This window comes from Dickeya dadantii NCPPB 898 (assembly GCF_000406145.1).
GTDB lineage: Bacteria > Pseudomonadota > Gammaproteobacteria > Enterobacterales > Enterobacteriaceae > Dickeya > Dickeya dadantii.
Genome location: NZ_CM001976.1, coordinates 3057363 through 3172705, shown reverse-complemented (window position 1 = coordinate 3172705; position 115343 = coordinate 3057363). Strand labels below are relative to the sequence as shown.

At 52.4% G+C, this 115343-nt stretch carries 76 protein-coding genes, 5 tRNA genes and 3 pseudogenes (2 of these 84 cut by a window edge); 53 read left to right on the top strand and 31 right to left on the bottom strand.

Going from position 1 to position 115343, the window contains the following annotated elements; all coding sequences use genetic code 11:
- The 6 genes in view from DDA898_RS14285 to cobA are tightly spaced (at most 27 nt apart) and all read left to right on the top strand, a layout consistent with a single transcriptional unit that may run on beyond the window.
- Window positions 1-1203, top strand: partial view of an ABC transporter substrate-binding protein gene (locus DDA898_RS14285; RefSeq protein ID WP_038902721.1) — the 3' portion only. It extends 75 nt beyond the left edge of the window; 1203 of the gene's 1278 nt are visible here — the last part of the coding sequence; its start codon lies beyond the left edge, outside the window; the stop codon is at window positions 1201-1203.
- 12 nt (window positions 1204-1215) lie between these two features.
- Window positions 1216-2193 carry a nitrate ABC transporter permease gene (gene ntrB, locus DDA898_RS14280; RefSeq protein WP_038911524.1) on the top strand — a complete coding sequence of 326 codons (978 nt, stop codon included), beginning with the start codon at window positions 1216-1218 and terminating at the stop codon, window positions 2191-2193.
- A 10-nt stretch (window positions 2194-2203) separates the two neighbouring features.
- Complete coding sequence (locus DDA898_RS14275; protein WP_038901589.1) at window positions 2204-2998, top strand: ABC transporter ATP-binding protein; 795 nt, start codon at window positions 2204-2206, stop codon at window positions 2996-2998.
- Window positions 2999-3010: 12 nt separating this feature from the next.
- A complete protein-coding gene (gene nirB, locus DDA898_RS14270) occupies window positions 3011-7186 on the top strand; it encodes a nitrite reductase large subunit NirB (protein WP_081639250.1) in 4176 nt (1391 codons plus the stop codon).
- Window positions 7183-9831 (top strand): nitrate reductase, encoded by a 2649-nt coding sequence (locus DDA898_RS14265; protein ID WP_038911523.1) that lies wholly within the window; start codon window positions 7183-7185, stop codon window positions 9829-9831. The genes nirB and DDA898_RS14265 overlap by 4 nt, the downstream gene beginning before the upstream one ends.
- A gap of 27 nt (window positions 9832-9858) precedes the next feature.
- On the top strand, window positions 9859-10689 hold the full coding sequence (cobA, locus tag DDA898_RS14260) for a uroporphyrinogen-III C-methyltransferase (RefSeq protein ID WP_038911522.1): 831 nt from the start codon (window positions 9859-9861) through the stop codon (window positions 10687-10689).
- Window positions 10690-10734: 45 nt separating this feature from the next.
- Here the strand turns inward: cobA and DDA898_RS14255 are convergent, their stop codons facing one another.
- A complete protein-coding gene (locus tag DDA898_RS14255) occupies window positions 10735-11280 on the bottom strand; it encodes an NADPH-dependent FMN reductase (protein WP_038911521.1) in 546 nt (181 codons plus the stop codon).
- A gap of 243 nt (window positions 11281-11523) precedes the next feature.
- Here DDA898_RS14255 and DDA898_RS23720 point away from each other — a divergent pair, with 243 nt between their 5' ends.
- From DDA898_RS23720 to DDA898_RS14225, 7 genes are all read left to right on the top strand, one after another.
- A complete protein-coding gene (locus tag DDA898_RS23720; RefSeq protein WP_236616672.1) occupies window positions 11524-12342 on the top strand; it encodes a hypothetical protein in 819 nt (272 codons plus the stop codon).
- On the top strand, window positions 12318-12710 hold the full coding sequence (locus DDA898_RS23715) for a hypothetical protein (protein WP_050570269.1): 393 nt from the start codon (window positions 12318-12320) through the stop codon (window positions 12708-12710). The genes DDA898_RS23720 and DDA898_RS23715 overlap by 25 nt, the downstream gene beginning before the upstream one ends.
- Before the next feature lie 315 nt (window positions 12711-13025).
- On the top strand, window positions 13026-14072 hold the full coding sequence (locus DDA898_RS14245) for a hypothetical protein (protein ID WP_161624727.1): 1047 nt from the start codon (window positions 13026-13028) through the stop codon (window positions 14070-14072).
- 175 nt (window positions 14073-14247) lie between these two features.
- Window positions 14248-15066, top strand: coding sequence for a hypothetical protein (locus DDA898_RS14240; protein WP_152490689.1), 819 nt, complete (start codon window positions 14248-14250; stop codon window positions 15064-15066).
- A gap of 36 nt (window positions 15067-15102) precedes the next feature.
- The gene (locus DDA898_RS14235; protein ID WP_038911519.1) at window positions 15103-16302 is read left to right on the top strand and encodes a hypothetical protein; all 1200 of its coding nucleotides are present in this window, start codon (window positions 15103-15105) and stop codon (window positions 16300-16302) included.
- Window positions 16303-16360: 58 nt separating this feature from the next.
- Window positions 16361-17509 (top strand): hypothetical protein, encoded by a 1149-nt coding sequence (locus DDA898_RS14230; protein ID WP_038911518.1) that lies wholly within the window; start codon window positions 16361-16363, stop codon window positions 17507-17509.
- A gap of 59 nt (window positions 17510-17568) precedes the next feature.
- Entirely contained in the window at window positions 17569-18720 is a 1152-nt protein-coding gene (locus tag DDA898_RS14225) for a hypothetical protein (protein ID WP_071604547.1), read from the top strand.
- Window positions 18721-18833: 113 nt separating this feature from the next.
- Here the strand turns inward: DDA898_RS14225 and DDA898_RS14220 are convergent, their stop codons facing one another.
- Together DDA898_RS14220 and DDA898_RS14215 are read right to left on the bottom strand one after the other, a co-directional pair.
- Window positions 18834-19610, bottom strand: coding sequence for a transporter substrate-binding domain-containing protein (locus DDA898_RS14220; protein WP_013318647.1), 777 nt, complete (start codon window positions 19608-19610; stop codon window positions 18834-18836).
- A 118-nt stretch (window positions 19611-19728) separates the two neighbouring features.
- Complete coding sequence (locus DDA898_RS14215) at window positions 19729-20904, bottom strand: pyridoxal phosphate-dependent aminotransferase (RefSeq protein WP_038911516.1); 1176 nt, start codon at window positions 20902-20904, stop codon at window positions 19729-19731.
- Between the two features lie 359 nt (window positions 20905-21263).
- Here DDA898_RS14215 and DDA898_RS14210 point away from each other — a divergent pair, with 359 nt between their 5' ends.
- Window positions 21264-22160 carry a LysR substrate-binding domain-containing protein gene (locus tag DDA898_RS14210; protein WP_038902717.1) on the top strand — a complete coding sequence of 299 codons (897 nt, stop codon included), beginning with the start codon at window positions 21264-21266 and terminating at the stop codon, window positions 22158-22160.
- On the opposite strand, the gene DDA898_RS14205 is transcribed toward DDA898_RS14210, so the two are convergent.
- Complete coding sequence (locus tag DDA898_RS14205; RefSeq protein WP_038911515.1) at window positions 22151-23167, bottom strand: S66 family peptidase; 1017 nt, start codon at window positions 23165-23167, stop codon at window positions 22151-22153. The genes DDA898_RS14210 and DDA898_RS14205 overlap by 10 nt on opposite strands.
- Window positions 23168-23543: 376 nt before the next feature.
- Here DDA898_RS14205 and DDA898_RS14200 point away from each other — a divergent pair, with 376 nt between their 5' ends.
- Window positions 23544-25145: a methyl-accepting chemotaxis protein gene (locus DDA898_RS14200; protein WP_038911514.1), complete on the top strand. Its 1602-nt coding sequence runs from the start codon at window positions 23544-23546 to the stop codon at window positions 25143-25145.
- Between the two features lie 201 nt (window positions 25146-25346).
- On the opposite strand, the gene ggt is transcribed toward DDA898_RS14200, so the two are convergent.
- Complete coding sequence (ggt, locus tag DDA898_RS14195; protein ID WP_038911513.1) at window positions 25347-27110, bottom strand: gamma-glutamyltransferase; 1764 nt, start codon at window positions 27108-27110, stop codon at window positions 25347-25349.
- 304 nt (window positions 27111-27414) lie between these two features.
- Entirely contained in the window at window positions 27415-28662 is a 1248-nt protein-coding gene (locus DDA898_RS14190) for a glycosyltransferase (protein ID WP_038911512.1), read from the bottom strand.
- 895 nt (window positions 28663-29557) lie between these two features.
- Between DDA898_RS14190 and DDA898_RS14185 the strand changes: the two genes are divergently transcribed.
- The 3 genes from DDA898_RS14185 (at window position 29558) to DDA898_RS14175 (ending at window position 31571) form a co-directional block, all read left to right on the top strand.
- Window positions 29558-30412 (top strand): DUF6387 family protein, encoded by an 855-nt coding sequence (locus DDA898_RS14185; protein WP_038912587.1) that lies wholly within the window; start codon window positions 29558-29560, stop codon window positions 30410-30412.
- A gap of 85 nt (window positions 30413-30497) precedes the next feature.
- Window positions 30498-30695 carry a helix-turn-helix transcriptional regulator gene (locus DDA898_RS14180; protein WP_038911511.1) on the top strand — a complete coding sequence of 66 codons (198 nt, stop codon included), beginning with the start codon at window positions 30498-30500 and terminating at the stop codon, window positions 30693-30695.
- A gap of 465 nt (window positions 30696-31160) precedes the next feature.
- Entirely contained in the window at window positions 31161-31571 is a 411-nt protein-coding gene (locus DDA898_RS14175; protein ID WP_038911510.1) for a hypothetical protein, read from the top strand.
- Between the two features lie 188 nt (window positions 31572-31759).
- Here the strand turns inward: DDA898_RS14175 and DDA898_RS22830 are convergent, their stop codons facing one another.
- Window positions 31760-32278, bottom strand: coding sequence for a hypothetical protein (locus tag DDA898_RS22830; RefSeq protein WP_169432022.1), 519 nt, complete (start codon window positions 32276-32278; stop codon window positions 31760-31762).
- Window positions 32253-32414, bottom strand: a complete 162-nt coding sequence (locus tag DDA898_RS23455; RefSeq protein WP_169432026.1) for a hypothetical protein — start codon at window positions 32412-32414, stop codon at window positions 32253-32255. Before DDA898_RS23455 ends, DDA898_RS22830 begins: the two co-directional genes overlap by 26 nt.
- 221 nt (window positions 32415-32635) lie before the next feature.
- On the opposite strand from DDA898_RS23455, the gene DDA898_RS14165 reads away from it, so the two are divergent.
- Entirely contained in the window at window positions 32636-33694 is a 1059-nt protein-coding gene (locus DDA898_RS14165; RefSeq protein WP_050570335.1) for an HNH endonuclease, read from the top strand.
- Between the two features lie 167 nt (window positions 33695-33861).
- Here the strand turns inward: DDA898_RS14165 and DDA898_RS14160 are convergent, their stop codons facing one another.
- From DDA898_RS14160 to DDA898_RS14130, 6 genes and pseudogenes are all read right to left on the bottom strand, one after another.
- Window positions 33862-34188 (bottom strand): hypothetical protein, encoded by a 327-nt coding sequence (locus DDA898_RS14160; protein ID WP_236616671.1) that lies wholly within the window; start codon window positions 34186-34188, stop codon window positions 33862-33864.
- Window positions 34189-34234: 46 nt separating this feature from the next.
- Window positions 34235-34609 carry an SEN1984 family lipoprotein gene (locus DDA898_RS14155; RefSeq protein ID WP_038911509.1) on the bottom strand — a complete coding sequence of 125 codons (375 nt, stop codon included), beginning with the start codon at window positions 34607-34609 and terminating at the stop codon, window positions 34235-34237.
- 36 nt (window positions 34610-34645) lie between these two features.
- Window positions 34646-35449, bottom strand: coding sequence for a hypothetical protein (locus DDA898_RS14150; protein ID WP_038911508.1), 804 nt, complete (start codon window positions 35447-35449; stop codon window positions 34646-34648).
- A gap of 318 nt (window positions 35450-35767) precedes the next feature.
- A pseudogene (locus tag DDA898_RS14145) lies at window positions 35768-37169 on the bottom strand (relaxase/mobilization nuclease domain-containing protein).
- Window positions 37138-37515, bottom strand: a complete 378-nt coding sequence (locus DDA898_RS14140) for a hypothetical protein (protein WP_038911507.1) — start codon at window positions 37513-37515, stop codon at window positions 37138-37140. Before DDA898_RS14140 ends, DDA898_RS14145 begins: the two are co-directional and overlap by 32 nt.
- A gap of 465 nt (window positions 37516-37980) precedes the next feature.
- Complete coding sequence (locus tag DDA898_RS14130) at window positions 37981-38625, bottom strand: hypothetical protein (RefSeq protein WP_038911505.1); 645 nt, start codon at window positions 38623-38625, stop codon at window positions 37981-37983.
- Between the two features lie 377 nt (window positions 38626-39002).
- Here DDA898_RS14130 and DDA898_RS22440 point away from each other — a divergent pair, with 377 nt between their 5' ends.
- A complete protein-coding gene (locus tag DDA898_RS22440; protein WP_071604601.1) occupies window positions 39003-39665 on the top strand; it encodes a RipA family octameric membrane protein in 663 nt (220 codons plus the stop codon).
- A gap of 81 nt (window positions 39666-39746) precedes the next feature.
- Here the strand turns inward: DDA898_RS22440 and DDA898_RS14125 are convergent, their stop codons facing one another.
- On the bottom strand, window positions 39747-39935 hold the full coding sequence (locus tag DDA898_RS14125) for a hypothetical protein (protein WP_025919737.1): 189 nt from the start codon (window positions 39933-39935) through the stop codon (window positions 39747-39749).
- A gap of 240 nt (window positions 39936-40175) precedes the next feature.
- Here DDA898_RS14125 and DDA898_RS14120 point away from each other — a divergent pair, with 240 nt between their 5' ends.
- The 4 genes from DDA898_RS14120 to DDA898_RS14105 all read left to right on the top strand — a co-directional run bounded on the left by DDA898_RS14120 (window position 40176) and on the right by DDA898_RS14105 (window position 44401).
- The gene (locus DDA898_RS14120; protein ID WP_038911504.1) at window positions 40176-40367 is read left to right on the top strand and encodes a type II toxin-antitoxin system HicB family antitoxin; all 192 of its coding nucleotides are present in this window, start codon (window positions 40176-40178) and stop codon (window positions 40365-40367) included.
- A 201-nt stretch (window positions 40368-40568) separates the two neighbouring features.
- Complete coding sequence (locus DDA898_RS14115) at window positions 40569-41678, top strand: hypothetical protein (RefSeq protein WP_038911503.1); 1110 nt, start codon at window positions 40569-40571, stop codon at window positions 41676-41678.
- 8 nt (window positions 41679-41686) lie between these two features.
- The gene (locus DDA898_RS14110) at window positions 41687-43450 is read left to right on the top strand and encodes a hypothetical protein (RefSeq protein ID WP_038911502.1); all 1764 of its coding nucleotides are present in this window, start codon (window positions 41687-41689) and stop codon (window positions 43448-43450) included.
- 465 nt (window positions 43451-43915) lie between these two features.
- Window positions 43916-44401, top strand: coding sequence for an Hcp family type VI secretion system effector (locus DDA898_RS14105; protein ID WP_038911501.1), 486 nt, complete (start codon window positions 43916-43918; stop codon window positions 44399-44401).
- 225 nt (window positions 44402-44626) lie between these two features.
- Here DDA898_RS14105 and DDA898_RS14100 read toward each other — a convergent pair whose 3' ends face one another.
- From DDA898_RS14100 to DDA898_RS14090, 3 genes are all read right to left on the bottom strand, one after another.
- Window positions 44627-45265 (bottom strand): Ssp6 family T6SS pore-forming effector, encoded by a 639-nt coding sequence (locus DDA898_RS14100; protein ID WP_236616670.1) that lies wholly within the window; start codon window positions 45263-45265, stop codon window positions 44627-44629.
- A 242-nt stretch (window positions 45266-45507) separates the two neighbouring features.
- Complete coding sequence (locus DDA898_RS14095) at window positions 45508-46782, bottom strand: tyrosine-type recombinase/integrase (protein ID WP_038911499.1); 1275 nt, start codon at window positions 46780-46782, stop codon at window positions 45508-45510.
- Between the two features lie 179 nt (window positions 46783-46961).
- Window positions 46962-47037 (bottom strand) — tRNA-Asn (locus tag DDA898_RS14090).
- A 384-nt stretch (window positions 47038-47421) separates the two neighbouring features.
- Here DDA898_RS14090 and DDA898_RS14085 point away from each other — a divergent pair.
- Window positions 47422-47688 (top strand): annotated as a pseudogene (locus tag DDA898_RS14085) (LysR family transcriptional regulator); the annotation flags it as partial.
- 75 nt (window positions 47689-47763) lie between these two features.
- Here DDA898_RS14085 and cycA read toward each other — a convergent pair.
- A complete protein-coding gene (cycA, locus tag DDA898_RS14080) occupies window positions 47764-49167 on the bottom strand; it encodes a D-serine/D-alanine/glycine transporter (RefSeq protein ID WP_038911498.1) in 1404 nt (467 codons plus the stop codon).
- A 326-nt stretch (window positions 49168-49493) separates the two neighbouring features.
- On the opposite strand from cycA, the gene DDA898_RS14075 reads away from it, so the two are divergent.
- Window positions 49494-49569: transfer RNA gene (locus tag DDA898_RS14075), tRNA-Lys, on the top strand.
- Between the two features lie 332 nt (window positions 49570-49901).
- Here the strand turns inward: DDA898_RS14075 and DDA898_RS14070 are convergent.
- Window positions 49902-50126, bottom strand: a complete 225-nt coding sequence (locus DDA898_RS14070; RefSeq protein WP_038901579.1) for a DUF2594 family protein — start codon at window positions 50124-50126, stop codon at window positions 49902-49904.
- Between the two features lie 650 nt (window positions 50127-50776).
- Between DDA898_RS14070 and uvrY the strand changes: the two genes are divergently transcribed.
- From uvrY to DDA898_RS14050, 4 genes are all read left to right on the top strand, one after another.
- Window positions 50777-51433 (top strand): UvrY/SirA/GacA family response regulator transcription factor, encoded by a 657-nt coding sequence (uvrY, locus tag DDA898_RS14065; protein WP_013318560.1) that lies wholly within the window; start codon window positions 50777-50779, stop codon window positions 51431-51433.
- Entirely contained in the window at window positions 51426-53258 is a 1833-nt protein-coding gene (gene uvrC, locus DDA898_RS14060) for an excinuclease ABC subunit UvrC (protein WP_038911497.1), read from the top strand. Before uvrY ends, uvrC begins: the two co-directional genes overlap by 8 nt.
- Before the next feature lie 57 nt (window positions 53259-53315).
- Window positions 53316-53864 (top strand): CDP-diacylglycerol--glycerol-3-phosphate 3-phosphatidyltransferase, encoded by a 549-nt coding sequence (gene pgsA, locus DDA898_RS14055; RefSeq protein ID WP_013318558.1) that lies wholly within the window; start codon window positions 53316-53318, stop codon window positions 53862-53864.
- Window positions 53865-54005: 141 nt separating this feature from the next.
- Window positions 54006-54081 (top strand) — tRNA-Gly (locus tag DDA898_RS14050).
- Window positions 54082-54282: 201 nt separating this feature from the next.
- On the opposite strand, the gene DDA898_RS22430 is transcribed toward DDA898_RS14050, so the two are convergent.
- Together DDA898_RS22430 and DDA898_RS14045 are read right to left on the bottom strand one after the other, a co-directional pair.
- On the bottom strand, window positions 54283-54723 hold the full coding sequence (locus DDA898_RS22430) for a Wadjet anti-phage system protein JetD domain-containing protein (protein ID WP_236616669.1): 441 nt from the start codon (window positions 54721-54723) through the stop codon (window positions 54283-54285).
- Between the two features lie 227 nt (window positions 54724-54950).
- Window positions 54951-55454, bottom strand: a complete 504-nt coding sequence (locus DDA898_RS14045; protein ID WP_038901577.1) for a hypothetical protein — start codon at window positions 55452-55454, stop codon at window positions 54951-54953.
- 987 nt (window positions 55455-56441) lie between these two features.
- Here DDA898_RS14045 and DDA898_RS14040 point away from each other — a divergent pair.
- From DDA898_RS14040 to DDA898_RS13970, 15 genes are all read left to right on the top strand, one after another.
- Window positions 56442-72521: an SDR family NAD(P)-dependent oxidoreductase gene (locus tag DDA898_RS14040; protein ID WP_038911496.1), complete on the top strand. Its 16080-nt coding sequence runs from the start codon at window positions 56442-56444 to the stop codon at window positions 72519-72521.
- The gene (locus tag DDA898_RS14035) at window positions 72518-73507 is read left to right on the top strand and encodes an NAD-dependent epimerase/dehydratase family protein (RefSeq protein ID WP_038911495.1); all 990 of its coding nucleotides are present in this window, start codon (window positions 72518-72520) and stop codon (window positions 73505-73507) included. Before DDA898_RS14040 ends, DDA898_RS14035 begins: the two co-directional genes overlap by 4 nt.
- Window positions 73508-73558: 51 nt before the next feature.
- The gene (locus DDA898_RS14030) at window positions 73559-74803 is read left to right on the top strand and encodes an aminotransferase class I/II-fold pyridoxal phosphate-dependent enzyme (RefSeq protein ID WP_038911494.1); all 1245 of its coding nucleotides are present in this window, start codon (window positions 73559-73561) and stop codon (window positions 74801-74803) included.
- Window positions 74804-74827: 24 nt separating this feature from the next.
- A complete protein-coding gene (locus tag DDA898_RS14025; protein ID WP_038911493.1) occupies window positions 74828-75097 on the top strand; it encodes an acyl carrier protein in 270 nt (89 codons plus the stop codon).
- A gap of 71 nt (window positions 75098-75168) precedes the next feature.
- Complete coding sequence (gene fabD, locus DDA898_RS14020) at window positions 75169-77055, top strand: ACP S-malonyltransferase (protein ID WP_071604544.1); 1887 nt, start codon at window positions 75169-75171, stop codon at window positions 77053-77055.
- Window positions 77056-77058: 3 nt separating this feature from the next.
- On the top strand, window positions 77059-83979 hold the full coding sequence (locus tag DDA898_RS14015) for a non-ribosomal peptide synthetase (protein ID WP_038911491.1): 6921 nt from the start codon (window positions 77059-77061) through the stop codon (window positions 83977-83979).
- 119 nt (window positions 83980-84098) lie between these two features.
- Complete coding sequence (gene solG, locus DDA898_RS14010) at window positions 84099-87590, top strand: solanimycin non-ribosomal peptide synthetase SolG (RefSeq protein ID WP_038911490.1); 3492 nt, start codon at window positions 84099-84101, stop codon at window positions 87588-87590.
- A complete protein-coding gene (locus tag DDA898_RS14005) occupies window positions 87587-93310 on the top strand; it encodes a non-ribosomal peptide synthetase (protein ID WP_038911489.1) in 5724 nt (1907 codons plus the stop codon). The genes solG and DDA898_RS14005 overlap by 4 nt, the downstream gene beginning before the upstream one ends.
- Window positions 93311-93444: 134 nt before the next feature.
- Window positions 93445-94725, top strand: a complete 1281-nt coding sequence (gene solI, locus DDA898_RS14000; RefSeq protein WP_033112350.1) for a solanimycin biosynthesis cytochrome P450 SolI — start codon at window positions 93445-93447, stop codon at window positions 94723-94725.
- Window positions 94726-94981: 256 nt separating this feature from the next.
- Window positions 94982-95707, top strand: coding sequence for a solanimycin biosynthesis MBL-fold hydrolase SolJ (gene solJ / locus DDA898_RS13995; RefSeq protein WP_038911488.1), 726 nt, complete (start codon window positions 94982-94984; stop codon window positions 95705-95707).
- A 110-nt stretch (window positions 95708-95817) separates the two neighbouring features.
- Window positions 95818-96360 carry a MaoC family dehydratase gene (locus tag DDA898_RS13990; protein WP_050570267.1) on the top strand — a complete coding sequence of 181 codons (543 nt, stop codon included), beginning with the start codon at window positions 95818-95820 and terminating at the stop codon, window positions 96358-96360.
- A 218-nt stretch (window positions 96361-96578) separates the two neighbouring features.
- A complete protein-coding gene (solL, locus tag DDA898_RS13985; protein WP_038911487.1) occupies window positions 96579-97994 on the top strand; it encodes a solanimycin export family MATE transporter SolL in 1416 nt (471 codons plus the stop codon).
- A 316-nt stretch (window positions 97995-98310) separates the two neighbouring features.
- Window positions 98311-98384 (top strand) — tRNA-Cys (locus DDA898_RS13980).
- A gap of 8 nt (window positions 98385-98392) precedes the next feature.
- Window positions 98393-98479: transfer RNA gene (locus tag DDA898_RS13975), tRNA-Leu, on the top strand.
- Window positions 98480-99022: 543 nt separating this feature from the next.
- Window positions 99023-99220, top strand: coding sequence for a hypothetical protein (locus tag DDA898_RS13970; RefSeq protein ID WP_033111940.1), 198 nt, complete (start codon window positions 99023-99025; stop codon window positions 99218-99220).
- 432 nt (window positions 99221-99652) lie between these two features.
- Here the strand turns inward: DDA898_RS13970 and lysC are convergent, their stop codons facing one another.
- From lysC to DDA898_RS13955, 4 genes are read right to left on the bottom strand one after another with little or no spacing between them, the layout of a single operon-like run.
- Entirely contained in the window at window positions 99653-99943 is a 291-nt protein-coding gene (lysC, locus tag DDA898_RS23710; protein WP_236616739.1) for an Rz1-like lysis system protein LysC, read from the bottom strand.
- Complete coding sequence (gene lysB / locus DDA898_RS13965) at window positions 99828-100268, bottom strand: Rz-like lysis system protein LysB (RefSeq protein WP_038911486.1); 441 nt, start codon at window positions 100266-100268, stop codon at window positions 99828-99830. Before lysB ends, lysC begins: the two co-directional genes overlap by 116 nt.
- A complete protein-coding gene (locus tag DDA898_RS13960; protein WP_038911485.1) occupies window positions 100265-100753 on the bottom strand; it encodes a glycoside hydrolase family 24 protein in 489 nt (162 codons plus the stop codon). Before DDA898_RS13960 ends, lysB begins: the two co-directional genes overlap by 4 nt.
- Window positions 100743-101054, bottom strand: coding sequence for a phage holin family protein (locus DDA898_RS13955; protein ID WP_013318541.1), 312 nt, complete (start codon window positions 101052-101054; stop codon window positions 100743-100745). Before DDA898_RS13955 ends, DDA898_RS13960 begins: the two co-directional genes overlap by 11 nt.
- Before the next feature lie 689 nt (window positions 101055-101743).
- Between DDA898_RS13955 and pelL the strand changes: the two genes are divergently transcribed.
- On the top strand, window positions 101744-103021 hold the full coding sequence (pelL, locus tag DDA898_RS13950) for a pectate lyase PelL (protein WP_038911484.1): 1278 nt from the start codon (window positions 101744-101746) through the stop codon (window positions 103019-103021).
- A 69-nt stretch (window positions 103022-103090) separates the two neighbouring features.
- On the opposite strand, the gene DDA898_RS13945 is transcribed toward pelL, so the two are convergent.
- The 3 genes from DDA898_RS13945 to DDA898_RS13935 all read right to left on the bottom strand — a co-directional run bounded on the left by DDA898_RS13945 (window position 103091) and on the right by DDA898_RS13935 (window position 106832).
- Window positions 103091-104371, bottom strand: a complete 1281-nt coding sequence (locus DDA898_RS13945) for a cellulase family glycosylhydrolase (RefSeq protein WP_038911483.1) — start codon at window positions 104369-104371, stop codon at window positions 103091-103093.
- 407 nt (window positions 104372-104778) lie between these two features.
- Window positions 104779-105156, bottom strand: coding sequence for a cytochrome b562 (locus DDA898_RS13940; protein ID WP_013318536.1), 378 nt, complete (start codon window positions 105154-105156; stop codon window positions 104779-104781).
- A gap of 239 nt (window positions 105157-105395) precedes the next feature.
- On the bottom strand, window positions 105396-106832 hold the full coding sequence (locus DDA898_RS13935; protein WP_038911481.1) for an EmmdR/YeeO family multidrug/toxin efflux MATE transporter: 1437 nt from the start codon (window positions 106830-106832) through the stop codon (window positions 105396-105398).
- Between the two features lie 423 nt (window positions 106833-107255).
- Between DDA898_RS13935 and DDA898_RS13930 the strand changes: the two genes are divergently transcribed.
- Genes DDA898_RS13930 through dsrB form a run of 3 tightly spaced genes read left to right on the top strand, consistent with a single transcriptional unit; the run spans window position 107256 to window position 108452 of the window.
- A complete protein-coding gene (locus DDA898_RS13930) occupies window positions 107256-107735 on the top strand; it encodes an anti-virulence regulator CigR family protein (protein ID WP_038912581.1) in 480 nt (159 codons plus the stop codon).
- A gap of 41 nt (window positions 107736-107776) precedes the next feature.
- Window positions 107777-108196 (top strand): VOC family protein, encoded by a 420-nt coding sequence (locus DDA898_RS13925; protein ID WP_038911480.1) that lies wholly within the window; start codon window positions 107777-107779, stop codon window positions 108194-108196.
- 55 nt (window positions 108197-108251) lie between these two features.
- Window positions 108252-108452 (top strand): protein DsrB, encoded by a 201-nt coding sequence (gene dsrB / locus DDA898_RS13920; protein ID WP_013318532.1) that lies wholly within the window; start codon window positions 108252-108254, stop codon window positions 108450-108452.
- 59 nt (window positions 108453-108511) lie between these two features.
- Here the strand turns inward: dsrB and DDA898_RS13915 are convergent.
- Window positions 108512-110237: pseudogene (locus tag DDA898_RS13915) on the bottom strand (methyl-accepting chemotaxis protein).
- Window positions 110238-110572: 335 nt separating this feature from the next.
- Complete coding sequence (locus tag DDA898_RS13910; RefSeq protein WP_038911479.1) at window positions 110573-111727, bottom strand: iron-containing alcohol dehydrogenase; 1155 nt, start codon at window positions 111725-111727, stop codon at window positions 110573-110575.
- Window positions 111728-112349: 622 nt separating this feature from the next.
- Between DDA898_RS13910 and flhD the strand changes: the two genes are divergently transcribed.
- The 4 genes from flhD to motB all read left to right on the top strand — a co-directional run.
- Window positions 112350-112700: a flagellar transcriptional regulator FlhD gene (flhD, locus tag DDA898_RS13905; protein ID WP_013318528.1), complete on the top strand. Its 351-nt coding sequence runs from the start codon at window positions 112350-112352 to the stop codon at window positions 112698-112700.
- Window positions 112701-112702: 2 nt separating this feature from the next.
- Window positions 112703-113281, top strand: a complete 579-nt coding sequence (flhC, locus tag DDA898_RS13900) for a flagellar transcriptional regulator FlhC (protein WP_013318527.1) — start codon at window positions 112703-112705, stop codon at window positions 113279-113281.
- 133 nt (window positions 113282-113414) lie between these two features.
- Window positions 113415-114302 carry a flagellar motor stator protein MotA gene (motA, locus tag DDA898_RS13895; protein WP_013318526.1) on the top strand — a complete coding sequence of 296 codons (888 nt, stop codon included), beginning with the start codon at window positions 113415-113417 and terminating at the stop codon, window positions 114300-114302.
- Window positions 114299-115343, top strand: the 5' portion of a protein-coding gene (gene motB, locus DDA898_RS13890) for a flagellar motor protein MotB (protein ID WP_038911478.1). Its footprint extends 86 nt past the window's final position; 1045 of the gene's 1131 nt are visible here — the first part of the coding sequence; it begins with the start codon at window positions 114299-114301; the stop codon falls past the right edge of the window. The genes motA and motB overlap by 4 nt, the downstream gene beginning before the upstream one ends.

The window sequence follows — 115343 nt, the reverse complement described above, 5'->3', positions numbered from 1 at the left end:
AGCGCCGCATTGGGCGGCGCCATGCTGCTGCCGGGAATAATGAATTGCGCCTGGGCGGCCGGTTCCGATGCCCCTGAGAAGAAAGAAGTGCGCATCGGCTTTATTCCACTGACCGACTGCGCCTCGGTGGTGATGGCGTCGGTAAAAGGCTTTGACAAGAAATACGGCATCACCATTGTGCCGAGTAAGGAAGCAAGCTGGGCCGCGGTGCGCGACAAGCTGGTGTCCGGCGAACTGGACGCGGCGCATGTGCTCTACGGGCTGCTGTACGGGTTGCAGGCAGGCGCAGCGGGGCCGCAGCACAATATGGCGGCGCTGATGACCCTCAACAACAACGGTCAGGCGATCACCCTATCCAATAAGCTGCGCGAAGCGGGCGTGACCGATGGCGCCAGCCTGAAACGGTTTATTGCCGCCAGCCCGGCGGGGACTTACACCTTCGCCCAGACGTTTCCCACCGGCACCCACGCCATGTGGCTCTATTACTGGCTGGGCGCGGCCGGCATCAATCCGTTTGACGACGTGCGCACCGTGGTGGTGCCGCCGCCGCAGATGGTGGTGAACATGAAGATCGGCAACATGAGCGGGTTCTGCGTCGGCGAGCCCTGGAACCAGCGCGCCATTACCGACGGCCTCGGTTTTACCGCCGCCACGTCGCAGGATATCTGGCCGGATCATCCGGAGAAGGTCCTCGGCACCACCGCCGAATGGGTTAACGCCAACCCCAATACCGCCCGCGCGTTGACGGCGGCAGTACTGGACGCTTCGCGCTGGATCGACAGTTCGGACGACAACCGGCGCGAAACCGCGCGCGTTATCGCCGGGCGTGCATACGTCAACACCCAGGAGGAGACGATTGCCGGCCGTATGCTGGGGCAATACGACGACGGCGCGGGCAAACGCTGGCAGGACGCGCACGCCATGCGTTTCTACCACGACGGTGAAGTGAATTTCCCGTACCTGTCGGATGGGATGTGGTTCCTCACTCAGCACAAACGTTGGGGTCTGCTGGCGCAGGAGCCGGACTATCAGGCGGTGGCCCGTCAGGTCAACCGCATCGATATCTACAAACAGGCGGCCAGCGCGGTCGGCAATGTACCGCTGCCGTCCGGCGAGATGCGCAGCAGCGTATTGATTGACGGTAAGCGTTGGGACGGCAGCGATCCGGCCGGTTATGCCAACAGCTTCAGCGTGAAAAAGTAACGGAGAGCGACCATGAAAACGCAAGCCCAGATTCTTTCGATCGTGCCGGAACCGACTGATACGCCGGACTACCACATTGATACGCCGGACTACCGTACTGATACGCCCGACCATCGCGCTGTTGCGACCGACGCCACCGTTATCGCCTTGCCTGAAACCGCCGGCGTGGCTGCGCCGACACCGGCAGCAGTTTTACCGCGCGCCGTCTGGCGGCCGCGCCTGAGCCAGTGGCTGTCCCGGCTGTTACCGGGCGGCGTCGGCATGATTTTGCTGCTGGCGGTCTGGCAGGTGGCGGCGCTGAGCAGCAAGGGTTTCCCGACGCCGTGGCAGACCTGGCTGGCGGCGCAGAGCATTTTTGCCGACCCCTTTTACGTGGCCGGCCCTAACGATCAGGGCATCGGCTGGAACGTGCTGGCGTCGCTGGAACGTGTCGGCATCGGTTTCGGGCTGGCGGCGCTGGTGGGCATTCCCGCCGGTTTCCTGATTGGCCGCTTCCGGTTTATGGCGGCGATGTTCAACCCGATTATTTCGCTGTTGCGTCCGGTCAGCCCGCTGGCGTGGCTGCCTATCGGCCTGCTGCTGTTCCAGCGCGCCGAGCCGGCTTCCAGCTGGACCATTTTTATCTGCTCCATCTGGCCGATGATCCTCAACACCGCCGAGGGCGTGCGCCAGATTCCGCAGGATTACCTCAATGTGGCGCGGGTGCTGAAGCTGTCCGAATTCACCATCATGCGCAAAATCCTGCTGCCGGCGGTGCTACCGAGCGTGCTGACCGGGGTGCGGTTGTCGATCGGCATCGCCTGGCTGGTGATCGTGGCGGCGGAAATGCTGACCGGCGGCATCGGCATCGGTTTCTGGATCTGGAACGAGTGGAACAACCTCAACGTGCCCAACATCATCATCGCCATTCTGGTGATTGGCGTGGTCGGGCTGTTACTTGAGCAAGGGCTGATGTTGCTGGCCAAACGCTTCAGCTATGAAACCCGTTAAGGAGAAACGTATGCGCGATCAACCGATTATTCGTATTCAGCAGGTCAGTCAGCGTTTTTCCACCGCCAGCGGCTCGTTCGTGGCGCTCGATAACGTGAGTTTCGATATCCATACCGGGGAAACCCTGAGTTTGATCGGGCATTCCGGCTGCGGCAAATCGACGCTGCTCAACCTGATTGCCGGGCTGACGCTGCCGACCAGCGGCGGCCTGCTGTGCGACAACCGCGAAATCGACGGCCCGGGGCCGGAGCGGGCGGTGGTATTCCAGAACCATTCGCTGCTGCCGTGGCTCACCACCTACGACAACGTGGCGCTGGCGGTGAAACAGGTATTCCGCGGCCAGATGGGCAAAGCGGAAATGCACGAGTGGATTGTCCATAACCTGGATTTGGTGCACATGGGGCACGCGCTGAACAAGCGCCCGCACGAGATTTCCGGCGGCATGAAGCAGCGGGTGGGCATCGCCCGCGCGCTGGCGATGAAACCCAAAGTGCTGCTGATGGACGAACCGTTCGGCGCGCTGGACGCGCTGACCCGCGCCCATTTGCAGGACGCGGTGATGGAAATTCAGCAGCGGCTGAACACCACCATCGTGCTGATCACCCATGACGTGGATGAAGCGGTGTTGCTCTCCGACCGGGTGCTGATGATGACCAACGGCCCGGCGGCCACGGTGGGCGAGATCATGACGGTGGCGCTGGAACGTCCGCGCTCCCGCGTGGCGCTGGCGGATGACCCGCGTTATCACCAGTACCGCCAGCAGGTGCTGCATTTCCTGTATGAGAAGCAGCCGCACGCGGCCTGACGGGAGGAAGCGATGAGCGCGCATCTGGTGATTATCGGCAACGGTCTGTCCAGCGTCCGGCTGGTAAAGAGACTGGGGCAACTGGCACCGCAACGCTACCGCGTCACCGTCATCGATCGCGAGCCGCGCGACAGCTATAACCGCGTGCTGCTTTCGTCGGTGCTGGGGGGAGAGAAAAGCTTTAAGGACACGCAGCTAGAACCGGCGCCGGAAACCATGGACGTGACCACCCTGACCGGCGAGTCGGTATTGCGTATCGACAGATCCGCGCGGGAAGTGATCACCGATCGCCGTCGTCTGGCGTATGACCAACTGGTGTTCGCCACCGGTTCCCGCCCGTTTATGCCGCCGCTGCCGGGCATCGACCTGCCGGGCGTGATGGGCTTTCGTACGCTGGATGACGTTGAGCGGATGTGGGCGGCGGTGCGGCAGGGAAAGCCGGTGGTGGTGATCGGCGGCGGATTACTGGGCATTGAAGCCGCCGCCGCGCTGCGCCTGCAAGGCGCCACGGTGACGCTACTGCACCGCCACGCCCGGCTGATGGAGCGTCAGCTTGACGCCACCGCCAGCGGCCTGCTGTGCACCCGGCTGCATGAGCGCGGTATCCGTTGCCTGACCGGCGTGCAGATTCAGGCATTATCCGGTAACGAATTGTCCGGTAATGAATTGTCCGGCGGCAAGCAGGTGGAGGCGGTCGAACTGGCTGACGGCACGCGCCTGCCCGCCGGTCTGGTGGTGGTGGCGACCGGCGTACAACCGGTGTGTGAGCTGGCTCGCGACAGCGGCCTGGCGTGCGGGCGCGGCATTCTGGCGGACGGCCAGTTGCGCACCGCCGATGAATACGTCAGCGCAGTCGGCGAGTGCGCTGAAGTGAAGGGTGAAACGGTCGGGCTGGTGGCCCCCTGTCTGGCGCAGGCCGACGTGCTGGCCGCCCGGCTGGCGGAGCAGCCGGTGGCGGATTACGCGCCGGCGGCGCTGGCCACCCGACTAAAAGTTACCGGGATTGACGTGGTGAGCGCGGGGGAGTTGCACCCGCAGGAGGGCGATCGGCTCCACTCGCTGTCAGACCCGCTCGGCGGCCATTATCGCCGCCTGATATTCCGCGACGACCGGTTATGCGGCGCGCTGTTGTTCGGTCATGTCAGCGACAGTCCGCAACTGCTGGCGGCCATGGAGACCAGGCTGTCATCGGCACCGTCGTCGCTTTTGTTTGGTCTTTCTTTTCCTGAAGTAGACATACGGCCTTCGGCCGTAAGGATTTCTGTCATGAGTAAACCCGTATTGGTGGTAGTGGGGCACGGCATGGTCGGGCACCACTTTCTGGAGCAACTGGTGGAACGCAACCTGCACCAACAGTATCACGTGGTGGTGTTTGGTGAGGAGCGCCATCCGGCCTATGACCGGGTACATTTGTCCGAGTATTTTGCCGGTCGCAGCGCCGAATCGCTGTCGATGGTTAGTGAAGGTTTTTTCGAGCAGACCGGTATTGAGCTGCGTACCGGTTGTCAGGTGATGACAATCGATCGCCAGCGCCGCTGTGTGCGCGACGCGAATGGTCAGGAAACACCTTACGATCGCCTGGTGCTTGCAACCGGCTCCTATGCGTTTGTACCACCGATCAAAGGCAATGATCGCCCCGGCTGTCTGGTATATCGCACGTTGGATAATCTGGATGCGATTGCCGACCAAGCGCGCGAATCGCGCAGCGGCGTGGTGGTGGGCGGCGGTCTGCTGGGGCTGGAGGCGGCCAATGCGCTGCGCCAACTGGGGCTGGAGACTCATGTGGTAGAGTTCGCACCCCGGTTGATGGCGGTGCAACTGGATGATGGCGGCGCACAGTTGCTCCGGCGCAAAATCGAAGCGTTGAACCTGCATGTGCACACCAGCAAAGAAACGATCGCCATTACGGCAGGCGAGCAGGCGCGTCACCGCATGAACTTCGCCGATGGCACGTCGCTGGAAACCGATCTGATACTGTTTTCCGCCGGTATTCGCCCACGCGTTCGGTTGGCGAGTGAGGCCGGGCTGGAGATAGGCGTGCGCGGCGGTATCGTGATTGACGATCATTGCCAGACCTCGGATGACGCTATCTTCGCCATCGGCGAGTGTGCGGTATGGCAAGGGCAGATATTTGGGCTGGTGGCACCGGGCTACCAGATGGCGCGCACCGTCGCCGCCCGGCTGGCGCAGCAGGAGCAAACGTTCATCGGGGCCGACATGAGCACCAAGCTCAAGCTGCTGGGTGTGGACGTGGCCTCGATCGGCGATGCCCACGGTAAAACCGAGGGCAGCCTGAGCTATCAGTGGAACGACGAACCGAATCAGGTCTATAAAAAAATCATTGTGTCGGCGGACGGCAAACGGCTGCTGGGGGCGGTGCTGGTGGGCGACAGCAGCGATTACAGCACGCTGTTGCAGATGAAGCTCAACGACATGACCTTGCCTGCGCACCCGGAAAGCCTGATTCTGCCCGCGCTGGACGGCGCGGCGCCGAAAGGGCTGGGGGTGGCGGCGTTGCCGGACAGCGCGCAGATCTGCTCCTGCCACAACGTCAGCAAAGCGGATATCTGTGCGGCGGTGGACAACGGCTGCACTGATTTGGCGTCGCTCAAAGCTTGTACTAAAGCGGGCACCGGCTGCGGCGGCTGCGTACCGCTGCTCAAGCAGGTGATGGAGTACCAGTTGCAGCAGTCGGGCATCGAGGTAAAAAAAGACATCTGCGAGCATTTCGCCTATTCGCGCCAGGAGCTGTACCACCTGATCCGCGTCAACCGCATCCGCAGTTTTGACGAACTGATCGCCCGCCACGGTCATGGGCTGGGTTGTGAAATCTGTAAACCGCTGGCCGGGTCGATGCTGGCGTCCTGCTGGAACGACTATGTACTGAAGCCCGAACACGTACCGTTGCAGGATACCAACGACCGTTTCCTGGCCAATATCCAGAAAGATGGCACTTACTCGGTGGTGCCGCGTATTCCCGGCGGCGAGATCACCCCGCAGGGGCTGATCGCCATCGGCCAGGTGGCTGAACGCTACCACCTGTACACCAAAATTACCGGCGGTCAGCGCGTCGACCTGTTCGGTGCGCGGCTGGAACAACTGCCGGCTATCTGGCAGGAACTGATCGACGCCGGTTTTGAAACCGGTCATGCCTACGGCAAGTCGCTGCGTACGGTGAAATCCTGCGTAGGGTCAACCTGGTGCCGCTATGGCGTGCAGGATTCCACTGGGCTGGCGATTGCGCTGGAGCACCGTTACAAAGGGTTGCGCTCACCGCATAAGCTCAAGATGGCGGTTTCCGGTTGTACCCGCGAATGCGCCGAAGCGCAGGGTAAAGACATCGGTGTGATTGCCACCGACAAAGGCTGGAACCTGTACGTGTGCGGTAATGGTGGTATGAAACCGCGTCATGCTGACCTGTTCGCCAGCGATCTGGATACCGAGATGCTATTCCGGTTTATCGACCGCCTGCTGATGTTTTACATCCGTACCGCAGACCGGCTCCAGCGTACCAGTGTGTGGCTGGATAATCTGGAAGGCGGCGTTGATTACCTGCGTCAGGTGGTGATCGACGACAGCCTGGGGATTGCCGATGAGCTGGAAAGCGAGATGCGCCATGTTGTCGACAGCTACCAGTGCGAGTGGCAAACCACACTGGCGCATGACGAAAATCGGGCATTGTTCCGCGCCTTCCTCAACAGCGATACCCCGGATGAGGCGGTGGTGATGGTCCCCGAACGTGGTCAGATTCGCCCGGCGCGTCAGGAAGAGAAAAAACCGATCACCGTATCCGAGACCCTCGGGGCCGATGGCTGGCAGTGCGTCGGTTTCCTCAGCGATATCCCGGCGAATGCGGGGATGGCAGCCCGAGTCGGACATCGCCAGGTGGCGTTGTTCCATCTCCCGGCGTCGCAACCGGGCCAGGCGGCACGCGTGTTCGCGCTCGATAACCTGGAGCCGGGAAGCGGTGCTAACGTGCTGTCGCGTGGCATTGTCGGCGACGTGGCCGGTGAGCCGGTGGTGATTTCGCCGTTGTACAAAAAACGTTTGCGCTTGTGTGATGGTGTCAGCCCGGATGACAGTCAGTTGCGGGTACGCGTCTGGCCGGTACGTGTTGTTCAGGATCGTATCTGGGTGGCTGATGAACCGAGTAAGGTGATATCGACCGACATGGCGGAGGCGTTATGACCGACTGTCGCACCACTTGTCCTTATTGCGGCGTGGGTTGCGGCGTGATTGCCACGGCGCAACCGGACGGGAGGGTGACCATAAAAGGCGACAGCCAGCACCCGGCGAATCAGGGACGGTTGTGCGTCAAAGGTTCAGCGCTCGGCGACACGCTGAGTCTACAAGGGCGGTTGTTATGGCCGCTGGTAGACGGGCAGCGCGTCAGTTGGGATCAGGCGCTGGACCGGGTCGCGCAATCGCTCGGCGATATTATTGCGCAGCACGGCCCGCAGGCGGTGGCGTTTTACGGCTCGGGGCAATTACTGACCGAAGACTATTACGTCGCCAACAAGCTGATGAAAGGATTCATTGGCAGCGCCAACATGGATACCAATTCCCGGCTGTGCATGGCCTCAGCGGTCATCGGCTACAAACGGGCGTTGGGTGCTGATGCGGTGCCGGGTAACTATGAAGACATCGAACAGGCGGATCTGGTGGTGCTGGTCGGCTCCAATACCGCCTGGGCGCACCCGGTGGTGTATCAGCGGTTGATGCAGGCCAAACAACAGCGTCCGCACATGAAGGTCGTGGTGGTGGACCCGCGTCATACCGCTACTTGCGATGCGGCAGATTTACATCTGCCGTTGGCACCCGGCAGCGATGCCGGGTTGTTTAACGGATTGCTGCACTGGCTGGCGCAGCAATCCGCGCCGCCACCTGACGCGCTTAGCGGTGTGGAAGCGGCGCTGGCGGCGGCCGATGAGTGGACGGTAGAACAGGTGGCGGAATTCTGCCGGTTACGACACGAGGACATCACTCGTTTTTACCAGTGGTTCAGTGAGACCGGCAAGGTAGTCACGCTCTACTCGCAGGGGATTAACCAGTCTGCTTCCGGTAGCGACAAATGCAACGCGATTATCAACGTGCATCTGTTCAGCGGCCGTATCGGTCGTGCAGGGTGCGGCCCGTTTTCGATTACCGGTCAGCCGAATGCTATGGGGGGCCGGGAAGTGGGCGGGTTGGCGAACCAACTGGCGGCGCACATGGGGTTCAGCCCGCCAGAGGTGGCGCGGGTTGGCCGCTTCTGGGGCAGCGACCGGGTGGCTTCGGCACCGGGGCTGATGGCGGTGGACTTGTTCCGCGCCATCGAAGCCGGGCAGGTGAAGGCGGTGTGGATCATGGGGACCAACCCGGTGGTGTCAATGCCGGAGGCCGATCGGGTGCGGCAGGCGTTGTTGCGCTGCCCGCTGGTGATTGTCTCTGATGTGATGCGCCATACCGATACCACCGAATGCGCCCATATCCTGTTACCGGCATTGGCGTGGGGAGAAAAAGACGGCACGGTCACCAATTCCGAACGGCGTATTTCCCGCCAACGCGCGTTCTTGCCTGCGCCGGGCGAGGCGAAAGCAGACTGGTGGATTGTGTCGCAGGTCGCCACGCGTATGGGGTTTGGCGAGGCGTTTGATTATCGCCACCCGGCGCAAATCTTCCGCGAACACGCCGCCTTGTCCGGTTTCGAGAATCAGGAACAGCGTGCGTTCAACATCAGCGCGCTGGCGACGCTTAGCGATGAACAATGGCAGCAACTCACACCGGTGCAGTGGCCGGTGACCGCCAACGCTGGCGACGGCACCAGGCGGTTGTATACCGACGGTCGCTGCTGGCATCCGGATGGTAAGGCGCGGCTGCTGGCGATCACGCCGCAACTGCCTGTCAATCCGCCGTCGCCCGCGTATCCGCTGGTGCTCAACACCGGCCGGGTGCGCGATCAGTGGCATACCATGACCCGTACCGGCAAGGCGCCTCGCCTGATGCGCCATCTGCCGGAGCCCTATTGCGACCTCCATCCGCAGGATGCGCTCAATGCCGGCGTTCACGACGGCGAACTGGTGCGCATCAGCGCCGAGTCGGGCTGGATGCTGGCGCGGGCGCAGGTCCAGCGCGGGCAGCAGCGCGGCAGTATCTTTGTCCCAATGCACTGGAACCGGCAGTTCAGCGCGCAGGCGCGGGCAGACAGCCTGGTGGCGGCGGTGACCGACCCCTATTCCGGTCAGCCGGAAAGCAAGCAGGCGCGGGTGCGTATCCAACGCTGGCCCGCCGCCTGGTTCGGCGAACTGTTTGTGCGCGGCGATGTGACGGCGCCGGATTGCGGCTACTGGAGCCGCATTGCCGCCGACGGTGTGTCTCATTACACCATCGCCGGCGAACAGACGCCGGATCGCTGGCTCGACTGGTTGGCCCGGCAGTACGGACTGGACGGCGTCGACTATCAACAGGCGCAGGGCGACGGCGGCCTGTTTCACGCGGTTGGCTGGCTGTCGGGGCAGGTGGCGGTGGCGCTGTATGTCGACGTTCGCCGGCCTGTGCTGGAGCGTGAAACGATCCTGGCGGCGTTTGCCTCGCCGCCGCAGCAGACGTCGGATCGGCTGGCGCTGCTGGCCGGATGCGCGCCGCAGGGCGAAGCGCCGCAGGGGGCGACCATTTGCAGCTGCTTCGCGGTGGGAGAACAGCGCATTATCGATGCGATCCGTCAGGGGTGCCACAGCGTGGCGAAACTGGGCGAACAACTACAATGCGGGACCAATTGCGGGTCCTGCGTGCCGGAACTGAAGGCGTTGCTGCAACAGTATGCCACGCCGGATACATTACGCCGGGCGGGCTGAGCCGCGCCCGGATAAGGAGTCATCAACATGAACCCTATTCTGAACACACTGATGGCGCAGGGCCATCAACGCCAGCCTGTGCTGGTCGGCGATGTCTGGCTGGTGGGCGCCGGCCCGGGCGACGCCGAACTGCTGACTATCAAGGCGCTGCGGGCGATTCAGCAGGCGGACGTGGTGGTCCATGACCGGCTGGTTTCCGCCGATATCATGGCGTTGGTTCAGCCGGAGACGTTGTGTATTGATGTCGGCAAGCAGCAGGGGCACCACGCGCTGCCGCAGCCGCAAATCAACCAGTTGCTGATGGAACTGGCGCAAGCCGGGCAACGGGTGGTGCGGCTTAAAGGCGGCGATCCGTTCATTTTTGGCCGTGGCGGCGAAGAGATGGATTATCTGCAGCAGCAGGGCGTGACCTGCCATGTGGTGCCTGGCATCACTGCCGCCACCGGCTGCGCCGCGGCGGTGGGGCTACCGCTGACGCACCGGGATTGCGCCCAGTCGGTGCGCTTTATCACCGGACATGCCCGCGACGGCGAACCGCAGCTGGACTGGGAAACGCTCGGCGTCGGCCAACAGACGCTGGTGTTTTACATGGGGCTGAGTCATGCCAGCCGTCTGTGCCAGAAACTGATCGCCAATGGTTTGCCCGCCGGTACGCCGCTGGCGATTATCGAGCGCGGTACCCAGCCGGAACAGCGTTTGCTGACCGCCACGCTGGCGACCTTGCCGGCGCTGATGGCGCGTTATCAGCCGCAGTCACCCAGTCTGTTGGTCGTGGGGGAAGTGGTGCGTTTCTGTCGTCATTCGGCGCTGACGGTCGCCGGCGAGGCGATGATGAAGGTGGGAACGGTGGCGGCGTGAACGACTGCCGCCCGATGGCGGGCGGCAGCCTGATGCAGGTGTAATTTATTTTTTATTCGTAATCGCATCGGCGAGCGCGTTCATTTGATCGGCGATCAGCGCGGTGATTTTTTCATCCTTTAGATTGCCCTGATCGTCAAAGCCGCCGGCGAAAGCATTGGAAAAGACTTCCGGTCGGTTGAGCGGATGAATATTCAGGTAGACGCAGGTTTGCCGCAAATGATACTGCGAGCGGGAAGTGCCCATACCGCCGCCGGCGCCCATCAGCGCGGCCGGCTTGTCATTCAGAATGCTGGTGTCCGGCAGGCGGGAGATCCAATCAAGAATATTTTTCAGCGCCGGCGCCATCGAATAATTGTATTCCGTGCAGGCGAACACGAAGCCATCCGCTTCGCTGGCCTGACGGGCGATACGTTGTACTGAAGCGGGAACCTCGGTCAGGTCGGCGTTATAGAACGGTACGTCCAGCAGGTCGGCGATCTCAAGCGTGACGCCCGCCGGCAGCACGGACTGCGCAGCGCGCAGCAATCCCCGGTTGGCAGAGGCTTTACGCAGGCTGCCGGCAATACCTAATAGTTTGATATGACTCATGGTGTTGTCCTTTTTGGTATGAAAAGAAAATCACCAGGATAACGTCGGCGCACACCGCGTCTCCGTTTGTCCCTGACTCGTCATAGCATAGAGCGTGGAGGAGAAAATGCCATTGAGTGATGGGTGAGCATCATCGGAGTATTCAATGTGCGCTTATTTACTGAGGCGGTTATTCGTTATGATTAGTGGAAATGCAGTAGTTCAATTATAGTCTCCACTCCCTTTCTTATTCATATAGTTAACATGAACTTATTCACATTAGCCTCAAGGATAGTCGCGCTGGGCGTCGTTTTTCTGGCAGGGGTTGCTAAGGCTGACGATGATTTTCCCGTTTATCGCGGCACGATAGGTAATACAGCCATCGGGGTGGAACTGAATAACGACCCCAATCAGCCGGGAAGCCGGAGTATTAGCGGACGTTATTTCTATACTAAATACCGCAAGGATATTCCATTATCCGGCTCGCGGGATGCGCAGGGCAATCTGGTGCTATCGGAAGGCGATGATGCTATGGATGACCAACAAGCGCTGGCTGGCAAAGATTCGATACCGGTGATAGTGCTGCGCAGCCGCGATCAAAAAACCTGGCAGGGCGAGTGGCGCAACGACAAAGGCAAAGCCTACCCGGTGGTGCTGTCGCTGGTCACCGAACTGCCTGCGACAGCATCGCCGTTTATGCAGCAGGCGTATCAACATTCACGCTATGAATACCTGCGGCATGAAGGGGCCGAACCGGTGATGACGAAGCAGGAAAACGTGAATGGATACAGCGTGGAATGGTGGCGAGATCCGCTGTCCGGCATGACGACGTTTCAGTTACGCAGCGGTTATTCGGCAGAACAGCTGGCGGGATTGAATACGGCGCTGCGTAAGGAGCTGTGGCAGGAGGTGTTGAATCATTACCGCTGTATAGTGGGAACGAATCCAGAACAAGGGAAATACACCGAAGAGATGCAGATTAGCCAGTTGTTTCCCCGGGCGGTCAGTTACACCATCTCCGGAAGTATGTTCTGTGGCGGGATGGGGCATCCTCCGGTATGCGCAGCGCCAATCTGCGGGTGAGTGATGCGAAGAGTATGGCGTTATCCGATCTACTTTGGGTTCATGAATCACCCGTACCGGATGAGGTGGCGGAATCTAAAGATGACAGGGGCGATATTTTTCCAGCCTGGCTGGTTGAACAGCTTTCGTCGATGTATCCGGCTGAGATGGCGAAGACCATAAAAGGTGCCTGGGGTGATACGCAGTGTGATTATCGTGAACCAGACCGCTGGCAGTATTCGACCTGGACGCTGACCGCCAAAGGCATCCTTTTCCACCCGACCTTTCCTGAATCCGACAGTGTTTGTGATGATGCAGCCTGGGCGGTAGTGCCGTGGAGCGTGGTGAAACAACACCCCGGACGGCTGAAGGATTTGCCGTTGCCCTGAGTGTTACGCTGTATACCCCGGCTTGCGATATATCCGGCCGGGGAGTCAAGGTTCGTTCCCCTCGCGTATAAAACGAGACGCCGTTTTGTTTTTGATTACGGCGCTTAGTTCATTTCCGCTATAGTATCCGCTTTCTTTCTTATCTATTTACTTAATATGAACTTATTAACATTGACCTCAAGGATGTTGGTGCTGGCGCTGGGCTTGGTTTGTATGAAGGGTATGGCCAGCATCCCAACAGACCATGGTACCTATAAAGGAACGCTGGGTAATCAACGCCAGTAGTGATAGAAACTGTAGACGATAAGTTATCGGATGAGAGCGAGAACCAGCCGCTATTTTGTCCCTTCTGAACATGTCACTCGTCCACTCTCTGGCTTGGTTAATGAATTAGGCATTGTGCTGAAATTAGGCAATCGTGCGGATGATCCTCCACCTTGGGTGGAAAAAACATTAATTCTTCATGGTTCATTGGGGAATCGACTATACGGTGAGTGGCGTGAAAACAATGCGGCACCCGTGTCGGTAGTGTTGTCGCCTGTTAAGTTTTTTCCTGAAGAAAGTGATGTTGCCAGCGCCCCACCATTTATGCAGACGGTCTATCACACATTAACGTACGATGCCCTTTTCCAGCAGGGATATGAACCAAAGATGGTTAAACAAGGAATGATGGGAAAGTACGCGGTGGAGTGGTGGCAAGACCCGCTTACCCATTTCTCCATGTTTCAGGTGGCATCGGGTTATTCGGCCGAGCAGCGTAATCAATTAAATGCAATGTTGCGCGACATGTTCTGGCGTACCTTGTCTGGCATGAGTACCTGCGTCAATGCGGGAGGGCTAAAGGTCAAAATTGGTTTGTTGTCGCCAAACGCCGTCAGCTATACCTTGACGGGAAAATTCCAGTGTCCGGATGATGAACAACCCCAAATCAGAGTATTCACTCACACGTCAACGCTCAGGTACGACGCATCGACTCTTAGGGACTATCCAGAACTGTTGCTCTCTGATCTGTTCTGGCTCGATGATCTTCCGGTGCCAGTGATGAGCGATGAGTACGATAATGGCGATGACTATGGTGAAATGCGTTTACAGGAACGTCTTCCTGAATGGTTAAAAAGCCAGTTTACCCAATTGTATCCGACCAAAATGACCCACGCATCTGGCGCTACCGGTGAAGGCTGTGATTACACCGCGACGCAGACATGGGCCAACACCCGTTGGTCCTTCACCCCGGAAGGGATTTATTTTCAACCGCTACGGCCGGATGGCACGGATGTATGCGATGACGAGGGGTGGGAAGTCGTGCCTTGGCGCATTGTGAATAAACACCCTGGCCGTCTTCAATATGTCACGGTTCCCTAATTATATCAGTAAGATAGCGAAGGCGATACGGATGTAATACCGATATAATGGTACGGTCTTTTGGGTTCACCTGTGGCGGTTTGTACAAACAGGTGAATGGTGCTTTTCTCCTTTCTTAATTTATTTACGTAATATGATGCTATCAATAAAAACCGCAAGGATTGTGGCTACCTGTTTGGGGATGGTGTTCACCTCTGCTTTTGCCGATGTCCCCGCTCCTTCCTCCCATGCTTCGCCGTTTAAACAATGGCTCTATTGGTCAGAGCCTGATACCTACCAGCGTTATACGAATACCGATCTGACAGTGGCAAAACAGGAAAATATCAATGGTTACGACGTCATCTGGTGGAGTGATCCGCTAACAGGATTTACCTACCCACAAATCGCTTCCGGCTATACGACCAATCAGCGTATCCGGCTCAATAACAAACTGAACGCTGAAATGTTCTTGATGCTGGAGCGTAAAAAAGCGTGTCAGGAATCTTATCAGCAGCTGTCTAAGGCACAAAAGGGACAATCTCCATTGGCGTATCACGCTGAGTGGTCTTTTTCGTTGATTACGCCATCGGTGGTCAGTTATCTGAAAACAGAGGTGAGCGCCTGTAATGGCGACACACCGTACACCTTTCACGATGCCAGTACATTGTTAACTCAAGATGCCAGACCTTTGTCGATCGATGATGTCCTGATGCTGCGTAAGCCCCCCTTAGATATCACGCGCAACCAGTCATTTGATACTTACCACGGGGTCACCCTTATCGACTGGATCACAACGCAATTAAGGGCACTTTATCCCCGCCAGATGAATGACGAGTCTTGTGCATACCAATTTGAAGAATGGGATGAGGGTTTATGGTCACTGACACCAGAGGGCATCCGTTTTTATCCAGGGGCGTATTATCCTAAAACGTGCGGCGACGGTGGGTGGGCGGTGTTGCCGTGGCGTCTGGTGCGGGCCAACCCCGGTCGGCTGACGCAGCAGGTAATGCCATAAATATAAGTTATAAATATAAACCGCAAGGATTGGATAATGAGACATATCACGGTTATGGCGCTGGGGCTACTGGCGTTAATTCAATGTGCGTGGGCGGATGTTTATCGCGGGACGATAGGGAATGCTAATGTCGTGCTGGAGCTAAAGCTCGGTGATGGGCCGACAACAGGGCGCTTCTTCGATGTACAGGATCATAAAGACCGCTCTCTGACGGCCTGGATTGAGGGAATAGACGATGAATCGCTGATGATTGTACCGGATAGCCAGCTGGGCAGCTCGATTAGCGATGGAGAACTGAATAAACGACACCATATGGTGTTGCGTCCCAATAAAGAAAAACAGCGCTGGCAAGGCGAGTGGCGTCAACCTAACGGGCAACGCCTCCCGGTAAACCTGACGCTGATATCCGGCACTGATATTCCCAACGATAACGCACAAGCGATGAAACAGGGGCTGCGGGATGTGTCGCTCTATGACTACCTGTTATGGCAAACCCGCCCGGTGGAGTTCCTGGGCGAAAGAGATATGGGGGAATATCGACTGGCCTGGTGGCAGAATCCACAGACACGGGTGAAAATTTTTCAGTTTGTCAGCGGCTATCCACCGGAAACGATGGCGGCGCTGAACCGTACCTTACAGCAAGAGTGGTGGAGTACCATGCTGAAGCAGCAGGCGTGTGTTGATAATGGCGGCTATCTGTCACAACAGATTCAGATAACTCTGCTCTCCGCGTCGTTGGTCAGTTATATCAATCAGATATATCACAGGGACTGTAAGGTGATGGTTCGGTACGAGGATGATGCTCCTGGACAAGGCTCCGGTGACAGCAACGAGCAAAAATTTTGGCTGAAACCGCAAACGCTCTCCACCCGCACCGCAAAACCGGTGGCATTGTCGCAATTGTTATCGATAGGGGAGAATAAGGAAGCCGATGAATACCCGTCACCGTCTTTTGATAGTGCGCTACCCAAATGGTTGTATGAGCAACTGATGATCTTGCACCGGGATGAGCTGGCAGCCCGATCTGACACTTATCCAGCCCCTGAACCTGATGGCTGGGTTCAGGTTGGTAAAAACTGGTTTGCAACGGCTAAAGGGTTGCGTTTTTATTCCAATATCTCAACCGATGACCATATTGGTAAAATTACCTATGACTCATGGGCGTTATTGCCCTGGTCATTCATAAAAAGTCATTCGGCCGAGAATGTACGCAACGGTGAGCTGGTGCTGCCTTAACCTTATGCAGCACCGCGGTGCTGCTTTTATCGGATCATAAAGAGACATCGTACATTACATGAAAAGCATCCATTTTATGGCAGGGATTCTGGGGATGGGGTTGCTGGCGGGAAACGCGCAGGCAACGCCGGTGGTATATGGCGGCACGCTGGGAACAACGCCAGTGGTGATAGAGCTGGATGTTAAGTTGGATGGGCGCGTGAAGAGCCGCTATTTTGTGACGCCTGAGCGGGTGACTCACTATATTAACGGTCAGCGCAGCAAGCAGGGCGTCGTCACCCTGGATGGGGAATCGTACACATCGTATAGCGACAGTGAATACGGTACTGAGGATGAGGAAAAAACGGCGAGCAGCCCGGTCATCACGCTACGCGCTACCGAGAATGGCTGGCAGGGTAAGTGGCGTCAGGGGCAAGATAAGCCACTCGCCATTGAGCTGTCGCCAGTGGCACCGATAGCGACAACCGGATTATCGCCCTTTATGCAGTCGCTCTACCAGCTCTCGCCTTATGACTATCTGCTGCGTGCAACGGCTGAACCGGTGATGGTCAAGCAAGGCGTCGTCAACGGTTATAACGTGGAATGGTGGCAGGAACCGAACGCTAAACTGTCGATGTTTCAGTTAACCTCTGGCTATCCGGCGGAACAGCTCGCTGCCTTGAACGCTGCGCTACGTAAGAGTTTTTGGCGCTCGTTGCTGGATGTTGTCCAGTGCGAACACTCGGACGATACGGTAAAGATTAGCCTGCTATCAGAGAAGATGATTAGCTACGTGATATCCAGTGTTCTAGAGTGTGGCGGCGCACACAGTTATATGAAAGTATCGCCCCACATTTTGCGTGTCTCTGACGCGAGCGAGCTGACGCTGTCTGATTTGATGTGGGTAGACGAATCGCCGGTGCCGGATGCCTCCGCTATCCCTGATGACTATTTGCAGGAAACCTTGCCGACATGGCTGGCCGCGCAGTTTGCCCGGCTCTATCCGGAACAGACCGCGGCGACGGATGACGAGAGCGAGGATGCCTGTGACTACAGTTCGTCAGAGGTGTGGGCGAATGCCCCCTGGAGCCTGACATCCAAAGGTATCTATTTCCAGACCATGACCCCTAATCTGACTTCGCAGTGCAAAGGCTCCGGTTGGGAAATCCTGCCCTGGGACATCGTCAAACAACACCCCGGACGGCTGAAGGATTTGCCGTTGCCGTAACCGCAAGCAGCTATCACGGCGATAGCAGCGCTTTTTCTATAGCTGAATGGATACGGAATATGAACGAGTTGATAAAGAATATCAGGCGCTTGGGGTGTGTGCTGGGATTGATGTTGCTGACAACCTGTGCGATGGCGGATGAGGTGGCGGTGTATCAGGGCAAACTTGGCAATGCCGGTATCGTCATGACCTTGACGTTCTCTGATAACGGCGTGGAGGGACGCTATTTTTATAGCCAGTATCGCAAAGATTTGCCGTTGAGCGGCAAATGGGACAAAACGGGCGTGCTGGTGCTACGGGAAGGTAAACCGCAGTGGGATGAGCAGGCGCAAACGGGCAAACCGGTGATGACGCTGCGTACCGATAACCAGAAAAACTGGCAGGGCGAGTGGCGCAGCGGTAAGGGAAAAACCTACCCGGTTACGTTGTCGCCCGCGGCCTTGCCTGCGGCGTTGTCGCCTTTTATGCAGACGTTGTATCAATTATCGCCATATGAATATTTGCGTCAGGCACAGACCGTACTGGCGATGACGAAAAAAGAGACGGTCAACGGGCATGAAATTGAATGGTGGCAGGAGCCGGTGTCCGGTATGACAACGTTCCAGATTGCATCCGGCTACAGCGATGCGCAGCGCGGCCGGCTCAACGCGGCGCTGCAAACGTTATTATGGCAAAACGTCATTGGTTATCATGATTGCATGATGGTGAGCCAGTATCAGGGTGAGGCGATGTCGGTAGTTGACATTCAGTTGCTGTCACCATCCGTGCTGAGCGTCTCGGATCTGCGAAGCAGCATATGCGACGGAGGCCACAGTTCAGGCAACTGGCCCATCAGGTTACGCGTTAGCGACGGACACCCATTGGTGCTGAGCGATGTGCTGTGGGTGGGGGATGGCCCGGTGCCGGACAACTCGACGATTGAGAAAGGTGAGTATAACAATACAATTCTTCCGGCCTGGCTGGTGACGCAACTGACACAGTATTATCCGGAACAGATGCGTACTCCGGTGAATAGCGACGACTGCGATTACAGCAATCAGGATATCTGGAATGGTTACGATAATAACTGGATTTTGACGCCGAAAGGCATTCTGTTTTCCCCTTCGTTTTCAGATGCACAGCAACCCTGTGCCGGCGAGTCCTGGCCCGTCATACCCTGGGACATCGTCAAACAACACCCCGGTCGGTTGAAGGATTTACCGTTGCCGTAACAGACGTTTTCCCGGCTAACCGCATGTGCCAAAAACAAGGCCCACATCGTCTGATGCGGGCCTTATGATTTCATAACCGTCGTTCAGGATGTGAAACGGCGGCAAGCGGCGGTTTATTGCACCCGCACGTCGAAGCCGGGGAAGTATTGCTTCGCCAGTTTCTCGACGGTGCCGTCGTCTTTCACCTGTTTGATGGCTTTGTCCAGTTCGGCTTTCAGCGCGGCGTCGCTTTTACGCAGACCAAAGCCGATGCCGCTGCCCAGAATCGCGGTGTCTTCCACCGGCCCGCCGATAAAAGCGAAACCTTTGCCTTCCGGTTTGTCGAGGAAGCCGGACTGACCGGCCGCCGCCATCACCAGAGTACCGTCCAGACGGCCTGCCGCCAGGTCGTCATACGCCAGGTTCTGGTCTTTGTAAGAGGTCACGGTAACGCCTTTCGGCTCCCAATGCGCTTTGGCGTACACTTCCTGAATCGACCCCTGCAATACGCCGATGTTCTTGCCTTTCAGCGCTTCCGGCGTCGGCGCCAGACCGCTGTCCGGTTTGCCGACCAGTTGGGTCGGAATGCGGTAGATAGGCGTGGTAAAGTCGATCGCTTCCTTACGTTTTTCGGTGATGTTCATCGCGGAGTTGATGGCGTCGAACTTTTTGGCCTGCAGCGCCGGAATCAGCGCGTCAAACGAGGTTTCGGTCCAGGTGCATTTGAAATTACCTGCCTTACAGATGGCATTGCCCAGATCGATATCGAACCCTTCCAACTGGCCCTTGGCGTTTTTGCTTTCAAACGGCGGGTATTCCGCTTCCAGCCCAAAACGCAGCTCGGTCTGCGCCAGCGCGACGGAGGAGGACAGTAAACCCAGCGACAACATCAACATGCTTAATTTTTTCATATCGGGAACGATCTCCGGTAAATCAATGAGTAGTCTTTAAACTGCAATCAACATCACACAGAAACAGCCATCAAACACAAATCGAGCGCCACCGCATTGATCGGCATACGGCAGCCGGTTAGCGTCGGCGCTCCGCGGCCTGACACAGGGCTTTCGCACCGGCCAGCAGCGTTGCGTCATCTTTGGAAAACGACAGCCGAATCAGTTTATTGTCGGTGCCGTCGGTGTAAAACGCCGAGAGCGGAATGGTCGCCACGCCGTGGTCGATAATCAGTCGTTTGACCATGTCGCTGTCACTTTCATCACTGAAGTGCGCAAAGCTCGCCAGCATGAAGAACGAACCGGCGGAGGGCAACATTTCAAACGGTCCGTCCTGTAGGGCGCTCGCCAGCAGGTCGCGTTTGTGCTGATAGAACTGGCCGAGCGACAGGTAGGTCGCCGGGTCCGCCATGTACTCGGCAAAGGCATACTGCATCGGCGTGTCGGCGGAGAACATCATAAACTGGTGGATTTTGAGGATCTCATCCATCAGCGCCGCCGGGGCCAGACAGTAACCGACGCGCCAGCCGGTGACATGGAAGGTTTTACCGAACGACGAAACGATGACGCTGCGCGCCGCCAGTTCGCTGTGGGTTGCCATGCTGTGATGACGCTGACCGTCGAACACCACGTGTTCGTAGACCTCGTCAGACAGGATCACGATGTCGGTGTTGCGCGTCAGGCGCGCCAACTGCGCCAGATCGTCGGCGCTCAGCACCTGGCCGCTCGGGTTGTGCGGCGAATTGATGATAATCATGCGGGTGCGCGGGGTGATGGCCGCCTGCACCTCGTCCCAGTTGATGGCAAAACTCGGCACCGCGAGTTTCAGCGCCACCGGCGTTGCGCCCTGCAGCCGGACGATGGGCGCATAGCTGTCGAACGACGGCTCGAAATAGATAACCTCGTCGCCCGGATGCACCAGCGCGGAAATAGCGGAATACAGCCCTTCACTGGCGCTGGCGGTGATGGTGACTTCCCGCCCGGCGTCGTAGTGCTGGCCGTACAGGCGTTTGACTTTCTCCGCCACCACCTCTTTGAGCGACACCAGCCCGGACATCGACGCGTACTGGTTATGACCCTCGGTCATGGCGCGCGTCACTCCGGCGATCAGCTCGGGCGAGCAGGGAAAGCTGGGCGCACCCTGAGACAGGTTGATGGCGTTGTGCTGGCTGGATAGCTGGCCGATAACGGTAAAAATAGTCGTGCCCACATCCGGTAATTTAGAACTGAACTGCACCGGGGTTTGAATCGGCATGAGGGGTCTCCGTTGAGTGCCGCAGCAGGCTCGCTTCACTGGCGAACGGTAACAGGGTGATGCCCTGTCTGCTGAAATTTATTGGCTATAGATGAATAACTATTCATGCATTAGACGTTGCCATCGGTGGTACTACAATCGAATTGTTGTCATAATAGCCATGAGAAAAACGCATGGCTCAGTGCGGTTTTTATTGTCTGCGAGCAATAAGATATGGCGATGGTCAGCGTCGCCTACCGCGAAATCGGGGCGGACGATGCCGCTTGCATCGGGAAACAGTGCTAAGCTCTACGCCGCGTTTTTTGCATAGTTATGTAATCAATTTTCTTATGGCCGCCTGACGGAGAGCGCGCATGACCATCAATAACCGTATCCCGCCGCTGAATGCGCTGCACGCTTTTGTGGTGACCGCCCGTCATCTCAATTTCACCCGGGCGGCGGAGGAACTGTTCGTCACGCAGGGGGCGGTAAGCCGGCAAATCGCGTCGCTGGAAGCCTGGCTGGGCTTCGCGTTGTTTCAGCGCCATGCCCGTGGTTTACGGTTGACGCCGCAGGGTAGTCAGCTGTTGCCGGAGATTCGCGAGGTGTTTGATCAACTATTTCGGGTGACGAACCGGGTGCGCGAAGGGCGTTCCATTCGGATGAAGGCGCCGACCTGCGCCATGCGCTGGCTGGTGGCGCAACTGATGACGCTGGAGCAGCGGCGGCCGGATATTCATGTCGCGCTGACCACCACCACCGAACACGGCGTCGATTTTCGTCACGAAGATTTTGATGTGGCGGTAGTGTTCGCGCCGGATGCTGCGCCGCGCCACCATGACGGCAAATTGTTCGACGAGGTACTGTCGCCGGTGCTGGCGCCGCATCTGCTGCCTGCCGGGCAAGCGGCGCTGTCGCCGGAACAACTGGCGCGTCTGACGCTGTTGCATCCAACGCATGACCAGCGTGACTGGAAGTTGTGGCTGAAAACCCACGGCATCGGCGAGCAGGTGATGCGCCGTAATCAACAGTTCGACACCATGGATCTGGCTATCAGTGCCGCCATTCAGGGATTTGGCGTCGCGATGGCGGATGTGACGCTGGTGGCGGAGGATATCCGGCGGCAGCGGCTGGTGATGCCGTTTACCGAAACGGTAAAAACCGGCGCGGCCTATTATCTGGCGCACCGGCCTGGGTTGGATGGACGTGCGCAGGCGGAATGGCTGACGGATTTTCTCGCCAGCTTCACTGATTGCCTGCCGCCCGGTCAGGGCTGACGCAGCCAGGGATCGTTTAATGCGACGCGGCCGGCGTCAAAATCGACCGTAATACGCACGCCGAGCGGCAGGGTCAGCATCGGGTGAGTATGGCAGCAATCAAAATCCGCCAGCACCGGCAGCGGCTGCCCGTTAAGCACTTCGCGCAGCACGGTCAGTGAATCACGGCCGGTGCCTTTATCATCGAACTGTTCGTGCTTGCCCAGAATCACCGCCGCGACCCGGTCAAACACGCCGCAGAGCTTCAGGTGGGCGAATGCGCGCTCCACGGTGGCGATGTCCTTCAGCGAGTCTTCCAGCAGCAGAATATCGCCGTCTTCAATCACCGGCATAAACGGACTGCCCCAGATCCCCGCCATGGTATTGAGGTTGCCGCCGATAAGCCGTCCCTGATAAACGCCGCCGCCGTCGAAGCGCCACCGGTTCGGATGGGTGATTTTGGCGCGCGACTGCTGATTCCAGTCCAGCCGTTCGTCGGTCCAGCCCAGCGGCATATGATAGACATGGCCGTGCCGCGCCGCATTGGTCATTTCGGCAAAAGCGGCGAAGGTGTCGTCCACCAGAGGCGGGAATTCGCCGAACGACGCCACCAGCGCCGGGCCGTAAAAGGTCACCAGTCCGATGCGGCGGTAAATACCCAGCAGCAGCGCGGTGACGTCGGAATAGCCGATGATGATTTTCGGATCGCGGCGCAGGGCGTCGTAATCGAGATACGGCAACAGCGAGTTGCTGTTGCTGCCGCCAATGGTCGACATAATGCAGCGTACCGCAGGGTCGCGGATCAGCGTGTTCAGTTCGTCAACGCGCGCGGCGATGCTGCCGGACCGGTAGTGGTCGGTTTTACCGGTCAGCGCGCCGGCGTGCAACCGGTAACCGCGCTGTTCAAGAAAGGCTTTTGCCCGTTCAAAACGCGCCGGGGCAACGTGCGTTGCGGGCGAGGACGGCGAGAAAAAACCGATGGTATCGCCTGGGCGCAACGGCGGGGGCAGCAACAGCTCATGGGACATCACACGCTTTCTCCTGACAGGAATATACTTCAATCATAAGAATTTCTTTTCAATCGACTGACAATATAAAAAATAGTTTTCGGCACATTTTTATAAACGGCTGCGAATGGAGACGTCAGTAACGTTTCGCAGGTTGAATATGACCTTAAACCACCTGTTTCTTCTTATGAAACTCTATTTCATTCTATTTTGTCTGCTTGACGGAAAAATCGGTAACCTTCTGTCTTACCTCGCGTTTCTATATAGTTTTCCTCCGGTTGGGAGTCTATGCCGCAGCAGATTATCACGCCCGGTACGGCCATGATTCAGGCACGACATAACATTTTCAGACATGACATAACAACAGACGACACCACACAGAACAGGATTTGCAGCAATGAAGATTTCGACACGATTATGGAGTTTCACCGGGATGCTGTCGTTGGGCATTCTGATTATGGGGGCTATCGGCATGTTTACCGCCGAGAAGGCCAATCAGTCGCTCAAGACGGTGTATGAAGACCGTACCGTGGTGCTGGCGCAACTGGAGCAGTTGGAATGGCTGGTGCAGCGCAACCGGGTATTGATTATGGACATGCTGCTGCTACCGGAGGCGGCGAATAAGCAGCAGCGGGTTGAAGAATTGAACCAGAACCTGAACCGGATTGTCCGGGTTTGGGGCGAGTATCGCGCCACTTATCTGACGCCGGAAGAGGCGCGATTGGCGGACCAGTTTGCCGACAATCTGCAGCGCTATGATCGCGAAGGCGTGCAGCCGACCGATGCGGCGATCCGGGCCGGACGGATGGAACAGGCGATACGTCTTTATGATGATAAAGTCAGCTCGCTGGAAAAACAGGGCCACGCGCTGCTCAGCCAACTGGTGACGTTGCAGGTTAACGTGGCTAAAGATGAATACACCGGTTCGGTGCAACGTTACCAGTGGCTGAAAGCGCTGGCGATTGTGGCGGTGTTGGCGGGGATTGCCGGTGCAGCGCTATTTGGCTGGCTGATGGTGCGTAGCATTGTCCGCAGTCTGGCGCAGGCGCAGGCTGCGGCCGAAGCGGTGGCGGACGGCGATCTGACCTATCCTATCAACGCCAGCGGGCGTGATGAGATCGCCACCGTGCTCAACGCGCTGTCGCACATGCAGTCGAGCCTGATTCGTATCGTCACGCAGGTGCGGCATGGCGCCGAGTCGGTGGGGGTAGCCAGCGGCGAAATCGCGCACGGCAACCATGACCTGTCCGCGCGTACTGAATCCCAGGCCAGCGCGCTGGAACAGACCGCCGCCTCGATGGAGCAACTTTCCGCCACGGTGAAACAGAACGCCGACAACGCCCTGCAGGCCAACCAACTGGCCCAGACCGCCAGCCAGGTAGCGGAGCAGGGCGGCGAGGTGGTGACGCAGGTGGTGGACACCATGCGGGAAATCAACGACAGCGCCCAGCGCATTGCCGATATCATCGGCGTGATTGACGGTATCGCCTTCCAGACCAATATTCTGGCGCTGAATGCCGCTGTGGAAGCCGCGCGCGCCGGTGAGCAGGGGCGCGGTTTTTCCGTGGTGGCGGGCGAGGTGCGTGCACTGGCGCAGCGCAGCGCGGAGTCGGCCCGTGAGATCAAAACGCTGATCTCCGCCAGCGTGGAGCGGATCGAGAGCGGCAGCGCGCTGGCGGATAATGCGGGCCACACCATGCAGGACGTGGTCGATAGTATTCGCCGCGTGACCGACATCATGGGCGAAATCAGTTCTGCCAGCAGCGAACAAAGCAGCGGGGTGTCGCAGGTGGGGGAAGCGGTGGTGAGCATGGAGCGCACTACTCAGCAAAATGCGGCGCTGGTGGAGGAAATGGCCGCCGCCGCGGGCAGCCTGAATGGTCAGGCGGAGGAACTGGTGCAGGCGGTCGGCGTGTTCCGGCTCTCGGGTAAAGCGCCAGGCGTACGGCCGGACAGCGGGGTTGCCGGGCACGAACTGTTACTGAGCTATAGCCGGTAAATTTATCGGCGGTAAGTTTATCGGCGGTAAGTTTATCGGCGATAAATTGCATGCTGACGGCAAAAACGCGCCCCGGCCATTGCGTTAACGCGATGACCGGGGTTGCGTTGTCGGATAGCGATGTGAACCGCGTTTGCAACGGCCCCTTAGGGCCGGACTGCCGAATTCACTCGGCATCCCCCGCGTTCTGCGGGGGAGAGATCAGTAGCCGATGGCGGCGCCAGCCGGACGACGAGAGTCGTTGGCGCCGTACAGATACCCTTCGCGCACCTTACCGGATACTGCCGAGTCATTGCCGGAGTTGGCCGGGATCACGCCTTCCACGCCGGCCAATCCGACCATGATCAGCTCGGTCGCGCCCCACGGCGTTTGTTCCACCATTTTATAGCCGCGCTCTTTTAACAACGCGAGCGTATCGGCGGACAGGCCGCGCTGTTCATAGTAAACCTCGTCCGGTAGCCATTGATGGTGGATATGCGGCGCGTCAACCGCTTCCTGCGGCAGCATGCCGAAGTCGAGAATATTCAGCGCGCTCTGCAGCGTGATGCTGATGATGCGCGAGCCGCCCGGCGAGCCAAGCACCAGGAGGATCTTGCCGTCTTTTGTCACCAGCGACGGGCTCATCGACGACAGCGGGCGTTTGCCCGGTGCGATGGCGTTGCGCTCGCCTTGCACCAGTCCGTAGAGGTTTTTCTCGCCCACTTTGACGGTGAAGTCATCCATCTCGTCGTTCAGGAAGAAGCCGGTGCCGGGGGCTATCACCACCGCGCCGAAGCGGCCGTTCACCGTGTAAGTGGTGGAGACGGCGTTGCCCTGATTATCGACGATCGAGTAGTGGGTGGTTTCCGGTTTTTCATGCGGTTCCATGCCGGGTTTCACCTGTTCGGACGGCGTGGCTCTGGTGTCGTCGATTTTCTTGCGGATTTCGGCGGCATACGCTTTGCTCAGCAGCCGGTCGACCGGGTTTTTGACAAAATCCGGGTCGCCCAGATAGGTGTTGCGGTCCATGTAGGCGTGACGCATCGCTTCCGTCATGACATGGATTGCCTGCGCGGAGTTAAAGCCCATGCTTTTCAGGTCGTAACCTTCGAGAATGTTCAGTGTTTCACACATCGTGATCCCGCCGGAGCTGGGCGGCGGTGACGAGATGAACTGATAGCCGCGATAGCTGCAGGTGATCGGCTGGGTTTCGGTTACGCGATAGTTGGCGAAGTCCGCCGCCGTCAGAATGCCGCCGCCTTTTTTGGCGGCGTCTTCGATGATTTGCGGGAGTTTGCCGTGGTAGAACGCGTCCGGCCCTTTATCCGCGATCGCCTGTAACGTAGTGGCCAAGTCAGTCTGCACCAGACGGTCGCCCGGTTGCAGCGCCGAGCCGTCCGGGCGCAGGAAGATACGTGCTGATTCCGGGTCCTGCTTAAAGCGTTTGACGGTGGTGTCAAGAATGTCGGTGTCGCCGCGGGTCAGGATAAAGCCTTCCCGCGCCAGCTTGATAGCCGGCGTCATCACCTGAGCACGGGTCAGCTTACCGTATTTCTCGCGGGCGGTTTCCAGCCCCAGCACCGTACCGGGAACGCCCGCCGCCAGGTAGCCATACAGGCTGGCGTCTTTTTTAACCTTACCTTCCGCATCCAGATACATATTGGCGGACGCGGCGGCCGGCGCGGTTTCACGGAAGTTGATGAAGGTATCTTTGCCATCCGCCAGATGGATGGTCATAAATCCGCCGCCCCCAATGTTACCGCAGCAGGGGTTGACCACCGCTTGTGCGTAACCGACCGCTACCGCGGCATCAATGGCGTTGCCCCCCATCTTCAGAATATCGACGCCGACCTGCGACGCCAGATGCTGCGAGGTGGCCACCATACCGTTTTTCGCTTCCACCGCCGGTATGGAAACCGCGTGGACCGCACCGCTGACCAGCAATGCGGTCAGACTTAACGGCAGCAGCCATTTTCCCGATGCCATAGAACCCCCTTGTTGTTTTATTGGCGTTGTTATTGATGTTTTGTCTGTTGTGTTTTTTGACATGCATAGCATGTGCCATTATTCATGTTGGATAACATGGCGTTATCAGTGTAAACGCAGTGGCCTGTCATGCCCGGAAAATCATCAGGAGTGTGATCGAACAGGGGCTTATGTCGTTTTTGCATAGCCTGCGTCTTCTATACAGAATGCTGGTGCCAGGACCGGGGTAATGTGGGAGAGAGCGTGTCTGGTTTTGCTCCAGACACGCCATCCCGATAGCCGGGGGATTACCGTATGTTCGCTATCAGCCTTGGGCCATGTGTCTGGCGTAGGCTTCACGCACGGTGTCGACGATTCGCTGGCAGACCGTCTGCTCGGAAGGAAACTGCTGGCGGATACGCTGGCAGTGTTCCGCAATGTCAGCGTTGCCCAACAGGCTGTGCAGTTTATCGCCCAACTGGTCGATGTCGCTTTCCGGTAGCCATTCGCCGCACTTCATGGCGGTTACCCGGCGGGCGTTATCGAACTGATCAAAGGCGCTGGGAATAACCAATTGGGGAATCCCGGCGGCGAAAGCTTGCGCCATCGTGCCAATGCCGCCGTGATGGATAATGGCGGCGCACCGATGCAGGTATTGGCCCAGATTAATATGGCTCTCGGCGCGAACGCCCGTATCGTCTGCCAGCTCATGGTATGGTTTGCCGACGATCAGGCACTGGTAGCCGCGTTGCCGGATTTTTTTCACCAGCGAGATGGCCAGCGGGCGTTTGGTGCTGAGTGCCCAACTGGGCATGAAAATTACCGTGCGTTCGCGCGCGATAAACTGGGCCAGATCATCGTCCTGCTGCTTGTCCAGCAGGTTGAACAACGGAAAACCAACCTGTCGAACATGAGCCGGCCAGTCTGGCAACGGCGAGGCGAACCATTCCGGAAACAGGCATAGCAACGCCGCATCGGTGCGGTGCGTCCATGATGTCAGAACGCGTTCGATACGCGGCAACCCCTGCCGGGTTCTGAACGTATTAATAAAAGGCGCCAGTTGGCGGTCGGCCAGATATTTCTCGGCGAGATACAAAAACAGACGGCGCATATACATCGGCAATCGGCGAACCCACAGTAACTGACGATGGTAGGGCGGGTCGTAGCTGGAGATAAACGTCGATGGCGTGACGCGGACCGGAATGACGCAGCATCCCCGGGTTTCGCTGAACATTTTGGCGGTGAAGGACCACAGCGAGGTGAGGATGACGGAAGCGTGGTCTACCCATGGAGCCAGCGCGTCATAAGCCGCTTGCTGCTGCGCATTCATGAAATTGACCATTTCATTGAAGGCGGATTGATGATGCCACAAGCGTTGCGAATTGACGGCGCGTAAATAATCTTCGCTGTTGCCAACTGAAATAAAATTTAGCCCTCTTTCCTTTGCCGTCTGTTCAAAATAAGGATTGGTACAAAGATAAACATCCAATCCAGCATTCTTCAATGCTTCACCTATTTTGATAAAGGGATAAACATCCCCGGCAGAGCCAAGCGTGGACAGAAATACCCTCATGATTCCCTCCCTGAATCCAGAAATAACGGGTGTGCTCTTATCCCTGAGCTGTGGTTTATTACGGTAATTAATAGTGGTGCGAATAGGTATTTTTAACTTGTCCCCATCGTTATTTTTTCTTTCCGGATGGAGAGGCGGGCTGCGCTGAGAACAGCCGCCACGGCCAGAGTGACGCCACGTCGCACCGCGCTTTCGTCATCTGGCTGCAACAATAAACATCGGTTGAATAGTATGTTATCGCGAGTATAGGGGAGGCTGTGTACGACTGTACAGGGATTCTTTTCCCGTATGATTTTAATATCAACGTCTTATTAATTCGTTATTTGTATATAGAAATAAAATGGCAAAATGAAAAATAACATCAATAAATGATTTCGTTTGTTTTTATTATTAAGTAGAGGGACTAAAACGAATCGGATAGTTCTTTTCTGATTTTCATGATGCGCTATCGTAAAAAGAAGTCATGACTCAGCAGTATCATGGCTCACTCGTCAGACGTTACGATACCGATATCGCGGTGCCGTTGATGATGGGTGTGCAGTCAGCACCGACCGGCGGGATTCGTGTTTCATAAACAAAAACGCCTCGCGATTCTTTCGAATTGCAAGGCGTTGAATTTTGGCTCCTCTGACTGGGATCGCCTTTGCCAGTAAATGGCTAATAAGTAACCTAAGCCGGAAGTCTCTTCATGTCAAGACCACCAAAATGACCACCAAAACTTCTACCAACAAATCTACCAATAACACTATCTGTTTTTAGAAACCAATGTCAATAAGAACCTAAGCTAACTTTCGTTGTTGTGGCAGGGATGAGGGTAACTGGCACTGAGAAGTCGCTGGTCAGCCTGAATCAACTACCCTTTTTAAGGAAAGGACAATTGATAGAGGATGATCATATGAAAAACTTGTCGGACAAAGACATTAAAGAAATCAAAGAATGGCTAAATATCGATACCTATCGGCAGTTTGAAAACATATCTCTTGGGCGGCTTTATCACGAGCTAGTGATGCGGTCATTGTTTTTTAGATCTGACCCTGGGGATGTTGAAATCAGGCTGGCAGAAATTTATACCAAAAGTCTTTTTAGTGGAGAACCCTTCCTCATTACGGATAGCTATATGGAGCTCCTTGCAATAGACAATATGCTTTTCCCATCCCCACACTTCTCTATAACAACGACCGGAAGACTGGCTGATCTTTGTATACACGGTATGAATGATTCGTTGTTTTCCTGGGATGCAAAAAGTGATGAGTATCGTGTGACAAAAGAATTCGTAAATACGCCCATCGCTAAGACATTACCTGTATTTTTTAAAAACAGCATAATGATTGAGATAGATTTCGCCAGTGGCACTGACGAAGAAATCATCGGATCTCTGAGAGAGATGCTCCCACAGTGGCGTAAAATATGGGGCATTGAAGAAGATTTATCAAATACTGTTCGCTTTGGCTACGGAACGATCAAGAAAATTATCAATTACAGGCTGATCCCGATGATCGACATACTAATATGGGCAAAGCATCATGATATCCGTGTGTCAGATGATCATCTTTCATCACTGCTCTATGACCATGCGGATAAAGAAGGGCGGATCAGAGCGAATAACCAAATAAAAGATACCGATAGACCACTGGCGTTAAAAGCGGTCTGCAAGCCATTCATCATTCAGTTTCATCATTTTATTAACAAGAACAACCATTTGAAAGAAATGCGGGTTTCGGATGTTATAACGCTCGCAGACAAGGACTAAAAACACGCGAATTCTGGATGTGCTGAAATTCGCTTGTTTCCCTGAACTTTTCATATAGTCTCTTCTAAAAAAACGAGGAGAGACTATGAATACCCAGAATCGCCTTATTCGTTTCCCCGAAGTAATGAGAAAAACCGGCTTTGGAAAAGCCTGGATCTATCGCCTTATTAGTGAAGAACGTTTCCCCCGACCTGTGAAAATTGGTATCCGTGCTGTCGCATTTGTTGAAAATGAAATTGATGAATGGATATTAACCGCGATTGAAAAAAGAAATGTATTTTAAAAGTGTAAAGAATTTCAATCAATAAAGGCTATATATTTTACAGAATATTTTACGGTTTTTAATGAGGGCTTTTGTTTAAAGGTTTCGCGGGGCGTTATTAAGTCTCAGGTGTACTTAATTATAATTATGCACACCTGATACCTAAATGTAAATTATTTAGGCTGGTTCAGCCCGAATCAGAGTAATTGAATTAATTTTTAACGATTGTTATTTTGTAAAATATATTATCAGTTTTTTAATATATGTGATATCTATACTTTTTTGTAAAGTATTTCATGAATTTTTTAATAAAAACAAAATTACGAGCCATTTAATTAATCGCCATTCAATGAATATATTGTTTGTAAATTTAATATTCCGCTGTAAATATATTTTTACATATTGCTTGATTTTTAATTTAATGATGATATTGATATGTTGTCAGGATGACAATTAATAATAATTTAAATGCAAGGATGCATAGTTATGAAAAAAATAAATATGAGTTTAATGGAAAGGTATTTGCTGTTGCTGGACAGGTTCGTTGATAAGCTCGATGAATCGGGCTTTTCAGAAGCAGAAATCACCGAGCAGTCTTATCTTTTTTGTGCCGGATTTTATATTAAATACCAGCAGGACATAGAGAATCTGACATTTTCAAACCGAGAAGTGGTGCTGAGCTTTTTACTTCTCTCTTACTACAGCCATATTGAGAAAATCAGTGATGATTTGATTGATAAAGCCCGTCTGAATAAAGTCTTTCTCTCTATCATCAGCTTCATCATCAACAACGGTGGAAGAACAGAACGGATCTACGTGCATGAGAAAAAGAAGTATGACGCGAACAAGTTGATAAGAGCCTCAGCAAGCGTCAGGAAGAGTGGTTGCCGGTTGTGATGAAATGTATTAGCTAAGACCCGATCTGGCACAGTTGCTGCGCAGAGCTAAGCGTAATCTTACAGGCGGCTCTGTGCCATGAACGGACATCATTAGCATGATCGCATGTTAATCAAGGGAGAACAGTCCTGTATCATCGGTAACTATTTTCAAAAATAGACCATTAACAAACTGAGATGCAATCGTATTCACTTCGATGATTGCTTCAGAAGTGTATATAACCATTGAAAGAGTTTTCTAATTTTGATGATAGTATCATTTAAATAATCCAAGGAGATTATTATATTACTTTCATTATTTAGTGAAAGAGTCGGTGTTTTATCAATAATGGTTTTTAAAGTTTCAGTTGAATTCATTTTTTTAATGTCTCCGTTAGCATGAACTACGCAATTCCTTACCTTGTTAAGGTCTGTCATGAATTGCCATTCTTGTGATAGACCAAAGTCTATATCCATTAATTTTGTTAAATATCTTTTTGCTTTGTGAATGCCATCACCATTAAAATCGCTTACTGATATATTGGTTTTTGCAATTTTTTGGCAGATGTTACAATAGTCGTTTAGATTGTGCTCTAAGCATGAGTATAAAGATACTAAAGCTGATTTATTAAAAATATTTGGTTGTATGTTAACTAAGAAATCATATTGCTCTGAATAATAGTCTTCTAAGTAATTAATGTAATCATCTGGAGCATTCTTTTTTTTCATCTTCATATGCTTTTTTTAATTCCGATAAGTCAACTCTATTTTGGCCGCCTGCTCCGATGATATATTTTTCGAAATCATCAATCTGAGCATCAAGTGAATATTTTGATAGCTGTGCGAAAAGCTTGTTTTTATTCATCGGTATGTCACTCCTTTTCAAGTGTAAATATTTAAACCAAAGGCATTACGCATTGTAACTTATAATTTTTATTTGTAAAAATGTTTATTATTTTTACTAGGTAAAGATAAAACAATGGGAATGTCAGCTTTTCGCTCATAACCGCCTGATGCTATGCGGGGGATTTAGTGTCAGAATTGGATATTGCTATTCTCATGATATGTTCGTTGACGGAGAACACTTTGAACCAGAGCAAAGATGGATACCCACAGGGCCCGTTAGTACGAGCAGTGTGGGACTGCTGTGATGAGCTTTATCAGAAACTCGGTCGAGCACCCTCCCGACAGGAATTCAATGATGAAATTGGCAAACGCGAACCCCATCGCATAGGTATTAGCACCCATTCCCGCCAGTGGGGAGAATGGATGCGTCATCATAATTTCTCAACATATGTTGTTGATGTACCTGGTATAATTCCTGAAGAAATGCACTATCCGCAATATCTCCGCGTATGGTATGCCGTGACACAACTAAATTCCGCTTCTGCTACAAATATTGTTAAGTGGATCCGTAACAGCAACGCCCCCCTGAAAGAGACCGAGATTCGTATTCAACTGGATGCATTAACCGTCAATAGCAACTCCCGGTATCGATATCTTGGTAGCCGAAAAAGCGCCCAGACTGACCAGGGTAGCCCATACGACTTGTTATTTCGTAGCGGAAACCTACAAAATACACGGTATGAACAGTATGTGCAGGAGCTGCACGGCATATGGGATATTGCCGATGATGGTAGGACGCCAATTCAGATTGCCGCCCCAAGGCCAGGAGATCGGATGGTAGTTGAAGCGAGAGATGAATTATTCAATGAATTGCCTGAAGATGAAGGTGACTTTCGCCTCAAAGCACTACGTGAGGTCATTATTCGAGAAGGGCAACCAGTATTTAGACGAAAGCTCATTGAAGCTTATGAGGGTAAATGCGCAGTAACGGGCTGTTCAATCCAAGTGTTGCTTGAAGCTGCACATATCACCCCCTACGCAGGAGCTTGGCATACCCGTGCTCAGCATGGGCTGTTACTGAAAACGGACATCCATACTCTATTTGACCGTGGTTTGCTCTGGATTGATATCGAGTTGAAAATAAGGATATCAGAACAGTTGGCTGGGACAGAATATGCAGAGTTAGATGGCCGATATCTCAGGTTACCTAAAGATAAGCAAAACTGGCCGTTAACAACTCATTTGATAAATCATCGGCAATATTGGATTGAAAATCATAATGACGTTGAAAGTGCTTAACGCTACTACTGTCTGCATCTCGCTCAATGCTGCCTGTCAGATTTGATTGTGTTCTGTCCTGCCCGCGAAAACTTTAAGTTCAAGTCTAAGGTAATGCAGATGAAAAAAGCCCGTAGCGATGAAACTACGGGCTGATGTTTTCCCTGATGCTGTTTATGGCATATCAATTATTTCGACGGTGAAACCTTCCATTTTCCTTCAAATTTAAAGAACTTAAGCTCCATGGTTGATGTTCTTTCACCCAAAAACGGGATCTTTGCATTGTAGTCGACGGTGCATTTGTAACCGCCGTCGCTGTCTTTCTCTTTGCATGCGATTTTCTTGGCTGAATTGAAAACGACTCTTGCTGATTCAGACGGTGCGCCTTTGTTCATCTCTTCAGTAAAAGATTGCATTGCTTTAGATACATCAGCATCTGATGGTTCGCTGTCACAGCCGGTGAGAAAATAGGACAGCACCAGTAATAAACCTAAGGATAGTTTTTTATTCATCATGGCTCTCGTTTTGAGGATTGCTGAATTTAAAAGTATTTAAAAGTATTTAAAAGGGACCGCGTTTCATTTCACTGGCACTGGCAGTGAATTCATAAGAGCTGACTTTTTCACCTTTAAACGTGATGAGAATTGATTTTTCTTCAATATCCGTTCCGCCAGTCAGTATTCCTACAATCGGAATATATGATGTTGGTTTACTGCGGTAGTTATGCATAGAATAAGACCATTTCTCCTCATCATCTGAGGTGATACGTTTATCCGGCTCACCAAAGGCGGTTAATACTTCTGACTTGGTGGTTTTTCCTTTTACAATTTTAGCTTTTACGTCTTCCTGCGTTACATTTTTCAGAGTCTGATTACCGAAGGAATAACATCCAGAGAGAGTGAGTGATACCAATGTTACGATGATAAATTTTTTCATTAATTTAAACCTTTAAGGATTTACTATTATTAGGTCTTAACGTGTAAATGAAATAACCAGACGATTGAACTTGATATTAAACTTGCTAGACCTGATGTTTAACCATCTGATGAGGACATGACAGACCAGTGTTGATAACAAATAGATATCCCATAGATCATCATTTTTAAAATCAAAAAGGAAAATAATAAATGAAACAGCAGAGATAATATTAGTTACGATAAAGGTAACAGGGAAAAAACTTGGGACGGGCATAGCAGAACTATAGACACTAGCAGTAAATCTTACTATAGGTCGAATAAACAAAAGCAGAGTCAATGTCGTTAATCCAAAGACAATAAAACATTTTTCCGGCATGTTTACATGTCGTTCTTTAGTGGTTTCATTAACGATCAGTGCATCATGAAATGATGCATAGGAATGATGGTCATGATAGCCATTGAATTCGTATTTTTTAATACGATGCGATTCACGGAACGGTAGGCCATGCGCGGAAATTTGTGTCTCATCCCCATCATCTGTTTTTACCCAGATAGTGTCATTGTTCGGGTTGTAGCTGATGACAGTGCCTGAGAGCGTTTCCTGAAACGTATATGCGCGACCGCAAAATTCAAATTTTTCAGTAGTGATTTTCTCTTCCCACTGTTGGCGGATCCAGATTCTGGAATCTGCGTCTTCTTTCCTATTTTTGTTGTAGGCAAAAAAAGCCCAGATGAGCAGTGGGGCACTGATAGGTAACCAGAGCCACCAAAGCTGAATTGCACCTGCCATAAAAAGCCAGTCGATAAACACAGGAAGCAATACGCCGATCCAGAAACGTCTCATGAATAAAAGGCTCATACAAATTCCTTAATAGCTGAGTGAAAGTCATATTCGATGTATGAAGAGGTCAGGAACTATGTATGAGACGAAATTTGTCATTGCTGAACCTATATCGTTAGTTGAATAAGTAAATAGACCAGTTAAATCAGTCTATTATGGGAAAAGGAACAGCTACATTTTGAACAGTTGTGATCAAACAAAGCAAATCGCTTATAACGATCGATGGTTTACTTGTGATAGATAAAAACTATCATAAATTAAATATAAATCGGTATTAACGATCGTTAATCTTGTGTTTTTTGTATGAAGAAAGGCTTGCTGGACGGCTTCTCAGCCCTACATTTGGAATGATGATGAGTGTGATTTTTGCGGAGTCTGGATAGTGGTTTTTGGTGTTGCCGTAATTTCTATCATCTTCACGCCAGTGATGGTGTTGTGTTTTCCTGGGCGTTTGAGTGTCGGGATTTTGAGTTTTTTTAGCATGCCAAGGATGATGTTGAGGTAGGGGATGGTTTCTAACCATCTGAAGCCGGTCTGAATCATAGAGAGGCGTTTTCTGTGGTGAGCTTCTTTTGCCGCTTCGGTTACATGTGCTTCTTTGTTACTTGCACCAGCTTTCTTTTACTGCTTCGGTTGCATACGCTTCTTCAGCATCAGCATCAGCATCAGCATCAGCATCAGCATCAGAGAGAAGCGCTATGGGATAAGTGATAGCGTATTTATCCTGACCGGCATCTTTATTGAGGGTAAGCATTTCGGTGGGAGTGTTAACGTCTGCTTTGAAGATTTCAGGGGTATCTATAGCAATGGTCATATCAAGAGCTTCGCTAACCGATGCCTTACTGACTGAGGGCATTTTCAATGCAAGCAGGAAAGCATTGTCGCGTTCCGGCTGGTAGTCGAGCCTGTTTTGTAAGGCGGACCAGGAATAACATTTACCTAACTGCGAAGCTTTGAAAGCAATCCCCTGGTATTCGAATGAAAACCCATTCATCTTTCCGGTAGAAGCGATATTCGGGACTGCCATGATCTTTCGTGCCACAAGCTGTGTCACAAATTCAGTGGTGGATGGTTTATCGACAAGTAATTCTTCCAAGGCTTCCTGGATGACCGATTTTGGTGATGGTTCTCCTTTATACTTCTCCATCATCGCTTCGTTACGTGACAGTGTTTTAGGCTTTGGTTTTGCGCCCATCTGTTTCTGGAGCGGGGATTTTCTGGATAGCGAAGGAGGGAAGGGCGAAGCTGGGGATGGTGATGCTACCAATTCTGGTCCTTTGGTTCTTAGTGAATAGTCGCGTTCAAGCTGCTGGATTATACGGGTGCTAATGAGGTTTTCATTTTTGCCCAAGTAAAGGCTTCCATTAGTGAGATCGATACGGCTGGCAATAATGTGGATGTGCTGGCCTGCTGCGTCGTCATGAAGGATATAACATCTCAGATGCGTTTCAGAGAAGCCCATTCGTGACATGTAATTATCAGCAATTTTTGACCACTGAGCATCTGTCAGCGCTTCGCTTTTCGGTAATCGAAGTGAATTATGCCAGACGGGTTTAGTAACATCCGGGCGAAGCGTTTTGGTGGTATTGAATTCGGCGATCAGATCTCCGGCTATATCCCCCAGCATGTTCCCACCAATGACATAAGGTGTGCATTTGTGGTGAGAATCTGGTTTTAATGCATAGAGAACGACACCAGTGAAGTTTTTACCCCGTCTGATCTTCTGCATTCCCTTCATGGGAAGCACTCCACATATTATCGGTGATCAGATTTGTGCGAAGCTCTGAGATCTGACGCTTCACGGCAAAGAGTTCAGTTTGTGAGAGAGAACTATCATTGCTCTTGCTATCCAGATGAGCGACAAGCCTGTTCAGCTTCTGCGAAATATCACCAAGGGTTTTCCATGCTTCGAGATTAATAGAGGGAATTACGGAGGGAAGGTTATGCAGAAATGCCATACGCAGCCATTCGCCTTTGCGATGACTACCACGCCTTTCATTCAGAAGCGATAATTCTTCACTATTTAATCTGACACTGACGCAATGGCTGCGAAGGATATTATTAAAAGTATTACCAGTGCTCATATGAACTCCTTTTCATATAATTAAATCAAAGCATATTCCTTATGCTTAATACTTACTTATATGGCAGAAGCTAACAATGTCAATGCATGATGTTGATTTTGCTTTTAATTTTTTTCAACCGAAGGGCGAAAAAAACAAGGGAGAACTCGGAGAAGCCAGCGTAGCGCTTCGGAGAGTTAGCCCTTGCTTAACTATATTATATTTGTATCTTTCAAAAAATATTTGATTTTAATCTATTATGTGGTACGTACATGTTGTGAATTAAATTAATTGAACTGGAGTTGTCATGAAAATATACCTTCTTGTTTTTGCTGTTTTGAATGTTATAGGTTATGTGTGGATTTTTAATTTTTATGATAGTGAAGATAAAATTCATCAAACTATCACTATCTGTTTTCTTGCTATTAACATGCAGATATTAATACTTCCATTTATGCTTTTGGGACTATTAAGGAGTAAAGGTGGCTAATCGAGTATTCTTATTAAGAATTTTGCAATTTTATATTTTGTGTTTGTGTTTGTGTTTGTGTTTGTAAGAGATTTTAAATAGTCTAATAGGCTAATGAAAAATTTCACACTAATGAATATACATAAGAAGTATAAAGTAAAATATAAACAGAAAATTTTTATATAATCAGGTATTTCTTTTAATATAATAGATTTGACGGGGACTTCAGACAGCTTAAATATCAAACCACAAGATGTTAGCATTCCTAGAAAAAATGATACAGCATCTGCTTGTTTTTTCAGCAACTCACCTAAAAAAGGATAAAATACTCTAAAATACAAAAAACCGAAAAAAATAGGTGTGAAATAACCTAGTTCATAAAACTTATATTCGTTATAAGCCCCTAAAAGAAATAAAGAACCAAGAATTATACATATTACTAAATATATTATCATCGAACGTTCGAATTTTTTGTCATTTTCATTCTTGTCTTCTACTATTGTTGTACTTTTACTTATAAATACCTTTATTTCATATTTACTATTCATAAATATTCTATTTTTTTTCTTGACCTCTACATTGATCTTTGCATGATCACCTTTGTAACCGAATTCATCTATGAAGTTTGTTATCGCAGTATTTTTTTCTGTTTCAATGTCCATGCTATATCCTATTTATTTGTATGACATTTTTTAGCTTTGTGGCGGAAAGTTTTATTGTGATTTTTATCATGAAAAAAAATTCAAATTAGCTTGTGAATAATTGTACCACCACTGGTTTGTTTTCTTTAACGAACTGTGTAACAGAAACATGCTACAGGAAAATTGGGAAAACAAGAGGCAGTGATCATGTTTACTAATGTAAATTATTACCACGATCACTATTGGTAATGTATGGAAGCATTGAGGGAAATAATTCAGTATGAAAATGTATTTGAAATGTGATAGTTAAATGCTAATGCAATACATCGTAGGGTTAGCAATGATGTAATGTGTTATACTTAATTGTTAATGATTATTTTAAATGGAAAGAGATAATTATGCCTAAAAGAAATTTTTCTGATGAAGAATATAAAGAAGTTTTTTTATCCGATAAGGAAATAAATAATAAGTCACTTAGTCATGCATTGGATATTAGAAAGTATGAAATAGATCTTTATTGGAAGAGAGCTACATATTTTTGGACGTTTATAGCTGCGACCTTTGCTGGATTTATAGCTATACAATCATCATCTTCTTCATCGAAAACAGATCTATCTGTTTTATTATTTTCTCTTGGTATCGTTTTTTCATTTGGTTGGCTTTGTGTAAATCGTGGTAGCAAATATTGGCAGGAGAATTGGGAGAATCATGTTGATATGCTAGAAGATAAGGTCAATGGCCCTTTATATAAAGTAATCTTATCTCGCTCTAAGCCTATAGGAATAAAAGAAAATTTTATCCACATTCTCACCGGTCCATCACCTATTTCTGTATCTAAAATAAATCAATTAATCAGTCTTTTTATAACCATAATATGGTGTGGGTTGCTATTTTATTCACTCCCCAAATTTTCCGTTGATTCTGATGTTAATTGGTATTACACCATTCTTGTTTCGCTGACTATTCTTGTGTGCTGCGGATTTTTAACTATAGCTAGAACATATAGTGGTGGATATTGGCACTTAGGGACAATAAGAACTTCAAGTATAAATAATCAATGATGAAATCATAACGTATCATATTATAAAGAGCTATAAGATTATAGCTCTATTATTACTTAAAATTTCAATTATAAATGGAATTTATTTCATATCACTGAGTTTGTGTTCGTCTTCCGCATGAAAATCCTGATACAACCAATCCAACCGTTCCCAAAGAATGAACGTCAGAATTTCTTTGACTTGTGGCTGTTTGGTTTCGATAACGGCGTAGATCAATGCTCTGCACTGATCGATGATTTCTTCCTGCTCTAAAGGTGTGTTATCGAACATAACGCACCTCCGTAGCTTGTTGCCGGAACAGATTAAAATAACGTTTAACTTGTTTAAGGTGCTTATCCAAAAGGGAATTGCTAGACTTGCTGATAGCCATATCGTTACTTCCTTAACGGTGTGGTTAGCCCCTGTCTGGTATTGCACTACCTTTCAGGGGCGAAACAGGTGATGAGTATAAGATGCGTTTGTGATATTGTACGTACCTATAAAACTCAGCATAGTTAAAAAGGTACGTACATGTCAACGATTAAACGCGACACTAAAAAATCTTCATCAGTGGGGAAATCACCCACTTTTCAGATCCGGATCTCACCTGAGTTACGTGAACAGCTCGATGAAGTCGTAGCAAAAGAAGGTGTCAGCCTCGGCAACTGGTTCAAAGAACTTGCCCGTAAAGAGCTTCGTAAGCAGGGGATTGAGCCTAAGTGATCTCTTTTCTTTTTATAAGATCTCTACGTCCTCTGTCTGTATAAAAAAACAGTATTCTAAACAGAGTTTTAGATCACTAAACATGTCTGTGTAATTTTATTTTTTCCCGTTTTCATGATATATGTCGTTTAAATGGTTTCATTTGCGTCCGCAGGATAGCTGGATAACAATTGAAATTTTTAGCTATTGCAGGAGAGTCAGGTGGCTAAAAATAAAGCGATAAATGCTGGGGTTGATGCGTTAACTGGTTTCGAATTTCAAAGAAACTGTGCGCTATATCTTCTATTAGAAAATTTCAATTCTTTCGTAAATAAGAGTTTTTTTATTTGTATTGAACATCATGATGACTTTCTCTTTTGTTTTAAAACCGACTGCTTGAATTATATTAACGAAGTTCATGCCTACCAAGCCAAGAAACTCAGTGGGAAAATATGGACTATAGACGCTAGATTCTCAGAGATGGTATCGAAAATACTATTGGTTGGGGATAATCTGAGAAATGATTCTTTCGAAAAAAGTGAAGATTACAAGCACCAGTTAACATTTATATCAAACACCGAAATGGAATTAAAATACTCACCATCAAAGAAGCTTAAAAACGAAGGTGTTGTTGAGCAGGTATCAAAGATAAACGAGCAGAATTCTCTCTGTTTATATGATAAGTTACACGAGAATATTAAAAATAAAATCGAAAAGAAAGTTGCTGAGATCTGTAGTGATGAGTCTTCTGTTTTCCATCGACAGGAATTAGATAATTTAATTATTCAGTGGGTAGATTTTCCTAGAACAGCGGCGAAACAGAAAGAATCGCTTATAGGACTAATGTCTAGAAAGTTTCCACATATAATTGATCCGAAAGCGGCTATTGACGTAATACTTAATCTATTTAGGAATGTGGAGACAGTATATAATCAAGGGCAGGAGATATGCTTGCTTGATCCAGCAAAAAGGGTTGAAGGTGAGGAAGTTAAGATGGTTATGAATATAATTGACTCACAGCAAAAAGCATTCGATCACTGGCGAACAGCCGCTCAACAATTCTCAGTACAATTTAAAATACCAATGAACATACAGAAAAGACATGGAGATTACATAATTAATTCTTTTGAATTACTTAAGGATATGAGTAATTACGATTATCAAATTATTAAGAATTTTATTAGAAATAACGATTACACAGCCCAGTATTTTACTATTCAAGATATATTAAATGCATATGTTAACGATATTAAAAAGAATCACCATTTAAACCTAAGTAATATTGATACTTTTTTTGCGGTTCTTTGTTCTTATGTGGAGTGTTATGATTAAGGAATGCCATGAAGACAATTATCAGATTTGATAGACTTTTTGTTGCTTCTGAAACACATGGTTTATATTTTGACCAAAGGTTTTCACATGCAATAAATATAATTAGTGGCTGTAATACTTCTGGTAAAAGCACTTTAATACAGAGTATATTGTTTACTTTTGGTATAAATGATGTCAAAGACGGATTAAGTGAAATTATTAATTATAATCCTATCTTTAGATTGGATTTTGTTATTAACAAAGGTCAGGGGGAAGAGAAATATACTATAGTAAGAAACTCAGGTAGCATATATTTAAGGGAAGTTGGAGGGAGCGTTGTTAGCTTTCATGGAATTGATGCTGATACGCGAGTTGAACATATAAAGCTTAAAGAAAAACTATCTCATCTTTTTGGTTTTAATATGCTTTTAGAGCAAAAAGGAGAATTAAAAAAAGCATCAATAGAATGCATGTTTCTTCCTTACTATATTTCTCAGTCTGTAGGGTGGGTCTATTTAAGAGAGTCATTTTCTAATCTTGGTTTTTATAAAGATTTTAAAGATACATACCTTGATTACTATTTGGGTATTGAAAACACATTTGATAAAGAGCATTTTTATCAATTAAAAAAAGAAACTGCGCAGCTTCAATCTAAAATTTCCTCGTTAAATAAATATAGTAATGAACCTCGCTTGGTTGTATCTAAATTATTAGATGAAGAGTTTGGTGATGAGGCTCAGAAATATATCGATGGTTATATTCAATCAATAGAACTGTTAGATGGTGAACGCGATACATATACAAGTTTATGTAATAAGTTATCATTGACTAGAAATCACCTTAAAATACTTAGAAGGACGAAAAGGAATATTAAAAGTCAAAGCTATAATGATATTGACCGTTGCCCTGCTTGCACACAAATACTTCCATACTCTTTAGAAGGGTTATATAGTTTTTATCAAAATATAAACGATACTGATAAACTTTTAGAGAAAATAAATTCTAAAATCCAAGAGGTTCAATCTGATATTAATAGTTCGTTGACGAAGATTAAAAACCTGGAAATAGATATATCGATTAAGTATTCATATTTCATAGAAAAAAAATCACAAAACATTTCTTTTGATACATGGATAGACAACAAAGCAAATGTACGGCTTTTAGCTAATATGCATAAAGAGATGGATGAGCATACTACAAGGGTTAACGATCTTAAATTACTAATTGATGGGATGGAAGAGGAGCAGACTCTTTTTTTGGCTCGGTTTAATAAGGAAAAAGATTTTAAAGATATATTTCAACGGTATCTTAATGAGATGCAATTATTCAATGTAAAAGAACCTAGATACACAGAACTATATAAAATAAATTCTTTCCCTTTCCAGGGCGTTGAGTTGCACAAAACTGTAATGTCATATCACTTTGCATTAAATCATCTCATTGATAAGACTGCTGAAATACATAGGCTTCCATTTATGCTTGATGCGATCCTTAAAGAAGATATTGATGATAGAAATTTTGATCTCATATTATCTTTTGTAGGGAAAAATCTTTCATCAGATACTCAGTCATTTATATCTATTTCAGAATATACAGATGATAAATCGACAGGCGGTGGTGAAAAAGTCAGCATTACTAGAAGGGCTAAAGTTCAAGATATTAAAGAAAAATATTTTCCTGAAAGCACGAGTTTATTTTTCATTGGTGATGGAAAAAATGAGAGAAGTTTTTTTTCTAAACCTTTGGATCTAAATTTAGATATTTATTTTGATACGTGTCGACTGATCGAATAATTTGCTAAAATTAATAGCTGACGAGTGGAGGATCCTTGTTAGCTATTAATGTTATAATTTTAATTTTTATTATCGATCTAAGCATCCCTGAAAGGGCGATTTATATATTTTCAATATACTAATAAGCCTAGTATTGAAGTGTTTTTTGTATCCGGATTTGGTACTTTATCACTCACTAAATCTGATTAATATCCAGAGTCTAATGTCTGTAGTGCTTTAAATATATTTCAACAAAAACATCACGAGGCTCAACTTCACTACCAAGAAGCTGCTTCTTAAACTCGTATATTAGGGTTATTTCGTTCTCAGTCAACGGGGAACGCCCATCGTAGTTTACGAATGAACAAATCGATTCGCTGAGCTCTTTGATATCCATATCATCCTAATCATTATAATTGCATCAATGGTCTTGAGTGTTCATTAACGATAATATGCAAAGCGCAAACCATTGAAAAGGAAATTTATATGGCTAATTATGCATACATGACTATCGAAGGTAAATCACAGGGATTGATTTCTGAGGGCTGCTCCACATTAGAATCTATCGGTAACCGATATCAGGCAGGGCATACCGATGAAATCATGATCTTGGCTTTTAACCATATGATGAGCAATGACGGCCATGCCGTTCATAACCCGATCACCCTGGTAAAACCTATCGATAAGTCAACGCCGTTAATGGCAATGGCATTGAACGAGCAAGAGAAAGTCAAAGTGCTGCTCGACTTTTACCGCACGACGCAACATGCCAAGCAAGAGAAGTTTTTCTCCATTCAGATCAATGATGGACTCATATCTGATATCAATCTTGTCATGCCTAATATCATTGATGATGGTGCTGGACTGATATTGGAGCATATCTCTATCAGATATAAAGATGTGACATGGACGCACCACAAAGCCGGAACGTCTGGTTATGCATTGTGGGAAATGACGAAGTTCATGAACTGAACAAGTGCAGGGGATACCCTGCATTTATTTTTCATCAAGCCATGTGAAGAATTTCCCTAATCCGAAGCAGACTGCAATGGCGATGATGAGATGAATGGTTTTTTCATTCCACGGAGCATATCCAACCAATAAAATATAGATAATACAAAGAAAGGATATGCTGAAAAGAGCAAAGATGATGTTTTTAAATAAAAATACGCCGATTTTTTTAAGAGTGTAAGCATATCATTTCATCCGGTATTCAACTTTATCAATCAGATTGTTAAACATACCTGCGCCATAAGTTCTTCTCATCTTTATCGCTTCAACCAATGGCTCGACTTGATCTTCGAAAAGAAAGAAAAGAAGATCTAAATCATCTCTTCTTAGTTCTGAATAAACTTCAGGATTCTGCTCTCTCAACGACCGGGATCTATATATTGCTCTATCCATCATCCCACCTAATAGCAATACATAATACACCATTGCGGTAGACACTTTTGGCATATTACCAATGCGCTTGGATGTGATCATCACTGCCTGAGAAACAATGAATCCACCGACCAATCCTCCGGCTACCTTATTATAAATTGCCTCTTTTTTAGCTTCGGAAACATTACGGTTGAAGATGTTGAATATGCGGGTTATTGCTTCAATGATCTTATCTCTTGATACAATCCCTTTATGAATCGCTCTGATCAGCCTTTCTACCTCTCTTTCTCTTGATGAGCGAGAGTCGGTATCTATAAAGCCATATGCGAGATAACCGTAGTTCTTGCCTATCTCTGATATTCCAGATCCCATCCCTTCATAAAAATCCGTAGTGGTTAGCATCTTCACTATACGGTCAGCCAGTTCATCCAGATCTGCTTCAGTCACTGTCATTCCATCCATGAATTACATGATTGCGTTACGATTGATTGTAATGCAATCAACTAATGAGCGGAATACATTCTTATCACATTAATAGATTGGTAAGTATTTCATTGGAAAGAGATTTGTTTAAGGTAGTGGTAAGCGGACACGTTAGCCTGGACAGCGACTTAAAAAGCTTGTCGTTTAGAAACTGAGAATGTAAAGCAATGAACCGAGGTGATAATACAATCTAGCCATCCTTGGCCTTAAATCTATCCTTTCTGTGCAAACTCAAACGGGCTAACTACTCCATTGCGATTCGCATCCAGAAAGTCTGCCCACCATTGCAGCATCAGTTTACGCTGGTCAAGATGACTGACTTTATGGGTATAAGCAGATCTAACGGTGTTTCTCTCTTTATGGCTCATTTGAAGCTCGACTGTATCTTCCGACCACAATCCAGATTCCGTCAATGCACTACAGGCTAACGTGCGAAAGCCATGCCCACACAGATCGGTTTTGGTGTCATATCCCATACGCTGAAGGGCTTTATTGATAGTGCCTGAACTCATCGCAGAATCATTGTCGTAAAACCCGGTGAAAATAAACCCGTCACCCGCTTTTTCACCATAAGTGATCTGTTTAACCTCTTTCAAGATCTCAACCGCCTGCCTGCACAGTGGGACAAAATGCTTTCTCTTCATTTTGGCACCACGACCAGAGTGTTTTACCCCTTTAACTTCCTTGCGTTGTTCAGGGATAACCCAGAGAGATTTTTTGAAGTCGATTTCACTCCATCGGGCAAAACGTAACTCACTTGACCTGACAAAAACTAATAATGTGAGCTTGATCGCTAATTCTGTTAAAAGACCCCGACCACGGTAGTTGTCGAGTTTTTGTAAGAGATCGGGAATTTCATAGATTTCGATAGAAGGGCGGTGCGCTGTCTCACCTTTTTCGATAGTGCCTTGCAAATCATAAGCAGGGTTATAACTGATGATCTTCTGTTGGACGGCGTATCGCATGATAGAGGTTGTATACTGCTTCAGGCGCATGGTGATGTCGAGATAGCCTAATTTCTCAACTTTTCTGAGGGGGATGAGTAAATCGCTGGTATCAAGCTCTGATACATCACGATTTCCCAGATCTGGCAGGAGGTAGTTTTCAATGCGTCTCCAGACCTTAACTTTGTAGTCTTCTGACCACTTGGTTTTGGTCTCAGCCCATGCACGAGCCATTACAGCAAAGGAGCGAGATTCATCATGTGTTCCTTGTCGCTCACGGCCTGATTTTTTTCTGGCTCCGGGATCAATCCCATTAGCAATCAGCTTACGCGCTTCATCACGACGCTCCCTTGCGTCAGTCAAAGAAATAGCAGGGTAAACCCCCAACGCTAACAGTTTTTGCTTCTGCGCAAAGCGGTAGGAAAGTCGCCAGTATTTAGAGCCGTTCGGGTGGACAAGCAGGTGCATACCAAAACCGTCAGTAAGCTTGTATTCTTTCTCAAGAGGTTTAGCTTTTTTTACTTTGGTGTCAGTAAGTGACATAGATTCTCTTTCCTTTTTGTTGGTATAAGGAAAATCTAACCAGAACTACCAAGAAATCTACCAACAAAATTGCTGGATATAGGTGTATTTCAGTGGATGTTAGTAGACAAGAGAAGAGGGGCAAGCAATTGATTAAATGCAAAAATGTAGACGCCCGTAGGCATCTACATTCTTTAAATTGGCTCCTCTGACTGGACTCGAACCAGTGACATACGGATTAACAGTCCGCCGTTCTACCGACTGAACTACAGAGGAATCGCTAAGTGGTGTGGATGATAGCGATAGCCTGACGGCTTGTCAAAGCATGTTAACGTCGCGGGCGACTGTTTGCTGAAGTTATAATCAAATGATTGAAATTACTGTGGTAGTCGGCGCTTTTCACACCAGGCGAACCGTTGAACTCGTTAGCGAGTGCACTTTCAAATAGCAGCGATCGCACTGTTTTGGTGCAAAAAACTCCTGGCATCAGGATACGACGGACAGCGACAGGGGGATTAGTATTGTTACTGCCACCGCTATCGCCATTGCTTTTACTTATTTTTAAGCGGGTTAAGCCATCGCCATGCTTTTTTTGATGATAGTGAAATGATCTGGCGCGCTTCTTGCTACTACTTAGTCGTAACTATTCAGGAGGTACACATGAATCTGAGACGGCTCAAATACTTTGTGAAAATCGTTGATATCGGCAGCCTGACCCAGGCCGCTGAAATGTTGCATATCGCGCAACCAGCGCTGAGCCAGCAAGTTGCCACGCTTGAAAGCGAAATGGAGAAGCAACTGCTGGTCCGTAGTCGTCGTGGCGTGACGCCGACTGAAGCGGGCAAAATTCTGTATTCGCATGCACAAACCATTTTGAATCAGTGCGAACAGGCTAAACATGCAGTGAATGGTGTACGGCAAACGGTAAGCGTTTAATCGGGTACGGTCAGCTACATCATCAGGCGTAGCTGACCGTATTGGTCTCAGGGCTGTTTTAAGGCGTCACGCCAGGGCGTTGGCTCTACGGCGGCGAATAAACTGATAGGCGATAGCCAGCACGACAAACCACACCGGCGTAACCATCAACGCCTGCAAGGTATCCGGCTGCAATGTCAGCAATACCATCACGAAAACAAAGAAAGCCAGGCATACCCAGCTCATTACTATTCCCCATGGCATTTTGTATGAAGAGGCTTGGTGCAACTGCGGCCGGTTCCGGCGGTACACCAAATAAGAGCACAGAATGATACTCCACACGAACATGAACAGAATGGCGGACACGGTGGTGACCAGCGTGAAGACCGTCATGACGTTAGGGATTAAATAGATCAGCACGACGCCGGAAAGCAGGCACAGGCACGAAAAAAACAGTCCTGCCGAGGGCACCGCCCGTTTTGATAACTGACCGAAACGCGCCGGCGCATCGCCTTGTCTCGCCAGCCCAAACAGCATGCGGCTGGTCGAAAATACCCCACTGTTGGCGGACGATGCGGCGGAGGTCAGCACGACGAAATTGATGACGCTGGCGGCGGCCGGCAAACCGACTAACACAAACATCTCGACAAACGGGCTGCGGTCTGCCGCAATGTGACGCCACGGCGTAACCGACATAATCATCATCAGTGCAAACACATAAAACATAATGATGCGTATCGGTATGGCGTTGATTGCACGTGGCAAAACCACTTTCGGGTTTTTGGTTTCCGCTGCCGTGGTGCCGACCAGTTCAATACCGACAAAGGCAAACACGGCTATTTGAAAGCCGGCGAAAAAGCCGCTGAGCCCTTTCGGAAACAGTCCGCCGTCCTGCCAGAGATTAGTCACGGATGCTACCGCGCCGGAAGGCGATGTAAATTGCATGATAACCAGAGCCGCGCCAATCACGATCAGCGCAACGATGGCGACAATCTTGATCATGGCGAACCAGAACTCCATTTCGCCAAACAGTTTGACGGTGGCCAGATTTAACGTCAGCAGCATCAGGACGCACAGCAGGGAACTGATCCACTGCGACAGGTCCGGAAACCAGAATTGTGCGTAGGCGCTGATGGCGACGACATCGGCAATGCCGGTCACGACCCAGCAGAACCAGTAAGTCCAGCCGGTAAAAAAACCGGCCCACGGCCCCAGCAGGTCGGCGGCAAAGTCGCTAAACGATTTGTAATTAAGGTTGGAAAGCAGCAGTTCGCCCATCGCGCGCATAACAAAGAACAGCATGAACCCGATGATCATATAAACGAATATAATTGATGGGCCGGCAAGGCTGATGGTTTTTCCTGACCCCATAAACAGGCCGGTACCAATGGCGCCGCCGATGGCAATTAACTGAATATGGCGGTTGGTTAGATTGCGCCGCAGATCGCTATGCCCGGTAGTGTCCGGGACGTGGTGCGTTTGTTCTGTCATGTAATGTGATTTCCGGATTGTGTCTGCCAGGGTGAGGGCGTTTGTCAGGTTTCGCTCCCGTTCCCTAGTGATATAAGAAGTTAGAATGGTTAATAGTAACACGGTATTCTTCTCATGATGAGTTGCGGCGTATTTCGTGTCACTTCGGTAGGTGCTTCAATCGATGGCGAATTTATATCCTGGAATCAGTCTGAAGCCGACTGGCAGCCGTGAGGGGTAACAAAATAGTGATAGGTTACAATGTGTTCGCCGATTCACCGTCCGCAGAAAAAATAAGATGAACTATTTGACAGATGACGTTAAGAAGAGAATAATCCGTCCCCGTTGGGTCGTTAGCTCAGTTGGTAGAGCAGTTGACTCTTAATCAATTGGTCATAGGTTCGAGCCCTATACGACCCACCAACACTTCCTTTCATTTGTGTTATTCTTTTTTTGATGCTAATGCATTTTCGCGCAGAAATATTTTCTCATTATTTAATTCCCCGGAATGATTACTCAATAACTCTATTTTGGGTTAAGGCGTGCTGTTTCGGAATAGATCACAAGTATTAAACTTTTATATTGCCATTTATCTGGCTATTTATCTGACAATAGCCTGCTTTGTTGACGAAATATAAATCATTATGTCAACATTCGCGCATTGTTGTTTTTATTTCTGCTTATTTATTGTGCGGGGAAGGCGGCTCATCCCCATCGGGCAATAGCGGGTTGCGCTGATGTCCGATGGGTTTTGATTAGCGGCGATAGACTGTTTTGATTTGCTTAATGGTTGTGCCGAATATTTCCGCCTCAGCAGGGTCTTCCAGTTGGGCAATGTATTTTTCCATGCTGACGATGACCTTGCCTGCATCAGCCTGACCAATGGATTTCAGCATCAACGTCATCAGCACTTTCAGGCAGCTGACTTCATGCGCCAATGTTTCGGGTGTAGAGGCTGTCGGAAAGTCGTTGTTGTTCATAGTGTCTCCTGTAACAAACGGAAGCCGGCGCGGTGGAGCAGGGATTGGTTCTGCGCTGCCATTCTCGCCGGCGACATAACAAAATTTGGCTTTATTATACCATAGCTGACAATACATCTGGTCAGGAAAATAACCATTCTTACCCATGAAGTTGTATTCTTTTTATCTGTTTACGCCACATTTTGCCTATATTTTGTTAACGTGTGTTTTTTGGCTTTTAAATGCGTTTGATTAGATACATTGCAACTTTTATATGGATATTTTGAAGCAGGTGTATTATTTGTAGTAAACAGTCGGTGCGGCAAAGTGACAAGACAGTTACAATGATGGAAAAGAAAGCAATTGCGCACCCGATTGCCTGTACTTACAAAACTTGATAATCTATTGATTAAATTTAGATTTTGACATTTTTCAGACAGTGAATCTGTCTGTTTCTCTAAAAAACCAGGTTGGAAATATGAATACTGTGATGGAAGTGAGTTCCACGTCTGATGCGCAGTCGCTATCATTCGGGAACTTAAAGAATAATACCACATGGTAGAGTAAAAAATACATTTTTAATTAAAAAGTGTATTCATTTTTTCTAAACCACGTAGTACCACCTGCAACAAACTCGTCTGTAAGTGTTACTCTTTTTGGAGAATTGTTCTTTGATTAGCGTTTTTCTTGTTGATGACCATGAACTGGTGCGAGCAGGGATACGGCGCATTCTTGACGATATTAAAGGCCTCAAGGTTGTTGGTGAGGCGCAGTGCGGTGAAGATGCGGTCAGATGGTGCCGTAATAACAGTGCGGACGTTGTGCTGATGGATATGAACATGCCAGGAATCGGCGGTCTTGAGGCAACACGCAAAATTGTACGATTTTCCCCTGAAATTAAAGTTATAATGCTAACGATTCACACAGAGAATCCGTTACCTGCTAAAGTGATGCAGGCCGGGGCGGCGGGTTACCTTAGCAAGGGCGCCACGCCGGAAGAGGTGATTTGCGCCATTCGCTCTGTGCATGCCGGCAAACGCTATATTGCGTCGGATATCGCTCAGCAAATGGCGTTGAGTCAACTGGAGCCGCAGGCAGAAACACCGCTGGAGTGTCTGTCTGAACGCGAATTACAGATTATGATGATGATCACTAAAGGGCAAAAAGTGACGGAGATCTCCGATCAACTCAACCTTAGCCCGAAAACGGTCAACAGTTATCGTTATCGAATGTTCAGTAAGCTGAACATAAATGGCGATGTTGAACTGACGCATCTGGCGATTCGCCACGGCTTATTTAGCGCGGAGACATTGATTAGTAGTGACTGAACGTTTTGACGCCCAGGCTTTTCTTAAGACCGTAACCAGTCAGCCTGGGGTTTATCGTATGTACGATGCCGGCGACACGGTTATCTACGTCGGTAAAGCCAAAGATCTAAAAAAACGCCTTTCCAGTTATTTTCGTGCTCAGGTCGCCAGCCGTAAAACAGAGGCTTTGGTGAAAAGTATCCGGCAGATCGATGTGACGATCACCCATACTGAAACCGAAGCCCTGTTGCTTGAGCACAATTACATCAAACGCTATCAGCCGCGTTACAATGTGCTGTTGCGTGACGATAAGTCTTATCCGCTGATTTTCCTCAGTGGGGATACCCATCCCCGTCTGTCGGTTCACCGCGGCGCCAAACACGCCAAGGGCGAATACTTCGGCCCGTTTCCCAATGGCAATGCCGTGCGCGAAACCCTGCTGCTGTTGCAAAAGCTGTTCCCCATTCGTCAGTGTGAAAACAGCGTGTACCGCAACCGCTCGCGCCCTTGCCTGCAGTATCAGATTGGCCGTTGTCTGGGGCCGTGCGTGAGCGGTCTGGTCAGTGATGAAGAGTATCAGCGGCAGGTCGAGTATGTGCGTCTCTTTCTGTCGGGCAAAGATCAGCAGGTATTGACCCGCCTGATCGAACGTATGGAAACGGCAAGCAGGGACTTGCGATTTGAGGAAGCCGCGCGTATTCGCGATCAGATACAGGCGGTGCGACGGGTGACCGAAAAACAGTTCGTCTCCGGCGACGGCGATGATCTTGACGTGATCGGCGTGGCGTTTGAAGCCGGTATGGCGTGTGTACACGTGCTCTTTATCCGTCAGGGGAAAGTGCTGGGCAGTCGCAGCTATTTCCCTAAAGTCCCGGGAGGGACAGAACTGGCGGAAGTGGTGCAGACGTTTGTCGGCCAGTTCTATTTGCAAGGCAGTGTTTCCCGCACCTTGCCGTCTGACATCCTGCTGGATTTCTCGCTGCCGGAGCATCAGTTGCTGGCTGAATCCCTGACCGAACAGGCCGGCCGCAAAATTCAGATTCAAACCCGACCGCGCGGCGACCGCGCGCGCTATCTTAAACTGGCGCGCACCAACGCTCATACGGCATTGACGACGAAGTTGTCGCAGCAATCGACGGTCCAACAGCGTCTGGCTGCGTTGGCGTCTGTTCTCGGGATCGAAAAAATCAACCGCATGGAATGTTTCGACATCAGCCATACCATGGGGGAACAGACCGTGGCGTCCTGCGTCGTGTTCAATGCGGATGGGCCGCTGCGCTCGGAGTATCGCCGCTACAACATTGCCGGCATCACGCCGGGAGATGACTATGCCGCCATGAATCAGGTGCTCCGGCGCCGGTATGGTAAGTCGATTGACGAAGGCAAGGTTCCTGACGTCATCGTAATTGACGGCGGTAAAGGTCAACTGGCGCAGGCCAAAGAGGTCTTTGCGTCATTACAGGTGCCCTGGGACAAATCACGTCCTTTGCTGCTGGGTGTGGCGAAAGGCAGCGATCGCAAGGCCGGGCTGGAGACGCTGTTTTTCGAAGCGACAGGCGAGGGGGTAGCGCTGCCAGCTGATTCGCCGGCGTTGCATGTCATTCAGCATATTCGTGACGACTCGCATAATCATGCCATCAGTGGTCACCGTAAGCAGCGTGCCAAAGTAAAAAGCACCAGTTCGCTGGAGACTATCGACGGGGTGGGGCCGAAGCGGCGTCAGATGCTGTTAAAATACATGGGCGGATTACAGCCGCTGATGAACGCCAGCGTGGAGGACATCGCCAACGTACCGGGAATTTCGCATGCGCTGGCAGAAAAAATCTTTCATGCATTGAAACACTAGAGGCAATGTAGCAACATAACCCTATTATCTTTCGTGCCAGACAGTTACCCAGACGCTATGCGATTTAATATACCAACGTGGCTTACCCTGTTTCGTGTTGTGCTAATCCCATTCTTTGTGCTGGCGTTTTACCTGCCATTCAACTGGGCACCAATGGTATGCGCAGGCATCTTTGTCTTTGCGGCGGTGACCGACTGGTTTGACGGTTTTCTTGCCCGTCGCTGGAAACAAACCACGCGCTTTGGCGCTTTTCTGGACCCCGTGGCCGATAAGGTCATGGTGGCGGTTGCGCTGGTGCTGGTGGCTGAGCATTATCACTCCTGGTGGATTACGTTGCCTGCCGCCACGATGATTGCCCGTGAGATCATCATTTCCGCATTGCGCGAATGGATGGCGGAGCTGGGTAAGCGCAGCAGCGTGGCGGTATCGTGGATTGGTAAAATCAAAACGACTGCGCAGATGGTTGCACTGGTCGGGTTGCTGTGGCGGCCTGAACGTATGGTCGAAGCCGCTGGCGTGGCGGCGTTATACGTGGCTGCCGTGCTAACGTTTTGGTCGATGTTCCAGTACCTGAGCGCCGCCTGGCACGATTTGCTTGAACATTGATCGCCTCGCCTTAAAAAACAGCAAACGATTCAGGTGGGGTGATAATTTTATTGACTCACTGCGTCAGGTAAGTAGAATGCACCGCATCGACAGCGACACAGTTTATTGAAAGTTATTGATAAACAAGATGTTCTGTAGAATGCGGGAATAGCTCAGTTGGTAGAGCACGACCTTGCCAAGGTCGGGGTCGCGAGTTCGAGTCTCGTTTCCCGCTCCAATTTTTTTTCTATAGATGTCCACCAAAATCTGTAGATTGCGGGTTCAACAGAGCGATCGCTCTGCTACACATCCAGAAAAATCCCCTGAAAATCACTGTAAAGCACGCCGACGTAGCACACAAATTAGTGCCCGAAAATCGGGTGCGTTGCGGATGTGGGTTGTTTGCTGAGTCGCTTCCCTGTGCGTGGTACACCGCTCTTCAACCCTGAAGCAGGCGCGCCGGCAGCGCGATGAACTGCGTGCCCGGCTCTAACCTCTGTTCAACGTAGTCCTGAAACCGACGCTCTTGTTCCAGTCGGCTGACGCCGTATCGATTAGTACGTAACACTTCAAACAAGGTACGTTCGGCAGGTGTCAAACCTTGCTCAGGTAATTCTGTTGGTCGCTTTTCGCATACTCCTTGTTGAACGTGGGATAGCAGTGTTTCCCGATCCATCATCACGGCTTCAACATGGGGCTGCCTCAGCCGTACATCGGCAAGAAATTTCAGCCCCCAAGTATCAATGTCTCCCCAGTAGCCAATTCGTCTACGGGAATATAAGGGAAAGCACCCCAAAGGGCGCGCCGAAGGGCAACGAGTCGAATAGATAAGCTGACATGAAAAGCGATTGGGGGGCAGGGTGGTAATTAACGGACACATTTAGCGATAGGCCTTACGGCAAACATTTTTACGCTTCATCCAGCTTCGGCAGACTTCAGGACGGCGATGGTCTGGTGTTCAGTGAATCGAGCCTTACGTTGATTAGAAAAAGCACCTGTTTTTCCCACGCGCTGTGTTGAGATGCATGAAAAGGTTATTGCAACCTTTATTGAAAAGCAGATGCTCTGCTAATTTGAACGCTCCCGAACACGGGATGGTCCAACAGGCTACGCTATTTTTTTAATATTCAGTTTCTTATAGCGCAAAAAGATAATATACGAGCGGAGGGCGAAAAAACCGACAACGCCCCCTGACGATACGGCTAATAGCAACATCATCGTAGTGCTGAGAGTATGATCAACCGCGATCGCCTGACGATAGCCGATATAGTAGCGAAGAGGGAAGTAGAGTAAAAAAATTGTAATAATGGAATACGTTCCCGGCACCGTAACTGTACCTTCCTTGCGGCCCAGGCTGTAGGCTTGAGGTGAAAAAATTCTCTTTGCTACGCTCCCTCCTAACATACAGCCCAATAACCACACCAGACTTGAAACCAGGATGTGACCTTGCTGTAGTAAAGAGATAATCGAAAAAATCATAAAACAGCCTGGAATAAGTAACAAAAACTTAATGCTAACATCTTTTTCAAAGCAAAAACTTATACAATAGAAGGTGGTCGAAATCAAAATAATAAGTACCCATGCTGGCATCCCTGTTACAATCTCTAACATAATAACTCCGTGTCAAATATACCGTTTATCATCCAATAACAATGCAGCAATCGCTATGGTAGCTGACAGTTTCATGTTGAACAAATAAAATAATCTCACCCTCAATCTGGCCTTGTTGAATAAATAAATTCCCTGCCCACTACTGTCATAATATTGTCACTTTCAGTCGGCTTTAACATTTTCCGCTATTCCAGTCTGCATTATATTACTCAATATATGGTTGATAACCATCACGTCTGCTACCCACACATCGCATCATCGCCACGTAAATTCAGGTGCTTACCGAAGACGGCTTTACAGGATATATAGCAGTTTCTGCCACTTGGTGAGTGGGGAACTGTGGTCTACTTCTATCGGGCATGGTTCCCTGCCAACCGCTGGTTGATGCTATCAAGCATTGAAAGATTTTCGAAGAAGAGATGCTGTCTAATTACATCTAATTTCACGCATAGCATCGATATTTATTAAGCCACGCAGCAGTATACTCTTCGTTTGCTAAGTGATTTTAAATGACAGTAATATGACATTTTAATTTCATTTTCGAGTAAGTTATTCACCGTGAATATGCTTTAGGAAACGCAGGGGTTATTTAATTAAGAATCAACAGATAATTATTGTAATAACATTTCCACTACGTGATTTCATTAGGGTATTTTAACTTTAATAGTGTCGAATATCTTGAAATGCTCTGGAAGTGTGTTTTTTTGTTTCAATAAAAAATACATTAAAATCAAATAACTACAATTAATTATTTTTTATTTTTGCTGTATTTATTGTTTGTTGGTTACATTATGACAATAAAAAGAATTAAATTACATTAGATGGGTGAATGTTTTTAATGCAATATCCACTAAGTTGTTTGTAATGGTATATGGAATACCAAACTATTTAACTATTGATGAGTTCTGCATCCAGAGAGTTATTTGGCTGCGAAAATGGCATTGATTATTTCGAGAAATAATAAACATAAACATACGGATGTGAATAATGGATATTGCAATTATAGGCATTTCTTGTCGTTTTCCTGATGCAAACAACTATAATGATTTGTGGGATAATATTATTCATCGCCGTAATTCAGTCTCTAAAATTTCTGACATTCAAAAAAATGCGGCGTCATATAACCGAAAATCTTTACAGTGGCCTGATGCCAGTGAAACTCGGTGGGCTGCCTTTGTTAATAACGTTGATTGTTTTGATAACCAGTTCTTTGGTGTTCTTCCTAAGGTTGCGGAAACCATGGATCCTCAACAGAGGATCATGCTGGAACTTACCTGGTCCTGTTTGGAGGATGCAGGAATCCCTCCATCAACGCTTCGAGGGAATAAAGTTGGCGTTATTATTGGTGTTTTCAATAACGATTATAAAGAGCTACAGGAAAATGCCAATGCGCCAATAGAAGCGCATCATTCCACGGGCACCGCCACTTCTATTATTGCTAACCGTATTTCACATTTCTTTGGTTTTCATGGTCCGAGTGTTGCCATTGATACCGCCTGCTCGGGTTCATTAAACGCTATTCACAGCGCTATTCAGGCCATCACTAATGGCGACTGTGACGTTGCTATTAGCGGTGGCGTTAATCTTATTTTGACGTCTACCCGGCATCAGTCTTTTGCCAAAATGGGAATGCTGTCGCCCACCGGTGCGTGTCACTCTTTTGATAGCTGTGCTGATGGTTATGTCCGTGGAGAAGGGGCGGGCGTCTTATTGCTTAAGCCATTAGATAATGCGCTGGCTGACGGTGATGTGATTCACGGGGTCATCAAAGGGAGTGCCATTAACCATTGTGGCACCACCTACACGCTCACCTACCCCAGTGCCGAAGCGCAGGCTGATGTGATTATTGCCGCGAACAGGCACGCCGGCGTGCCTGTTCGCTCTATTGGCTTAGTCGAGGCTCATGGAACAGGGACACCGAAGGGCGATCCCATTGAATTCGAGGGGCTTACCAAAGCATTTAGTACGCTCGCTCAACAGCAGGGAATCGCGCTGGATGAGGCTTTCTGCGGCGTGACGTCCATCAAAAGCAATATCGGCCACCTTGAAGCGGCAGCCGGTGTGGCGGGTGTCATCAAAGTTCTGCAGGCGTTTAAACACCGCAAACTGCCTCCATTACGCAATTTCTCCGCTCTCAATCCTAAAATTGATACGACCTCGACGCCTTTTTTCTTCGTTGATGAAACCACTGACTGGCAACGTATTGACGCTAATACGCCGCGCCGCGCGGGGGTGAGTTCGTTCGGGTTCGGGGGGACCAATGCCCATATTGTATTGGAAGAAGCCCCTGAGCCTGTGGGTCGTAAGCCCGCGTCTGGCAAGTCCGCGAAGCGCAATGAGTATTTGATAGCGCTTTCTGCAAAAAGTCCGGCTGCACTGTGGCAGCGCCAAAAAGATTTGATCCAGTGGTTGAGTGAACATCCCGACGCATCACTGCGTGATGTGAGTGCGACATTATTGACTCGCCGGGACCACTTTGCTTATCGCTACGGGTGTGTGGGCCGCGATGTTCAGAAGATTATCCAGGCGTTAGAAAAGGCGGTTGAACAAGGCCCGCCGGATTTGAAAGAACATGCCGCGGATGAAGTGGAAAAAGCCCGTGTTGCGGGCGCAGCGCTGCTTGATGCTATTCATCAAGCCGGTGCCCCGGCGGTGAAACGGCCTTTGCAACAACTGCGTGAATATTATGAGCGTGGCGTGCAATTGGATTGGACCCGGCTATTTGAGGGGGAGCATCCGCAACGAATTGCGCTTCCTGGTTATCCATTTGTCCATAATCATTTTTGGATCAGCAAAAGCGATAAGGCCGGTTCGCAGCGTGCCGCCTTGCGCGCTCAGCGTCACCGTGTAGTGAACATTGGGAGTTCCCGTTATAAAGCGCTGCTTCAGGGCGATGAGTTTTTTATTGCCGGTCATCGCATCGGCGGCCAGACGATCCTGCCGGGGGTGGCCTATCTGGAACTGGTACGCGCCGCCTTCACTGATGCGATTGATTTAGAAAATGTCGACACAATCCGTTTCTCCCAGGTGACCTGGTTAAGGCCGCTGGAATTTCACGACGCGGCTGCGGATATATACATTCAGCTTGATCCGCATGAGCCAGGCACATCGTGGTTATTCCAGGTTCTCGACAACGATCAAACGCTTTACTGCCGGGGGACTATAGGGTTTTCCGGGGATGCGCTGCCTGCTTTGCCGACCGCGGTGATGGCTGACGATGCCCACGCGCGCGATGCGGCCGCCTGCTACCAACTGCTCGATAGTTTGCAGATGTGCTACGGCGCAGGTCTGAGATCCATCAGCCAGATCGCTTTCGATGAGCGTGCCTGTGTCGCCGATCTGATACTGCCTGATGCGCAGAGCGCGGATTTTGTTATTCATCCGTCGTTGGCGGATGGCGCCTTGCAGGCGGCGGTCGTCTGGGCGACCGAGAAGCTGCGCGCATTGCGGCCGGGGAATGAGCCGGGGGCGATGGTCATTCCATTCTCTTTGGAGGGACTGGAGTTACTGCATCCTTGCAGTTCAGCCATGACGTCAACCATCACCCTGTCAGGCGAGAAGCCTATCCACGATGGTGTCTTCAAGGTGGATATTCATGTCAGCGATGCGAACAACCCTGAACGCGTCGCGCTGATATTCCGCGGCTTAAGCTTGCGCGTTCTCGATGACAGCCTTGCCGTAAAACATCAGCCGCAAGCCGAACATCCGCCGCTTACGCTACCTGAAACCGTCAACCTCTATCAGCCATACTGGATTGAGAAACCGGTGTCAGAGGCCGACGTGCCCATGCAGCAGGTGGTGCTGGTGGGTAGCGAGCAGGATGTCGACTGGTTCGCAGACCTTATCGCGCAATCGGAAAATCCGCCTCAGGTGCAACGAATCCAGTTTGCATCCACGCCGGAGGTGGATCGTGAGCCGGATCGCGCGTGGGTTCGCCCGGGCAATGGAGACGACTTCATTGCGGCGGTGGATGCGCTGTTGTCGCGGGGAGCAACGTTTGAGCAGGTGCTTTGGGTCAATGCGGAACAGACCGGCGATGATTGGGTCGCTCGCCTGAGTCGTGGCCCTCACAGCCTCTTCGCGCTGACTAAAGCGCTGATGCGTAAGGTCAAAAAGGTTCGGTTTGTCCATTTCTATCTCGCCGGCGAGAGCGTGCCGGATATCTCCGCCATCAGTGGTTTCTACCGGACTTTGCGTGTCGAAAAACCAGCCTATATCGGCCATGTGGTGCATTGCGACGCGGTTATTGATGGTGAAAAACAGGCTGGCGTTACTATCCCGGCGTTGATCAAAAGCGAATTCAGCGACGTATCCAAAGATGCCGACGTGCGCTATGTGCAGGGGGCTCGTCTGGTGCGTCGCTTTGTCAAGGATGCACCGTTATCAACGTATGCCGGCTCCGCGTTGCGCGCGAAGGGGGCCGATGCGGTTAACCCGCCGTTATCCGCCCCGGCTTCTTTGCGCCGGCAGGGAACCTACCTGATTACCGGCGGGTTGGGCGCGTTGGGGCTGATTTTCGCTCGTTACCTGTGCTCATGCTATGACGCCACCGTCTATTTGAGCGGACGCTCCGCGCTGGATGAAAAGCGGCGGCAGCAGCTTGATGAGCTGAATGAACTCGGCGGCAATGCCATTTATCTGGCGTGTGACATCAGCGATCCGGATAGCGTTCAGGGTTTAATCGAGGCGATCCGCGCATCGGGCCGCTCGCTGAACGGTATCATCCATTCTGCCGGCGTCATCGAAGATAACTTTATTCTGCGTAAAAGCAGTGAAGCCTTTGAGCGGGTCGTCACCCCGAAGGCAATCGGCACCTGGCTGCTTGATGACGCCACACACGATCAGCCGCTCGACTTCTTTGCGCTCTTCTCTTCCGTCACCGGCGTCTTAGGCAATATGGGTCAATGCGACTATGCCTTTGGCAATGCCTTCGAAGATTATTTTTCTTATCAGCGTAACGCACTGCAACAACGGGGCGAACGTAGCGGTAAAACGCTGTCTCTGAACTGGCCCTACTGGAAAGACGGCGGCATGCGTCTTACTGATAAAGAAGAGGGCTTCCTGAAGAGCCATTTTGGGATTATTCCGTTGCTGACCGAAGACGGTATCGCCATTTTTGATTATGCCCTGCAAAGCCAGGCTGCTCAGATGGTGGTGATGCCGGGAGAACATGCGCGCATTGAGGAGGTTCTGGGCGTTGTCGATATGGCGCCGGTGCGCGAGGCGTTGAGCGCTCCCGATGCCGACGACCGTCACTCGTTACAGGATGTCGTTATTCGGTATTTGTCCGACCTGTTTGCCAGAAAGTTACAAATCCCGGCGCATTTCGAGCGTAATGGCTTCTTTCGTGACTATGGCTTTGATTCGGTCGTGGTTATTGAACTGGTCAATGCGTTGAAAACGACATTCGGCAGCGGGTTGCCGATGACGCTGTTCTTTGAATATCAAACCATGGAAGAGCTTAGCCGCTTCCTGCTTGAGAACTGTCATGAGGCCTGTAATGGCCTGCGGGGCACGACGTCGGCGAGCGCGGTGGTAAAACCGACCGTCAACGCCGCCTTGCCGGCTGCCGATGTCGTACGCGCGGCTGCGCCAGTGCAGCGGTTGCAGGGATCGCCGCGTGTCGTAAACGATGACGATATTGCCATTATCGGTATCGCCGGACGTTACCCCCAGGCGGACAATCTCGATCAGTTCTGGCGCAATCTGACGCAAGGGCGTGACTGCATTATCGATGTCCCGTCTGAACGCTGGGACGAACGCTGGTTTCAGGAAGGCGCGGCAACGCCAGGGAAAAGTTACAGCCGGTGGGGAGGATTCCTTTCCGACGTTGAACGCTTCGATCTCCGTTATTTCAATATTTCCCCGAAAGAAACGGAAATCATGGACCCGAATGAGTGGCTGTTCCTTGAAACCGTCGCTCATGCCATTGAAGACTCTGGATATACGGCAGATAAGCTCGCACCCTTGCAGGTAGGGCGCGAAAACCGCGTCGGCGTCTATGTCGGCATGATGTGGGGGGATTACCAGCTTCATGCCATCACCAGCCCCGTAGACGAATGGACGACCTCCCATTCATCTTATTGGTCGGTAGCGAACCGTGTTTCGCACTTCTTTAACTTCTCCGGCCCCAGTATGGCGCTGGACACGGCCTGTTCATCGTCATTGACGGCTATCCATATTGCCTGTCATGCCATTCGCAGCGGCGATGTCCCGGTTGCGATTGCAGGCGGCGTCAACCTGTCGCTGCACCCTTATAAGTATCATCTGCTATCCAATATGCACTTCCTCTCTTCGGACGGTCGCTGCCGCAGTTTTGGTGAAGGCGGCACGGGGTATGTGCCGGGAGAGGGGGTTGGGGCGGTGGTGCTTAAGCCTCTGTCTCAGGCCCGGGAAGAGGGTGACCATATCTATGGCATCATTCGCGGCACGGCGGTGAACCACGGCGGTAAAACATCCGGCTTTACGGTTCCTAACGCGAAACGTCAGGCTGAGTTGATCGTTGACGCGCTGGAGGCGGCCAACGTTAATCCGCGTCATATCAGCTATGTCGAAGCGCATGGTACGGGCACTAAACTTGGCGATCCGATTGAAATCAGCGGGTTGAATAAGGCGTTTTCGATCGCCGGAGAGAATACCAAATACTGCGCCATCGGCTCGGTCAAGGCCAATATCGGTCACCTGGAAGCCGCCGCCGGCATGTCGGCGTTGACCAAAGTGCTGCTGCAGATAAAACACCGGACGCTGGTGCCGTCGATTCAGTCAAAAGCGATTAACCCGTTTATCGACTTTCAGGGTGGGCCATTCCGTCTTCAGCAGTCGCTGGAACCATGGCAACGTCCTGTACTCGACGTGACGCAAGAGAATGGTCAGCGCGTCGCAAGCGAGATTCCGCGTATCGCAGGCATTAGCTCGTTCGGGGCGGGGGGCAGCAACGCGCATTTGATCGTTGAAGAATATATTGCGCCGCCGCCGGCTACCGATGACAAGGGTAAGCCGGCGTTGATCGTGCTTTCTGCTCGTCGTGAAACCGCGCTGCGAGCCATGGCCGGGCAGCTTGCGACCTTTATTGAACAATATTCTGCCGTTGAACCGCATCCTGAACTGTCGCTACAGGATGTCGCTTATACACTGCAAGTTGGACGCGTTGCGCACGAATATCGACTGGCGTTTGTCGTAGACGTCGCGGCGGATGCGGTCAACATGCTGCGCGCCTATGCCCAACAGCAATTATCGGGATTGATCACCGGCCATCGCGACAATGCGCGTCAGGCTACCTCAACGCCGCCGTTGGCTGAGTGGATAAAACAGGGGCGCCTGGGTGCGCTGGGCGAGGCATGGGCCAACGGCCATGTGGTTGAATGGAGCCAGTTGCATGCGGCGCATTCCCGTCGGCGTGTTTCTCTGCCCGGTTATGCGTTCCAGCGCCAGGATTGCTGGGCGCCGACCTCACCTGCCGTGCTTTTGGGGCCGGTGGTGTCGGGTGCTGCCGCGCTGCACCCGCTGATTGACGCCAATATTTCTACTCTGGCCTCGCAGGCATTCCGCAAACGGCTGCGCGCGGACGAATTTTTACTGAACGATCACCGCCTTGGCGATAACCGTATTCTGCCCGGCGCCGCCTACATCGAGATGGCATTGAGCGCCAGCGAGCTGGCGTTGCAAGGTCATGCGCTGCCGCTTTCGGGCGACAGGCCCGTCCTTTCTCAGGTGCAGGATATTAAGTGGCGCCAGCCCATTATGGTCGCCAGTGATGCAATAGAGCGTGATGCAATAGATATAGCTATCTCGCTGGCGCCCTCGCAGGGCGGGCTCGATTTTGAGATTTACCGGGCGGAGGGCGACAAACGTCATGTCTACGGCAGCGGCCGCCTGTGCGAGGAGACATCGCCTCAGCCAGAGCCGGCTAACCTGCAAAGGCTGCTGACTAACGGTCAGGTTTATCAGCGCAATGATATCGATGTGGCTTTCAGGCAGCGTGGGTTTACGCTCGGCCCGGCTTTTCAGGTGCTGGAGTGTCTGTATGCCAATGCCGAAGAGGCGCTGGCGGAGCTGAAGTTTCCTGACGGCTTGCAGATAGCGCCGGTGGTACAGCCATTTATCCTGCCGCCTTCACTGCTGGACGGCGCATTACGCACCGCGCTGGGCATCGGCGGCTTTAGCGCGACGACCAATACGCTTGACGTTCCGGTCGCTCTGGCACGGTTGCAGATATTCAGGCCGATTGACGGGATTTGCTATGCCTACGCCCGCCGGGATAACGCCCACGGTTCGGCGGCGACGGCCAGCTACCATATCGACTTGCTCGATAGCATCGGCAATGTGGTGATAAGGCTCACCCGGTTGCAAACGCAAGCGGTGCCGCATTTGGGCATGAGAACCTTACGTGCGGCGCAGAGCGCGAAGCCCGCCGCGCAAATGAGCGCAGGCGGCGCCAATACGCTTCAGCCAGTTGCGGCGGCATCGGTTATTGCCGCCACGCCGCGTCAGCAGCCTGGCGCGGTCCCTTCGCGCGAGGCTATCGTTAATACGCTGATTGCTCATGTCATTAGCGTGACCAAACTGGATGCCGGCGACGTGACCGCCACGGAGCTGTTATCGAATTACGGTCTTGATTCGATGATGATTCTGGCCTTGAACGAGAAGCTTTCGGCAACCTTTGACGGCCTTCCTCAGACACTCTTCTATGAATACGAAGACCTCGCTTCACTGGCTAATTACCTGATTGAAAACTATCCCGAACAGGTGGCGGCGCCTGCTGACGTAACGCCCGCGGAGTCTGCGGCGGGTGGGGTGCAACCGAATGTGGCGCAACCGAGTGAAGCGCAGCCTGTGAACGCCCGTTCGGTACGTGACGGGGTGCTGGATTATCTGATAGCCAGCGTAGTTGAGGTCACCAGGTTAGATGCCGGCGAGGTGCGGCCTGCAACACAGTTGTCGGATTACGGCCTTGATTCGATGATGATTTTGGCCTTGAACGGCAAGCTTGCGGCCAGCGTCGGCGAGGTGTCGCAAACGCTGTTCTACGAATATCAGGACCTCGACTCCCTGGCGGATTTTCTCTGCGAGAGCTATCCCGAGCAGGTCGCCGCCTTGCAGCCCGCGACGGCGAGCGTCACGCCGGCGCCGGTAGCGTTGTCGCAGCAAAACGCCACTCATGCTGCGGAGCCTGCTGCTGAACCGGACCGATCGGCAAACCCGGTATCGGCGACAGGCGATGGGGTGTTTGACAGTTTGACGGCGGCGGTCGGTTCGGCAGCGACAACCCACTCTGCACTGACGCCGCTCTGGCAGTGGCCGCTGGATACCATCACTCTTATTCGCTTACAGCATGAGTTGGATGCGCGTTTTACCGGCGTTAGTGCCACCGCCGTCTACCGTTATCAGATGCTGGCCGAATGGGCCGAGGCGATACAGGCCGCGCAGCAGCCTGCGCTTCAACACAACGCCGCGTCGCCGGTGCCGGCTGCGCGCCCGACGCTGGCTAGTCTGCTGAACACGCCGCGTATTGATGCCCTGAGACGTAATGCGTCGGGCGACACTGAACCGGTTGGCGTGGTTGGCGTAAAAGATGACATTGCGGTTATCGGGCTGAGCGGCCGCTATCCGGGCGCCAAAAATGTGGATGAATTCTGGGCCAACCTCACCGGCGGCGTAGACAGCATTACCGACATTCCTCTGTCGCGCTGGGACTATCACCAACATTATTCGCCAGTGCGGGGGCCCAAGAACAAGGTCTACAGCAAATGGGGCGGGTTTATCGATGATATTGATCAGTTCGATAGCCAATATTTCAACATATCGCCCCGCGAAGCGGAGCTGTTGGATCCGCAGGAGCGCTTGTTCCTGCAAACCGCCTGGGAGTGTGTTTCGGATGCCAGCTATTCGCGTCACGCACTGAGCAAATCGCAGGTCGGCGTGTATGTCGGGGTGATGTGGGGGCAGTATCAATGCATCGAAACGACGGAGAAACAGCACGAATCCGGCTGGGCCATGTCGTTGCACTCATCGGTAGCCAACCGGGTGTCGTTCTACTTCAATCTGAATGGCCCCAGCGTGGCGCTGGACACCATGTGCTCGTCGTCGCTCACCGCGCTACATATCGCGTGTCAGGCGCTCCAAAGCGGCGACTGTAAAATGGCGATAGCCGGTGGCGTCAATTTGATTGTGCACCCGATGAAGTACTACCAACTGGGGCAAAACCAATTCCTTTCCAGCGACGGGCGTTGCCGGGCCTTCGGCGAAGGCGGCGATGGTTATGTCCCAGGGGAAGGCGTGGGCGCGGTGTTGCTTAAGCCGTTGCAACAGGCGATAGCGGATGGCGACCAAATTTATGGCGTGATCAAAGCCACCGCCATTAACCACGGCGGCAAAACCAGCGGCTTTACGGTGCCGAATCAGGCGGCGCAAAGCAACGTTATCAGCACGGCATTCGAGCGTGCCGGCTGGCGCCCCGCGTCGGTGGACTACATTGAAGCGCATGGCACCGGCACGATGCTGGGGGATCCGATCGAAATCTCCGGACTTGCCAACGCCTTTTCGCGCATCAATACACAGCGGGGGATCAACAACGAGCTGCAGTCTGGTCACTGCCGTATCGGTTCGGTGAAAAGCAATATCGGGCATCTTGAGTCCGCCGCCGGCATCGCCGGGTTGACCAAAATCCTGCTACAGATGCGTCATCGTAAGCTGGTGCCGTCGCTGCACTCACAGACGCTGAACGGGAAAATTAACTTCGCTGCCTCGCCGTTCCGCGTGGTGCAGGCGCTTGAGGCGTGGGAGTCGGCCGCCGATCATCCCCGTCGTGCCGGCCTGAGCGCCTTCGGTGCGGGTGGTTCAAACGCCCATGTGCTGATAGAAGAAGCGCCACAAGAAGACGCGTCAAAACTTGCATCGACCGCCGCCCATCGTGGTGAACCGCGCTTGTTCGTGCTCTCGGCGGATAGCGAAGAACGTTTATCGCTGTATGTAGCGCGGATGGTGAGCTTCCTCCGTCAGGCGTTATATGAACCGCAGACGGCGCCCGGTTTTGACTCTCTGGCATTTTCTTCGCTGGTCGGGCGCGACGCCATGACGGAACGTCTCGCGGTGGTGGCGAGCAGCCTGGGCGATTTACTGAGTCAGTTGGAGCAATACCGGCAGGACGGCGCGGCGAAACAGCTGTTTCGTGGGCGCGTTGCCGGCGGCGGCGAACGTCTGGATACCATCCTTGAGGGCAAGCAGCTTGATGAGCTGGTGGCCGGGTTGGTACAAGAACGCCAGCTCCTGCGTTTGGGCCGCTTGTGGACCGCGATGCTGGATGTGAACTGGCAACAGTTCGCGCCGTTACTCTTTGCCGATAGTGGGGCATCTGGCGCGGTGCGTCGGGTTTCATTCCCCGCGTTGCCGTTGATGACGCGCAGCCATTGGCTGGCGCTGCCTTCGGAACCAGGCGAGTCACGCCGCGCTAAATCGCTGCACCCGTTGATAGATGAAAATACCTCCACGCTGTCGCAGCAGAGATTTATCAAACAGCTGACCGGGCAGGAGCCCTATCTGCGTGACCATGTGATTGGTAGCGCCGAGGCACGGGTGATCTTACCCGGCTCGGCCTATATCGAGATGATACATGCCGCGGGCCAGCTGGCGATCGGAAACGATTGGGCCGTCGGGACGATGCGCAACCTGATGTGGATGAACGCTATCGAGGTGGACGACGAGCCGGTGGAGGTGGAAATCGACCTGGCGCACTCGGATGGCGAAAGCGTGCAGGTGGCGATCCATAACCGTCACACCGATGTGCTCTCGGTAGAGGCGGAATTGGTTTATCGCCCGACAACGACCGAGATTGCCGATGAATGGATCGACCTTGACGCGCTGCGTAACCGCGGCCAACACGAAAGCGATCAGGCGGCCATCTATGCTGATTTTGCCAAAATGGGTTTTGCCTATGGCCCCAGCTATCAGGTGACGCGTGAACGTTACCGCTTCGCTGATTCTGCGCTGAGTCATTTGCGCCTGCCTGATGGGGTACATTCCGCGGATGCGTTTTATCTGCATCCGTCGCTGTTGGACGGCGCGCTGCGTACCTGTCTGGCGGTCGGGCTGGAGCCCTCTGCGTATTCAACGCCGATCGTGCCGTTCTTCCTCGGCGAGCTGGAGTTGCGCCATCCGCTTGGCACAGAGTGTTATGCCTATGTGACGCCAGCGCAGTCGAGTGTGTCGGGCCAGAGTGTGGGCGGCAATATTCAAAAGCACGATATTACGCTGGTGGATACCACCGGCCGGGTGCTGGCGCGCCTGAAAGACTTCGCCGCTCGTAGACTGGAGAGTGATGCCAGTACGGCGCAGTCTGTGACCGCGCAAGACGTGCAGTACTATGCCTATGAGTGGCAGGCATCGCCACTGCCGGAGACGACATCGGGTGCCGCGGTGAGTGCTGCGGCGGTACGGGTGTTGGTGCTCAGCGATGACGAGACGCTGGCCGAGGCGCTGCGCGCGCGTTACGGCGACGACGCCAGCGTGATAGCGGTGACGCCAGCCAGTGCGTTTACCCAGCACGATAGCCATCGATTCAGCGTCGATACACAATCTCAAACCAGCGTACAGACATTGTGTGAGCAGTTGGCCGCACAGCAGATGTGGCCTACCCACATCGTGCATGCAATCGGCGCGGATAAGCACTTTGATGACTTCCCGGCCGTTGGGGCCGCGCCGCTATTACACGCCGGACTGCAGTCGTTACGGCACCTGTTTGTGGCGCTGGAAACGGTAACGCCGGGGCAGGCGCTGCGCTGCGCTAACGTCTATACCGCACAGACTGATCAGGTTGAGCCACAGCACGATGCAGCCAGCGGTTATGCCCGCTCGTTGCTGACGATTAACCACCGCTTTGAGCTGTTCACCTTGCGTAGCGATGCGGATGACGTAGCGGCGCTGGCGAGTGCGATTTATCAGGAATGGGTACCGCGCCCGACCCCGCTCGCCGGCGTCGAGCTGGCCTATCGACATGGCGCTCGCTACCAGCGCACGTTGAGCGAAATCACCCCGCCTCAGGCCGATGGCAACGGAAACGGCAACGAACCGCACCTGAGCTTCGTCCATCGCGGTCACTATGTGATCACCGGCGGTGCCGGCAAGCTGGGGCTGCTGATAGCGCACTATCTGGCATCCCGTTATCAGGCCCGTATCGTGTTGAGCGGCCGCTCGGCCCAGCCAGGTGATGCCGTCCAGCAGCAACTGGTTAGGATGCGTGAACTGGGGGCCGAGGTGCGCTATATCGCGGCGGATGTGGCGCAGGAAGGGCAGGCTGACGCGTTGATTGCACAAGCCAAAGCCGCATTCGGCGCAGTAGACGGCGTGCTGCACTGCGCGGGCGTCGCCAGCGCAACACCGATGACCGCGCTGCAAGATGCTGAATTTTACGCGCTGATTGGGCCGAAGGTAGACGGTCTGGTGGCCCTCGACCGTGCAACGGCGCAGGAGCCGCTCTCCGTCTTCGTCAACTTCTCTTCCGTTTCTGCCGTGCTCGGCGACTTGGGTTCAGGGGCTTACGCCGCAGGTAATCGCTTTATGGATAGCCATGCGGTATGGCGCAACAACCTGGTCAAAAAAGGACTGCGCGCCGGTCAGACTGTCTCTATCAACTGGCCGCTGTGGGCCAGCGGTCAGATGAACATCGAACAACAGGATGCCACCCTGTTTGCGTTCTCCGGCATGGCGGCATTGGACCAGGAGGCAGGCATTATCGCCCTCGAACGCGCGCTGCTCGAACAACGCCCTGCATTGCTGGTTGTGGTTGGGGACCGTAACAAGGTTGCCCGTGCCCTGCGCATTCAGGCCGATGAGGTGGCGCGCTCTGCACCGCCGGCGCACGTGAATGTCGCGGCCAGCAAGCAACATGCCGTTGAGCCGACGCCGCCCGGCAGCAGCGCCTATATGCAGAGCGAGAACGCGCTGAGGGAGCGTATTTCGGCCATCATCAAGCTTCCCGCCGGCGATATCGCCGTGGATGCCACCTTTGAGCAGTTAGGTATGGATTCCATCATGCTGATGGAATTGCGCGCCGTGCTTGAGAAAGAGTATGACGGGCTGCCGAAAACGGCGCCGTTTGAGTTTAATACCACGGCCAAACTGGCCGGGTATCTGTGCGAACGTTATGGCGCAACGCAGGAGAGCCGGCAGGTGCCGGCAGAGACGCCGCCGCATCTTACCGCAGAGACGGTGAACAGCCATCACGCCGACGCGCCTGCCGTGCCTTATGCCAAACGGGCTATGCCTAACGCGCCCACGAATACCTTGGGGTTGCATGCTGCCCGCTCATCGTTATCAGCCAGTGTGAATGCCGCCAGTGATGCCGTGGCGATTATCGGTGTGGCGGGCGAGTTCCCCGGCGCCGAGAATCTGGCGGATTTCTGGGCGGATATTCAGGCGGGCAAAGAGAACCTGACCACCATCCCGAATGCGCGTTGGGCTATCACGCCGGACGATAACGGCAATCCGCGTTACGTGAATCGCGGCGGTTTCCTCAGCAACGTGAATGTCTTTGATCCTGAGATGTTCCGCATGAGCAGTGATGAAGCCAGTCGTCTCGATCCTCAGGTGCGTGTTTTGCTGCGTTCCGCCTGGCATGCCCTGGAGAACGCCGGTTACACCCCGTCAGCGCTCACGTCTCAGCAAGTGGGCGTGTATGTCGGCGCGATGAATGAAGATTTCACCTGGGTCATGGCCGAACTTTATGCCCGCACGGGTCGATATCCGGGGGCCGGTTCTGTCGTCAGTGAGCTGGCGAATCGCATTTCGTTCCTGATGAATCTGCGCGGCCCGAGTTTCAGCGTTGCCACCACCTGTGCCTCATCGCTGACGAGCGTGCACATCGCACGTAAGGCCATTCTCGGTGGTGAGTGTGATATGGCGCTCGCCGGCGGCATAAACCTTAGCCTCCACCCCAGTAAATATATGCTGCTCCAGGAGATGAACGTGCTCTCTTCGGACGGCAAGGAACATACCTTCGATGAGCGCGCCAATGGCCTGATTCCAAGCGAAGGCAGCGGCATGGTGGTACTGAAGCGCCTGAGCGCCGCACTGGCGGATGGCGACCATATTTATGGCGTGCTGCGCGGTTCAAGCATCGGCCATGCGGGCACGGGGGCAGGGCAATATTTGCCGAATCTGGCCGTGATGGAGGAAACCGCCGTTCGGGCGCTGGACGAGGCGCGTATCGACGTTAACGAGCTGACTTATATCGAAAGCCACGGTGCGGCGACCGAGTTGGGCGATCCGATTGAACTGAAGGCGCTGTCCAACGCGCTGCGTCGCCACACTCACGCGCAACATTTTTGCGCGTTGGGAACCAAGGCCAACCTTGGGCATATGGAAGCGGCATCGGGCGTTTGTTCATTGATTAAGGTGCTGTTGAGCATGCAGCACGGTCGTCTGTCGCCCTGTGTCAACCTTGATCGCGTCAATACGTCGTTCGAACACGAGACGTCTGTGTTCCTGTTCCCGCGCGAGGCGCAGGAATGGCGCACCAATGCCAGAGGCACGCGTTTGGCGGGGATTAACGCCTATGGCATGGGCGGTTCTACCGCATTTGTGGTGGTTGAGTCCCCTGAAGAGGCGCTCATGCGCAGTCGTGATCACACACCTGTCGTCAGGGATAACGCCGAGAACCGGCCGCAAATAGTGGTGCTGTCGGCACACCGGGCGGAGCGTCTGGCGGCTTACGCCGTCGAGATGCGTGACTTTGTTACGCAGCAGGGAAGCGCGCTTCATCTCGCTGATCTGGCCTACACCAGCCAGATTGGGCGTGTCACGCTTGATCATCGGTTGGCCATCGTGGCGACGAGCATGGATGATCTGCTGACGAAACTGGAATGCTTTATTGCTCGCCCGGCCTCTGAGCATAGCAAGCTGGATATTTATAACGGCAACGTGCGTGAAACCAAAGATGTCCCGCAGTTGATCGCCGGCGAGGCGGGTAAGCACTTTATTCATGTATTGGTGCAAACGCAGCAGCTCGCCAAAGTCGCCACACTGTGGACGCATGGCTGCGACATTGACTGGGGCCTGTTACACCACGAGGCATTACGTCGTCGCGTGGCTTTCCCCGGCTACCCCTTTGCGAAAGAACCTTGCGATCTTTACGCCGCGCTGCGCCTTGACGCGCCGCCGCCGCACACGCGCCACAACGAAGTCGCCGCGCTGCCGGTTCCTGATGGAGCCCCTACCGTACCGCAGGCATGGTTTGCCGGCCTGCAGAATGAACGCAACGTGGAAGCGCTAGACGATGAGCAATTGCAGGCGTTCTGGGTTGAGCAACTGCATGCCCAAGAACCGCACGCCCAAGACGAGGCCGGCGCGTTGATGGCTTCGGCGCTGCTTGGCGGCGCAGAGGTTCAGGATGCCGAAGCGTCTGCGCCGCAAACGCTGTCCGTGGAGCGGCGAATCGATCGGGACACGGTGGCGGCCCTGCAAATCTGTACCCAGCGTCAGGCGATCTCCGTTGAGACGCTGATGGCCGCTGGCTGGGCGCTTCTCACCAATCGCCATGCGCGGGCCAGGCATTCCCAGTTCGGTCTGGTTCGGCAGGTTAATGATGAACATCCTCAGATGATACCCGTGCGCGTTCAGGTGGTTGGGCGTCACAAGACCGCGCTTTGGCTCAAAGACGTTGAAACACAGCTTGAAAAATGTTTCGACCATACCGGGGCCACGCTTGAGCGGATTGAGCGCTGGGTTGGCGATGCGCCGCTGTTTGATAGCGCGGTTGCTTTGCTGACTGACGGCGACGAGGCCGGTTTGAACCAGGCCGTTTCTGCTCTCTTTGCAGTTCAGCCTGGGCTGCACGTGGCGCTGGTGGTCAGCGTTGAGGCGCACAGTGTGCTTTTACGCCTTGACTGCCGGGGGATGGATACCCAGATAGCGCAGCTGGATCAACTGCTTGAGCAGTTCGTGATTCTGCTTGAAGGGGTCGCCAACCATCCGGATAAAAATCCGGCGGCGCTGCCTATGCGCAGCAAAGGGGAAGGGCGCAAGGCCTTCCTGAAAACGCTTGAAAAACTTAATCAGCAAGATCAAACACCATGAAAATACTGATCACCGGAGCAAACGGATTTGTTGGGCTTAACGTTATAAAAGCCTTGGTCGCCGCCAGACATCAGGTTACGGCGTATGTGCGAGCGTCATCCAACGTGAGCTTTCTGGAATCGTTCGACGTCACCCTGGTGCGCGGCGAATTGCATGATAGCCAGCGCCTGCAAGCGGCGATGGCCGGGCACGACGGGGTGATTCATACCGCGGGCAATACCAGCAGCAACGCCCGTGACTGGCCGCTGCTGGAAGCGGTCAATGTTGAGGGGACGCGCTCGGTGATTGAGGCGGCGCTGGCGTGCGGGGTGTCGCGTCTGGTGTATACCAGCACCAGCTCGACGATAGGGGCGCATAACGACCCCGCCGCCGAGGCGACCGAAAAGACCGTGCTGGCGGGGTTTCGTGCGAAAAACCCCTATGCCAAAAGCAAATTGCTCGCTGAGGAACTGGTGTACCGCGCCTGCGATCGCGGCTTGTCCGCCGTCATTCTGAACCCGACGGAAGTGCTGGGTGCCTACGACTATTCGATGCAGTGGGGGCGCATGGTGTTGGCGGTGAACTATAACCAGCTGCCGTTCCTGCCGCCGGGCGGCGCCAGTTTTTGCGGCGCGGGCGATGTCGGTGACGCGCACGTCAGCGCCTTAACCAAAGGACACTCAGGCGAGCGCTACCTGATTGCGGGCGCCAATGTCCGCTATCGCGAGCTTATCAACACCATTGAATCAATCGTGCCGTGCAAGGCGGAACGGCCCAAGACCCATTATCCGTCTTTCTATCTGAAAACCCTGCTTCAGGAAAAGTTGCCCTGGTTGGTGCGCGGCGAACCGGTGCTGGATGCCTATCGTCTGCGTGTCTTCGGAGGGGTTTATTACTTTAGCAGCGCCAAGGCAGAGCGTGAGCTGGGCTATAAGCCTTCCTCTTTAAGCCAGATGGTGGAGGAGTGCGTTTCCTGGTATCGGGCCAACGGTTTTATTGCGCCTTAGCAATCGGAATCTCTCTCTGAGAGAGAATCAATAATCAAGGAGGTTTTTATAATGGATTTTCATGATCTGATCGAACTTGAACGTAAGCCTTTCAAGGAACGCGTGAAATTACGCTATGGCACCTATTTGAAAGAGCTGGAAAAAGGCTTCATGTTCGGACGCCAGGGCGTGGGGCCGGTTGATGCGCGCATGCAGTACAAAGACCTGCATAGCGACGACTTCAGAAATGTATTGGTGTTTGGTTCAAACAGCTATCTCGGTCTGGCTAACCATCCTTATGTGAAAAATAAGGTAGTCGAAGCGGTAGAAAAATACGGTATTGGTACCGGCGGGTCGCCGGCATTTTCCGGTTACACCAGGCAACATCGGGATCTTGAGACGCGTCTGGCGGCGTTAGCCGGCCATGAAGACGCGGTGCTGCTGCCGAGTGGTTATATGGCGAACCTGTGTTGGGTGAATGGATTGATGAATCGCAACGATATCATCATCTATGACCAGAACAGCCATGCCAGCGTGATCAACGCGGTCAAAATGACCAACGTGCCGTTCTTTACCTTCGATCCCGAGCGGCTGGATGAGTTTGAACAGATGTTGCCTAAAATTCGGGCGCGTTTGAAACCTCATACGCAAATATTTTCCACGGTTGAAGGCGTGCGTTCTACGGACGGCTCGATCATCGATCTCAAGCGTTACATCGATATCTGCCGGGAGCACGACATCATCACCATTCTCGATGACGCTCACGGCTTAGGCACCTTAGGGCAAACCGGCAAGGGAACGCTTGAGCATTTAGACCTGCTGGGTCAGGTTGATTTGCGTATGTCCACCTGCAGCAAATCGCTCGGCGCGCAGGGCGCGTTCATCTCCGGCAGCCGCGAGCATATCTTTATGCTGCGAAACTTCTCTTATCCTTACCTGTTTACCTCGGGTTTAGCGCAGCCGACCATTGCGGCTATTTCCGCGGCGTTGGACGTGATGGAACGCGAGCCGGAACGCATTGCGCTGCTGCATGACAACGTGCGCTACATGCAGGACCAACTGGAATCCAAAGGCTTCAACATTCTTCGCGGCGAGTCGGGGATCATTCCCGTCTTCTTCGGGAAAATCTCCGTGGTGGGCAACATAAACCGCCGTCTTTTTGAACGCGGCCTGTTCGCCAATATCATGGAATACCCGATGGTCCCTCCTGATAAAGAACGTCTGCGTATCTCCGTGATGTCTTCCCATACCCGGGAAGAGATCGATCAAGCCGTTGACATTATTACTGACGTTGCGCGCGAGTTTGACGCGCTCTAATGGATTAGCTGAAGGAAATCAGAAATGGACGCTCAGAAAGACATTCTCTCCGTTGTTCTCGACATTATTAACGGCATCAAAAACACCGGATTTACCCCTGATGTCGTGGACCTGGATTCATTTATCGGCGGTGAACTGGGTGTGGATTCGATCGAGATGCTTGAGTCCTGGTACGAGATTGAGAAGCGGCTCCACATCAAGGTAAACGACGGTGACAAGCGCGGGATTTACACGCTCGGGGATTTGATCGGCACGATTGAAGCCCATCTACCGGCGGAAGCAATCAAGTCCTGAATTAACGAGTCGCTGTTGGGATAAACAAGCAACGTTAAGTGACAGTCCAAGGGAACAGTAATAGGAGATTTATGTCTTCTTCAATTTGGGTATTTCCTGGTCAGGGATCGCAGCACAAAGGGATGGGGAATGCGCTGTTCGAGCGTTTCCCCAGGCTCGTCAGCGAGGCCGATGAGGTGCTCGGTTTCTCAATTCGCGAGCTATGCCTCAACGATCCTCAGGGTGTGCTGGGTGAGACGATGTTCACCCAGCCGGCTTTGTTTGTTGTCTCAGCGCTCGGGGTTCTCGCCAGTCGACAAAACGGATTGGATGCGCCGGATTGCTACGCGGGTCATAGTCTGGGGGAGTTTGCCGCGCTGTTTGCCGCGGGGGCGTTTGATTTTGCAACCGGCGTCGCGCTGGTCAGAGAGCGCGGCATGTTGATGTCGAAAGCGCCGCGCGGCGCGATGGCCGCCATCGTGGGCATCGAGCTGAACCGGGTCGCGGAGCTTCTCGCTGCGTCGCCGTTTAGCGGCATTGATATCGCCAACATCAACAGTGCCCAGCAAATCGTCATTTCGGGTCTTCATGACGACATCGTTGCCTGCGAAACGCTGTTTACGGATGCCGGCGCACGCTACGTCAGGCTAAACGTGAGTGCGGCTTTTCACTCTCGCTATATGCGAGATATCGAAGCGCAGTTTGCACAATTTGCGCAACGCTTTACTTTCAATCCGCTCAATGCGCGGGTTATTTCCAACTACACAGCGCTCGATTATCCAGAATCCGATTATCTTGACTTGTTAACGCGCCAGATAAGTCATCCCGTTCGTTGGTACGAAAGTCTGTCGCGGCTGCTGGCGTCCGGCGAAGTTAAACAGCACGAAATCGGACCCGGGCAGGTACTGACCAGCCTGTTTGAGAAAATAAAAGCACAGCCGATGGCGTTGCCGGGTAAGCCAACGGTAAAAAACGTTGCCAGAGCGCCAGCGGCACCATCCGCCACCCCTCGTGTGGTGTTTATGTTCGGGGGGCAGGGGTCACAGTATTACGGCATGGGGCGTGAGCTTTATCGTCGTAATAGTACCTTTCGCAGCCAGATGGACAGGTGTGACGCCCTGTGTCGTCAACACACCGGCCACGGTCTTCTGGAGGCGCTGTATGACGACGCCCGCCACCACCTGCCGTTCTCTGATGTGGCGCAGTCCAATGTGGCGTTGCTCAGCATTGGCGTCAGCCTGACCGGTATGCTCAAAGCAGAAGGGATCGAACCTGACGCCGTGCTGGGATACAGCCTGGGCGAGTGCATCGCGGCTGTCGTGGCCGGTGTATTGACGCTGGATGACGCCATGAAACTGGTGGTGTCTCAGGCGCACTTGCTGAGTAACAAAACCGCCGGCGGCGGGATGATGAGCGTGCTGGCGCCGGTGGCGCACTTCCATGCCAATGCCGCGCTTTATCAGGGCGCCGAGTTAGCCAGTATTAACTTCCAGAATAATTTTGTGGTCAGCGGTGCTATGGCGAGCCTGTCGGCTCTCAAACAGCGCCTGACGCAGCAGAATATTATCTCGATGCTGCTGCCGGTTGAGCAACCCTTCCACTCGTCCGGGATAGCGGCTATCGAGCACGATTTCCGAGCCTTGGTCGATACCTTGCCGAAAAACGCCCCCGTAATGCCGGTGTACTCCGCCATGTTAGGTACTGCGGTTGAACAATGGGACAGCGAGTATTTCTGGCGAGTCTTGCGCGAGCCTGTCGATTTCTACGGCGTAATGCAGGCGTTGGCTGAGAAAAACCAGACGTTTTTTGTCGATCTCAGCCCAACCGGCACTCTGTCAACCTTCATCAAATACGGTTTTGCCGCGCGTATTCAGCACGGCGCGATCATCAATCAATTCGGCAGGAACGCCGAAAGCGTATCCAACTTACTGAATGTTTTAAAAAACCATTCCAGGCAAGTTGTCACAGAGGGAGCATAACCAATGGCTATCATGCAGGAGAATATGCTCTTGTCGCGTAAGGACACCGCCGCGGCGTATTGGCAGCGATACCTTACCGGGGCGTCAAGAACGGCAAACGTCAGCCTTGTTAATGCTATTGAGCGCGAGGATGCCGGGACCGCCGCTTCCTCCTCTGCGCAGGACGTCCGCGTGCTCGTCTCCCAGGTCGAGCGGGCGTTGAGTAACGAACTGCTGGCGCTGGCGCAGCGTGAGTCCGTCACCGGGGACGTGCTGATGACGGCGGCATGGGGTTTGTTGCTGAGCAAGTACAGCGGTGAGGATGAGGTGCTGTTCGGCAAACGGTTCCCAGCCCATGACGGGGGGGAATACCACGCCTTGCCGCTACGCATGCACATTGATGCCAGTCTCGCGTTGCGCGACTGGTTTCACGATATCGCCTCAGTGTTTGAGCAGCATCAGCGCCATGCCGAACCGATACCTGATGCCCTTTCGCCCGGAGTAGGCTCCCCATCGAATCCACCGCTTTTCGACTCGCTGATCAGTGTGTATGACGAGTCGGGCTCGGAAAATGAGCATCGCGCGCCGCACGTGCCGCTGCATCTTATTGTGCGGACCGGGGCCACGCTGTCATTAGCGCTGCATTATCGCCACGGCGACATGACCGAAGCGGATGCGCATAACATTCTCAATCGCCTGCAGCAGCTGTTGTCCAGCTTTGTACAGCGCAGTGAGCGCACGCTGGGTGAACAGTCGCTGCTCAGTAACGCAGAAATTGAACGCGTTATTCATGAGTGGAATGCGACTGAGCTAGACGTGGCGTTGGATCGTTCGCTCTATGCGCTGTTTGCCGAGCAAGTGGCGGCCAGAAACGAGGCCACCGCGCTGGTGGCAGGCGACGTGCGGTTAAGCTATCGGCAGTTGGCCGAACGTGCCGAACGGATTGCGGCAGGGCTGCGCCGCGTCGGTGTGACCCAGGGCGATCGTATCGTGCTGAGTATGGACAAAACGCCGAACCTGATCGCCGCCATGCTGGGCATCATCAAGCTGGGCGCCGCTTATGTGCCTGTCGGCCTGGATGCGCCGGGCGAGCGTCGCGCGTTCATCATTAACGATGCGCAAGTGCGCTGGACGCTGACCAGCCGGGCCGATCGGTCGAGTTTCAGCGCGGACGAAAGCAGCACCTTGCTGTTGGTTGAGGATTATCTGGAGCAGGCGCAAACGGATGGCGGGTCGCGTGAGGATAACCCCGCTGAGACTATCTATTCGCACACTATCGATTCGCACACTATTGCCTACATCATCTATACCTCTGGCACCACCGGTACGCCGAAAGGCGTAGAGATCGCGCATCGCAGCCTGATCAATTTCTGTGCCTGGTGCGAACACATCGGGATTTTTAGCGCCGGGCAACCGATCACCCAGTTCGCGCCCTATACCTTTGATGCCTCGGCGGGCGAGATTTTCGGTACCTTGACGCGCGGCTGCGAACTGCACCTGCTGTCGAATGCGTTGATTCAGAACCCGCCCGCGTTGATGGCGTACATGACCGAAAACGACATTCGTTTCTCGGCCTTCCCGCCGCCGTATCTCACGCACCTGGATCCCGCACGCGTGCCTGAAGGCATGACCATTCTGACCGCGGGGTCGGCGCCGTCGCTCGGGCTGATTGAACGCTGGAGCGAGCGCTGCCGTTACATCAATGGCTACGGCCCGACGGAAACCACCATTATGTCGTCGGCCTGGATGCGCGGTTTTGAGCACAGCCAGGATACTCGCCTGAGTATTGGGCGACCGATCGCCAATACCCGTATGTACGTGGTCGATAATCTGGGTCAGCTTTGCGCGCCGGGTATGGCGGGTGAAATCTGGATCGGCGGCGAAGGCGTCGCGGTGGGATACATGAATCGCCCTGAACTGACGGCCCAGCAGTTTATTGCCGACCCCTGGGTCGCCGGGGCCAGAGTCTACCGTACCGGCGATATCGGGCGCTGGTTTGACGATGGCCGCATTGAGTTTCTTGGCCGCCGCGATCACCAAATCAAACTGAGCGGGTATCGCATTGAGCTTGGTGAAATCGAGTCGCGTATTGCGGCGCTTGAGCACATCAAAGACGCCACCGTCATCGGCATTACGCCCGATGGTGGCGAGGCCCGTCTGGTGGCCTATGTGGTGCCAGAGGCGACGTGCGGCAATGGCGCGCTGGCGCAATGGCGCGAGGTGCTCGCCACGCAACTGCCCAGCTATATGATCCCGGCGGCGTTTGTGGTGATGGAATCGCTGCCGCTGACGGCCAATGGCAAGATCGACCGCAAAGCCTTGCCGCTACCGGACGACAGTGCTTACGTGCAGCGCGACTTTGAAGCGCCGAACGCCGGTACGGAATCTATTCTGGCGCAGCTGTGGCGGACAATGCTCGGCGTTGAGCAGGTCGGGCGGCAGGACAATTTCTTCGAACTGGGCGGGCATTCATTGCTGGCGATGCAACTGCAGGCAGCGCTCCGTGAGCAGCAGTTGTATACCGATGTGCCCACCCTCTTCGCGCATCCCGTTCTGGCCGATCTTGCTGCGCAAATCAGGCTTGAGGACGATGCTTCCTCAGCGTTCGTCATCCCGGAGAATGTGGTCACGCCGGCGACCACCGCGCTTCATCCCGCGCTTTTCCCGTTAGTGTCGCTTTCTCAACAGCAAATAGACCAGATCGTTTCGCGCATACCTGGAGGCATCGCCAATATTCAGGATATCTATGCGCTGGCGCCGTTGCAGGAAGGCATTCTGGTCCACCATCTGTTCGATGAAGCCGGCGACCCTTACCTTCAGTGTGGTCATCTGTCGTTTACGCACCGGCAGACGCTGGATCGCTATCTTGAGGCTATCCAATGCGTGGTTGATCGTCATGATATCTTGCGCACCGCGTTTATCTGGGAAGGGGTGGAAACGCCTGTGCAGGTCGTGCTCCGCCACGCGCGTTTGCATGTTGCGGCGCTCACGTTTGATGCTCAGGATGGCCCGGTCGTTGAGCAGATGAAGGCGCGCTTTGATCCTCACGTCAACCGTATCGACCTCACGCAGCCGCCGTTGCTGCACATGGTGGTGGCCTATGATGAAGCGCAGGCCCGCTGGGAAGCCTTGATGTATATCCATCATTTGGTGGATGACATTGCCTCGCTACAGATTTTGCTCTCCGACATTCAGGCGTTCCTCCATGACAAGGGAGCGCGTTTGCCGGCGGCATTGCCATTTCGTCATCACGTGGCGCAGTTGCAGCGCCGTAACGATACCCAACAGCAATCGGCGTTTTTCACCGACATGCTGGCGGACATCACCGAACCGTCGGTGCCGTTTAATCTCAAGAACGGCCACCTTAAAGGCCAGCGGATCGGTGAAACACGGCGCTCGCTTGAAGCGCCGCTGGCTCAACGGCTGCGCGCTCAGGCTCGCCGCCTCGGCGTCAGCGTGAGTAGCCTGTGCCATTTGAGCTGGGCGCGAGTCCTAAGCGCTGCCTGCGGCAGCGATACGGTGGTGTTCGGTACGGTCCTGTCCGGGCGTATGCACGGTGAGAACAGTGACAAAATCATGGGCCCTTGCATCAAGACGCTGCCGTTGCGGCTTGATGTCGGCGAGGTTTATGCCGCCGATGCGGTGCGCCAGACGCATCAGCGCCTCACCGCGCTGATCAAACATGAACACGCCACCTTGTCGCTGGCTCAACAAAGTAGTGGGATTGTGGCGCCGACGCCGATGTTCAGCGCCGTGTTCAACTACCGCCGCAACCGCCCGACCGACATTGATGTGTTAGGTGATATCGAATTTGATGGCGTGGTATGGCACGGATTTGAAGAGCGCACCAACTACCCGATCTCTGTCTCTGTCGATGACTTCGGCGATGGGTTTGATATTGGCGTTCAGGCGATTGAGTCGCTTTCTTGTGCGCGCCTGTTTGGCTACTTCCACCAGAGCATCAGTAGCCTGGTGGCGGCGCTTGAAGCCGATGGGGTTCCGGCGGCCGCGCCAATGCCGCTGTATGAACTCAATATTCTGCCGCCGGAAGAGCGCCGGCATCTGCTGAAAACCTGGAATGATACCGCGGTGCCGTTCCCGGCGACGGCGACGATCCATCAGTTGTTCGAGTGGCAGGTCGAACAACGACCACAGGCGCTGGCGCTGCAAATGGGGAACGTTCGCCTCAGCTATGCCGAGCTTAATCAGCGTGCCAACCGTCTTGCTCACCATTTGATAGCCCAGGGGGTGAGGCCGGATACGCGCGTAGCGGTGTGTACGGAACGCACTGAAACGATGCTGGTAGCTTTGCTGGCGACCCTCAAAGCCGGCGGGGCCTACGTGCCGCTCGACCCTGAATATCCCACCACACGGCTGGCTTATATTCTTGAGGATGCCACGCCTAAGGTACTGGTGGTTGACCAGCGTGGACGCGACGTCTTTGGGGCGACGACCGGCAGTGATGTCACGGTGGTCGATCTGGAGCGTGATGGCGCTCGTTGGGAAGAACTGCCTGGCGGCAACCCCGATGTGGCGACGCTCAACGCCAGCCACCTGGCTTACGTGATTTACACCTCGGGTTCTACCGGCAAGCCGAAAGGGGTGATGGTTGAGCATCGTCAGGTGGTCAATTTTCTGAGCGGGATGCAGGCACTGTTCAACCTCGGCGCCGAAGATTGTTTGCTCTCGGTCACCAGCATCTCATTTGATATTGCCGGGCTTGAGCTGTATCTGCCGTTGATGACGGGCGCGTCGATTGTGCTGGCGAGCCGCAGTCAGGCGATGGATCCTCACGCGCTGCTTAACCTGTTGCAAACCCTGAACATCACCATCATGCAAGCCACGCCGACCACCTGGCGCTTGCTGGTGGATACCGACGCCACACCGCACAAGCAACTGAAGATCCTTTGCGGCGGCGAAGCGCTGCCCAGCGATTTGGCGACGCGTTTGCATGCCTTCGGCGAGTCATTGTGGAACCTCTACGGGCCGACGGAAACCACGGTGTGGTCAACCTGCAATCGCGTCAATGCAGAGGACGTCACGCAATACAACCAGTCGATAGGCCGCCCGATTGCCAACACGCAAGTCTATCTGCTGGATAAGCATGGCAAACCGGTGCCGATGGGCGCTATCGGGGAGTTGTATATCGGCGGCGACGGGGTTGCCCGTGGTTATCACCAGCGTCCAGAGCTGACCGCCGAACGTTTTATCTCCGATCCGTTCTCAACCGATCCGGCGGCTCGTCTCTATCGTACCGGGGATTTCGCGCAGTTTATGGCCGATGGCCGCCTGATTTTCCTCGGGCGTACCGACCATCAGCTGAAGTTGCGTGGGCATCGTATCGAACTGGGTGAAATCGAAGCGCGGTTGTTGAGCCATCCCTGGGTGCGTGAAGCGGTGGTGGTCGCCAGAGAAGATATCTCCGGGGAGACGCGGCTGGTGGCGTATGTGGTTCCCGGCGCCACCGAAGAGTATGTGGCAGAGGCATCGGCCCACAGTGACAACCTCGATTTTAGCCTGTTCTTCTTCGGCGCCAGCAGCGATGCCGTACAGGCTTATAACCATTACGCGGAGGTGGCGGAGTTTGGTGATAAACACGGTTTCACCGCCGTGTGGACGCCGGAACGTCACTTCCACCGCGTCGGGGGGCTGTTCGCCAATCCAGCGCTGTTAAGCGCCTCGCTGTTGGCCAGAACACGCCATATCCAGCTGCGTCCCGGCAGCGTGGTGCTGCCGTTGCACGATACGCTCCGCGTGGCGGAAGACTGGGCGATACTCGACAACCTGTCGAACGGCCGCGTCGGCATCGGCGTCGCTTCTGGCTGGAATAAGCAGGACTTTGTCCTGGCGCCGCAGAATTACGATGAGCGCCGCGAATTGATGCAGAAAGGCATTGAGGAGCTGAAAACGCTGTGGCAGGGCGGCAGTGTTTCCCGCCGGGATAGTCATGGGGAGGACATTTCAGTCCGGATTTACCCCGCGCCGGTGCAAAAGCAACTGCCGATTTGGGTAACCGCCGCCGGTGCATCGGAAACCTTTGAGTATGCCGGCCGCAGCGGGGCGCATTTGCTGACCCACATGCTCACGCAGAATATCGAGAAGCTGGCTAAAAATATCGAGATATACCGCACGGCGCGTGAAAACGCGGGATTCGATCCCCGCACCGGCACGGTGACGGTGATGATTCATACCTACCTGGGGGAGAACCTTGACGAGGTGTTGGAACAGGCGAAAGGGCCGTTCCTTGATTATCTGGAAGGGCACCTCAGTTTACTTTCGGGCTGGCTCAAAGAGCAGAACATTCACCTCGATACGCTCCCCAGCGCGGATAAACGCAGCATGCTGGAGTTCGCTTTCAAGCGCTATACCCGCGAGCTGTCATTTATTGGTACGCCGGAATCCGCACTGTCCGTGGCGGAGAAGCTACAGGAGGCCGGTGTGAACGAGGTGGCCTGTTTGATCGATTGGATCGTGCCTGAGAATGCGTTGCCGGCGCTGGAACACGCGGCGACGCTCAAAGGTCTGGTACAGACCCTGTTTAGCCGTAAGGCGTTACGTAAGCACCTTCAGGATACGTTGCCGGATTATATGGTCCCGTCCGCCTTCGTGACGCTCAAATCTTTACCGCTGACGCCGAATGGCAAGATAGACCGTAACGCCCTGGTGCCGCCGGATGAGATGTCCTTCGCCCGGCGCGCGTATGTTCCGCCACAGGGCAGCATGGAAATCACCATGGCGTCTATCTGGGAAGAACTTCTGGGTGTCGAGCGGATCGGACGTCAGGACCACTTTTTTGAACTCGGCGGCTATTCGCTGCTAGCCGTGCGTTTGATTGAACAGTTGCGTCGAAGAGGGCTCAGCATCGAGATACGCACACTTTTTGACACGCCTATTCTGGCAGACCTTGCGGCCAGAACCATCGAGCTTGCGGAGACTCGCCTGTGACGATGCTATTCCCAACACGCTTGCCAAACGACCCTGGCCGTTTCGTCGCCCGGTCGTTTCGTCGCATTGCATTACGTCAATCACCATCGAATAAAAGTTATTATCACGGAGGATAAAGAATGAGCGATTTCGAACAATTACTGCTGACGTTGGAAGAGGCAAAAATCTCGATATCGCTGGATAACGATGATTTGGTTATTACTTCAGCCAAAGGCGCGCTAACCAGTGAGATTAAAAGTGCGCTACGCGAGCATAAAATGACCATGGTGCACGCTCTGCGTAATGGCAAACGCCTGTCAAACGCGTTTGAGGTGGTGGTCCCTGCGAACAAGATTACCCCAGAGACGACGGCGATTACGCCTGAGCTGTTGCCGCTGATTGACTTTACTCAGAAAGATATCGATCACGTGGTCGAACAGGTGTCCGGCGGCGTGAGTAATATCCAGGATATCTACTCGCTGGCGCCGCTTCAGGAAGGGATTCTGTTCCACCATATGCTGGCCAGCAAAGGCGACCCCTACCTGCAAACGGGGCAGATGACCTTTGATAGCCGCGAAAAGGTCGATAACTATCTTGCCGCGGTGCAGAAGGTGGTTGACCGCCACGATATCATGCGTACCGGTTTCTACTGGGAAGGCGTATCGACGCCGTGCCAGGTGGTTCAGCGTCAGGCGAAACTGCACGTGCTGGAGGTGGATCTGGACCCGGCGAACGGTCCTATCGCTAAGCAGCTGTCCGAGCGTTTCGATCCGTCGCATTACAGCATCGACCTGGCTAAGCCGCCGTTACTGAACGCGTTTGTCGCTTATGACAAGCGTAGCAACCGTTGGGAGATGTTCCGCGTTCTGCATCACCTGATCGATGATATTACGTCGGTGCTTATTCTTTCCGCTGAGATTCATACCTTCCTGGCCGGGCGCGGGCACACGTTGCCGGCAGCGCAACCGTTCCGTCGTTTGATCGCGCAGGTGCGCCTTGGTAAAAGCCCGGAAGAGCATGAGCGTTATTTCCGCGCTACGCTGGCGGATATCGATGAGCCGACCGCACCTTACGGCCTGGTCAATATGCTGGATGACTTCGACATTATCGAAGTAACCCGCAAGGTTCCCCAGCGCTTGAACGATGCCCTGCGTGCGCATGCGCGCCGTCTGGGGGTGAGCCTCGGCAGCATTTGCCATCTGGCGTGGGGCCAGGTTCTGGCCTGCATCAGCGGCCAGGATTCCGTGGTGTTCGGCACCATTCTGTTTGGTCGTATGCATGCCGGCGACGGCGCCGACCAGATCATGGGGCCATTCATTAACACGCTGCCGATCCGCCTTGATATGCATGGCGCCAGCGTTGAGGAAAGCGTGCGCACCACCCACAAACGTCTGGCGGAACTGCTTAGCCATGAGCATGCGTCATTGGCGTTGGCGCTGCGTTGCAGCGGTATTAGCGGTTCTACGCCGCTGTTCAACACCCTGTTTAACTATCGCCATAACCGCGAATCAGAAAGCAAGTCGCTGGATTTTGTGGTGCCGGAGGCCGATCAGTGGGATGGCTTCGAAGAGCGCACCACTTACCCGATTACGCTGTCGGTGGATGACTACGGCAACGCGCTTGGCCTGAATATTCAGGTGGTGGACTCGCTGGACCCCGAACTGCTGTTCGCCTATACGCAACAGGCGCTTGAAAATATCGCCGGCGCGCTGGATAACGCGCCAAATACGCCGATGCAGCAGATCGCTATTCTGCCTGCCGCAGAGCGCCATTTGCTGTTGAACGACTGGAATAACACCGACAAGGTTTACCCTGACGTTGCCTATACGCATCAGATGTTCGAAGCGCAGGTAAAACTGACGCCGTCGGCAACGGCGCTGCGCTTTGGCGATCGTGAACTGAGCTACGCGGAGCTGAATGCCGTGTCCAACCAACTGGCGCACCATTTACGCCAGCAGGGCGTTAAACCGGACGATCGCGTTGCCATCTGTCTGGAGCGCAGCATCGAGATGGTGGTGGGCCTGATGGGGATCGTCAAGGCCGGTGGGGCCTACGTGCCGCTCGACCCTGATTACCCGCAGGAGCGCCTGTCCTACATTCTGCAAGACTCGGCGCCGAAGCTGCTGCTGCTCGACAAACGCGGGCGTGAAGTGACCGCGGAACTAGACACGACCGGCACCGTTGCGTTTGAGCTGGATGTGGCGTCTCTGGCGCGTTCATCTTTGTCGACGGAATCGCTATCGCCCGCGGAGTTGGGGCTGACGTCGCGCAATCTTGCCTATGTTATCTACACCTCTGGCTCGACCGGCAAGCCCAAAGGCGTAGAAAACGAACATCGCGGGCTGATCAACCGCTTGCAGTGGATGCAAGACGCTTACCAGCTCGACAGCAGCGATGCCGTGTTGCAAAAAACCACCTTCAGCTTTGACGTGTCGGTGTGGGAGTTCTTCTGGCCGCTCTCTGTCGGCGCGACCCTGGTCGTCGCCCCGCCGGGAGCGCACAAAGATACGCAGGCGCTTGCGCAGGTGATCCAGGCGAACAACATCACCACCATTCACTTTGTCCCCTCGATGCTGAACCTGTTTCTGGCCAACGACAGCGTGACGGCGTGCCGTTCTCTGCGCCGCATTGTGTGTAGTGGCGAGGCGCTGAGTTCCGCCAGCGTGGCACGTTGTTACAAACTGCTGCCGGATACGGCGGTACACAATTTGTACGGGCCGACGGAAGCGGCCATCGACGTAACCGCTTGGACCTGTCCGAAAGATTTGCCGGAAACCGCCATCGTGCCGATCGGCCGTCCTATCGCCAATCTGCGCATCTATTTGCTGGATCAACACCTGCGCCCGGTGCCGCGCGGCGTGGTGGGCGAGTTGTACATCGGCGGGGTGGGGGTGGCGCGTGGATACCTCAACCGTCCTGACCTGACGGCTGAGCGTTTCGTTAACGATCCCTTTGTATCGGGCGCCGACGCCCGGATGTACCGGACCGGCGACGTGGCGCGCTATCTGGCGAACGGCGATATCGAATATCTCGGGCGTAACGATAATCAGGTCAAAATCCGTGGGTTCCGTATCGAACTGGGCGAGATCGATGCGGAGTTACTCAAACAACCCGCTGTTCGTGAAGCGGTGGTGGTCGCTCGCGGCGATGTGCAGGGTGACTTGCGTCTGGTGGCGTATGTGGTGCTCAGCGCTGAAGCAGAAACCGAAGGCTTGAGCACATCTGAGCATATCGCGCAGTGGCGCAGCAGCCTGGCCGCGCAGTTGCCTGAATACATGGTGCCTGCGGCATTCGTCAAACTGGATCACCTGCCGCTGACCGCCAACGGCAAGTTAGACCGTAAGGCGTTACCCCTGCCCGATGATTCATCATTCTTCCGGCGCGCGTATGAAGCGCCGCAGGGCGATGTTGAAATCGCCATGGCCGAGCTGTGGCAGGAACTGCTGGGCGTGGAGCGTATCGGGCGTCACGACAATTTCTTCGAGCTGGGTGGGCATTCGCTGTTGGCGGTGCAACTGATGGAGCATCTGCGCCAGCGCGATTTGAGTACGGAAATTCGTGCCTTGTTCGATAGCCCGACGTTAGCCGAGCTGTCCGCACGTACCATTGAACTCGATGAGATGAGATTATGATCGATTTCGATGACCTGTGGCAGAGACTGGGGAAAGCCAATATCGCCTTATCGCTGGATGGCGAATCTCTGGTCATCAAGGCAGCGAAGGGGTCGTTGACCCCTGATATCAAGGCGGCGTTGCGGGAGCACAAACCGGCGCTCGTCGACGCGCTGCGCCAGGGGCGAGAGTTATCCTCGCCAGGCGGGAATAGCGGTTCAGGCGTGCCGGCGAATCGGATCGCTCCGGAGACTACCCGGCTGACGCCAGATATGCTGCCGCTGATTGATCTCACTCAGGCTGATATTGCGCATATTGTCGCCAGCGTACCGGGCGGCGTAGCGAATGTGCAGGATATCTACGCATTGACGCCGTTGCAGGAAGGGATCCTCTTCCTGCACCAGTTGAGCGACAAGGGGGACCCTTACCTACAGTTCGCCAGGATCTCACTGGCTAACCGTGAGGTGATGACGCAATACGTGGCGGCGGTTCAGCACACTATTAACCGGCATGACATTCTGCGCACGGCGTTTTTCTCGCGCGGGCTGTCGCGCTCGGCACAGGTAGTGCTGCGTCACGCCCGCGTCCAGGTCACGGAAGTGGAGCTGGACCCGGCCAATGGGCCTGTCATGGCGCAATTGGTCGAACGCTATCATCCATCGCATTACCGCATTGACCTGACTCAGGCGCCGCTGCTGAGCCTGTATGTCGCGCAGGACCGGCAAAGCGGGCGCTGGGAAATGCTGATGCTGCTGCATCACCTGGTCGATGATATCGCCTCGTTGCAGATCATGATCCGCGATATTACGGCCTTTATCATGGGGCGTGGTCAGCTATTGCCCGCGCCGCAACCGTTCCGTCGCCTGATCGCCAGGATACGTGCAGGGGCGTCCGATGCACAGCACGAGCAATTCTTCCGCCAGATGCTGGGAGACATCGATGCGCCGACGCTCGCGTTTGGCATGGCTAATGGGGCGGTGGACAACGCCAGCGTTGTTGAGCTGCGCCACAATGTAGAGCCGACTATCGTCGCGCGTTTACGTGCTCATGCACGCCGTCTTGGCGTCAGCATGGGGAGCCTCTGTCACCTGGTGTGGGGGCAGGTGATGGCACGCGCCAGCGACAGCGACACGGTGGTGTTCGGCACCATCCTGCTGGGCCGATTGCAGGCCGGCGAGGGCGCCGATCAGATCATGGGGCCGTTCATTAATACGCTGCCGATCCGCCTGGACCTGGGGAATGTCGGCGTGGAAGAGAGTGTCCGTTTGACGCACAAGCGTCTGGCGGCATTACTGGATCATGAACACGCTGCTCTCAGTTTGGCTCAGCGTTGCAGCGGTATTGCGCCGCCGACGGCCTTGTTCAATGTGCTGTTCAACTACCGCCACAACCAGCAGGCGGAAGACGAACGCGTTGATGTGTCCGGTGAACGTGATGACGTGGAATGGCACGGCTTCGAAGAGCGCACCGATTACCCGCTGACCGTGTCGGTGGATGACTTCGGTGAGACGTTGCGCCTGAACGTGCTCGCGGCAGCGCCGTTGTCTGCACAACGGATTATCGGCTATCTCCAGCAGACCATGAAAAGCCTGGCCGATGCGCTGGACGGCGACCCCGTCAGGCCGATGCATGCGCTGGAAATTCTGCCCGCTGGCGAACGCACGCGACTGCTGGTTGACTGGAACGCGACGGCAGCCGCTTATCCCGCGAATGAGCCTGTTCACCGGTTGTTCGAGCAACAGGCGGCCCGCACGCCAGAAGCGATTGCGGTCATCGACGGCGAAGCGCGGATGAGTTATGACCGTCTGAATCAGCGCGCCAACCAACTGGCGCAGGTGCTGGTAGCCCGCGGGGTACAGCCGGGGGATTTCGTGGCGCTATTGCTGCCGCGTGGCAGCGCATTGCTGGCGGCGACGCTTGCCATACTCAAGGCGGGCGCGACCTACGTGCCGCTGGATCCACTGGCGCCGCAAGAGCGGTTAAGCTGGGTTATCGAGGATTGCTCCGCTCGCTTCCTGATCAGCGACGGCCATCACGCGCTGGCGGCAGACATCAATCTGCCGGTGATTGACGTCGATAGCGCTGAGGTGACGCAGGCGAGCGCCGACGCCGTCGACGTGCAGGTTGCCGCCGCCGCGCCGGCTTATATCATCTATACCTCCGGTTCCACCGGTATACCGAAAGGCGTATTGGTGCCGCATTACGCTATCAATCGTCTGGTGATTAATAGCGGTGTCGGCGTGTTTGCGCCGGGCGATCGCATGGCGCTTGCCGCCAACACGGCCTTTGATGCGAGTACGCTGGAGATATGGGCGCCGTTGCTCAATGGCGGCGCCTGCGTGGTGATTGATCAGGATACCTTGCTCACGCCGGCACGGCTGGTGCGTACGCTTCAGCAGCATCGCGTGAACCAGATGTGGCTGACCGTGGGCTTGTTCAACCAGCTGTATAGCGAACTGGCCCCGGTGATTGCGCAGTTCACGTCTCTGTTCATCGGCGGCGATGCGCTCGATCCGAACATCATTGCCCAGGTGCTGCGCGCGACGCCATCGGCGAAGCTGGTTAATGGCTACGGCCCGACTGAAACCACCACTTTTGCCACTACCTACCCGATCCATGACGTTGCGGCCAATGCGGCCAGCATTCCTATCGGGCGCCCCATCGGCAATACCCAGCTTTACGTGCTGGATAAGCATCAGCATCCCGCGCCATTAGGCGCCATTGGCGAGCTGTATATCGGCGGGGACGGCGTCGCGCTGGGGTATCTGAATCGTGCCGAGCTGACCGCCGAACGTTTCGTTGCCAATCCGTTTTCGGCTGAGCCGCGCACCCGCCTGTATCGCACCGGCGATCTGGTGCGCTATCAGGACGATGGCAACCTTGTTTTTGTGGGGCGTAACGATCAACAGGTCAAGCTGCGTGGTTTTCGTATTGAGCTGGGCGAGATAGAGGCGCGTCTGGCCGAGCATCCGCACGTCGATAACGCGTTGGTGCTGGCGGTGGATAACGGCGGCGGCAAGCGTCTGGTCGCCTACGTGGTTAGCGCTGGGCTGCACGCCTCTGAGGCGGCGTTGCAGGATTATCTGAGTGAACGTTTGCCTGACTATATGGTGCCGGCGCGTATCGTGGCGCTGGCGCAATTCCCGCTGACCGCTAACGGAAAAGTGGACCGCAAGGCGCTGCCGGCGGTGGAATTCAGCGATGCCACCGCCTATCGGGCGCCGCGTAACGCGCGGGAGGCGGCGCTGTGCGAGCTGTATGCCGAATTACTTCAGCATCCGCAAATCGGCATTGACGATGACTTTTTTGCGATGGGCGGACACTCGATTCTGGCTACCGGATTAATCGCCCGTATTCGCAGCCGCTTGGGTATTGAACTGCCGGTGCGGCTGCTGTTTGAAAACCCTACGGTGGCAAGTCTGGCGAAACAGCTTGATGAGCATACCAACGTCCGTCAGCCGCTACGTAAGGTCGAGCCGCGCCCCGATCCCCTGCCGGTATCTTACGGCCAGCAGTTGATGTGGGTTGGGCAGAATACCCGTGGTGATAATTCATCGCTCAATACGCCGATTGTCGTCTCGCTTGAGGGCGAGCTGGATCAGGCGGCGTTAACGGCGGCGCTGTACGATCTGGTGGAGCGTCATGAAACGCTGCGCACCCGTTTTGGGGTGGTGGAGGGGCAACCGGTGCAGGTGGTCGCGCCATTCGCCGATGTCCATTTCGACATCCCGTACAGTGAAGTGAGCGCGGAGCAGGTGCATCAGGCGGTATTTACCGCAATTACCTCGGTGTTCGATCTGTCGGTTGATCTGCCGTTCCGTCCTTCGATACTCCGGGTCGGGCCACAAACCCACATTCTGGTGATGCTATTCCACCATATTGCCTGCGATGCGTTTTCGCTGGCACCGCTGACACGGGATCTCACGCGTGCCTATCAGGCGCGTCTTGCCGGCCACGCGCCGCGGTTCGCTCCGTTGCCGGTGCAATATGCCGACTACGCGGTGTGGCACCGTGAGCTACTCGGCGATCCGAATGATCCGAACAGCCTGTTTGCAGAACAGTTGGCGTACTGGAAGACAACGCTGGCGGGCTTACCCGCGACGCTCGCGCTGCCGGAGGATTACCCGCGCCCGGCAAAACCCAGCTATCGCGGCGAGATGTTGCCTTTGCAGATCGATGCTCGTTTGCACCGGCGTTTGAGCGCCCTTGCGCGCGATCGCAATATGACGTTGTCGATGGTATTGCAGGCGGCGCTGGGCATCTATTACACCCAACTGGGCGCGGGCGAAGATATCCCGCTTGGCGCGGTTTCCGCAGGGCGTAGCGACGACGCGCTGAATGAGCTGGTGGGATGTTTCCTGACGCAATGGGTGATGCGTGTCGATACCTCCGGGAATCCCCGTGTTAATGAGGTGCTCGAACGGGTACGCACACAGGCGTTAAGCTCGTATGGTCATCAGGATATTCCTTACCTGAAGCTGGTCGGCGAATTATTGCCGGTGCGCTCGCCGTCGCATTATCCGCTGTTCCAGACCATGATGATTCTGCAAAACGCGCCATCGGAAACCTTTGATATTCCTGGCCTGAAGGCGCAGGTCTACCCCGCCCACAGCGGTAACGCCAAGTGGGATCTCTATTTCATGCTGTACGAAAAATACAGCGAGGACGGTGAGCCGCTGGGTATGGATGGCATTCTGGAATATGCCGTCGATCTGTTTCGCCGTGAAACCGCCGAGCGTATGGCCGTCGGCTATCTCGCCACGCTTGAAGCGATGGTTTCCACCCCGGATGCGCCGATCGATCAGCTTGATGCGCTCTGTCATCCGGCGCCCGGTGAGGCTGGCGCGAAGCAACGCCCAGCGGCGCGCTCAGTTGCCGCGGCGACGGCTGATTTCAATCCGCTAATCACCTTGCAAAAAGGCGCGGCCAATGGCACGCCGCTGTTTTGCGTGCCCGGTGCCGGGGCGGGCGTTACGGATTTCATGCCGTTCGTACAGGCATTGCCCGGCGGGCAGCCGGTTTATGGCTTGCTGCCTAAAGGGATTGATGGCGTTGACGTCCCTGAGCTGTCGGTTGAAGCGGCGGCTGCACGTAACCTGGCGGCTATTCGTCTGGCGGGTATCAGTGAAAAGACGCCGATTCATCTGCTTGGTCACTCTTTCGGCGGGCAGGTTGCGTTCGACATGGCGCGCCGATTAACGGCCCAGGGGGGCCGCGTGGCGTCGTTGACGCTGATCGATTCCGAAGCGCCTCTCGGCAGTATGGATGCCGCCGTAACGCCGAGCCTGGCTGCGTGCCTGCGCGAGTATGTCGAAAGCATCGGGTTCAATTTAGAGACGACGCTGGAGATTGATGAATCCCTTTACGGCAGCCACGACCTTGAACAGGTGTTGGCTGCCGTGCACCAGCACCTGCATCGCGCGGGGAAAATTCCGGTCAATTCGTCTTCGCGGCTGCTGCAAGGCTCGTGGCAAACCTTTTATGCCGCGCGACAAACGCACTATCTGCCGGCGGCACGCTACCGCGGCCAGGTAAACCTGATACAGGTGCGCGATCCGTGGAGGGATGCCGACGAGGATCGTCATCGTCGAGGTGAAGATGCGGCGGGATGGGCCCGCTGGGTTGAAGAGCTGGAAACCATCGCGGGACCGGCGCAGCACTTTACCGTGCTGAAAGCCCCGCATGTCACCGAGCTGGCGCGATGGTGGCTTCAGTTTGTGCATGTGGGCGCAGCCCAGTAAAGGCTTGCGTCCGCGTACCATGGAAGGTGCCGGAATTCGTCAATAGGCCCCTTCTGCGGCCATGTGCTGCGGCATTATCGAAGCACTATCGAAAGTGTTGCAGCACTGTCTAAAAACGTAATGAGTGGATGAAAATGACTAAACAATTACAGGATGTTTTTGAGGATATTGACGCGGTCCCGTTGGAGAAAATCAACCCGGCAAGTCGGGATCGTTTCATTAATGCTGCCGAATTGCCGATGTTTGAACGTCTCAGACGCGAAGACCCGGTGCATTTCACGCCGGAAAGCGAATTTGGGCCTTACTGGTCGCTCACGCTGTGGGAGGATATTCGCGCTGTTGGCAATAACTATCGTGATTTCACCTCCACGCAGAACATCGATCTGAAATCGATTGAAGAGAAGATCAAACTCGAAGCGGCGCTGCAGGCTCTGGGCCATGAACGGCGCAAAAACGTTGGCTTCATCACGATGGATCCCCCTGAGCATACTAAACACCGCAAGGCGGTAACACCGGCCGTGGGGCCTTCCAGCCTGGCTCAAATGGAGCCGATAATGCGGGAACGTGCGGGAATTATTCTCGACAGCCTGCCAATCGGCGAGCCTTTTGACTGGGTGGATTTGGTATCCAAGGAGCTTACGGCGACAGTACTGGCGACGCTGCTCGACTTTCCGTTTGAAGAGCGCCGTAAGCTGACATTTTGGTCTGACCTGCTGATGTTCGAGCCGGGGCATGGCCTGGTGAAAAGCTGGGAGCAAAAGGCGGAAGAAACCGTTAAATGCTATCAAGTCTTTGAGGCGCTGTGGGAAAAACGCCGTAATGGGCCGCCAAGCTATGACCTTATCTCGATGCTGGCTCATCACCCCGACACGCGCGATATGACGTTAGAACAGTTCCGCGGCACCATTGTGCTGCTGATCATCGGTGGTAACGACACGACGCGTAACACTATCTCCAGCAGCCTTTACTTGCTTGATAAATATCCGGAAGAGTTCGCCAAACTCAAAGCAAATCCTAAGCTGGTGATGCCGATGATATCGGAAACGCTGCGCTTTCACCCCCCGGTCAACTTTATGAGCCGTGTTGCCACCCGCGATGTTGAAATCCGTGGCAAAAACATCAAGGAAGGCGACCGTGTCGTCATGTGGTACACGTCCGGTAACCGCGATGCCTCGGCGATTGAAGATCCCGATACCTTCAGCATCGACCGTGAACGCGCCCGCCGGCATCTCTCCTTTGGCGTTGGAGTACATGCCTGCATCGGCAGCCGGGTTGCCGAAATGCAACTGACGGTTATCTGGGAAGAAATTCTCAAGCGTTTTTCCAGAATCGAAGTACTTGAAGAGCCGGAACGTAGCTACTCCAATTTTTTACATGGTTTTGAAAATCTGAAAGTCATCATTCCTAAAGCGTGAGCCTGGGAGAATGGACTAATGACAGTATTAAAATAACCAGAAATAGGTTCGACGATATCGGCATAGTACCGTCGGTATCGCCGGAATTGGATTGCCGGCGTCACTAAATGGTTAGGCATAGATGCCGTTATTCCGTCAGGTGCAGGGGATAATACGAGATCCAAATTACCGTGCTGTTCCTTAAATAACGATGTCTGGTTGTGATTCCCGGTCGGGAAATAATGCCTTTTGCCATTGACGGTTTGGAGTAGGTGCTATGTGGCTGAAAAATAAGGTGACGTCGTCGGCGTTAGCGTGCGCGATGTCATCAGACGATATCGCGGTGACGACACTCAAGGTTCGCCGTGGTCGCTTTATCAATAACAACTATATGGTGCTTAACCGCCGCCTGAACCAGGCGTTGCTGATTGATCCGGCATGGGAAATAGACACACTGGAAACCGCGTTGAAGCATGCTAATGCAGAGCTTGTGGGAATATTGATCACCCATGCTCATCCTGACCATATTGATCTTGCTGAGTCTTTGGCGAATAAACATGGTTGCCCGGTGTGGATATCACGTAAGGAGGCGGAATCTTCGGGATTCTGTATTCCAGCAATGCGTATGTTTGAAGATCGCTCCTGGGAAGCGGCGGGGATGCTTATTCGCCCGATCATTACGCCGGGCCATACGTCGGGAAGTACTTGTTATTGGATCGGTCCGCACGTCTTTACTGGCGATACGCTGTTCATTGAGGGCTGCGGGCTGTGTTCCAATTATGCGGATGCGGCAAGCTTATTTTCGAGTATTGAACGTCTTAAAGCGATGTTACCCGAAAAGGCCCGCATTTATCCTGGGCACAGTTATGTGTATCCACCCGGGTTAACGTTTGCACAGGTGTTTCGTTATAACATTTATTTGTTTTTCGACAATGCGGAAAATTTTGCAAAATTTCGTATGAGGCGAGTTAAAAATAAAACAGGTTGGATGGCTTTTTCATAGACTGTTTCTAATTTTAATCGACTGTGGCGTATGGGAAATACGGCGCATCGGGGTACTTGGCTGTTAGCATCCGGAATATATATTCATGTTGGTAAGGGAGGCGATTTAATATGCATGATGAAAATTATTCAAACGACTATTTGAGTAGTGTTGAGGAATACGTTACAGGAAGCGAGGTGAGGGATGTAACACCATCGAAACTGTATTTCGATGACCTTAAAGTCGGTCAGGTCTTTTATAGCTCTGAATATCATGTCAGTGTGGATGAAATCACCGAGTTTTCGATGAAGTATGACCCGCAGCCTTTTCATATGGACGATAGGCTGGCAAAAGACTCCATCTTCAGAGGGCTGGCCGCAAGCGGGTGGCACACGGTAAGTATTACCATGAATCTACTGGTTAAAAGCTTACCTCTGGCGCATGGCATTATTGGCACTGGGGTTGAGAAGATCAACTGGCTTCGGCCTACACGACCAGGCGATATATTACGAATAAAAGCAAAAATTACTGCAATAGATATATCTTCCGCCAAACCGGACAGAGCATTAATGAGTATTCATATTTGTACGTTGGGTCAGGATAACAGAACTCGTCAGGAACTAATCGGCAAGCTTCTTGTTTTTCGGGTGAGCGATTGCTCTGCATCGCCTTAATCGTATTAATAATTACACAGTGATGAAATTATATTGCCGGATGCGCAATGCATGAACTTTGTTTTTGATATCCCGTTCTGGATAAGACGGTAATGATTGATCACTCAGGCTTCCTGGCTTCCGGTATGGCGCCATGATGGTGTCGCCATCTGATTGCGCTCGATTTATTTGATATGACGGTAAGCTTTCCATAACCATTTACAGTAAGGGATTACGTCTTGTCTTCTGAACTCTCCAGTGAAACATCAAACACCTTGTTGCAAGGTTCGATATTACGCTCGCTGATAAAGATGGGCGTGCCCGTTATTTTGGCCAATCTGTTACAGTCCGGATACATCATGACCGATGCTTTCTGGGTGGGGCGTTTGGGGGATAAAGCCGTCGCGGCAATATCGGTAAGCCAGCCTATAATTTTTCTGGCTTTTGCTTTAGGTATTGGCTTGAGCATAGCGGGTACGACACTGGTCGCGCAGTGTATTGGAGCCCGCTTGCATCGCGATGCCAACGCTATTGCGGCCCAGGTATTCATGTTGTCATTGCTATTTTCAATACCTATCTCGGTGGTAGGATATTTTCTTACGCCCTGGATGTTGCATACGCTCGGTACGCAGGAAGATGTATTTCCTCTTGCACTCAGCTTTTTGCGCGTTCTCATCAGTGGTCTGGTATTTACCTTTGGCTTTGCGATGCTGCAATCCCTGATGAGGGGCGCGGGCGAAGTCCGTATTCCATTATTGATCACGCTGGGTACGCTGATTCTCAACGCCATCATGGATCCGCTATTTATCTTTGGTTATGGGATTATTCCCGCATTTGGCGTAACGGGTGCTGGTATCGCTACTCTCATTAATCAAGGCATTGCGATGGTAGCAGGATTTTTGGCCTTACGTTTCAGCCGTATCAGCCTTAAGATTTATTTCCGCGCGATGAAACCCAGATTCGATATGGTTAAATCTGTCGTTCGGCTGGGAATGCCTGCGTCAATTGAACTCTGTGCTCATGCATTGGGTGCAAGTGGCATGATGTCTCTGGTGACCGAGCTGGGAACGGCGGTTACGGCAGCCTACGGTGTGGTGATTAATATTAATGCGCTGGTTATTGTACCGGCTATTGGCATGTCAATCGCCACCGCAACACTGGTTGGACAAAATGTTGGGGCGGGAAAATTTGAGCGTGCGCGTGCGATTGGGCGTTTAAGCGCAACGATCTCATTTTTAACACTGACAATGATTGGCCTGACAGGATTCGCTTTTGCGCCTGATATTATTGGTTTATTTGCGCCCGAACAGACCCAGGTTATTAATCACGGGACGCTTTTCTTTCATATCATCGCGCCAAGCTATGGGTTGATTGGATTGCAGATGGCTCTAAATGGTGCTTTTCGCGCCACAGGACGCACCATGACGACCATGACGCTGGCGCTGATTTCTCAATGGCTGGTGCAGATCCCGCTGGCATGGGGATTATCCCACTATACTTCGCTAGGTATCTCCGGCCTGTGGTGGGCATTTCCTATAACAAACCTATTAATGGCAGCTATTACTATTATTTTGTTTGAGCGGATCGATTGGGAAAGCTCCAGACTGTATCCCCCAATGACACAATCATCTGCGAAACAGCCGGATACACAGTAATAGCGCGTTGCCGGCCACTGCATGGCATGAGATGACCATGGTTGGGAAAGGAGGGCGCCAGTCTGGTAGGGTACGCTCAAGGTTCTGTGAAAGCGCCAGGTTTGTGGAGCTCGGAAGGTGAAGGATAGGCGGGCATTTTGCATAAATGCTTATAGGAAAAAATTGCATAAAGGGTCTTGCCATATACTCAGAGTTAGTCCATAATGCCGTCCATCCTGTTAAGCAGGATGCGAAAAACGATTTGAAAACAAAGGGTTATGAGTTAAATTTTAGTCTCGTTTCCCACTAGAAATCGATTTAGCAGTAATCAAGGTAAGGCGCGTTGGCAGAGTGGCCATGCAGCGGATTGCAAATCCGTCCACCTCGGTTCGACTCCGGGACGCGCCTCCAAAATCTGAGCCCAGATGGTGGAATCGGTAGACACAAGGGATTTAAAATCCCTCGGCGTTCGCGCTGTGCGGGTTCAAGTCCCGCTCTGGGCACCATGTGCTAACGCCTTGATGAATAATAAAATAATTTAAAGAACATGACCGCCACGAGGCGGTTTTTTTGTGCCTGCAATTCTCTTTTCCTAATATTTTTCCTAAAATGATTTTTCTTCATCGTTAGATATGCACTTACTTTAATTGTTTATTCTGACCGCCGACCGCCAGCACAATCGGTATTTTGCGGTCGTATCGTGCCGTTTGGCTGATTGTCATGTGTCCAGATATCGCCTGTTCCTTTGCTAATGTCCCTCCCAATCAGAAACCCCTTTGCTTTCAGAACGTGAAATCAAAACGCAGATGCACTACTTGCCATTCGGCGCATAATCGCCAGTGTTTTTGGCGGTATGCCGGCCACGCTGCCTTTGCTCCGGTGCTTATAGTCAAAACGGTTTTCCCGTGCGTTTAGTTCAATGATTGAACAGGAGAGGGCATGTAAATGCGTGAAATAACAACAAGCATTCATTGATTACCTATGATAATGCTTTATCCGGAATAATCTTAGCGATATGCTGCGCCCATTGATAATGAAAAGGAGCCCTTATGCTTAAGAATTATTTTTATGATCAACATGATGTCGCAAGAAGTGATGAAGAGAAAAGAGAGATAGTCGTCTCCGCTATCCTCGAAATCATCAAAGAGGGTGCCAGCGAAAGTGGTGTGCAAGTTGCTCTGGATGCGATCAGTACTAGAATCACTCAAACCGCCGATATCATTCAGCGTGCGTTAGAGAACGATTAATTATCTCGACGCGTGATGGCCGCCTTCGGGCGGTTTTTTATTGCCGCCGCGGCAGGCCTATTGCAATAGCGTAACCACTGGATCGGGCATTACTTCCAGCCCTGCTTTTACCTTTGTTCCCGTAAAGATGAATATTCAGACAACACCTGCGACCCCAATGCACTGTTCTGAAAAGCATAAAAATTCGTTGAAAGGTTCTGTCAGAGAAAAGCTGTGCGGCCGAACGAAAAAGCATAGGCTTATAAATAGCGAACTCTTTGATAACGGCCTGACGGCACCAGAGAAAACACGACCTGATTTGGGGGGGAGCTATGAGCGACTGACTTGAATGGGAATACCTCAGTTTCCTGGCTCAGTCGCCCTGACATCCAAGTCTGAAACATCGTTTCCCAACGTTATCTTCCAATGGCTTACCCGGCCTTAAAGACGAGATCATTGTGGCGCCGGCGTACCAATTCCTGTCGAATCCTGTTTGCCCGTTTGTTTCCCTGATGCGACAGTGGCGCCGGGCGTTGCATCGCTTTTTGCCTGGCAGGCAATAATGGCATCCACCTGGTCGGCGCAAGTCGCCAGCGCAGCTTCAGTTTCATCCAGCAGACTATTCAGCTCACCGTTGGTTTGCGGACTGGCCGCCGGGAACCGACATGGCGTCAGTCTGGGACAACCATTCACGGTAAGCGCGACCACCGGCGAAGGCGGGGTGCTGACGCAGCCGGATAATATCAGCAGGCAGGTCAGTGTCAGCCCAGCGTTTAAGCGCGTCGTTTTCATGTTGTAACCTCATCACCATTTTTTGCCGTTCAGAGAGCGCTGCCTGCGTCTCGGCGGCCATGTCGCGCAGCCGCGCCTGCTCAAGATTGTTGCGTTCAGCTTGCTCGGACAATGCTTTCAACTGGCCGGATTTTTCATCCAGCGCGGTCTGTTGCAACGACAGTGTCTGCGCTTGCTGTTCGGTTAACTGGCGGGTGTTGTGCAACCGCCAGGACTGCACGCCGACCCCAGCGCTAAGCGTCATCATGATGGCAGCGATGATCATGGCGCTTTTCATGCCAGTTTTCCGCCCGCTTGCCGGTACACGGCGATCAGCCGCTCGGCGTTATGCTCACGCTGACCATAGCCAGCCCCCGGCAGCGAAGCCCAGATGTTGTTGCATCGGGTAATGGCGCTGGTAAGCCGGCCTTGCATAATGTCGTCCAACGCGCGTTGCTCCCGAATCAGCTGGATCGCCAGCGTATCCTGCGAATCAGGTCCGAAATCCGGCAACGCCAACTGTGTTTTGTAGGCTGGCCAGTAGCGGTAGAGCTGTTGATAGCGCCCGGCAGCGGTGGAGCGCTGTCCCTGCTTATTGAAGATTTTTCCCGGACGGCCATTGGCGAATGGATGATCCCGGTAATCGGTGAAAATCTCTGGTTTGCCATCAATCCCGGTAACAATGACATCGTAGCCGCGATTACCGGTGAGCGGATGTGTTGCGGTCCCTTCGGAAAAAGCCAGCATGTCCAAAAACGCAATAAGGTTAGGATTATTGAGCATCGTTATTTTTCTCCGGTGTGTTTTTTTTGCCCAACTGGCGAACACGGCGTTGGATAAGCAGTTCGATAGTTTGGTAGCCGGCGATGCCCAGTGCGGCGCCAATGCCGTTGATAGCAACGGGCGACAGGTCAGGGAACTGTACCAGCGCAATGCCTGCCATCATTGAGACAAAACCTCCCAGCATCACGCGACCAATAAACAGCCGCAGTGTGATGGGCTCACTGCTCGCCAGCACTTTGCCGGCGGCAATCAGTGTGCCGATGATAAATAGAGAGACGATGCTTTTATCAGTTTCATTCATGTGTGAGTCCAGTCGTTGGTTTTTCAGGCAGAGTAATAACGGCGGAGATAACAGGATGTTTTCACGCGTTGTCTCGCGTTATATGCCCGTTATTAAACCAGTTGACGTATGGCGATGGGCAGCGATGGGTGATGGCTCAGTTATCAGCAAACACAGGATGCGGTAATGCGGGGATGGACAATCGGCATTGTCGGTCACGGTGACGGCAAGGCATCAGCGTGGCAATATTTTTATCTGCTATTAAATATAATGGTTATTCTATTTGCATATAGATGATGCTCTCAATATTAAATTAATACACTAATAATGTGATTTTTATTTAGATGAGCGAGAAATGGTTTATTTTTTATTTTTCCTGATGCTTTATCATGGCGTATGCGCCGCGAATGGCATATATATCTTTAACCGTTGAATATCACTCGGCTGCAGTCAGTATTCATATACCGTAAACGTAGTATACTCACGCCACCTCAATATGCAGGATGCAACGTACTCGGAACAGCCTCTGTTCAGGGAAAACCGAAGGAATAGTACCCTTCCAACGTAATTTCACAGTGACAGGCTGATTCATTGGGCTATCGATTTTAGAGGCTGCGGATCGCAGCCTTTTCCCCGCTTGACGATATTTGCCGAAATATGCATCTTGAGGACAATGGATAAATGATTTTTACAACATCATGAGGCAAAGGATGAAATATTTAAATTGCTTTATCAGTACCGGCTTAGCAGCATTTTTTCTGGTAAACAGTACATCAGTTCTGGCCGCGGATTGCAGTTCGGATCTCACTAGCGGAATTAGCACCAAGCGTATTTATTATGTTGCGCCAAATGGCAACAGCAGCAATAACGGCAGCAGCTTTAATGCGCCGATGAGCTTTTCCGCTGCTATGGCGGCTGTTAACCCCGGTGAGTTGATTCTGTTGAAACCGGGAACCTATACCATTCCCTATACTCAGGGTAAAGGGAATACGATCACATTTAATAAATCCGGGAAAGATGGCGCGCCGATTTATGTGGCCGCCGCCAATTGCGGCCGGGCGGTATTTGACTTCTCATTCCCTGATAGCCAATGGGTACAGGCGTCTTATGGGTTTTATGTGACCGGCGACTACTGGTATTTCAAAGGCGTTGAGGTAACACGAGCCGGTTATCAGGGGGCTTATGTGATTGGTAGCCACAATACCTTTGAGAATACGGCGTTCCATCATAACCGTAATACCGGCCTTGAAATCAACAACGGCGGTTCATACAACACGGTAATTAATTCAGACGCCTACCGTAATTATGACCCTAAAAAGAACGGTAGCATGGCTGATGGCTTTGGACCAAAACAAAAACAGGGGCCGGGTAACCGTTTCGTCGGTTGCCGCGCCTGGGAAAACTCGGATGACGGATTTGACTTATTCGACAGTCCGCAAAAAGTGGTGATTGAAAACAGCTGGGCTTTCCGTAACGGTATTAATTACTGGAATGACAGCGCGTTCGCCGGCAATGGCAATGGGTTCAAGCTGGGAGGAAACCAGGCGGTCGGCAATCATCGCATTACCCGTTCCGTCGCGTTTGGCAACGTGAGCAAAGGTTTTGACCAGAACAATAACGCCGGCGGCGTCACGGTAATAAATAACACATCATATAAAAACGGCATTAATTATGGTTTCGGGAGCAACGTCCAGTCAGGGCAGAAACATTATTTCCGCAACAACGTGTCTCTGTCTGCTTCTGTAACGGTCAGTAACGCGGATGCGAAATCCAACTCATGGGATACGGGACCGGCGGCTTCCGCGTCCGATTTCGTCAGCCTGGATACCTCGCTGGCTACCGTATCTCGTGATAATGACGGCACGTTGCCGGAAACCTCGCTGTTCCGTCTGTCGGCTAACTCAAAGCTGATTAACGCGGGTACGAAAGAGAGCAATATCAGTTATTCAGGCAGCACACCGGATTTGGGGGCTTTTGAACGCAATTAAGTGATGGAATGTTGCATATCAGGGCTGCAATCGCAGCCCTGTTTTTTGGGGTGTGAAAAGATTAATCAATTAGTTACAGCTACCAACCTGCGTCCAGGAGGAATCGCTGCCCGGAACGGATGCGGTGTACCAGTTTGCGGTATACAGGTTGCCTTTGTAGACGATCGATTGGCCTGCTTCGTTATGGGTAGGCTGCCCGCCCGCCCAGTCTTTGCTAACCCAGTTGGGGTAAACGTTGGCATTGGCGCAATCAGCGGTTGCCGGTGTGTCGGTTGTGGTCGGTTCGTCAACGGTGGTGTCAGTGGTGGTATCGGTTGACGGATCGGTTGTTGCACTGGCGGCGCTGCCCGCTTTATATGGCCAGCTTTGAATGATCGATTTTACTTTTTTACCCGACTCGGTCAGGTTTGTAGAGTCCGGATAATAGGTTGATGCCCCTTCGTTTTTATCATTCAACGCCCAGTTTGCGTTGCTGATGTTGTTGTCACGCATGAACGTTACCCAGGCGTCGGTTTCTGTCTGGTTCACTCCGCCATTGCCGTCTGCGTTAACGGTGCCCCACTCGGTGACGAAAAGCGCAATACCGTTATTTAACGCCTGACGGGCTTTATTGCGTAATGACTCACCATGGGTTCCCGCGTAGAAATGCAGCGTATAGGCGATATTCTTGGCGTTGATTGGATCGCGCGACGCTTCATCAACGTTTTGCGACCAGCTGGGCGTACCGACAATAATCAGGTTATCCGGGTCAATGGCGCGAATGGCGGAAATTACGGCTTCGGCATAAGGTTTAATGGTATTGCTCCATGAAACCTGAAGCGGCTCGTTGTAGATTTCATAAATGACATTCGGCTTGTTGCCATATTTGCGCGCCATTTCCTGAAAGAAACGAATGGCTTCACTGCGATTGTTTTCTGCAGAATGCGAGTGCCAGTCAATAATCGCATACATATCGTTGGCGATTGCGGCATCCACCACTCTTTCAACTTTGGCCTTGTTGCCAGCCGGGTCCTGCAGATAACCACCGCTTTCCTGAACGCCCATAGCGGTGCGAACAATGCTGGATTTCCAGTCTTTTTTCAGCGATGCAACAGTATCGGCTGTATAGAATTTTTCTCCGCCCCAGCCATTATTACTCCAGAATAAGCTGTTGCCGGCAAAACTTTTGGCTTTTTCACCTGCGTAGATTTTATTACCGTTAACGGATAACGGTTCAACGCTCGCCCAGGCATTACTGGAAAGACAGGCAAGGCTTAATCCAAAATAGGCACAAGATAAAAACAATTTTTTACGTAGGGCGTGTTTTTTGCTATCGATGACTGGATTGTTATCCAAATAAGAGAGCGGCATACATGAATCTCCATTTCATATGACGATGTGTCAGTGTTAACTGTAAATAGAATAGGCGATTGGTTTTATTCTATTCAGTCGGTGTGTTCATCAATATTGCAATACTTGCACATGATGAAACTCTCTAGTTTATAGTGGATTTTCTACAGTAGGTCCAGATACCTGATTCATTCTCGGAATTTTCAATACGCCCTCTACCGATGATGTTGATTATCATAGTGAATGCGTTATCGTGTTATTTCCCTGATGATGCTCAGTGGTTTCCTAATACCTTCGCCGGAAGGAATAATTTCGCGATATAAGTCGATGAAAAAAGAGTCGTTGCGTTGTTTTATTAATGACTGGCGAGGAAGAGGAGGAAGGCCGCAGCAGTGATAATAAGCCTCACCGCTGCGGTAGCAGGTGAATTACACGCCCAGTTTTTTGTGGTACTCGGCGCGGGTTTTTTTCAGTTCATCCGTAGCGGCTTTGGCTTCCTGCAGTTTGCCTGCATCAACCAGCGCGATAGCCGCGTCGATTTGTTTGAGCAGTTTCTCCAGACCTTCGTTAAACACCGCACTATTCGGGCTTTTATTGAAATCCGGGTCTGCTTTGGCCTTGGTCGCATGGGCCTTCATGTTTAGTAGATCGGCTTTCAGCGTGGCGGCATCATTGGCGCTGGAAGCGCTTTTGTAGCTCTTCGCCATGGCGCCCATTTCGTCTTTGACGGCGGCCTGGCTGGCGAACGGCAGGGCTACAGTAGACGCTGCGATTGCCAGACCGATAGCCATAATTGTTTTTTTCATTGCTCACTCCTGTTAGTTAGCCAGATGGCGGGGTTTATACCCTTATTAGTTTTTGGCAGTATTCACGACCCAATATGCATGGTCAAATGGATTTTATATTTCAGGATAATGATAATTATTTAAAATAAAGGGAAACGTGACATTTCCTTAGTCAAATGATTAGCTGCTGTGATGATTTTATTCTTATTGAAATATTGAAAGCCGCATCCCTAAATACGTTTGTGGGGATGCGGATTTTCTTACCTGTCCTGGTTAACCGAGGGTTTATAGCGCCATAACCATTTGCCGCTGATCATTCGCTGATAAAACAGCGCGCCACGGACGATCCAGTCGAGAAACATCCCCATCCAGACGCCGATCACCCCAAATCCCAGCATGATGCCTAGAATATAACCGGCGATAACCCGGCACCCCCACATGCCAGCCAGCGCGACCCACATAGTATAGCTGGCGTCTTTGGCTCCCTTCAGGCCGGCGGGCAGTACCCAGGATGCGGCCCATATCGGCATGAACAACGCGTTCAGCCAGATCAACTGTTTAACTACGGTAATGACATCAGGTTCGTTGGTGTACATGGAAGCCATCAATCCGGCGGTAGGCACAGAAAACAATGCCAGTGCGCACAGACCAACGTTGGAAAGCCAGAAGATATACTTCAGTTGCCGTTCCGGTTGCATGCGTTGCCCTTTACCCAGACGCGACCCGACAATGATGGTAGCGGTTGATCCCAGGGCGTTACCTGGCAGGTTAATCAGCGCGGCGATAGAAAAGGCAATAAAATTGCCGGCGATGACCTCGGTCCCCATGCCGGCGACAAAGCGCTGGGTGATCAATTTCCCCACGTTAAACATAACCGATTCGATGCTGGCTGGAATGCCGATACTGAGCACTTCATAGAGAATCGTGGTGGTGAACGGCGCGAAGTAGCTCTGAAACGGGATGCGCAGCGCGCCGTTGAAGCCTTTGGTCAGGGCGAGTACGACACATAATGCGCCCAGATAGCGAGAGAGCGTGATCCCCAGACCTGCGCCGATGAACCCCACGCCTTGCCATGAGGCCACGCCGTAAATCAACACGCCGCTGAGCAGAATATTCAGGATATTCATCCCAATATTGATGATCATCGGCAAGCGGGTGTTGCCGGCGCCGCGTAACGCGCCGCAACCGACCAGCGTGATGGCCAGCGCCGGGTAACCCCAGACGGTAAGGCGCAGGAATGTCAGCGCCAGTGATTTCACGGCCGGTTCGGCATTATAAGCAATCAGGTCGATGATGGTTTGACCGGCAAACTCCACCAGTCCCACCAGCAGCAGGGAGATCAGCACCAATAATGAGATCGATTGCCGTGCGGCTTGTCGGGCCTGTTTGCGATTGCGTTGACCAAGACTGAACGCCACCACGACGGCCGTCCCCAGCGCGACTGCAGTGAAAAACGCAATAATCAGCATGTTGAAGCTGTCCGCTAACCCTACGGCGGCCATGGCTTCTTTACCAAGCCAACTAACCAGAAAGGTGCTGAATATCCCCATCAGCACCACGCACAGCCCTTCGATAAAAATGGGAACCGCTAATGGCGTAATTTCACGCCAGAACAGGACCCGATTGGAATGACGCTTTTTGTACCAGGAGGTGCTTCTCAGTGTACTCAACAGCTGTTTGGCTGTATTCAAAATCATGTTACCTATCTTCGTATCACAGGCAGAAGGAGGACAAATGTTGCGCGCTTTTTTCATCACGAACCGCGGGATGAGTGTGTATCGCGTCTAAGCCGGGCAATAACCGTCAGGCATAAGCCGAGGTCCGACAGGCCTTGCGTTATCGCGTGAACATGGCGGTTGAATTGCATGTTCATAAAACTATTCACCGTGGTGATTATAAAAGTATGTTGGGCAAGGTGGAGCCGGAGATATCAGAAAAACAGCAATTCAGATGAAACGATGTTTTAAAAGTGTGCAGCGATATATTCATCTGTTAATGGCGTAAACGTAGCGCTGATGTACCAGATATAGCGGTAGATAAAACTGAGATATTCCCTATTCGTCCGGATATTTACGCTATATATATTCCTTATGGTTTCCATTCCTTATAAAGGTCGTACCATGTCTAAATACTCTTTTTCTGTGCTGGCGATGCTGCTGGCTACCTCTGTTTTTTCGGTTTCGGTGCCGGTATCGGCGGAGCCAGGTGGTAAAGGGCCGGGCAATGGCGGACCCGATTATCAATGGCAACGCGATAACCCTCACCAGCAGGGTGGGCATCCGGGTCCGGCTCGGTCATCTATGCCCGATAATGGCGGACGATCGCCGGATCATAATCGTTTCTCCTATAATGATGCGCGGCGTCTTGCCGTCGATCATGGCTTCACCGGCTATCGCGGGCTTCCCCCCGGCGTAGCGAAGAATCTGGCCAGGGGGAAACCACTGCCGCCGGGGATTGCACGTCGTGCCGTACCGCCGGAAATGTTGCGCGGGTTGCCGTCTTACCCAGGGTATGAGTGGCAGATTGTCGGTAAAGACTTGGTATTGATTGCGCTCAGCACGGCGGTGGTGACCACCATTATCAATGGCGTGTTTGACTGATGGCCGCGTCTGGCGCGTGAAATGGAAATAAAAGAAAAGCGATGTTCAGTCATATCATCCTCGGTGCCCGGGATATCGACCTTATGGTCCGCTTCTATGCCGCTATTCTGGGTGAGCTTGGGTTTGTCCCGGTTGAGGAGGAGCCGGGAGGCCCGGCGGGGCAAGGGTGGCATATCCCGGGGCGACGCTGGCCGCAGTTCTATGTTCAGGTTCCGCTAAATGGTTTGCCGGCAACCTGGGGAAATGGGGTGCAGGTCAGCTTCGCCGTCAGTTCGCCGCAGGCTGTGCGTCACGTTTGGGAAACCGCGTTATCGCTGGGAGGCGGCGACGAAGGCGCGCCAGGGCTTCGCGCGCACTATGCCCTTGACTATTATGGCGCTTACTGCCGTGACCCGGAGGGAAACAAGCTGTGTTTTGTCTATACCCCTGAGTTTGACAATACCGTCGGTGGATTGGCATAAGTGTTTTCGTATGGGCCGGATGACAAGGCTGGAGCGAAGAGGAAGAGGTGGGCGATTGAACGTAAATGATGTGGTGACGGTAAAGACCGATGGCGAAGTGCGCAGAGAAGGGGTCATTCTGGCTGTGGAACCGTTTCAGGAAGGGACCATGTACCTGATCGCGCTGGAGGATTATCCCGAGGGGATCTGGTTCTTCAACGAGCTTAGCAGCCCGGAAGGGGTCTTTGTCGAACCGCGTCAACCTGCGGACAAATAATGCGGGCAAATAAACAGGCCGATACAGTTATCTGCATCTATCTGCATCGGCCTAATACATCAGAAGGTTTCCCAGTTATCGCTGCCGGGTTTAGCGCTGGAAGACGAACCCAGCCCGGCGGTTGACGTAGCCAGCAGTGGCTTCTGCGCAAGAGGGGCCTGAGCGTAAGCCTTATCCTGATGGCCGGTGAGTTTGAAGGCGGATACCGCGCGGGTCAGCACCATCGCCTGTTCTTCGAGCGATGCGGCGGCGGCAGAGGCCTGCTGCACCAGCGCGGCGTTTTGTTGCGTGACGCTATCCATCTCGGAAATCGCCTGTCCAACCTGAGTAATGCCACGGCTTTGTTCGTCGGAGGCTGAAGCGATTTCATTCATAATGTCGGTCACGCTGCTCACGGCCTGAACGATTTCGTGCATGGTTTGACCCGCCTTGTCTACCAGTTCTGAACCGCTATGAACCAGCGAAACTGACTCGGAGATCAGACCCTCAATCTCCTTGGCGGCCTGGGCGCTACGCTGTGCCAGGCTGCGCACTTCTCCTGCTACCACCGCGAATCCCCGGCCTTGTTCGCCGGCACGAGCCGCTTCTACCGCGGCGTTCAACGCCAGGATGTTGGTCTGAAAGGCAATGCTGTTGATCACGTTGGTGATTTCAGAAATTTTGCGTGAGCTGCCGGAAATGCTGTTCATGGTGTTAACCACATTTTCGACGATGTCGCCTCCTTGTTTCGCCTTGCCGGAGGCATTCGAGGCTAGCTGGCTGGCATGGTGCGCGTTGTCGGAGTTCTGTTTTACGGTTGCGGTCAACTGTTCCATGCTGGCGGCGGTCTCTTCAATCGCTGCGGCTTGTTGCTCGGTGCGGGAGGAGAGGTCGCTGTTGCCAGCTGTGATTTCAGTGGTTCCCTGATAAATGGAGTCTGCGCTGTCGCGCACGGTGGAAACCGTATGTACCAGCGATTCCTGCATCTGCTGGATATTCTGGCCCAAAATACCGATTTCGTTCTTACCATAGACTTCGTTGGGCTGGGTCAGATCGCCATGAGCAATGCGCTGAATGCGTTGCACCAGGCGGTTCATCGGCTTAATCAGCGTACCGCGCAGGAACAGGAAGGTCAGTAGGGTCATGGCGATGGCAATGGCGAAGCTGACGGCCATCAACGTATAACCCATCATGGCCTGATATTGCGCATTGCTATTAAGCGCCTTGGCACGTTCGGTACGAAAGGCAATCGCTTTCAGCAACGGTTTATTGTAGGCCTCGTCCAGTACCCGGACCTCTTCCGATTCGTGCGTCAATATTTCTTCGAAATAACCATCTTTCGCTGCCTTAAGCATCGGCATGATGCCTTTTTCGACGTAATCGTTATAGGCCTTATTCAGTTCCGGCTCCAGTGCCAGATCCGTGTCGGTTTTGACGGCACGGTTCTCATACACTTTGAAGGCGTCTTTCGACGAGGCAATGCGCTGTTCCGCCTGTTTCAGGTTGTTATTGAATACTTCCGTGTCTCCAACACGAACGGCGGCGCCAGCCTGGATTATGAGCAGACGGGCGGTTCTGAGATGGTTGGAACTGTTTGACAGCCCGAGGCGGACGTCAATTTCCTGAGTAACGTAATCCAGGCTCTGATTGGCGCGCACCAAAAAATAAGCTGGCGGTGCCGATGGCCAGGGCGAATAACAGCATGATCCCGCCCAGAATGATGACAAATAACGGCACCAGTCCAAGATTACCCAATATGCCGGTTTTACCCTGTTGTTCAGACTTTGACATCATTTTCATATCCATTCGCTCATTTTCAGGAAAAATATATGTACATCAACCGTACTACGCGCAGGTGTAGTTTGGGTGTTTTTTGTTTCTGGAAACAGCTGTGTGGCGATCCTTACTCAAATACCAACATAATCTAACATCGGCATATAATGTGAAACATTCATGAATTTCAATGCGATGTCGATCACGAATCTGGCGGCAGAGGTATATCAGATCCTGTTATTTATATATTTCAATTATTAGGCAATTAATCAGCGTGACGGATGTCTAAAAACGGGAAGGCGCGTACCCGAAATGGCATACGCGCATGACGTACGAACTGATGTATTCATTTAATCAGGAACGGTGTTTTAATAACTTTGACGCAAAATCCGGTGGGCGGCGGCGCGGTCAATATCCTGGTGTTCCCCCTGCGGCAACAAATGAAATTTGTCCAGATTCGCCAAAATATCGTCAATGGCGGATTCGGACAGGTTGTAGTCGCGCATGCGGGTTTTTACCCCCATGGACTCAAAGAAATCTCGTGTTTTCTCGATAGCCAGTGAAATCAGGCTATCCTCATCCGCCGCGGTAAGATTCCATACCCGGAGGGCGTACTGCACCAGCTTGTCATGCTTTGTGCGCCGCTGCACATCAAGCAAGGCAGGCAGAAGAACCGCCAGCGTTTGCGCATGGTCCAGTCCGAAAAGCGATGTTAACTGGTGACCGATACGGTGCGTTGCCCAGTCCTGCGGTACGCCGGCGCCGATCAACCCGTTGAGGGCCAGCGTGGCGCTCCAGGTAAGCGTCGCGCGAACATCATAGCTTTCCGGTGTCTGTATGGCTTTGGGGCCTTCTTCTATTAAGGTCAGCAGTAACCCTTCTGCAAACCGATCCTGCACTTTGCCGTAGACCGGATAGGTCAGATACTGTTCCAGTACGTGCACAAATGCATCCACTACGCCATTAGCGACCTGACGCGATGGCAAAGTGTAGGATTTCCGTGGATCGAGAACCGCGAATTTGGGAAATAACAGTGGGTGACTATAGCCGGCTTTGGCGCCGGATTGCTTGTGGGATACCACGGCTGTGGCGTTCATTTCCGAGCCGGTCGCCGGTAATGTCATTACGCACCCGAACGGCAAAGCAGACTGGATTGGCGCCCTGGCAAGCCAGGTATTCCAGATATCATCCTGTGTGCTTGCGGCGGCGATGAATTTTGTTCCGTCAACCACCGAGCCGCCGCATATCGCCAGCAAAAAGTCAATCTTGTTGGCTTTCACGACATCGACGGCGCGCATCAACGTCGCATATTGAGGGTTGGGTTCGATACCGCCAAATTCGAAGCAGGTATAATGGTCGATTAATGTCTGTCGGATTTCATCCAGTGTGCCGTATTTTCTGGCGCTGTCTCCGCCATAAGTTATTAGTATGCGGGCATTTTCTGGAATGTATTTGACAATCTCAGTCAGTTTTCTTGGCCCAAACAGGATTCTTGTCGGGTTGAAATACTCAAAATCCAGCATGAAAATGGCTCCTGTGTTTCGTTATATCGACATAAAATACACGAACGAAATAGTAACTTAAGTAATAAAATTAGAAATATTAATGTAAATCAAAGTGGTTGTAGAGTCGCGGTTTAATCTGATAAGCAGCTGTGGTGTTTTTTTTCTTTTAAAATCAGTTAATTGATTTTATGGTTTCGGGCGAAATTCTATTGTGGGGAGTTTTTTTCTCCTGTTGTGATCATATTGTGTTCAGGAAAATTTCACTGCGGGGTAAAAATCAGTGAAATATTATGTTTCGCCTCTTTCATTTTTGTGACTAAGGTCACATAATTATCAAAATGCTTATATGCCTGCGTTGTATGAGTTAGGCCGAAGGCGGTACAGTGGCGGAGGATTAGGATTAATCCTACGTTCTATGTTGGACGCAATACAGAGAAAGGATGAGCCTGGCGTTATGAAGAGATGGAACCTCAGACGCATCAATGTTGATGCTGTATTTTTCGTCATATTAGAAGATTATAAAGTAGTAGAATTATCTGGCACCGATAGTTTTCATGCCACCTATGGAGAGTGATTGTTTAGCGGGTGAGCAGTCTATCACCTAACTTATGTTTGAAACATAGTCTGTCGGGATGGGAATATGGGTACCTCTGAATTGCTCAAGCACATTTATGACATCAATTTGTCTTATTTGTTACTGGCTCAGCGATTAATAAATGACGAAAAAGCATCAGCAATGTTTCGGTTGGGTATCAATGAAGAAATGGCCGAAGCATTGATGCAGATGACTTTGCCGCAAATGGTAAAGCTCGCTGAAACCAATCAGTTAATATGTCATTTCCGCTTCAGTGATCACAATACGATTAAGTTATTAACACAAGAATCCCGGGTTGACGATCTGCAACAGATCCATACCGGTATTTTGTTGTCGAGTCATTTATTACAAGAGCTGTCTTCAAAAGAAGAAGGCTTGCCTAAGAAAAGGGCATAATGATGGCGGAAAAAAGTATTGTTCAGGAAGCTAAGGATATCCAGCTGGCGATGGAGCTCATTTCACTGGGCGCGCGTCTGCAGATGCTGGAAAGCGAGACGCAATTAAGTCGCGGTCGCTTGATCAAGCTGTATAAAGAATTGCGAGGTAGCCCTCCGCCGAAAGGAATGCTGCCGTTTTCTACCGACTGGTTCATGACATGGGAACAGAATATTCATTCTTCCATGTTCTATAACGCCTATCTGTTTTTGCTCAAAAATGGACAATGCACCGGCGTCGAGGCGGTAATCAAGGCTTATCGCCTTTACCTCGAACAATGTGCTCCCCAAAGCGATGTGCCTTTGCTGGCGTTGACCCGCGCCTGGACATTGGTCCGTTTTGTGGATAGCGGCATGTTGCAACTGTCCGCATGTAATTGCTGCAAGGGAATGTTTATTACCCATGCGCACCAGCCCAAGAATAGTTTTGTCTGCAGTTTATGCCAGCCACCCTCCAGAGCAGTAAAAAGACGTAAACTTTCGCCGAGCGTTGCCGATATCATACCTCAACTGCTGGACGAACAGGTTAAACATGCAGTCTGAGCCTGATGGCGATTTTGTGGTTCTGTCATCGCGTGTTCATTGCCCGATGGCAGTATTCCCTCCAAATAAGTCGTTGGTAAGACTGCATTTATAACTCTCTCCGCCACCCTTTTACTATCTATAAGGAATTCTTGTGCTGGTTATATTGGGTTATCTTGTCACTATAGGCTCCATACTTGGCGGTTATCTTATCGTGGGTGGCGAGTTGGGGGCGTTGTATCAGCCTTCGGAACTGTTGATTATTGGTGGTGCGGCTGCTGGTGCGTTTATTGTTGGTAACAACGGCAAAGCGATCAAGGCGACGCTGAAAGCGCTTCCCACGCTGTTGAAAGGCTCCCAATATACGAAAGCCGTATACATGGATCTGATGGCGGTATTATTCCGGCTGATGGCCAAGTCCCGTCAGCAGGGGATGCTCTCACTGGAGTTTGATATCGACAACCCAAAAGAGAGTGAGATTTTCTCCAATTATCCCCGCATCCTTTCTGATGACTATATCGTAGAATTCGTCACGGATTATTTGCGACTGATGGTTAGTGGCAACATGAATGCGTTTGAAATCGAAACGCTGATGGATGAAGAGATCGAAACTGTCGAGCATGAAGTCGAAGTGCCGGCCACCAGTCTGAACCTGATGGGGGATGGCTTGCCCGCATTCGGTATCGTGGCGGCGGTCATGGGGGTTGTGCATTCACTGGCGTTTGTCGATCGCCCTGCCGCAGAGCTGGGGATGATGATCGCCCATGCGATGGTGGGGACGTTCCTGGGTATTTTGCTGGCTTATGGCTTCGTGTCGCCGCTGGCGTCGCTGTTACGCCAGAAGAACTCGGAAAAGATCAAGGTCCTTCAGTGCATCAAGGTGACGCTGTTATCCAGCCTGAATGGTTATGCGCCGCAGATTGCTGTTGAATTCGGTCGTAAAACCCTTTACTCAACAGTGCGTCCTTCGTTTACCGAAATGGAAGAGCATATTCGTAATGTGAAGGCACCGGCACAGCAGGCATCGGAAAATGACGCATGAAACACCAGCATCCCATTATCCGCAAAAAACGTAAATCGGGGCATGCCGCTCATCATGGTGGTTCATGGAAGATTGCTTACGCCGACTTCATGACTGCTATGATGGCTCTCTTTCTGGTCATGTGGCTGATCGCCATTTCCTCACCTTCCCAGTTGGCTCAGATTGCCGAATATTTCCGCACACCATTGAAAATTGCCATTACCTCTGGTCCGAAGATGAGTGATGCCTCCAACCCCATTCCGGGCGGTGGTTCGGATCCCACTCAGCAAGAAGGCGATGTAAAGCGGCAGATTGACACCATGGACGGCCGTCTTGAGGAAATCAAACTGAACAAACTGCGGGAGCGGCTCGATCAGTTGATTGAGGCTGATCCCCGTCTTAAAGCGTTACGTCCGCACCTGTTGATTGAAATGGTGGATGAAGGACTACGTATTCAAATTATCGACAGCAACAATCGCCCAATGTTTAAAACCGGCAGCGCCCAGGTTGAGCCGTACATGAGCGATATTTTGCGAGCTATCGCGCCAATTTTGAATGATATTCCTAATAAAATCAGTTTATCGGGCCATACTGATGATGCTCAGTATGCGATGGGGGAGCGGGGCTACAGTAACTGGGAATTGTCGGCCGATCGCGCTAATGCTTCCCGGCGTGAACTGATTATAGGTGGACTGGCTGAAGGTAAGGTTCTGCGCGTAGTTGGTATGGCCGACACGATGAATCTAAAGCAGGCGAAGGGCGGCAGCGATGCCATCAACCGGCGTATCAGTCTGGTTGTCCTTAACAAGCAGGCGCAGGAAAACATTGAGCGTGAAAATGCTGAAAGCAGCGCAGTAAACATTGATAAAATAGAAAATTTACAAAACATGGGGATGGATAAGGCCAAACCTGCTACCGCGCCTGCCGATAACGGTAACAGTACGGCTGCACCACAACCCGAAACCAATGGGACGCCTGTATCTGGCTCAACTGTGGCTCCTGCTCAGGCACCGGCAACGACGGCGCCGGCATCGGGGGCGAATGGCGCGTCGACGACAGGAC

Excerpts from the sequence above, each read along its gene's own strand:
- ntrB (WP_038911524.1), top strand. The coding sequence starts at position 1,216 with ATGAAAACGCAAGCCCAGATTCTTTCGATCGTGCCGGAACCGACTGAT.
- DDA898_RS14275 (WP_038901589.1), top strand. The coding sequence starts at position 2,204 with ATGCGCGATCAACCGATTATTCGTATTCAGCAGGTCAGTCAGCGTTTT.
- nirB (WP_081639250.1), top strand. The coding sequence starts at position 3,011 with ATGAGCGCGCATCTGGTGATTATCGGCAACGGTCTGTCCAGCGTCCGG.
- DDA898_RS14265 (WP_038911523.1), top strand. The coding sequence starts at position 7,183 with ATGACCGACTGTCGCACCACTTGTCCTTATTGCGGCGTGGGTTGCGGC.
- cobA (WP_038911522.1), top strand. The coding sequence starts at position 9,859 with ATGAACCCTATTCTGAACACACTGATGGCGCAGGGCCATCAACGCCAG.
- DDA898_RS14255 (WP_038911521.1), bottom strand. The coding sequence starts at position 11,280 with ATGAGTCATATCAAACTATTAGGTATTGCCGGCAGCCTGCGTAAAGCC.
- DDA898_RS23720 (WP_236616672.1), top strand. The coding sequence starts at position 11,524 with ATGAACTTATTCACATTAGCCTCAAGGATAGTCGCGCTGGGCGTCGTT.
- DDA898_RS23715 (WP_050570269.1), top strand. The coding sequence starts at position 12,318 with ATGCGCAGCGCCAATCTGCGGGTGAGTGATGCGAAGAGTATGGCGTTA.
- DDA898_RS14245 (WP_161624727.1), top strand. The coding sequence starts at position 13,026 with ATGAGAGCGAGAACCAGCCGCTATTTTGTCCCTTCTGAACATGTCACT.
- DDA898_RS14235 (WP_038911519.1), top strand. The coding sequence starts at position 15,103 with ATGAGACATATCACGGTTATGGCGCTGGGGCTACTGGCGTTAATTCAA.
- DDA898_RS14230 (WP_038911518.1), top strand. The coding sequence starts at position 16,361 with ATGAAAAGCATCCATTTTATGGCAGGGATTCTGGGGATGGGGTTGCTG.
- DDA898_RS14225 (WP_071604547.1), top strand. The coding sequence starts at position 17,569 with ATGAACGAGTTGATAAAGAATATCAGGCGCTTGGGGTGTGTGCTGGGA.
- DDA898_RS14220 (WP_013318647.1), bottom strand. The coding sequence starts at position 19,610 with ATGAAAAAATTAAGCATGTTGATGTTGTCGCTGGGTTTACTGTCCTCC.
- DDA898_RS14215 (WP_038911516.1), bottom strand. The coding sequence starts at position 20,904 with ATGCCGATTCAAACCCCGGTGCAGTTCAGTTCTAAATTACCGGATGTG.
- DDA898_RS14205 (WP_038911515.1), bottom strand. The coding sequence starts at position 23,167 with ATGTCCCATGAGCTGTTGCTGCCCCCGCCGTTGCGCCCAGGCGATACC.
- DDA898_RS14200 (WP_038911514.1), top strand. The coding sequence starts at position 23,544 with ATGAAGATTTCGACACGATTATGGAGTTTCACCGGGATGCTGTCGTTG.
- ggt (WP_038911513.1), bottom strand. The coding sequence starts at position 27,110 with ATGGCATCGGGAAAATGGCTGCTGCCGTTAAGTCTGACCGCATTGCTG.
- DDA898_RS14190 (WP_038911512.1), bottom strand. The coding sequence starts at position 28,662 with ATGAGGGTATTTCTGTCCACGCTTGGCTCTGCCGGGGATGTTTATCCC.
- DDA898_RS14185 (WP_038912587.1), top strand. The coding sequence starts at position 29,558 with ATGAAAAACTTGTCGGACAAAGACATTAAAGAAATCAAAGAATGGCTA.
- DDA898_RS14180 (WP_038911511.1), top strand. The coding sequence starts at position 30,498 with ATGAATACCCAGAATCGCCTTATTCGTTTCCCCGAAGTAATGAGAAAA.
- DDA898_RS14175 (WP_038911510.1), top strand. The coding sequence starts at position 31,161 with ATGAAAAAAATAAATATGAGTTTAATGGAAAGGTATTTGCTGTTGCTG.
- DDA898_RS22830 (WP_169432022.1), bottom strand. The coding sequence starts at position 32,278 with ATGAAAAAAAAGAATGCTCCAGATGATTACATTAATTACTTAGAAGAC.
- DDA898_RS23455 (WP_169432026.1), bottom strand. The coding sequence starts at position 32,414 with ATGAATAAAAACAAGCTTTTCGCACAGCTATCAAAATATTCACTTGAT.
- DDA898_RS14160 (WP_236616671.1), bottom strand. The coding sequence starts at position 34,188 with ATGATGAATAAAAAACTATCCTTAGGTTTATTACTGGTGCTGTCCTAT.
- DDA898_RS14155 (WP_038911509.1), bottom strand. The coding sequence starts at position 34,609 with ATGAAAAAATTTATCATCGTAACATTGGTATCACTCACTCTCTCTGGA.
- DDA898_RS14150 (WP_038911508.1), bottom strand. The coding sequence starts at position 35,449 with ATGAGCCTTTTATTCATGAGACGTTTCTGGATCGGCGTATTGCTTCCT.
- DDA898_RS14140 (WP_038911507.1), bottom strand. The coding sequence starts at position 37,515 with ATGAGCACTGGTAATACTTTTAATAATATCCTTCGCAGCCATTGCGTC.
- DDA898_RS14130 (WP_038911505.1), bottom strand. The coding sequence starts at position 38,625 with ATGGACATTGAAACAGAAAAAAATACTGCGATAACAAACTTCATAGAT.
- DDA898_RS22440 (WP_071604601.1), top strand. The coding sequence starts at position 39,003 with ATGCCTAAAAGAAATTTTTCTGATGAAGAATATAAAGAAGTTTTTTTA.
- DDA898_RS14125 (WP_025919737.1), bottom strand. The coding sequence starts at position 39,935 with ATGTTCGATAACACACCTTTAGAGCAGGAAGAAATCATCGATCAGTGC.
- DDA898_RS14120 (WP_038911504.1), top strand. The coding sequence starts at position 40,176 with ATGTCAACGATTAAACGCGACACTAAAAAATCTTCATCAGTGGGGAAA.
- DDA898_RS14110 (WP_038911502.1), top strand. The coding sequence starts at position 41,687 with ATGAAGACAATTATCAGATTTGATAGACTTTTTGTTGCTTCTGAAACA.
- DDA898_RS14105 (WP_038911501.1), top strand. The coding sequence starts at position 43,916 with ATGGCTAATTATGCATACATGACTATCGAAGGTAAATCACAGGGATTG.
- DDA898_RS14100 (WP_236616670.1), bottom strand. The coding sequence starts at position 45,265 with ATGACAGTGACTGAAGCAGATCTGGATGAACTGGCTGACCGTATAGTG.
- DDA898_RS14095 (WP_038911499.1), bottom strand. The coding sequence starts at position 46,782 with ATGTCACTTACTGACACCAAAGTAAAAAAAGCTAAACCTCTTGAGAAA.
- cycA (WP_038911498.1), bottom strand. The coding sequence starts at position 49,167 with ATGACAGAACAAACGCACCACGTCCCGGACACTACCGGGCATAGCGAT.
- DDA898_RS14070 (WP_038901579.1), bottom strand. The coding sequence starts at position 50,126 with ATGAACAACAACGACTTTCCGACAGCCTCTACACCCGAAACATTGGCG.
- pgsA (WP_013318558.1), top strand. The coding sequence starts at position 53,316 with ATGCGATTTAATATACCAACGTGGCTTACCCTGTTTCGTGTTGTGCTA.
- DDA898_RS22430 (WP_236616669.1), bottom strand. The coding sequence starts at position 54,723 with ATGTGTCCGTTAATTACCACCCTGCCCCCCAATCGCTTTTCATGTCAG.
- DDA898_RS14045 (WP_038901577.1), bottom strand. The coding sequence starts at position 55,454 with ATGTTAGAGATTGTAACAGGGATGCCAGCATGGGTACTTATTATTTTG.
- DDA898_RS14040 (WP_038911496.1), top strand. The coding sequence starts at position 56,442 with ATGGATATTGCAATTATAGGCATTTCTTGTCGTTTTCCTGATGCAAAC.
- DDA898_RS14035 (WP_038911495.1), top strand. The coding sequence starts at position 72,518 with ATGAAAATACTGATCACCGGAGCAAACGGATTTGTTGGGCTTAACGTT.
- DDA898_RS14030 (WP_038911494.1), top strand. The coding sequence starts at position 73,559 with ATGGATTTTCATGATCTGATCGAACTTGAACGTAAGCCTTTCAAGGAA.
- DDA898_RS14025 (WP_038911493.1), top strand. The coding sequence starts at position 74,828 with ATGGACGCTCAGAAAGACATTCTCTCCGTTGTTCTCGACATTATTAAC.
- fabD (WP_071604544.1), top strand. The coding sequence starts at position 75,169 with ATGTCTTCTTCAATTTGGGTATTTCCTGGTCAGGGATCGCAGCACAAA.
- DDA898_RS14015 (WP_038911491.1), top strand. The coding sequence starts at position 77,059 with ATGGCTATCATGCAGGAGAATATGCTCTTGTCGCGTAAGGACACCGCC.
- solG (WP_038911490.1), top strand. The coding sequence starts at position 84,099 with ATGAGCGATTTCGAACAATTACTGCTGACGTTGGAAGAGGCAAAAATC.
- DDA898_RS14005 (WP_038911489.1), top strand. The coding sequence starts at position 87,587 with ATGATCGATTTCGATGACCTGTGGCAGAGACTGGGGAAAGCCAATATC.
- solI (WP_033112350.1), top strand. The coding sequence starts at position 93,445 with ATGACTAAACAATTACAGGATGTTTTTGAGGATATTGACGCGGTCCCG.
- solJ (WP_038911488.1), top strand. The coding sequence starts at position 94,982 with ATGTGGCTGAAAAATAAGGTGACGTCGTCGGCGTTAGCGTGCGCGATG.
- DDA898_RS13990 (WP_050570267.1), top strand. The coding sequence starts at position 95,818 with ATGCATGATGAAAATTATTCAAACGACTATTTGAGTAGTGTTGAGGAA.
- DDA898_RS13970 (WP_033111940.1), top strand. The coding sequence starts at position 99,023 with ATGCTTAAGAATTATTTTTATGATCAACATGATGTCGCAAGAAGTGAT.
- lysB (WP_038911486.1), bottom strand. The coding sequence starts at position 100,268 with ATGAAAAGCGCCATGATCATCGCTGCCATCATGATGACGCTTAGCGCT.
- DDA898_RS13960 (WP_038911485.1), bottom strand. The coding sequence starts at position 100,753 with ATGCTCAATAATCCTAACCTTATTGCGTTTTTGGACATGCTGGCTTTT.
- DDA898_RS13955 (WP_013318541.1), bottom strand. The coding sequence starts at position 101,054 with ATGAATGAAACTGATAAAAGCATCGTCTCTCTATTTATCATCGGCACA.
- pelL (WP_038911484.1), top strand. The coding sequence starts at position 101,744 with ATGAAATATTTAAATTGCTTTATCAGTACCGGCTTAGCAGCATTTTTT.
- DDA898_RS13945 (WP_038911483.1), bottom strand. The coding sequence starts at position 104,371 with ATGCCGCTCTCTTATTTGGATAACAATCCAGTCATCGATAGCAAAAAA.
- DDA898_RS13940 (WP_013318536.1), bottom strand. The coding sequence starts at position 105,156 with ATGAAAAAAACAATTATGGCTATCGGTCTGGCAATCGCAGCGTCTACT.
- DDA898_RS13935 (WP_038911481.1), bottom strand. The coding sequence starts at position 106,832 with ATGATTTTGAATACAGCCAAACAGCTGTTGAGTACACTGAGAAGCACC.
- DDA898_RS13930 (WP_038912581.1), top strand. The coding sequence starts at position 107,256 with ATGTCTAAATACTCTTTTTCTGTGCTGGCGATGCTGCTGGCTACCTCT.
- DDA898_RS13925 (WP_038911480.1), top strand. The coding sequence starts at position 107,777 with ATGTTCAGTCATATCATCCTCGGTGCCCGGGATATCGACCTTATGGTC.
- DDA898_RS13910 (WP_038911479.1), bottom strand. The coding sequence starts at position 111,727 with ATGCTGGATTTTGAGTATTTCAACCCGACAAGAATCCTGTTTGGGCCA.
- flhD (WP_013318528.1), top strand. The coding sequence starts at position 112,350 with ATGGGTACCTCTGAATTGCTCAAGCACATTTATGACATCAATTTGTCT.
- flhC (WP_013318527.1), top strand. The coding sequence starts at position 112,703 with ATGGCGGAAAAAAGTATTGTTCAGGAAGCTAAGGATATCCAGCTGGCG.